Origin of the sequence: Oceanobacillus chungangensis, assembly GCF_003369565.1 — a bacterium.
Taxonomy (GTDB): Bacteria; Bacillota; Bacilli; order Bacillales; family Amphibacillaceae; genus Oceanobacillus; species Oceanobacillus chungangensis.
The window spans coordinates 1-115,343 of sequence record NZ_PIOD01000004.1 but is presented as its reverse complement, the minus strand read 5'-3'; the positions used below and the strand labels follow the sequence as shown (position 1 = coordinate 115,343).

Sequence of the window (115,343 nt, the reverse complement as noted above, 5' to 3'; positions counted from 1 at the left end):
AAACTTCCGATCAGGCAGAATTTGAACATGCTTTGCCGTTTGCTCAATAAAGTAATGAAAACGCAGATTCATTTGTTCTTTGTTCAGATAGAAGCTACAGAAATTTAAATCACCTTCTTGTTCGTCTTCTTGTTGATCAATAAAGTAGTCAAGTAAAATATGTAATCCTTGCATATATGGAAAATATCCGTCATAGATTTTTCTCGCAAGCTCTCCTGACATCCCGCCACCAAGCGCATATGAAATAAGACAGAAAATCCCTAGCGTCGACCCTGAAGCAGCTGCAAATTCATGCCAAGCTAATGTGGGAGTTTTCCATTTGTTTTCTTCATACCAAGCAGTTAAGCGTGGAACTCTATCTTCCAATTGAACATGTTTATGTACTTGTAAATCTGCATACATCGCTTCAAGTTCCAACAAAATTGGCTTAATAACAGAATAAGTAGGGATTTCTTCTATTATTTGCTGGCAAGTTCGAACAAGTTCCGCTAGATACCCCCCATCATCTTGTTCTTTTCTCAATTCATAATAATTTCCCACCTCATTCTTAGGCGATAGTGCGTCCTCCATAGATTCATGCAATAAGCGAAAATCATCCGGATCCATCGACGTGCTTCGATCACAAAGATTGTCTAAATAGTCGCTGATTGTTTGATAAGCAACGATAAATCGAATCGCTGTTTTTTGATTTTTTGCTGCTAATAGTGCATATGTAGCACCACCTTGACAATGAAATCGTTTCGAATCAATACTCGCAAGTGCCTGGGCCCGCAATTCCAAATCAGGAATCTGCTCTGCCTTTCTTTTCCAGTAGGCTAATGCTTTGTCAACTTCAGGAAAAATATCGCGATAAACCGCTCTTAGTAATGTCAATGCTGTCTTTGGTACATTTGTAGTCAAACTACTTCCTCCGCTCTATCATTTCATTCATCCAATTAATAAAAGTTTGTTATACTCGATATTATAGCATCAACTTTTGAGTATTATACGATGTCGAAATTATCCAGACTGGAGGGAGCGTAGTTGATTGGTGAATACAAAGATACAAAACCGAACATACATGATACTGCTTTTATTGCAAAAGACGCCGTGATTGTTGGTGACGTGACAATTGATGAACAATCGTGCATTTGGTTTCATACTGTTATTCGTGGCGATGTTGCGCCAACAAGGATTGGCAAAAGGGTTAGTATTCAAGATTTATCCATGTTACATCAAAGTCCTGACAATCCATTAATTATTGAAGACGATGTGACGGTTGGACATCAGGTCACCCTACATTCTGCAATAATAAGAAAAAACGCTCTAATCGGGATGGGATCCATTATCCTTGATGGAGCTGAGGTTGGAGAGAATGCCTTTATTGGCGCAGGAAGTCTAATTCCACCCGGGAAAAAGATTCCAGCAAACACGCTTGCTTTCGGGAGGCCAGCCAAAGTAATCCGTGACCTAAATAAAGCCGACTATGCAGAAATGGAAAGAATAAGGAAATCATATGTAGAAAAAGGACAGTATTATAAGAAAAATACGGAGTTAGGCTCGTAAGGAAATCGGCAAGATTGCCGATTTCCTTTTTTTGAGATGAATCTACCGAGCCGCCCCTTTAAAACCAATAAAAAAAGCCGTTCAGCAAAACTACTGCCAAACGACTTGATATAGAAATTATTTTACCAATAACGTCTTTAATTCATTCACTTTATCTGTTTTTTCCCATGGGAACTCGATATCTGTTCTACCAAAATGACCGTATGCAGCCGTGTTTCGGAAGATTGGCTTTCTTAAGTCTAGCATATTGATAATTCCAGCTGGTCGAAGGTCAAATAATTGACGAACCGCTTCAACAAGAACATCCTCCGCTACAATGCCAGTGCCAAATGTATTTATCGCAATTGAAACTGGTTCCGCAACACCAATTGCATATGCAAGTTGAACTTCACATGACTTCGCAAGGTCCGCGGCAACGATATTTTTTGCAACATAGCGTGCTGCATATGCTGCCGAACGATCTACTTTGGTAGCATCCTTACCGCTAAATGCTCCACCACCATGACGAGCATATCCACCATATGTGTCCACGATAATTTTACGACCAGTCAATCCTACGTCACCTTGAGGTCCGCCAATAACAAAGCGTCCAGTTGGATTGATGAAATATTTTGTTTCATCGTCAAGAAGTGCTTCTGGAACGATTGGACGAATGACATGTTCAATCATGTCTTTTTCAATTTGTTCTGTTGTAATATCTTGATGGTGCTGTGTAGAAATAACAATCGTATCAACACGTACAGGAGAATCGTTCTCATCATATTCGATTGTTACTTGTGTTTTTCCATCTGGACGGAGATAATCCAAGGTTTGATCTTTGCGTACATCTGTTAATCGTTTTGCAAGTTTATGCGCCAAAGAAATAGGCAATGGCATTAATTCTTCTGTTTCATTACAAGCAAAGCCAAACATTAAGCCTTGATCCCCCGCCCCAATTGAGTCAATTTCTGCTTCACTCATTTTTCCTTGACGCGCTTCAAGTGCTTTATCCACACCGCCAGCAATATCTGCAGATTGCTCATCAATCGCAGTCATTACCGCGCAAGTTTCTGCGTCAAATCCAAATTTTGCTCTTGTGTAGCCGATTTCCTTCACTGTTTGGCGAACGACTGCTGGAATATCTACATACGTACTTGTAGATATTTCTCCTGCAACTAATACTAAACCTGTTGTTACCGTAGTCTCACATGCGACACGCGCAAATGGATCCTTTTCTAAAATTGCATCTAAAATTGCGTCTGAGATTTGATCAGACATTTTATCAGGATGTCCTTCTGTTACAGACTCTGATGTAAATAAACGACGATTTGCAGCCATTAGGCTTACTCCCCTTTATATGATGTTACGGATCTCTATTTAGTAAGTTATGATTAATTTTATTCAACGTACCTGAGAAAGTAAAAAAATATTCCTTATCCCCATCTGGAGAATTTCTTATCATCTTACTATAAGAAATAAAATATTTACTCTTTAAAGTAAAAAAGCCCTTCCTATAAATGAGGAAAGGGTTACCGGGCCTTTCACTCTTATTGTTCAAGGAGTTTTCCTTGCATCAGGTTAGCACCTTTTCACATGATGTGATGGTTGCTGGGCTTCATTGGGTCTGTCCCTCCGCCGGCTCTGAATAAGAGATATCCGTTCCTTATAAGATTAACGAATCCATAGGTTCATGTCAACAGTAAAATTAGCGTACTAACATAAGAGCAAGATACTTCATATGATTGAATGTTTAAAACTGGCAAACTAATTATTGTATTTGTTTAAGATATATAAACCTAGGTATAGAATCACTTTATGCCTTCAATAAATAATTTCCATATATATTGGTTAACATTTACCCCTATAGTTTTATCTTTTCACCAATTTCCCATGTTGCTTTCCAACTAAATCGAAGTCACTCATTATGTTGCATCTCTCCTTAAAGAATTAAGCTCATGAATACCAAAATTTTCAACATTAAAAATAAATCCTATAAAATATTAAAAATATCGATTATTGGTATGGACTATTATTATTAATGTGTTATACTAATTAAAAATTAAGCTTATTAATGTTAGAAATAATGAATGAATTTATCGTATAACAATAAAGGCGGGAGAAATCGAGATGAAAACTGTGGAAAAGTCTTTAGTGAAAGAATTAATTTCTCATGAGAACATACAGCATAATTTATCTGTACCGCAATTAGTTGAAAAGGTCCTAGAACGAAATGAAGGTACTTTAACTAATACTGGCGCTGTACGTGCTACAACAGGAAAGTACACAGGACGCTCTCCAAAAGACAAGTTCATCGTAAGGGATAAAGTATGTGACACATTTATTAATTGGGGACCTGTCAATCAACCAATCGAAGAAGTTTACTTTGATAACCTATATCGTAAAATGGTTGATTATTTAAAGGGAAAAGATGAGGTATATTCTTTTCAAGGGTTTGCTGGTGCAGATGCTAATTACCGATTACCTATTCAAGTAATTAATGAGTATGCATGGCACAACTTATTCTCACGCCAATTATTTATTACAGCTTCAGATGCAGAGCTTAAAACCCATCATTCAGAATTCACGGTCATATCTGCACCGAATTTCAAAGCAGATCCTATTGTAGATAAAACAAATTCAGAAACATTTATTATGATTTCATTTAAGAAACGAATTATCTTAATCGGGGGCACGGAGTATGCAGGAGAAATAAAGAAATCGATCTTTTCCATTATGAATTACCTGTTACCACAGCAGGATATACTTTCTATGCACTGTTCAGCGAATGTTGGCGCAGAAGGTGATGTTGCTTTATTCTTTGGCCTATCTGGCACTGGTAAAACAACTTTATCCGCTGACCCGCATCGTCGCCTTATTGGTGATGATGAGCATGGCTGGGGACCTGATGGTGTATTTAATATTGAAGGTGGCTGCTATGCAAAGTGCGTCAATTTATCACAGGAAAAAGAACCACAGATTTTCAATGCAATCCGGTTCGGTGCGGTATTAGAAAATGTCATCTTAAATGATACGAGAATTCCTGATTATGACGATACATTATTAACGGAGAATACTAGGGCAGCATATCCACTAGAGTATATTGATCATATCATGACTCCAAGTGTCGCAGGTCATCCAAACACGATTATTTTCCTTACTGCCGATGCTTCTGGAACTTTGCCACCAATTAGTAGACTAACGAAGGAACAGGCAATGTATCATTTCTTGAGTGGTTATACGAGTAAATTAGCTGGCACGGAACGAGGTGTTACAGAACCACAAGCAACATTCTCTGCCTGCTTTGGTTCTCCATTTCTTCCATTAGCACCAGCGAGATATGCAGAAATGCTTGGGGGAAAAATTGATTTATATAATGCGAATGTATTCCTTGTGAATACCGGCTGGACTGGCGGGCCTTATGGTGTAGGTGAACGCATAAAGCTTTCCTATACTCGAGCAATGATCCATTCTGCCTTAGAAGGAGAGCTAAATACAGTAGAGACAACAGTCGATGAGATCTTTGGTTTGCAGATACCTTCGTCTATTCCTGGTGTACCAGACAGTGTTCTAATTCCAAGATATACATGGCAAGATAAAGTTGCATATGGGATTGCCGCCAAATCCTTAGCGATGAAATTTCATTATAATTTCGAGAAGTTTACCGAAGCTGGGGAGAGTATTAAGCAAGCAGGTCCACTTTACAAAGGTTAATTTAATTCGTTTCCTCATCCCAAAAGGATTTCTTATATGAGTGAAAGTAAGGATAGCTTGTCTATCCAAAAATTTGTTTAGATTCATCCTAATTGCCGACTTCTTAATGGAAGTCGGTTCTTTTTATGAATTAAAATGATTCCCCTTCCATTAAAAGATTTTCAATCCCCATATAGGCATTCACACATTTTTTCACTATCGCATAAACTGTCTTTAGAAATCCCACTGTTACTATAGCGGCGAGAAAGCTCTAAATCTTTCCTACCTGCAAACATTACTTATTTTGAAAGGGTCGAGTACGATGAGAAAAATGACGATATTAATTTTATTTGCTTCCCTATTTCTATTAATGCTATCCGCTTGTAATACATCAGAAGTTACAAAAATCAGCTTAGCAGAGGTTACAAGATCCCTCTTTTATGCACCACAATATGTAGCACTTGAGAAAGGCTTTTTTGAGGAAGAAGGACTTGAAGTGGAACTGCAAACAACTTGGGGTGGAGATACAACGATGACTACTTTACTTTCTGACGGGGCCGATATTGCACTAGTTGGCTCTGAGACCTCCATCTATGTTTATGCACAGGATTCTAAAGACTACGCAATTAATTTCGCACAATTAACACAAACAGATGGAACATTTTTAGTTGCGAAAGATCCAGATCCTAATTTTACTTGGGAAAATGTTGCGGGAAGCAACTTTTTAGGTCAACGGGTTGGTGGAATGCCACAAATGGTTGGTGAGTACGTTCTGAAACAACATGGTATTAATCCACATACAGATTTGGAATTAACGCAAAACATTGATTTTGCAAATATTCCTGGTGCATTTGCTTCTGGTGATTATGAATATGTTCAATTATTTGAGCCAACAGCTAGTGTGTTTGAGAAAGAAGGTCAAGGCCATATTGTTGCATCATTCGGTGAAGAATCTGGTACCGTACCATACACCGTTTTTATGGCAAAACAGAGCTTCCTAGATGAGAATCCTGAAACAATTACAAAATTTACAAGAGCAATCTACAAGGCACAGCAATGGGTTGCAGAAAATAAAGCGGAGGAAATCGCAAAAGTAATCGAACCTTATTTTGAAGATACCGCCCTAGAAATATTGACTACATCCATTGAACGTTATAAAAATCAAGACTCTTTTGCAACAGATCCAATTTTAGACGAAGCAGAATGGGATAACTTAAAAGACATAATGGATGAAGCTGGCGAGCTTCCAGCAGATGTGCCATATGAAGATTTGGTTAATACAGAGTTTGCAGAAGATGTTATTGGTAACTAAGGAGGACATAATGTGTCATTTCTAACCTTGGATCATGTTTCCCATCACTATTTTTCGAAAAATGGCTTTACAAAAGCATTGGATAATATTTCATTGTCGGTAAAGGAAGGTGAATTTATTTCCTTACTTGGACCAAGTGGTTGTGGCAAATCAACAATATTGTCCATCATCGCTGGAATAATGAAACAAACTGCTGGGGATGTATTTCTCCAGCAGAAATTAATCAGCAATACTGATTTATCGATTGGTTATATGCTGCAGCAAGACTATCTGTTTCCTTGGAAAACAATTATTGATAATGTTTTATTAGGACCGAGGATTCAGAACCAATTTACAGAGGAAACCCGTTCGCGAGCATTAGAGCTATTAGATGTCGTCGGTCTCCCTAATGTTGCGGAAAAGTATCCGAGCGCGTTATCCGGTGGAATGAGACAACGTGTTGCATTAGTTCGGACTTTAATTAATAACCCAAAACTCTTATTACTAGATGAACCATTTTCAGCACTTGATTATCAAACGAAATTAAAACTCGAAAACTTAGTTGCAAAATTATTCAAGACTTATCACAAAACCGCCATTCTCGTAACCCATGATATCGGTGAGGCAATTGCAATGAGTGACCGTGTATTTATCATGAACGCTAATCCCGGTTCCATTGCTAAAGTATTTGAAGTACCAATTGAATTACGAAATGAAACACCAATACTCGTTCGGAAGCATCAAAAATATCAGCTGCTTTTCGATAAAATTTGGGAAGAATTAGACAAGAAAGAATCAGCAAGCAAGGTGGTGTTCTAAAAGATATGAAGCAAAAAACAGATCAACACTTATTTGAAGACTATAACAGACAATTAAAAAAGGAAAAAAAGGTCGTATTAACTTGGCAGCTTGCTATCCTAATCTTTTTTATCGCACTTTGGGAGATTGCGAGCAGATTTTATTGGATTGACCCATTATTATTCAGTTCCCCTACCAAGGTAATCGATTTGCTCATTACAAGATTTGCAAACGGCTCAATTTTCAGCCACGTTTCGATCACTCTGTTTGAAACGATTTTAGGCTTTATCATTGGAACCATTGGTGGAATTTTAATTGCCATCATGCTTTGGACATCGGCTCGATTTTCCAAAGTCATGGATCCCTATCTCGTCGTTTTTAATGCGATGCCAAAAGTAGCACTCGGTCCCATCCTAATCGTTGCATTTGGACCTGGATATTTCTCTATCATTGCGATGGGATTTATTATTTCTGTTATCGTTACAACACTTGTCGTTTATTCTGCTTTTAATGAAGTGGATCCAAACTACGAGAAAGTATTGAGAAGCTTCGGCGCATCGAAATCACAAATTTTTAAAGAAGCGATTTTTCCAGCAGCACTGCCTGCAATGATTTCTACACTTAAAGTAAACGTAGGATTATCTTGGGTTGGTGTAATCGTTGGGGAATACCTTGTATCAAAGGAAGGTCTCGGCTATTTAATCATTTACGGATTCCAAGTATTTGATTTTACACTCGTAATGGCAAGCCTTGTTATCATCGCGATTCTCGCTGCAATCATGTATAAGATTGTGGAGAGGATTGAAACCTGGTTGATCAAACATACGACCTAATTAGAATCGTTAACGAGTCGTAAAAAAACTGGCCAAGTAAAAACGCTTGGAAAATTTCTCTCCAAGCGTTACATTTTCTACATTACATGCCTTTAAACTGGACGTAAAGAAATACTCTCATTCTGAATATACTCCATGCAATATTCTAATACTCCATCTTTCATCACAAAGCTGTACCGATCATTATACCTTACATTTTCGGGTATCGATTTAAGCAGCTGCGGCCCGTCTGTTTCAAAATAGGTTTCCTGATTTAACAACTGATTAACATTCGCACAGTAAACATTCTTTATTACGGTATCACTTTTCCCGTATACAATGTATTGACCAATATATACAATACTCTCTACCGTTCCTCCAGTTTCTTCCTTTACTTCACGAATTGCTGCTTGCTCTGCAGTTTCACCGATTTCAACTTTCCCCCCAGGGAATTCTAACCCCCGCTCACTATGCTTAGTTAATAGCCAATTTCCTCGATGCTTGCAAATCACCCATACATGTTTCGGCTCTTTGGAGAAAGGATGATCATCAAAGGAAAGCTTCACCTCATTGTTGTAATAATCCCTAAATTTTTTCAATTATCAACTACCCTTTTCTCTATTAAATCAAGTGAAACTTTATTCACTAGGGATTCCCCCTATTTTGAACCTAATACTGATGTGCAATGCCCGTTATCCTCCAAGCAGATCCATCATACGTGAATTCTATACTAACAGTATAATTTCCATGTAATTCTGATTCATTATATTGATTTACCATTGCTTTATTTTCACTTACCTGTTGTACTTTATAATCGTTATTTTCTTCAAACCATGGTGGCGTTTCTGTTGGCAGAATATAAATTCCATCCGCTTCTTCATGGAAATAAAAATTTACATACTCAGCAACAACTTCTCGATCTATGAACACCGAAAAAACATCCATTAATTCATCTATTGTCGCATAATTTAGTACTCGATAATTATCATCTATCGGTTGTACTAATGTATTCATAAAGCGATCCGTTAGTTCAACAATATTTTGATGTGTAAGTTCTGGAATCGTATCTTGTTGTTCCATTCCCACATTATCCTTTGCTGAATCAGACTGTTTCTGCTCCGTTACCAGATTTTCTCTTGTTGAAGAAGCAACTGCTTGCTCTATTTCCATGCTATTTATTATTGAGTTATTTTGCTGTGCTTTCCCCACACTACCTAATGTCGAAATGATTTGCTGATGATTCTTTGCTTGAACAGGTAAAGTATTATGATTGCTTACGACTAATAGTAACAGAATTACGCCTACACTTAAAACACAAAGTATCCATTTGCTGTTTCTTTTTAATTTATGCTTCATTCTAACATCCCCTTTAAGGTACGTACTAGCTTAATACTATGGTAGACTATTCCTTATTTCTATAAAGATTAAACACAAAATATCGACAAAAACTGCAGTTGAACTTTATTCCTGATTTTCTAGAAAAATCCCCATGCTTTCAATATGTGCCTTTGTTTGTGAATTACCTAATTGATGAATGAGTTGATACGCTTCTGTAAGATTTTTATCGTATTGTTCGTTTGCTTGGTCGTGATGATACTCTAGAAATGGAATTTGCGCCCGAATAAATGAATCAAAGCTTGAATCATGCATGTCATCCATTTTCCTCCTTAGCTGATTCACCTCCTCTGCTGTCGCTTGTATTATTAACGCAAAATTGTTTTCGTTTTTTATTTGTGAAATTTCACCAGTACCTATATTAATAAAATACGTATTCTTTTCCATACCACACCTCCTGTTCTTAATTTTGGCAACAAGAACGGAAAGTATACTTGGAACATAAGCGGAAGTGCCAGTATCGCCGCAAATATTCTTACCTACAAAAAAGCAGGACATCCGCTAAAGCTAGCGTGTATCCTGCTTGATAACTCCTATATTATGATTGTTGTACATAGAGAATAAATGTTACTGATAAGTTTAAATTAACTGCTAACTATGCGCATAGTTGATTTTCGCTCAGACAGTCGTATACTTTAGAGCCTTGACGATAATCAGTACATTTGTCGCTTCAATATCGTGAGTTTTCGTATAAACCTAGCGGAAGAAATACACGAAGACTCCTTGAAAATAAAGTTCGATTTGCCTGATTGCGATGAAATGCTGCCGAAGCTTTTCTTTCCCTGCGGGGAAGAGCCTATTATTTTTGCAATGATCCAACCAATAAGTAATACGAGAATTGCAATTACAAGATTTTGTAAACCATCCATGAAGCTTACCGAAAAATATTGATCAAACATATTATTCATCCAATTTCCCTCCTCTTCGTGATATATCCTTCTATATACCTTCCATGTTTTTTTTAAAACCATGAAATGTGATTTGGAGGAAAATTCTTTAGTTCCGTAATTTATTACGAACTAGCTTATTTGCTGCATTTCTCGGCAATGCATCTACGAAATGAATTTCCTTTGGCAGCTTATATTTCGCCAAATGTTTTTCAGCAAAAGCTAGTATTTCTTCAATTGATACTTCTCGACTCTTCACAATGAAAGCAACAGGTACCGTTCCCCAGCGCACATCCTCTTTCCCTGTCACTCCTACTTCCTTGACCTGCTCCATCGCTGACAAAACACTTTCGATTTCCGATGGGTAAATATTCTCACCACCAGAAATAATTAAGTCTTTTCTGCGATCAACGACATATAAGAACCCTTCATCATCCAAATACCCTAAATCTCCCGTTGCCAGCCAACCGTCTTTAATCGACGTTTCATTTGCAGATTTGTGATTATAGTACCCCTTCGTTACCATCGGACCTTTTACTTGAATTTCACCAACATTCATTTCGTCCGGCTCAACTATTTTCAATTGTGCTGGAAATAGAGCTTTCCCTGCAGAGCCAACCTTTTCTAGTGCATCCTTTGGACTCAGCGTTACAATTTGTGACGCTGTTTCTGTCATTCCATACGACTGGAATACTGGAACTTGTCTGTCCTTTGCTTTTTCCAATAAAGGTTTCGGAGCTGGTCCACCGCCTAATAGCATGCATCTTAATGTTTTTGGATAGCTGTTTTCACCTAATAAATTCATTAAACGCTGCACCATGACAGTAACAACAGAGACAATTGATATTCCTTTCGTCATAATTGCTTCATGGACGATTTTCTCATCAAATTTTTCTAGTAAATAAATCGGCATACCATAAATCACACTTTTTATTAAAGTAGATAACCCGCTCACATGAAACAGTGGCAGAGGAATTAACCATTTATCCTGTTTATCCAGGCCTAAATTAAGCGCAGAACCGATTGCACTCCACCAATGATTACCGTAAGTATGCATCACACCTTTCGGAAAACCAGTCGTTCCAGATGTATAAATAATTGTAAACGTTGCATTTAAATCCAACTCCGAAATAACCTCTACATCCTTTTCCTCGTATGCTTCAACTTCTGAGAAGGAAAGAACTTCTCTTACATTGAAAGCTGCCTGTTCTTCCTCATTAAGCTGACTAGCAGTCAAGAGATGGGTTACTTCTGCATCCTGGAGCTGATAATTGACTTCCTTTGTCGTTAAACGAGTGTTTAATAAAACGCCAACTGCCTCTAAATAACTAAGAGCATGAATCACTGTAATCATCCTAAGATTATTAGTCGATAATATCCCAACATGCATTCCATTAGAAATTCCAGCTTTTGCTAGTTTTCTAGCGAAACGCTGACTATTTGCTTTTAACTCATTAAAGGTGAGAACATCGCCATTGTCCATTTCAACGGCGACTCCATCCGGATTAATATCAGCCTGCTTCGTTAACCAATGTGGTATTGTTTCTGTCATAACGCTATTTCCTTTCATTATGGAGTTCCAATTAAATATTAATTACATAAGCAAAAACCTTTGCTTGTTTCAGCAAAGGTTTTATCTTCGTTCATCACACAATATGACTTAAGGAAAACGTGGAAACTGTTTGAAGTTTGGTTTTCTCTTTTCTTTGAAGGCATCTCTTCCTTCTTTCGCTTCATCTGTTGTATAGTAGAGCAATGTTGCATCCCCACCCATTTGCTGTAATCCAGCTAAACCGTCTGTATCCGCATTGAAGGATGCTTTCAAGAATCGAAGTGCTGTTGGTGATTTTTCTAAAATTTCTTCACACCATTGCAATGTTTCTTCTTCCAGGTTTTCGAGGGGAACGACTTTATTTACCATGCCCATTTCATATGCTTCTTCCGCATTGTATTGGCGGCAAAGATACCAGATTTCACGTGCGCGCTTATGACCGACCATACGTGCAAGATAACCTGCACCATATCCAGCATCAAAGCTTCCCACTTTTGGACCTGTTTGACCGAAAATAGCATTATCCGATGCAATCGTTAAATCACAGACAACATGTAATACATGCCCCCCACCGATTGCATAACCATTTACCATAGCAATTACCGGTTTTGGAGTCGTCCGGATTAGGCGTTGTAAATCAAGTACGTTTAAGCGTGGAATATTGTCACTGCCAACATATCCGCCATTTCCACGTACACTTTGGTCTCCGCCAGAACAGAATGCTTTATCTCCTGCACCTGTTAAAATAATGACTCCGATTGAAGAATCATCACGTGCATCTGCAAATGCATCAATCATTTCATTTACTGTTAAAGGTGTGAAGGCATTACGTTTATGCTCGCGATTGATGGTAACTTTTGCAACACCGTTATATTTTTCATAAAAGATTTCTTCGTATTTCTTTGCTTCTTCCCATTGTACAGCCATATTATTCCTCCTAATATTGACACTATGTAATGATTGTCGTTAGAAAACCTCGTAATCACCAAGCCTTTCGGTAACTACACTAGTCGCACTTATGTAGTAAGAAAGTTTTTATACTTTCATAACTACAAAAAAGCTTATTACTGTCTTTTCAATATAAACTCACTTACTAGTGTATCAAAAATTGCTGATTTTTCAATGTGGATTGCATGTCCAGCTTTTTCTACAATCACTAACTCACTATTTTCCAAGCTATTCCTCATGCTTTTATTTATCTCCACAAACTTCTGATCAAGTTCACCTGCAAGTAATAAAACAGGTCGCTTGAACGCATGTAATTTCCCCCACCATGATGGCTGTTTTCCAGTTCCCATAAAGCGGAGGGAATCTGCCATCCCTTGTACAGTCTGGGCTAAACGTTCATTACGAATTGCTTGCTGAACATGTTGGGGCAGCTTTTTTTGCGTCTGGAATAAGGGAATATCCTGCCAAAAGTTGACAAAGGAAGCTAATCCCTCTTGCTCAATCTTTTCTGCAAGCAATTCATCCTTTTCTACTCGCAACTTCCGCTCATCCACATTAAGTAATCCTGGTGATGCACTCTCTAAAACAAGCGTTGCTATCATTTCTGGATAGATTAATGCAAACGAAAGTGCCGTTCTTCCCCCCATTGAATAGCCTACTAAATGAATCGAATCTAGCTGAAGATATTGAAATAGCTGAGATAAGTCATGGCAAAATGCTTCCATCGTTACCGGTTCCTTCGTTTCAGTTTTCCCGTGCCCCGGTAAATCGATGGTGATAATTTGAAGCTCGTCTCTCTGCTGCGCAATAAAATGCTGCCAAGTTAAATTACTACCTGTAAAACCGTGTAATAGGACGACTGGTATTCCTTCACCATGAACCTCATACCAATAGCTTGCTGTTTCCGTCTGATAATACAATTTTTTAATCCATGCCTTTCAGAATCTCTTGTTCAATCGCCGTCCATTTTCCACGGTGCCAGTCAACGTTCTCTGTGCGATCTGTTTGTATTTCAATCACATGTAATCCTTTTTCCTGATAACTCTTCGTAAGCAGCTCTTTCAATTCTGTTTCCGTCTTAGCGAGTTTATATTCCCCTCCATACATGCTGACAGCATGCTGGAAGTCAATATTCAGTGGCGTACCAAATAATGCCTCGAAGTGCTTTTTATCATTTGCTTGTGAGAGGAATGAGAAGATTCCTCCACCATTATTGTTGATCAATAATATTGTAACATTTAACTGATAATGTTTGGCAGCTAGTAATCCATTCATATCATGGAAAAACGACAGATCGCCACTAACGATTGTCACCGGATTCCCCGTTGTTGCAGCACCAATACCACTGGAGAGCAATCCATCGATTCCGTTAGCTCCACGATTTGCAAGTACTGTAAATGACTTGTTTGTTGTTAGCATAAACGTGTCAAAATCACGGATTGGCATACTGTTTGCAACATAGGCACTGCCATTCTCTGGAATAACATCAACAAGTCCTCGGATAGCCTCTCCCTCAGTAATCTTGTCCTCGACATTAGCTAGTAAATGTTTTTTTGCGATGTTATTCATTTCCTGCCATGTTTGTAACCAGCTAGGATCGAAATTCATTTCCGGAGATTGTGTGAGCAAATCCTTACATAAGGATACAGCATCAGCGAAAATAAACTCCGTAATATTACCCGTAGGTTCACGATATCCAGCGCTATTTTCAATAGTAAACTGCATGACATCCTTATTCTCTTTTAGATAAAAAAGATATTGCTTAGATACAGGCATTGCACCAAACCGTATGATGAATTCTGGCTTCAGTTGCTTGCGAATTGTCTCGTTTCTTAAGAAGGCATCATAGCTTTCAATAACATTTACCTTTGCATGCTTGCCTGACCTGAGCTGTGACAATGGGTCTGCTAAAATCGGCAAACCCCAATTTGCTGCGAGTGCTGTGACTGCAGTTGCAAACTCATCATCCACTTGTGGGCCACAGACAATTACACCTTTTTTCTTAGCTGTTAACTTTTCAATTAAAAGCTGTAACTGCGCAGTGGAGAGCCGTTTGCTTCCATCAAGTGACGCTTGGTAGATTCGTTCATGATTACCATAACCAGTTGGCTCCCAGATCGCTTCTAATGAGAAATCAGGATTTAGTGGTTCACGGAATGGAAAATTAAGGTGGACAGGCCCTGGATTTCCCTCTTCTGCGATATAAACAGCATGTGCAGCCTTATTACGCACATAGTTTAACATCTCAGGGGTACCTTCAGGGAGCGCCATTTCATGAAATTCTTTCACATAATCTCCGTATAGCTTTACTTGCTCAATCGCCTGTGGAGCACCGACTCCCCGTAATTCATGTGGACGATCAGCGGTGATTACTATTAATGGTACCCTGCTATAATGTGATTCTACTATCGCAGGGAAATAATTTGCTGCCGCAGTACCTGAAGTACATATAAGTGCAACAGCCCTTTTCGTTTGTTTTGCAATTCCCAATGCAAAAAATGCGGCAGAGCGTTCGTCAATAATAATCCATTCCTTTATGGAAGGATGTTCTGAGAATGTTAATGCAAGCGGAGTCGATCTTGAGCCTGGTGAGATAACTACATCTTTTACTCCACTCTTAACGAGTTCATCAACGAAATTTGCTGTATATCTCGTCAATATTTCTGTATGTTCCATTTCTTTATCCCCCTAAGACAGATAGCATTGGCATTAATTTAATATTTGTTTCTTCATATTCTGCTTCAGGATCTGAATCTTTTACAACCCCGCAGCCTGCAAATAAGGAAGCCGTGTCACCATGAATTAATCCAGAGCGAATGGCTACTGCAAATTCTCCATTTTGATTACTATCGAGCCAGCCAACTGGGGCACCATACCAACCACGGTCGAGCAATTCATTTTCTCTAATGAATGCAAGTGATTCTTCCCGAGGAGTCCCACCTAAGGCAGGGGTTGGATGCAACTGCTCAATAATATCAAAAATACTGTATCCTTCCTTCAGCTTGGCTGTAACAGGTGTGTATAAATGCTGTAAATTTTTGAGTGGATAAACGACAGGCTCATCTGGGATTACAAGATCTGTACAATGATCTTTGATCGCCTGCTTTATCATTTGCACAACAAAGTCATGTTCTTCACGATTTTTTTGATCATGCAAGAGCTCTTCGCTAATTCTTTCATCCTCTTCCCTTGTCTCACCTCTCGGGGCTGTTCCAGCTAGACATGTTGACAGAAGATTGTCCTGCTCTACTTTTACTAGTCTTTCTGGTGTAGCACCGATAAAACAATGATTATTCTTTTCAAATGCAAAGATATAACTATTTGCTTGAGTATCCAATAGTTTATCTATTACAACACTACTTTTCACCTGTTTATCAAATGATAAACGTACTTCACGCGCCAAAACGATTTTTTCTACCTTCTTGTTAAGAATTTCACTTGTTGCCGCACGGACAGTTTCTTTCCAACGTTCAGGATTAATTTCTACTTTTTTCTCTATCGTTAATGATTCAGGCTCTACTTGGATTGTTTGAAAAAGCGTTTCTTCCATTCGCTGAATCGAAGCCGCCAATTGACCTGAATGATCATCCTTATTAATCAAAACATTAATTGTATAATAGGATTCTCCTTGGTAAATCGTTAATTGGAACTCAGGAATCGTAAACTGACTTGGTTTGAAATGCTTCCATAATTCTGTCGTTTCCTTTTTAGGATCAAATGACATGCCACCAAGTGCAGTCACCCCTGTTCCAGGCAACTTATAAGGATTATGAATTACTGCTTGCTCTAATAATTTATCCCATTTCTGTTTCGTTTCCTTGAATCGTGATTGGGCAGCAGTAATTTCAAACGTTTCACCAACCCCCACTAAGTATAAACTTCGATTTGAATTTGTCCAATACGTTCGATTTTTCCCCATATAACTAGCCCGTTGATAAAATTCCAGGGCATCTATCGGTTGTATTTTTTTTGTAATGCTAACAAGTCGGGCATCTTCATTGTTCTGCAACCCTTGAATTACTTTTTCGAACAATGCTTCAACCTGTCCTTCTTTTATTTCAATCATTTAAGTAAACCTCCGTATTATACAATGACTAGAAAACTTAGGATCATCCCAGCCTATTTGTGATGTCTTTGTTTCACTAGTACAACGAGAAAGTTTATAAGCTTTCTAATTTAATTAAGAACCTCGGCAATCGATTAAGCATTTAAACGAATGATCCTAGTGCAGTTGTGCAGTAAGATATGCCGACATTCTATCTTTTCTTTTAAAAAACGTCCATATTCATTTTATGCTCTTTTGCTAGGATTCTCAAGAAAAGCCTCTACATTTCTATCGAAAGATTGACACTACCTCTTAATTTGCCTAAAATTAGGATGGTATTGAAAGAAAAATCAGGGGGAAAACTTCCATGCAGTCAGCACAAAATGTAAATGTTAAAGAAGCCTTAAATGAAAGAGATGGCTTTCATATTTGGTGGCGTTTAATCCGCCCACATACACTAACTGCGTCATTTATACCCGTCTTTATTGGTACAATGATTGCTTTTATTGATGGCTCAATCAATTGGTTATTGTTCCTGGCCATGCTAATCGCTTCCTTGCTTATCCAATCGGCAACGAATATGTTTAATGAATACTATGATTACGCAAGAGGATTAGATACAGAAGAATCTGTTGGAATTAGCGGTACGATTGTTAGAGATGGAATCGAACCGAAGAAAATACGAAATATCGCATTTATCTTTTATGGCATTTCTATTTTAATTGGTATCTATATTTGTACAGCATCAAGCTGGTGGATTGCCGTTATCGGACTTATTTGTATGGCATTTGGTTATTTATATACAGGTGGACCGCTTCCTATTTCCTATACTCCACTTGGCGAGCTTTTCTCAGGAGTATTAATGGGTTCCGTCATTATTGGGATTACGTATTTTATTCAAACTGGTACAGTAACGGCTACAATGATTTGGATTTCCATTCCAATTACAATCTTTATCGGTAGTATTAACTTATCGAATAATATTCGTGACCGTGATGGCGATGAAATTGGGGGACGAAAAACAATCCCGGTTTTAATCGGCAGAGAAAAATCCATTACCTTTTTAGCAACATTATTCATTATCGCATATACACTAACAGCAATTTATATTATTATCGGCATCTTGCCAAGTTGGTCGCTGCTTACCTTCTTAAGTGCAATAAAAGCACGTAGCGTAATTAAAAACTTCCGCGGGAAAACAGAGCCGCTGGAAATGATGCCAGCAATGAAGGCAACAGGGATTACCAATACGATTTATGGTTTCTTATTAGCGATTTCATTATTAATTAGTAAATTAGTGTAATAAGGGGGATATTGTCATGAATTTCGAAAATACATTAATGGGTTCACTCGGAATCGAGGTCGTATCAATCGATAAAGATTTAGTAGTCTTAACAATGCCTGTTGATGGACGAACCTTCCAGCCTGCTGGATTCCTACACGGAGGCGCAAATGTTGCCCTAGCTGAAACAGCAGCAAGCATCGGTGCTGCCGCATACGTTGACCTGGAAGAAAATAGTGTATTTGGAATTGAAATAAATGCTAATCACGTTAAAAGTAAACGGGATGGCATTGTAACAGCCATGGCAACCCCACTTCACACCGGAAAGACTACGATGGTCTGGGAAATTAATATAACCGATGAGGATGACAATCTAATTTGCATCTCAAGATGTACGATTGGAATTGTTGCAAAAAGGAAAGACTAATAGAAAAACTGGTTTGGATGCCCAAGCCAGTTTTTTTCGTTTTAAGGTAGGGTATTTACTTAATTACATTTCATCTTTCTATTTGCACAACATTAGTAATGCATGAGATTGAGTAATCTATTTTACTTTATTAATTCAAGTACTATTGAAGAAAACGACAATTTTGAATGTAAAAAGGCTAATCTCGCTGTACTGCTAGAGATTAGCCTTTTTTCTATGTTAATGATACTTGTTTTTGTTCAATCCAACGACGCATTTTAATAAATATAGGGATAAATAGTAATGCAACAACGATGCCTTTAATTACATTAAATGGTAGAACACCTGCTATAACAGAAGCCCAAATAACTTGATTAGTCATTTCCCATCCCATGAACCATCCATAAGCTGGTAAAATGACGAAATAATTTAGCACACTCATTCCTACTGCCATAATAATCGTTCCTGTTACTAATCCAGATACAACGCTCTTTGTACCTTTTTTAAACTTATGATAAATTAATGAAACTGGTACAACAAACATTAATCCTGCCAGGAAGTTAGCTGCAACTCCAATTGGATCACCGGCTCCAGAGATAGCTAGGTAAAGTAAATTTTTAATTGCAACAACAATTATTCCTGCCATTGGTGAAAAAATCAATCCTGCCATTATTGCAGGCACCTCACTAAAATCAATCTTTAAATAAGCCGGTAGAAATGGTAATGGGAAATTCAAGAAAAATAATACAAGTGAAATTGTCCCTAGTAATGCCAAAATAATAAGTTTTAATAAATTTGATGACTGCATGCTTGTTTTTTGCATCATCGTTCTCCTCCTTCATCAATTAATCGATTCCGCTCTCGTTAATGAAGGAGTAAGTCCTAGCCTAATCAACTATACTAAAAAATAGTATATAAAAACCCTAAAGTCCTATAGGGGCTTTAGGGTAAAATTCATAGATAAATTAAAGTGTATGATAATACACTAAAATTAGGCTCGACATCTTCTCTTATCCAGACTGTAACTGTCGGTCCTGGAATCACACCAGGTCCACCACGTAAGCAAATCGCTTTTGTGGGTCGCGGACTTCGAGCAATAATGCTCGTTACCGCCGGTCGGGAATTGCACCCTGCCCCGAAGATTGGAATCGATTATTAAATTGTATAATTTTATTATACTTACTTTTAGTAATTATGCAAGGGGAAAAGGAAAATATTTTTATAAGTTTTTTTCTTAACTTGAATGGATATGATGTCTATGTTCTCCTGGCGATATTTCTGCTCTCCTGCTGATATTGTGTTTCTCCTGGCGATATTCTTGATCTCCTGCTGATATTGTGTTAATCCTGCCAATATTTCTGCTCTCCTGCTGATATAGTTGTTCTCCTGGCGATATTCTTGCTCTCCTGCTGATATAGTTGTTCTCCTGGCGATATTTCTGCTCTCCTGCTGATATATTTTTCTCCTGGCGATATTTCTGCTCTCCTGCTGATATATTTTTCTCCTGACGATATTCTTGCTCTCCTGCTGATATATTTTTTCTCCTGTCGATATTCTTGCTCTCCTGCTGATATATTTTTTCTCCTGGCGATATTCTTGCTCTTCTGCTGATATAGTTGTTCTCCTGGCGATATTCTTGTTCTCCTGCTGATATTGTGTTTCTTCTGGCGATATTTCTGCTCTCCTGCTGATATATTTTTTCTCCTGTCGATATTCTTGTTCTCCTGCTGATATTGTGTTAATCCTGCCAATATTTCTGCTCTCCTGCTGATATTGTGTTTCTTCTGGCGATATTTCTGCTCTCCTGCTAATATAAGATTTCCCACAATCACAATGACATTTTGCAAAACGACATTCTTATTGTCGTTTTGAAGGGCTCGCATATTAGATTGAAGCTCTTATTCAAAACCTCGAGCTTCCATCATCATCCTTTGAGCGTCGAAAAAATAATCGGGAACCCATTGGCTCCCGATTATTTTTGTATTAAACCTATTATTCTACATTAATAAATAATTTTCCTTTTGCTTCGGCACGTGTTTCATTGCCAAAGCTGTCTACTGCTTTCACTTCAATTACAGCACCTTTAGCAAATGCGTTGCTTGTAGCTGTCCAGTAGCCCACATAATGTCCATCAGCCGTTTCAATCATTGGTAACTCTGTCGCATTCTGAACAGTATTTGTTAAAGGCATATGGATGAAGAAGGTAGCTTTTAAATCTTCTTCACTATCAAATTCAATTTTCACTGTTTCGCCGGATTTAAGATTTTTATCCTCTGTTGGCGTCAAGTTTTCAATTTCTGGTGCTTCATAATCTGCTTGAACTGTTATCTTCTTATTTGCTTTATTTCCTGCATTATCTTGAGCAACTACTTTAATTTCGTTCGCACCATTTTCTAAAATGATTCGTTTCGAATATTTCCCATCGGTGACTGTTGCTTTTTGGCCATTTACCTTAACCCAATTTAGATTTGCATCACTTACAGTCCCCTCTACTGTTACCGTTTCCCGATTCAATTTATCTCCCTTTTTCGGACTGTCAATTGTCAGCTCTGGCTTCTTGGTATCAAGTGTAACGGTAACTGTTTCGGACTCCCCTACTGTGACGCCATTCATCAGCGTTACTGCTTGAAGTTCATTGGTGCCTTCTGTCAATTCGATTGGTAATGAGAATACTCCATCATCGCCAACTTCAGAAGTACCGATTTCTTCTCCATTATTCAGTAATTGTAATGTGGTTGTTGCGGATGCCTTTCCTTCAACTGTAAGAGCTGCTTCATTTGTAATAAAATCCTCAGCAGGTGATGTGATGACTGGATCTTCCACGCCATAAGCAACTCGAGCACGAATCATATAGTTCCCTTCTGCTTTAGGTGATGGTGACCATGCTCCAGCAACTACCTGATAACTACGCTCGGCATTTGGACCATTCTCATCCGTAGCTAAACCTGGTGCATTCGTATTTATTCCTTTTTGGATATAAACCATATAGAAATCACCATCGACCTGGATAGCGTGTTCCGTAAGATCTACAACTGTCCACTCTGCTAAGCTTCTTATTGCTTCTGCATCAATCGGGCCAGCTAGCTTCTTCCCTGGTGCTCCGTTCGATCCAGATGCATCCCAAACTTCTACTGCAAATGCTGTTCCACCTGGCACTGGCCAGTCAGCATCATGGAATTGGAATACACCTTCTGTTACAATCCCACTATCTTTACCCTCTGGCAATGACATTCTAACTGCCCAGCCGTTACCTGCATCATAAAATGCGCGTGCATTCTCAGCAGTGCCATCGTCATAACCAATTTCTCCACCAGGAACAGTATAGAATGGCTCAAGGGAAACATCGATTGCAGCATCTGCGCCATCAAGATTCACCTCTACCTCTTTACCATGGTATCCTCTTGCTAGAACCTTTAATGTGTATGTTCCTTCGTATGCAGTTAATGAATAGTTACCGGATGAATCCGTTGCAGCTGGTTCAACATTAGCGTCTTCTACAAGCAGAACTGTTGCACCTTCCACCGCTTCTCCAGTATCTTCATCAGTTATTGTTCCACTAATAGTAAATTTGTCAATTTCCTCTAATGTAAAATTAGCTGTTGTCGTTTGATCATTTTCAATTGTTACTTCCTGTGTAACTGGATGAAATCCGTATGCTTCTGCTTGGACTGTGAAGTCACCTGCAGCATGCAGTAATGAATAGCTTCCATTTGCAGGATTTGTATTTATTGTTCTGCCGCTTTCAAGCACGCTGACCTGTGCACCGATTGGTAATAGTGCTGGTGCGATAGCATCCCCTTTAATAGGAGTTTTTTCCTTGATCGGCTGTACTGGTACGATTTTTCCTGGTTCTACTTTCTTTCCTTTTAATGCTGTACTGCTTTCTTTTTCAACACCTAAATTAGCATTCGACTTGCTCTTGGCATTTGCTTTTCCTAAGGACTTAGCAGTACCCTGCGACGTATCTGATAGTGCTACATCATCAATATACCAGCCAGTTCTAACTACACTGCCGTCCGTATCTAGATTAAAACCGATATAAACGCGCTGACCAGCATATTCTGATAAGTCGATTTCAGCACTTTGCCAGCCATTATTAACATCTGTTATACGTAAAAGCTGTGTCCAATTCTCCTGGTCTGTAGAAATAAATACATGTCCATAATCCCAATTTCGCTCAAGGTTATACCAATGATTAAACTGTAAGTAAGAATTTCCATCTGGCAAGTCAATCGGTGGCATCATTAAAGTTGAGTTTTCATTGGAATTATAGTTTCCAACAGGATTCGTTGCATACACATACTCGCCAGACGCAGCATTTCCCGGACCTGTTGTAGGTATGCCGCGATCCCAGCTACTATTTTCACCAAAGATCGTCCAGCCTGCTGGTGCAGTTTCAAAATCTGTACTATAACCAACCGTTATACCAGCCGCTACTGCTACAACGTAGTTATCACTTGTAACCTCATTATTTCCAAAATCATTTACTGTAATGGAATAGGTGAATGAATCAACTACAATATCCTCACCAGGTACTGTTGCCACATATTCTCCGTTCTTGTAGTCACCGGAAACACGCTTGGCTGTAATTGTTTGAATTTCCTGATTTGCATCCTCGTAATTTACCTCGACAGATGAAACGCTTACATTATCTCCTGCTTGAATAATTAAATCTAAGTTCATTCCTGCATAAGTTTCTGCTGGTGCAGCATGCTCAAATGTAGGGGCTTCTGAATCTTCTCCAGCTTTAGTAACCTGGCCTTCCATTGTTCCAAGCCCTGATACGATGGACGATACTGCATCATAAGCATTTACTAGCCCATGGCCATATCCCATATTAGGAGATGCTGAGTACTCTCTATCGGTGAGTGGTGTCGCAGTTGCAAATAAAATCTCTTCAATTTCGTCTACAGTTAAGCTTGAATCAACTTGTTTTAATAATGCAACTACTGCAGAAACAGCTGGTCCCGCCATCGAAGTTCCATTCCAGCCACCTTCATAGCCGCCACCTGGAACAGTTGAACGAATATTTACACCAGGCGCCGATATGTCTGGTTTAATATCCCCTTCATATGGTGAAGGTCCTTCTAACGAAAAGCTTGCTAACAAATCATTACTATCAGTTGCCCCTGTTGCAAATGATTCCGGATAGTTTGCAGGTGTAGCAATCGATCCTGGACCACCAGGGTTAGATAGTGTCGTATTGCCTGCTGAGAACTCTGGGAAAATTTCAGCAGCACGCCATGCAATGACAACATCACGATACCATTCGTTAAGACCTGGACCACCGCCCCATGAGTTGTTGACAACATCAGGTGCTTTCGTAACATCGCCACCTGGAGCTAAAATCCATTCTGCCGCCTCCAGTAAATCTACGTCCGTTCCACCTGCTGCTGTAAACGCCCTTGCAGAGATGAAGGTTGCTCCCGGTGCTACCCCAACTTGATTCGATCCGTCTGGTTCACTACCGACCATTGTTCCCGTAACATGTGTGCCATGACCTTGATCATCATATGGTGCATCTCGGCCTGCTGTTGCATCAAACCAGCTATACGTATGATCTACTTCACCAGATGCAGCATCATAGCCACGGTATTTCTCTGCAAGTCCTGGATGATCGTGATCAACACCTGTATCAATACTTGCTACGACAATTCCTGTACCATCAATGCCCATATTCCAAACTGCTGGTGCCCCTACTCGCTCCACATTCCATTCAATGTTTGCAGTTTCTGATTTTGGAGCTTTTGCATCTTTTGATACCGTGGTATATAATTCCCTTGTTTCATTCGGTAAAAGCTTTTCAACTTCAGCGAATGTTGCTATTTTCTCTGCCACTTCTTTTGTTGCAGTAACAGCGATACCATTTACGACATGATAGGAATGAAAATCATCTACATTCCCTTGCTTTTGTTCCTGCTCCAGATAAGTCATTACATTTGCTTGTGATTTAATTGATACTTCCTTTAACTCAGCGATAACTGCTGAACGTTGGATATGCTCTTGCTTTTGTGTGGAAAGCTTTGCTTTTTCTGCACTTGCTCTCGCATCTGCTGCGACTTTTTTAGCATCTGCTTTTTCGTTAAACTTAATTAAAAAAGTAACCTTTTCATCTGCCTTAAATGACGAAAGTAATGTTTTGTTTACTTTTGACTCTACTATTTTTTTCGAATCATTTAATGAATGATGAACCTTAGAAGATTGTGTCGTGCTACTAGACTCTGCAAGCGAAATACCAGGTGTAAGTAAAGAAAATGTCATTAAAAATGTAGCGGCAAAGCTAAATGCTCTGATTTGGCGTTTTTTCTTCGTTTTCAAATCTTTTCCTCCCCTCATTTTTAAAACGGAATACCTTCAACTAAATAAGCCCCCTCTCTTCATGATTTGATTCGCTCTTTCTGAAAAAGAGTCTAGTTGTTAAAACAAAGTATAATAGATTACTTGAAGGATTAATGTCGAATCTCGTCAGTTTTAATCTGAATTTTCACAATTGATATATTAGTATTATTTTTTCTTTCTTTAGTTCTAAGGATATATTCCTGATAAAAAATGGAACACAGTTAGAAACGGAGATAGTACGGGGAAAATCAGGTATCCGGAATGATAATATTAATATAACGAAATAAAAAATGATAGATAAGACCTGTCTATCATCGGATTATTTGTAATTCATTTTCATTACAGTAGAAAACATAGGAGGTTTGAATACCTTTCGTTAACATTTTCTGAATCATTTGTAGGAGATTTTGATACACTTGTAAAACATAACACGTCTTTATACCTTATTTCAGAAATAATGTCGCTTGATTGTAATTTAATAGAAAACTAGGTTTTGTACATGCAATTAGGTGACAGATCCGCCTTTGTTGTTTGTTGCATGTATGCAGTGAAGTTTCCTAACTATCATGTCCGTCCGCCATTTTGCTTCACAGAAAATCGCATTGAAATAGGCTTAGAAAAAACACTTTTTCCCTAAGCCTTTTTTTCTTTAGCTTCTACAGTTAAGACACTTTCTTGTTAATGATTTCATTGTTATATTAAGCATTAATTTAGGTGAATAATAATTTACTGAGGACAGTAATGATGTATTATGTTCAAAAGACGCACCGCATTTTCTGATGATACATTTTCAGATAATCTTGCTCCAGCAATAATCGGTGCCCATTGAAAAACTTCCTCTTGTAACAAACCACTTTTTTCACAGTAAAGTCTTAAATACATATCGGCTAAATCCATTGAATACTGATAATATAACAGATACGTACGATATACATCGGCACGAATATCTCCTGAACTGGAATCAACCCAATCAATAATTGCTACCATTTTATCTGACATTATTAAATTAAATAGATGGAAATCTCCATGGCAAAGTCTCTGTTCATATGTCATCAAGTTCAATTTATGTATTAAAATAGACTTATGTCTCTCATCTAATATAGGAACGGATTCAATTTGACGTTGTAATTTTTTGGCCATCGGCTCAAGCGAATTAGTAACAACAGAATGGATTTTCTGTTGTATATCAACGGAAATGCTAATATAATACTCCAGCTTCTCCATGTTATTAACTAGTAAATCACCTATTGTATCTCCTTCAATATATTCCATGACTATTGCTTGTTTTCCATCTACTTCTGTAACATCTAGTATTCTAGGCACAAAAAGTCCACATGAGTAAGCAAACCTTTGCTTATTTGCTTCATTAGAAGATTCCGTATTCGGAAGATGGTCTTTAAATATTTTTATAATCTTGTTTTCCAATAGATATATTTCCGCTGTATTCCCAATAGCAAATGGAGTACCTAAGTCCATTCTTAATCCCTCTCCAAATAATTTCTTCTTTCGCTCTGCCAATCTTCTTTGTTAAGTATGTAATGATAATGCGTTTGATCATCAATATCAATATCTCCATTAAAACGAAAACCGCATTTTTGAATAACTTTACTTGAGCTTATATTACGGGGTAGAACAACTGTATTTAATTGTTCTACATTTGTTTTCTCAAACAAGTAATTTATCAATCCATTTACTGCTTTAGTTGTATATCCCTGGTTTCTGTAATGCTTTGAAATAGCATATGCAATTTCCCGATTTGGCTTCCTTATTTCCTTTTTGATACCCGTATTACAGAAACCAATAAATTCCCCAGTTTCCTTTAAAACAATTCCCAACTTCAAAAATTCTCCATCTATATTAGGAACAGATGACAGAAACTCTTTATTGTCAGGTATCTCATAATGTGTCACCCAATCTAACCGTTGTTCTCTTGTAGACCGCCAATCAGGCAAAAACTCATAAACCTCAGGTTGTGACGTAAGTTCATAAATAGCATCTGCATCTTCAATTCTAAACTCCCGCAGTAAGATTTCCCCACAGTCTATTGAAAACAAATTATTCATATCTATCTTCTCCGTTTCCGAATATTTAATCTGCAAATATCCTCTTCAATTTCCCTTATGAATTTATTAATAGTTTAATAAGCGATTATATTATCCTCTTAGAATAATTTCACTTGTTTACTAAACCAAAGGAATATGAATCGTTATATTTCAAGCACTAGATAAATTTCTCCTGGTCTTTATCGTAGAATTTAACTTTTGCTCCAAGTATCATATGCAGGACATATGTTAGCTTAAACACAGGAATATGGTATTTCATATGAGTCACTTATTCCCATACAAATTCTAATCCCAATAACAAACCTGCAACTTATTACCATCTAGATCAAATAGATTAAAATACTTATTCACACCGTCGTAATGTAAGTCACTAACAGTTACACAATTTTCTTTTAATACATCATATACATTCTCGATATTTTTAGAGTAAAAAATTGGATAAACTTGACTATGTGAAGATCTCACAACGCCTTCTTCAATGGTTAATGGTACTTTGCTATTTCCTACAGTTAAAATCCGATAATTGTCACCTTTAAAAGATTCATTGAAGCCTAAAATATCTTGATACCAGGTACTTGCCTTTTCAATATCACTAACTTTTAAACAAATAGAATCAACTCTCTCAAGCAAACTCATTTTAACTATCAGTCCTCTCAATCTAATCGTTCTATCTCTTCTATCTATTAGTGTTGCAGCTGCAATCATTCTATCTTTTTCTCTGTTTAATCCGTATATTTTTATTCTGTGTTCTCGTTATTTACTATATTAAATATCTTGCTTTGAAAATTGGACTAAGTTCACTCCATACATCGAATTTATTATCATCTAAGTCATAAAAAATAAAATTTCTTCCACCGTGTCCTCTGTTTTCAATATCTCCAACTCTTATCCCATTTCTCTTAAATTCCTTACGTATTGCTTTTAAAGCATCTAAACCATTCACTTCAAATGTTAAGGAAAAACGTTCTACACCATAAATATCAATGAAATTGGAACTCTGATTTTGACTTGATTTAACAAGGAAGATGCTTTGGTTTGCGAAATTTAGAATCGCCTTGTCTTTATCTTTATAGCTTAACTCTGCACCTTATTTATTTACAAACCATACAGTTGAAATTTCTACATTAGTTACTGGAATATAAGTGGTTCCGACCCTCAATAATTTCTCACTCATATTAAAACTCCCTCCAAACTTTGATTTGCATCTGGTAGCTTAGTAGTAAAATAACTTATTCTCGCATCACTCCAACTTTCCATGTTTTTTTAACATCTTCTGCAAATATTCTTCTGAGTTTCCTTTAGGAATACTAAGGCTTTCCCATTCCTCATCCTTAATTTGCTTACCGACATAAACAATTTGGCCGATATGATAAGCATAATGAGCGATTTGCCTTTCAATCGCATCAATTACCATATGGCTTTCGCCGCGGATATTAATATTTTTTAATAAGTCTTCTTCGACTAAATTATCGATTGATCTAAAAAGTGTATTCCAACCGCTTTCCCAAATAATAATCATTTCTTGCTTAGATGATATAGTATCTATAAATTCCTGGTCCCGCTTCCTATTGTTTTTTTCACCATCAGATGTTAAAAAATCAGTCCATCTTGAAATCATATTTCCGCTTAAATGCTTAACGATAATTGCAATACTATTAGAAGATTTATTTAAAGCCCAATGTATTTCATCTTCTGACAACCGTTGTATGGTCTTATCTCCTAACTCTTTAATACTTCTAAACCTTTCTTGGACTACCTGTAAATACTCATTCCCCAGAGTCATTCCTTTCCCCTCCCATTAATTTAGCAGAATGATTTTTCTAAATTATTAAATAATTTAAAATAAAAATAGCTTGCCCTTTTAAATTTCGACCGTAATAATTCACTGTCTTCTTTTAGTACTGTATTGCTAGTGAGAAAAAAGTTACTTATCTTCTACTTGAACCGTGTGTTCCTCGTAAGTTTCAATGTTTTTCACTATAATCGTCCATCGTTCTTTATCAGAATCATATACAATGGAGCGAACTGTAAAAAGTTTATTTTTTAAAGTCATTGCAGTTATGGCCTTATTTAGTGCTTCATTATCAGAAAGTGTTGCACCTTCTGAAGTAGAGCTCGGGATAATTTCAATTTTGCCAACAGAGGCTTGACCTGGATATGATTCTTGTACACCAGCGTCAAACCACACGTTAACTTGGTCCCCAACCTTAATATCCTCAGGGGAGTTATTCGCCCATACTGCATCATAAAATTCTTCCTTTCCGCCTGTTTCGCTAAAATCTACCGCTTCAGGATTTACAATTAGAATTGATTCCTCTATCTTATCTATTACATACCCCGTAATTCCTGGTTCTCCACTATAATCAACCGTATCACCATTACTGCACCCAACTAATATTAGAAATAAAAATCCTGCTAAGTAAATTATTTTATTAGACAATTAAACTCTCCTATAATTTTATTAGATGATCCCCACTTCATCCTCATCCGCTCCGTTTATATTTAGTAACTATTACTTTGAATTTTATGATAATTTTATCATAAATACTAATATCCTATTATAATAATTTACTAAATATTTAAATTAAATTTCCATTTACACTGTGTTACATAATAAACCCAATCAAAACATTAAAATAAAAATATAAAAACACACATTATTTCAAGGGTGAAATAATGTGTGTTTTACAATATTAGGTAATACATTCAGCGTGGTTTTTCCCCTATAATGCAATATTAATCTTCCAACGGATTTAGGCTTTCACTACCAGTCAATCCAGCAATCATCGTTACAAGCAATTCAATTTCTTCATCGATATCTTGAAGACTAGCTGTTTCAACAGGTGAATGCATATAGCGTAATGGTAATGATACTAACGATACAGGAACACCTTTACCTGTTAACCGCATCTTATCTGCGTCTGTTCCCGTCATTCTTGGTGTTAATTCATATTGAACATGCATATCGAGATCCTTTGCAGCCTTCTCCAATAATTTATTAATTTTAATATTGATTGGAGCTCCTTTAGCAAGAACAGGTCCTTTTTCTAAGCGAATGTCACCATGCTTGTTTTTATTCACACCAGGATAGTCTGTTGCAAAAGTGACATCACATGCAATTGCCATTGTCGGCTCGATTCCTGCAGCCGCAAAATATGCACCGCCCATATTTGTTTCCTCATTTACTGTACTTACAGCATAGACGCCGACCTTAACATCTTTTTCTGCCAATCGTTTTAATACTTCAGCAACAATAAATGATCCTGTTCTGTTATCCAGACCACGACCAGCTATGTAGCGTTCCATTAATATTTCCGGTTCCGTTTTATATACACATAGGTCACCAATTTGCACGTATTTTTCGGCTTCTTCTTTTGATTTAAATCCACAGTCAATAAATAAATCCGCTAAATCAAAATCATTCTTCAATCCACCATGATGCTGTGCGTTCACACCGGTAACACCAGTAACAGTGCCACCTGCCCCAAGAACTGTAACTCGCATACCAACAGCAGCTTTCGGATTAATTCCACCCATTTTATCAAAATGTAAGTATCCTTCATCATCAATCCGGTTAACTACAAGTGCAATTTCATCGGCATGCCCTGCTAATAATACTTTAAAAGGTGCATCAGGATTCAGAACACCAATTGCATTCCCTGCATTGTCTGTACGAATTTCATCTGCAAATTCCTTTACATAATTTATCCACTTTTTCTGAATCTCCATTTCCATACTCGATGGCGATGGAGTGTTTAATAGCTCAAGTAAAAAATCTAAATTAGCCTTAGTCATCAAAATTCCTCCTTCATACATCTAACACTTTCTATATCATAGCAAAAATTTAATTTGAGAGCACTTTTATTTACGCTGGTCCATTAAATCGGTAAACTTTCATTATATTGAATTATAAAGGAGAATGAATCAATGAGCTTAAACGAATGGTTTGAAAAAGGAATTACCCCAAGTAATTATATTGATGCGATGGGAGTTAACCAGGCCGATTTACAGCATGTATATAATAATTTTGACGTACCAAACGATGAAGACTTTTTCAAAAAGACAAAAGAAAAAAACCTCCGTGCAATTGTTCTGACAGAGGATTGGTGCGGTGATGCGATGTTAAATGTCCCGATTTTACTAAAAATCGCAGAAGCATCAGATTTCAAGGTTAACATGCTTTATCGTGATCAAAACCTGGAATTAATGGATCAATACTTAACCAATGGCAAAGCGCGTTCGATTCCTATTTTTATCTTCATCGATAAAGATGGCAATGAAGTTGCTAAATGGGGACCGCGTGCTGAGAAGATACAGCAATATGTTAATGAATCACAAAACAAACTGCCAAATAAAGAAGAACCTGAATACGAGGAAAAAGCAAAAGAAATGTATGCCTCTTTCAAGAAATCTTATCGAGAAAATACAGACTTTTGGAATGAAGTTTATCATAGTATTAAAGCAACATTATATTCCTAAGCAACAAGGGCAAACAGCTCGGAGATTATCCAGGCTGTCTGCCTTTTTTCATCTTGGGTTCAAACAATTACAGAGTATAATCAATCCTTCTTATGGTCCATACTATTAGTAAATTGTATCACTCGAATATAAGGTGACCTAATGATAATAAAACAGTTTAAACTAATATACTTCCGGATTCCTATCATCATAAAACTATTAATAACAATTGTTATTCTTATGTGTTTCTTTGGCACTGTAATTCATTTCATTGAACCGATGCAATTTCCTACGATTTTCGAAGGGATATGGTGGGCTTTTGTTACGGCTGCTACAGTAGGATTTGGTGACTATGTGCCACTAACAACAAGCGGCAGGTTAATCGGCATTCTGCTAATCCTAACAGGCGGTGGGTTAATCGGGTTTTATGTATCTTCTATCGCGACTGGAACAATAAAGCGGGAGCAGGATATCGAACATGGCAGGCTAGCTTTTAAAGGCACGGGGCATCTTATCCTTGTCGGTTGGAATGAACGAACAAGACAATTAATTAAAGTAGTATTTGATAATAATCCAAATGAAAAAATCGTGCTTATTGACAGGACATTACGTCATATCTCGTTCAACGAATTTCCTATCCATTATATTAATGGTGATGCAACGGAGGATACAATATTAGAAAGAGCGAATATTCGGTATGCAGAACGAGTTCTCCTCACTGCCGATCTCGTTAAAAATGAGAGACAAGCGGATACATATACAATTCTTGCGACCGTTGCGATTCGAGGCAATAATGAAACGATACCCATTATTGCAGAAATCTTATCAAAAACACAAATAGAAAATGCATTACGTGCAGGTGCAACAACGATTATCCGCTCAAATGATTTCATGAGCGCATTATTTTATCATGAACTCACACATTCCGCAGCGGTTACACCTTTTGAGGATATTTTACAAATTCTCAGCAAGCAACAATTTTCACATATTACACTTCCAGTTGAATTGGAGAATAAACGATTTGTAGAGGTTTCTCATCATTTATTAATAGGAGATCATTTACTACTTGGAATTATTCGTGATAGAAAATACTGTATTCATCCATCTGCTAATTTATTATTACTGAATGGAGATATCCTTGTAACACTCGTACGTTTATAGTTCCTAAAAGATTCCTTAAATATGTTTTGCTAGAATCGTTCCTTTGTGATAACATAATATATTGTGTAAAAAGAATCGATTATATATAGGAGTTGTTCAGCATGACTAACAAATTTGAAGCTGGTCAAATTATTGATGGAAAAGTAACTGGTATTCAACCATATGGCGCATTTGTCGCTTTAGATGAAGAAACACAAGGATTGGTTCACATTTCAGAAGTAACACATGGTTTTGTTAAAGATATTAACGAACATTTAACAGTTGGTGAAGAAGTAAAAGTGAAGGTTCTTAATGTAGATGAAGAAAAGAATAAAGTTTCCTTATCTATTCGTGCTACAGAAGAAGCACCTGCAAAACCTGCTCAAACAAAGAGAACACAACCTGTTAAACAAGTACAACAAGATAACGACACGGCTGGTTTCAATACGTTGAAAGACAAGCTAGAAGAATGGATTGAACAATCAAGCTCATTTAAGAAATAATTGAATAAAAGCATCAGCAAGAGGAAGCACCGTCTCACTTCTTGCTGATGCTTTTTTTTACCCAATCCTACCTTTTACCTTAAACTTCGTCATTTCATAATTCTCGTTCTTGATTTAATAGGAACAATTCGTTAAAGTTAGATTATAAATCGCATTTATAGGAGGAATATACATGACACACGTATCATTCAAGTATGATAAAGCATTGAAGTTTTTTAATGAACAAGAAATTGCGAATTTAAGTGATTATGTTCAAACAGCACATAACCAATTACATAATAAAACTGGAGCTGGCAGTGATTTCTTAGGTTGGATAGACCTTCCTGAAAACTACGATAAAGAAGAATATGCTCGCATTAAAGCAAGCGCTGAGAAGATTCAAAATGATTCCGATATTTTACTAGTTATCGGTATTGGCGGTTCTTACTTAGGTGCTCGTGCAGCACTTGAAATGTTAAACCATTCATTCCAAAACCTACTTTCTAAAGAAGAAAGAAAAGCACCACAAATCATCTTTGTTGGTCATCATTTAAGTTCAACATATATAAGTGAATTATTTGATGTATTGAAGGACAAGGACTTCTCTATCAACGTAATTTCTAAGAGTGGAACAACAACAGAGCCAGCAGTTGCTTTCCGTATTTTCAAGAAATACTTAGAAGAAAAATATGGTGTGGAAGAAGCTAAACACCGCATCTATGCAACGACGGATAAAGCAAGAGGAGCACTTAAAACTTCTGCAGATGAAGCTGGATATGAAACATTTGTAATTCCTGATGATGTTGGTGGTCGTTATTCCGTACTAACAGCTGTTGGACTGCTGCCAATCGCAGTAAGTGGCGTTGCAATTGACGATATCATGCAAGGTGCTAAAGATGCAATGACTGATTTCTCAGAGGCTAGCTTAGAGAAAAACCCTGCATACCAATATGCAGCAGTTCGAAATGTTTTATACAGCAAAGGGAAAGTTACCGAGCTATTAATTAATTATGAGCCAAGTCTTCAATATTTCTCTGAATGGTGGAAACAATTATTTGGCGAAAGTGAAGGAAAAGACCAAAAAGGTATCTACCCTTCTTCTGCTAACTTTACAACAGACTTACATTCTTTAGGTCAATACATTCAAGAAGGCCGCAGAAATATTTTCGAAACAGTTCTACATGTAAACAGTTCTAAAAAAGAATTGACATTAGAAGCTGCAGAAAATAATTCTGATGGACTTAACTATTTGGCTGGTAAAACAATCCATGAAATTAATGATAAAGCATTCCAAGGAACAATGTTAGCACATACAGATGGCGATGTTCCAAACCTTATCGTTGAAGTGCCTGCACTTGATGCCTATACTTTTGGCTACCTTGTTTACTTCTTCGAAAAAGCTTGTGCAATCAGCGGCTACTTACTTGGCGTAAATCCATTTGATCAACCAGGTGTTGAAGCATACAAGAAAAATATGTTTGCACTACTTGGTAAACCAGGATTTGAAAGTGAAAAAGAAGAGCTGGAAAAACGTTTATAATGGTATAAAGAGAATGCTCCTTGCTTTTATTGCAAGGAGCGTTTTACTTTTTTATAAATTTAGTTGTAATAACAATGTTGATTTAAGTAGCGGTATGATAAGCTACCATTTAATAAATTATAATAAGATTAAATAATCTGGCATTAATCTTGTCTCAGCCGAGTTTCAAATAAAAATATTTTTTTATGTTTAATTTTAGCTATTGTGGGAATAACTATGTATGTAAGACTTTCTCGTATTCCCCCTGTAAGCAAAGCGATTCTCGCTTTGCTTTTTTTTCTTAATTTTAGCCTTGATTTGCTATAATAGAATAAAGAGACGTAAAACTAGCCTAGCTTTCATGCTAGTTCTTTACTCTTAATGGGTAGGTTCTTCCCTTTACATAGTAACCCTTAAGGAGGATTTTGATGAGTATATTTGATGAAGTACATGATAGAAGAAAAACTAGATCGGTGAAATGGGACATGCTGCAGCCTTTTTTCCAGTCGGAGGATATTATCCCAATGTGGGTCGCCGATATGGACTTCAGAGCTCCTGATGCAGTAAATGACGCGCTAGTAAAACGAGCGGAGCATGGTATCTATGGCTATACGATCATTGACAAAGATGTAACAGATTCAATTGTAAATTGGCAGAAAAACGAGCATGATTGGGAAATTAAAGCTGAATGGCTTTCCTTTAGTCCTGGTGTTGTTACAAGTTTACATATGGCAATTCAAGCATTTACAGAGCCTAGTGACAAAGTATTAATCCAAACTCCTGTTTATCCCCCATTTTATAATGTAATTAAAGCACATGGAAGGGAAATTATTAAAAGTCCACTACATTACCAAGACAATTATTATTCAATTGATTTTGCTGACTTTGAAGAGAAATTAAAATCTGGTGTGAAGGCATTTATTCTCTGCTCACCCCATAATCCAGTCGGGCGTATATGGACAGAAGATGAGCTCAAAGAAATAGCAAGATTATGCTTGAAGTATGATGTTCTGATTATTTCTGATGAGATTCATGCAGATCTTGTATATCCTGGCGAGCGTCATATTCCAATTGCTTCCCTCTCAAAGGAAATTGCAGATAAGACGATTACATGTATGGCACCTTCTAAAACATTTAATTTAGCTGGATTAGAAGCATCCTACACGATAGTTATAAATGAGCAAATGCGCAATAAACTAAAAGCTCAATTTTCAAAGCAGGGATACTCCAATTCACTTAACACAATGGCAAACACTGCAATTGAAGCAGCGTACAATCATGGAAAATCTTGGCTTGATGAATTAGTGACCGTTTTGAGCAGTCATCAACAATATGTTACCGAAATGTTTAGAGAACATGCGCCGGAACTTAAAGTTGTCCAAGGTGAAGGCACCTATTTATTATGGATAGACTGCAGCGCGCTCGGCATGAGTAACAAAGAATTAAAACAATTTTTCATTGAAAAGGCAAAGGTTGGATTGAATGCTGGAGCCGATTATGGGGACGAAGGCGATTCGTTCATGCGCATGAATATCGCCTGTCCGAAAGCAACACTTGTGGACGGAGTAACACAAATTATCGATGCAGTTAAAAATCGTTGATCATGCACTTATTAAAAAACAGCCATGTAACGCTACACATGGCTGTTTTCTTATTCTTTCTTCTTTTTGGTTTCCGTTGGATTTGATGGTGATTCCGCTTTGTCTGTTTTCGAAGCTGCAGTAATTTTCCCACATATGATTCGTGCACCGGAATTACCACTTGGTTGGCTTACACCATCATCCTGTTTTTCAGTGACGATTAATGAGGTTCCTTCACCACGAAGAATTGATTTATTTCCTTCCTTCATCGTTGCACCTGCAAGCATTAATTCTGCATCAACAGCTCCAGATCCATCTGCTTCCACATTCGGCAAATCACCTAAATGGGCCCCATCCGTGCGCATCAATCCATGTTCCTTTCCTTCTGGATTAAGATGATTTCCAGCATTACTAAAATCAGGACCTTTACACTTTGGAAACTCGTGCACATGGATGCCATGGAATCCCGGTTCAAGTCCCTTAATTTTCACTTTGATTTTTACACCATCAGGCTGTTCATTTAATTTCGCGGTCCCTACCATATCACCGGAAGCATTAAACATCTCGACCTCTTTTATTGACGGACTGTTCCCTTGGCAAGCTACTAAAAAGACTAAACAACAAATACATATGAAACGCATCTGGCATACTCCTTCATCGGCGTTTTTACTTAGTATCCACAGATGCGAGTGCGCTATACCTATGTATCCCACGTTTAACGAATCTTAAATCGTTTACTTCGGTTCTACAGATTCCTTTGCGTCATGTATACTTTTCTCATACTTATCATTAAAAGCTTGTTCATCTTTTTTTGATTTCTTATAAAATAAATACATCGTTACTGAAGCCATGGCCATAAAAATGACTAAGGTTACCGCTGCAGGCAAGTATGCTGTTTTATCTTCTGGAAAATAAAGAAATGGCATTATCCTCACGTCCTTTTTGTATTTCCACTTACTAAATTTAAAAAATAAAATGCTTCCATTGTTAATTATATCAAATTTTCAGGTTATACCAATAACATCGGGTTAATTATTCGCAAATTTTTCATTTTTTTGGCACAATGAACTGGAAGATAGGAGGAATATTATGGCAATTGTTAACATCGGAGATATTGTGAAAGCACATTATCATTCAGGTACTTATATTGGCGAGGTAAAGGAAGATCGCGGAGAACATTATTTAATAGAGGTTCTCGCTGTTTATAAACACCCTTTACAGGGAGATCTTCATAATCCCGGAGCAGTTGAGAATGTATTCTTCCATGAAAGGAAGGCATTAGCGCACCACGAAAAAATGAATGTAAAAAAACCTGCTGTACATCCTTATCATGAAGAAATTCCGAGTTATGGTAAATCATTGAAAGAGGCGGTATCTCAGTACAAAGAAAAGCTTTCAAAAGAAGATTCTGCCTATAATAAACTTGCAATTGAAAGATTGCATGGGCTTGAAATGAACTACTATGAAAAAATCGAGAACTAAAGCGCAAGCGCCCGTTTAGCGACGTACGGACTGCGCCCCATAGGACGTGGGGTGGTTCGACGTTGCCACATGAAGTGGCGACCTTAGTCGAACTTCCTCTAGATCTCAGAGATAAAGGAAACACGATGAGCGAAAGCGAATCGATGTTAACTCATCGTACGGAGGTGAGGGAAGTCTCGTTAGGAGCACGGGCGCTGGAGCTGGAAGTCGCTATTCTCGGTAATTAAGTTATCCACAGTATCGTAAATTGTTCCTAAGCGGTAATTAAAAAAAGCTAGAGGAACGAGCCCTCTAGCTTTTCTTTTTAATTATTCACCTAAATGTTCTTTGATTACTTCAGCAATACCATTGATTGCTTCTTCTTCATCAGAACCAGTTGCAGAAACTTCAATTTCCGCACCTTTAGGAATTCCTAAAGACATAACGCCCATGATAGATTTTAAATTAACGGTTTTATCCTTATACGCTACATTAACTTCTGATTCAAATTGTCCTGCTTTGTTAACTAATAGTGTTGCTGGTCTTGCATGAACACCTGACTCTGCTGTTATCGTAAATGTTTGTGCTTTCATTATGATTCATCCTTCCAAAAACTTTTGCTTATTTTATACTATTTTGCTGTAGTGCTATTAGTATTATACACAATTATATCAATTTTTGATAGCCTTAACAACGATATTGCAATTATAATTTGTAGATATTTGTTTTTCGCCCAATCCTATGATAACTTTATTTTACTAACGTAATTTTCTTTTTTGAAGGAGGATATCATAATGAGTGTACATATTGGAGCGAAACACGGAGAAATTGCCGACAAAATTTTATTACCGGGTGATCCTCTTCGTGCGAAATATATTGCAGAAACATTTTTAGAAGATGTTATTCAATACAATGAAGTTCGTGGCATGTATGGTTTCACCGGAACCTACAATGGTGAACGAGTATCTGTCCAAGGTACTGGAATGGGTGTTCCTTCCATTTCCATTTACGTAAATGAACTGATCCGTGAATATGATGTAAAAAAATTAATTCGAGTTGGTACATGTGGTGCTCTACAAAAGGACGTAAAAGTAAGAGATGTTATTTTAGCACAAGGTGCAACAACCGATTCACAGGTTAATCGTATGGTATTTGGCGGTATTGATTTTGCGCCACTCGCTGATTTTCAATTATTAAAGCATGCATTTGACGAAGGTACTAGAAAGAATCTAAATCTTCGTGTTGGAAATATCTTTACAAGTGATTCTTTCTATCGTGAAAATGCGCAAACAGTAAACGAATTGCTCGCAAGCTATCAAGTGTTAGGTATTGAAATGGAGTCTTCTGTTCTATACACACTTGCTGCGAAATATGGACGTCAAGCATTATCCGTTCTAACCGTTTCCGATCATATTTTAACTGGTGAAGAGACGACTTCTGAAGAACGACAAACAACGTTCAATGAAATGATTGAAATTGCACTTGCTGCAATCATCAAGTAAAGAATCTTTGAATTTAGAATTGGTAGTTCGCTATAATGGCGGACTACTTTTTAATTGTTGTTTTAGTTTAAATTTCTCATCAGCCAATCACAGAAAGAAATTGATGAAGCTATAGTTGCAATATGGTGCTTTATCTTGACAATTATTTTTCCGACCAGTTTTATCGGTATTACCACTTCGATAATGCACCCTTTTGTTAACCACAAAATGACAAAGGTTGACATTATGTCTATCTCCGTATATTATTTTTTAAAAAAGGGGGAGTAATATGAGACGTTTACGTGCAATTGATTTAACATATGGGGCAGTATTTGTTTGCTTAATGGCTATTGGCGCGAATATTACCGTATGGTTTCCTATATTAGCCGTTCCAATCGGCGGTACATCTGTTCCATTATCTTTACAAACATTCTTTGCAATCTTAGCTGGTTTCATGTTAGGAAAAAGACTTGGTTCATTATCCATGCTTACATACTTATTACTAGGCACAGCAGGTGTGCCAATATTTGCAGGACTTGAAGGTGGACCATTCGCTTTAATAAGTCCCACAGGCGGATTCATCATTTCCTTTATATTTGTTGCCTATTTCGTCGGTCTTATCGCTGAGTGGTATAAGTCTCCATCAATATTAATCTACACAGTTGCAGCCATTATTGGATTACTTATTAATTATGGGTTAGGTGTTTCGTATATGTATATTGCCATGAACACATGGCTCGAGCTCACAATATCTTACTCCATCGCCTGGATTGGAATGATTCCATTCTTGATAAAGGATGCGATACTTTCTATTGTAGCAGCTACCTTCATGGTAAACATAACGAAACGATTACCGTTACTCTGGCAACGAGCGTAATTTAACTATTGGTACGAAGGCTTATCAAGAGCCTTCGCTTTTTGTTTCCTTATTTTACATTTTTTCTGGTTGAAAACAGAATCCCCATAGACCTCCCCACTTTATTTACCTTCACACACTCATATGGTAAAATAACAACATCATTTATTAATCGAACCATCGAGATAATCTATTGTAATAAAATATCGATGAACTGCACACAATAGAGTTCTACTTAATGGAGCAGAAAGGACGTAGAATATAGATATGGAATTATTTATGAATTTCCCGCTTTGGGCAGCATTAATTGCTATTGTTTTTGCCCAGGTAGTTAAAATCCCAATAAGATTTATTGCAACGAGAGAATTCACACCTAGTTTAGCATTTAGCACCGGTGGAATGCCAAGCAGCCACTCTGCTGCAGTTACAGCCCTAACAACAGGTATCGGCATCGTCGACGGCGTTACAAGCACTATTTTCGCCCTTTCTGCTGTGTTTAGTGTTATCACGATGTTTGATGCCTCAGGAGTCCGAAGACACGCAGGTGAGCAAGCCGTTGTCTTAAATCGGTTATTGAAGGATTTCCAACTATTCTTTGATGGAGCAAAGGATTGGAATAGAAAAGAAGAATATGAAAAACGTAAGGAATTAAAAGAACTCCTAGGGCATCAGCCAAGCGAAGTATTTATAGGCGGCATAACTGGAATCCTCATCGCCTTTCTGTTATATTCCTTTTATTAAAAAAACCTACGAAATAGCCCAGAAAACAAAAAGCTACTGTCAGTAGCGGAACACATTGCATATTCTGAGCGATTAATACTAATAGCAAAAACGAAACAAGACCTCCAATCATGGAAGTCTTGTTTTTCATACTTATTCAACTATTTATTGGCGAAATACTTGTAATGCCTCTGTTTCATTTAATTGAACTAAAGTTTCTTCTGTTAATGTTCCGTCACCGATTTCTACAATATATACATCGAGCTCACGTTTCCCCCATTCGGCGAATACATCATCTACCGTATGATAGTATAGATCAATTTTATTCCCAGTAATGGCACTTCCCTTATCCGCTACAACACCATACCCATAATCTGGAATGTAGAGAATTGTTCCAATTGGATAAACATCTAAATCTGCAGCAATGGTAGAATACAAGTCTCGCTTCACTTTAACACCCGAAAAGGTTATACCATATTCAGGATGGGAGCTTGTTTTCCCAGTTGATTCCACCCCTGCAGTATATCCTGTCGCAACGACGGTAGCAGTCGGATACTGATCAAAGTCAATTACCTCTTCCAGTGAGTTTGGTCCCTTTATTTCATCATTCGAGATTAATGTTTTCTTTCCTTCTACGATGTTTAAATGCTTATCCTTCAAGGCTACCTGTCGATACTCTGATGCTTGCTGTACATGGCTTAGACGGTCATTATAAATATTCTCAGTCAACGTTTTAATATCTTGAAACGTCACATTTGATATCGATGATGCTGTGACGATTAATGCTGCCAAAAATAACAGCGTCATAACGATTCTTCGTATAAACAATTTTAATTCCATGATTAACACCTCTCTGGATGTCATCATGTCCAATCTGAGAGGAATTATGCATGAAATCTATTAAAACATTCGATAGCCGCTCTTACGTAATAGTTTTATAACGATACCCGAAACGATAGTTCCAGCAAAACCAGCCAGTAAAATAATGATGTCTACTGTGGTTAAATTCATTAATTTATTACCTAAAGCAGAGAAGGCATTTCTGGTATTTGTAAAATATTCCCACGTAGAAATATTATCGATTATGAGAATAATGATAACAGGATATAAATATGACATTACCCATGTTTTTCTAATCAACATATTTAGAATAAATGCAATACCAAAAAAGATAACAAAATATAATAATATGGAAACGACTAATTGTACCAATGTGGAAACTCCCCCCGTATCCCCTATGTAATCATACAACCTTAATCTTATAATAAAACAAAGAAAAAGCAAAGGCATACAACTGCCCTTGCTTAAGCGTGTGCATAGTGAACAAAGCGCATGCTCCTGTTCAGCGAAGCACTGAGGTAAGGTAAGTCTCCCTAGGAGCACGGCGCTTACGCTTGACGATTAGTAAAAGAAATTAAACTTTCCTTTCTTCATTACTAAGCCTATTCCACCAAGTTTTAAAAGATATCGGTTATCGATAATTTTCTTCATCACAGAAGCTTTCCAACCAAATACTTTCCGGTTATTTAAAACAACACCTATTGCATCATGGTGTCCGAGCGATGCTACAGTACCTAATGATTTTGCTTTAAATGGCTCTGTTGCTTTTCCTTCGATCAATGCCTTAATGTTATGCGCGATAACTGAAGATTGTTGGATAGCAATTTGTGCAGTTGGTGGAAATGGGCTATCCGTTTCTTTATCAATAATCATTGCACAGTCACCGACAACAAAAACATCGTCATATTCTGGTGAACGTAAGTCGTCTCTTACTTCAACTTTCCCACAATTTGTCTCAAAACCAGATTGTTCAACAATACAATTTGCTCTTACCCCTGCAGACCATATGATGGTCTTCGAAGGAATTTCACATTTTTTACCATCTTTTTCATAAATAACCGAGTCCTGTGTACATTCTTTAATTGCTGCATTTGTAACAAACTCAACGCCACGAGATTGAAGAGAGGTCATAGCATATTCAACTAATTGAGGATCAAAGCCTTGCAGAACTGTAGATGAGGCTTCTAAAATAATAACACGTACGAGTGCTTTCTCAATATCATATTCGGCACTCAGCTCTGGTATACGGTTGACCAATTCACCTGCAAATTCCATGCCTGTGAAACCTCCGCCGCCAATCACAATATTCAAACGCGCATTATCATTCACTTTATCAAGATGATAATTCGCAAAATTATATTCTAAATGCTCTCTAATTAAGCGAGCGCTATTAATACTTTCAATTGAAAATGCATGATCTCTAATCCCTGGTATTCCAAATGTCGTCTTCTCAAATCCTAAGCCAATGACAAGCATATCATACGCTAATTCTCCGTTTTTCAGCTTCACCTTTTTTTCAGAAGGATTAATTGAAACAACGGTATCAATAATAAAATCAACCTTATTCATATCCACGACTTCTTTAATTGGGATTCTTGTCCGATCATGATGCAAAGTACCAGCAGCATTTTCATGTAGCCATGTTGTTTGATAGTGATAATCTTCCTTGTTCACAAGGGTAATCTTAATTTGCCCTATTCCAAATAGTTTCTGCAATTTCACTGTAGTCATGATTCCGCCATACCCGGCACCAATGATTACTACATGTGGCTTATGCATATTTTTCACTTCCAATATTTAAATTATGTTGACCTGTTTTTAATAGAAAAACAGGTAAGTAATCAAACTATAATCATTTTGTTACACATTTGTAATATATGCCCATTGCTTATAGTAGCGGTTTTCGTTATTTTTTTCAACCCTTAATAGCTAATTTGTAATTGGGATAAATTTCCAATAATGTTAATTAAAGTAAACGTACCTTCTTACAGACGGAAATTTCTTATCTTTGGTTATTTGTTCTTAGATTCATTAGCCAAGACGTTTTCTTTAATCATAATTTGCATTGCTACTCAGTATCGATTGGTTTGTGTTAAAATTGAGATATGAATAATTAGAAAGAAATGAGGTATTTTTTCCATGTCTGAAAATGTATATGACATTACGATTATTGGCGCAGGTCCCATCGGTTTATTTACAGCGTTTTATGGTGGTATGCGTCAAGCAAGTGTTAAAATAATCGAAAGCTTACCACAAGTCGGTGGACAATTATCTGCCCTATATCCAGAGAAGTATATATACGACGTTGCAGGGTTTCCGAAAGTTCGTGCCCAGGATTTAGTAGATAATCTAGAAAAACAAGCAAGCGTATTCGAGCCGTCAATCGTACTTAATCAAGCAATTGATACGGTCGAGCGCTTAGACGATGATTCCTTTAAGCTTACATCGAATACTGGTGAAATCCATTATACGAGAACCATAATAATCACTGCGGGGAATGGTGCTTTTCAGCCTCGTCGTTTAAACATTGGGGATAGCGAACAATTCGAAGGGAATAATCTTCATTATTACGTGAAGGACATGAACCAGTTTAAGGGTCAGCATGTTGCACTATTAGGTGGTGGAGATTCCGCTGTCGACTGGGCCTTGATGCTTGAGCAAGTCGCTGATAAAGTAACGCTCATCCATCGTCGTGATCAATTCCGTGCACATGAGCATAGTGTCGCTAAACTCCAAGCTTCCACTGTAAATATCGTTACTCCATTTGTTCCAACTGAAATTATGACATCCGATAAGATTGAGAGGCTAATTTTAGAAGAGGTAAAAGGCGATCGGAAAATGGAGCTTACGGTAGATTCAATTCTTTGTAATTATGGATTCATTTCTACACTTGGACCAATTAAGGAATGGGGATTGGACATTGAGAAAAATAGTATCGTTGTCAATTCCAAAATGGAAACAAATATCCCTGGAATTTATGCAGCAGGTGACATCTGTACATATGATGGGAAAGTGAAACTAATCGCTACTGGATTCGGTGAAGGACCAACCGCAGTTAATCATGCGAAACAATACATCGATCCGAAAGCAAGATTACAACCAAAGCATTCATCAGATATGGATTTACCTGTTTGATAAAACAAAAGCTTAAAGCTAGTTTGTGCTGTGTACGGACTGTGCCCCGCAGTTTGGGGTGGATCGACGTGTCGAACATTCCTTCTTAGGAGATAAAGGAAACTCTTTGGGAGCGCAAGCGAGTCGATGTTGACTTTCACGCAAGGGTATAAGCGCGACTAAGCCTCATGTGTAAACAATCGGCAAGTCTTCTTTATCGTACGGAGATGATGGAAGTCTCGCTAGGAGCACCGGCGCTGGAGCTGGACGCGACCTCTCCTGTTATGGGATTTGAAAAAGGGGATTTTTTTATACTTTGCTATTATATTAGGAAGCTAAGGTTTAACCAAGCTTTTCGGTGACACCTTAGCTGCACTTATTCATTAAGAAAGTTTGTGGACTCTCTTAACTACCAAAAAAGCAGCAGAGGAAGATAAATCCATTGCTGCTTTTTGTTGTTTATGATTTTATTAGCAATCCCCAGGTGTTCCAACATTTTCCTTCGTTCTAAAAGAGGAACCACAACCACATGAAAGAATAGCGTTTGGATTTTCGATGCTGAATCCGCCGCCCATCATATTTTGTTTAAAATCAATTGTAGTTCCTTCGATAACAGGAATATCCTGACTAAAAATCGCTATTGGGATTCCATTTATTTCTTCTACTGTATCTAATTCATCGTTAACTTCATAATCAAATCCTAATGAGTAAGATAACCCACTGCATCCGCCACCTCTGACCCCAAAGCGGAGAACGGCATCAGCAGATTCTTCTTTCATCATTTCTCTTATTTGCATACTTGCATTTTCTGTTAAATTAATGATCATTTCTTTCCCCTCCGATTCCTTTTCATACATTAGCTTCCTATAATAATTATACAAATAACTATTCTGTTATACAACTAAATGATTTATGCCAATTGTTTCATTTATCAATAGGGACATAACTTAGGATGGGAATTACTCACAGGCCAGTCGCTCAGAAATACACTTCGCTTTCCGCGGGGCCTGGTGAGTCTTCGTGTATTTCTTCCGCTGAAAATAGATGTAGAATCTAAATACAAAATAATGAACTCGAGTATGTCACTTGTTCGTAATTTATATCGAATATAAATATCAATAATCAGTTAAAAATGAAATAGATTTTATGTTGGAACGAGTAACTTCAATCCCAATTTTAAAAGCAGCCAAGCATTATGATGCCCTCTCCTTGAACCTTCTTTTATTAAACACCTATCAATTGCTTAATTCTTTTTATTTACAAAATCAGAATTTAGGAATACAATAATAGAGAATAGTTATCAATTAGGCAATTTTGATTGTGTATGGTAAAATATTATATAACTTACTCAATAGTTTTTAAAAGAATTTCATAATATAATATAGGTGTGTGGGAAGGAGAAGGTGGATTATGCAAGAACAAGTACAAGAAGTATTAAATAAGTTGCGTCCATTCTTACTGCGTGACGGTGGAGATGTAGAATTGATTGATGTTGATGATGAAGGTATTGTCCTTCTTCGTCTTATGGGTGCTTGTGGAAACTGCCCAAGTTCTACAATTACATTAAAAGCAGGAATTGAACGTGCATTAATGGCTGAGGTTCCTGGTGTTAAAGAAATCGAACAAGTTTTTTAAATAAATCATTCTAAAGGTAGACAGTCAATGAACTGCACCCCAATTTTTAGACACACTCTAACAATTGGTGGTGCAGTTTTTTATTCAGGTCCATTTATAATTGTCTGTTTAGCACTTACCGAATTGCTGTTTTTGCTCCTGTTCCACTGAGTACCCCTGCAATATTATCCATGCAAAGACGAATCATCTCTGTTCGTGTTTCTTCGCTTGCAGAACCAATATGTGGAATACATACCACATTGTCTAATTGCATCAGTGGATGATCACTGGTGATTGGTTCCACTTCAAATACATCAAGACCTGCAGCTTTAATTGTTTTCGTCCGAATTGCCTCTACAAGTGCATCCTCATCTACTGTTGCACCTCGAGAAATGTTGATAAAAATAGCAGTCTGCTTCATCTTTTCAAATGCTGCTTTGTTGAAAATTTTATTCGTCTCTGGTGTGAACGGCACAACAGAAACGATGAAATCTGCCTCACCAATCAATTGCTCGAAGCTTACATAGGTTGCTTGCAATTCTTCTTCAGCGGCCGGTTTGCGTGAGCGATTGTGGTAAAGGATGTTCATACCAAATCCCTTGGCTCTTCTTGCAATTGCTTCTCCAATTCGGCCCATACCTACAATGCCAATGGTTTTATGATGAATGTCAGCCCCTGCAAGCAAAAAAGGAGCCCAGTTTTGCCATTTATTTGTTTTAATATAATGATTCGCTTCCACGATTCGGCGAGCAGTAGCCATTAATAATGCAAATCCTAAATCTGCAGTTGTTTCTGTTAATACGTCCGGTGTATTCGTTGCAATGACCCCATGTTCACTCGCTGCTTCTAAATCAATATTGTCGTACCCTACTGCTAAATTAGAAACGACTTTTAAGTTATGCGCATGCTGTAATAGTTCTTCATCGATTTTGTCACTTAGCATGCAGAAAAGTCCATCTATATCTTTTACTTCTTTTAATAAAATATCTCTCGGTACAGGTTCCTCTTCTTTCCCCCACATGCGGATTTCGAATAAGTCAGCATAAGGTGCAAGTACAGCTTCATTTAATTTTCTTGTAATATAAATACGTTTTTTCTCCAGCCTTCTCCCTCTCTTCATTAGTAAACTAAGGTTTAACCACGGCTTTCGGTGACTGCCTTAGTTGACTTATACAGTAAGATAGTCAACATACTTTCTTAACTACCTAAATATTCCTTACATTAACCATTGTACCACAGGAATATTCCATGTATCTGAATCCACCCCAACACTTTGATAAAATCCGCGCAACCGCTTTTCATAAATTGTTTGTTGCTCTAATAGGGTTGCTAAGTCGATGTATAATTGATCAAAGTCTTCACTAACAAAACCGCGGGAAATCAAGTCGAATATAGGAATTGGATAAAGCAGCCGCCCATAAATGAGTCTCCAGCTAAATACCGATAATGGTCGTGACTCCTGATAATCGAATAGAAAAGCTGTCACCTTCTCATCCGGTTCATTCATTAAAAATTGACGTCTAATATATTCTGCAATATCTCTTACAGGATGATCATAAACCAAATCCTCAGACCAGATAATCGGCTCATGAAGTTGATTCGAGTATCTATTAAATGTGATTGTTCCTTGATCCACCTCATGAAAACGTTGTTCCCCCTCACTTTCTTGTATATATTGAATCGCATTTTCGCTTATTCCAATTAAATATGGTAGGCTATCCATTAAAAGTCGATAATATGCTGTTGGGTGAAGCTTTGCCTCTTGTTCAATTTTTGTCTCAAAAACGGTCAATTTCTCAATCCACAACGCTTTCCATGCACCATAGCTAGATATATTTTTCGGCTCATAACGATAAACCGAACCTAATTGATGAAACATCGCCAGGGCTTTCCCCTCTGTTTGTCGATTTTCCTGCTTTAGCTGTTCAACTCGAAAAACCATATAACTTTTATCAGCAAAGGAGCTAAACCACTCTCCATATAGATTTGGAATTGGCATTGTAATTTGTTTATGGTCATTTTCCATTAAGTAATAGGCAAGTGCGGCTTGTTCCATTAAGATTACTTCCTTGTTGTCACTTGTAGTGGTAAAATAAAATTGATTATCCTGCCTATATCCTTCTTTGCCATGTAACCATATTTTTTCTTCTATTTGGATATTATAATGGGTAGAAAGTAATTCTCTTAAAGGCAACGAAATCCCTCCCCTTCTTATATTATTACTGTATGATTGGAAACATTATATTTTAACTAAAAATGAGAAAAGGTGATTATTAATGGCTGAAAATACAAGTAAAACTGCATTGGAAATTAAGGCAAGGGAAGTATTAAAAGAACGAGGCGTACAATTAGAAAACATCGCGGAACTTGTTTATTATTTACAATCAAGTTACCATGATGATCTAACGATGGAGGAATGTCTCCATAATGTTGACCGTGTTTTAACAAAACGTGAAGTTCAAAATGCCGTATTAACAGGAATCCAGTTGGATATTCTAGCAGAGAAAAAACAACTGTTAGAGCCACTGCAAACGACGATAGAGAATGATGAGGGCTTATATGGTGTTGATGAGATTATCGCATTATCGATTGTTAATGTATATGGGTCAATCGGATTTACGAATTACGGTTACATCGATAAACAAAAACCAGGAATACTTAAAAGATTAAACGATAAATCAACTGGAGAAGTACATACATTTTTAGATGATATTGTTGGTGCTATTGCTGCGGCAGCTTCAAGTAGACTAGCACATAGCAATGAGGAATAACTATTACCCGAGATCTGACAATACATTTAGAAAATGGCTCATTTAAGTGAAACGTTTTTATTAATATACACTTCAGTCATGCAATGTTAGTTTTCTCTTCAGGAAATAAGCTTTCCACAGTGTAGTGGAAAGCTTATTTTTTTCGGAGCAAATTCAATTATATTAATTTTGATTATAGAACCTAGCAAGTGATAATCAAAACTCTAAAATTTTGAAGTGGAGAATCACTATTACAGCATAACTCCCCTCAATGACAGGATGGTTCCATACTATATAGTCATAAAAACTCTCCTATCCAGAAAAATACAGACATGTTTAATTCCTTTAATTACAGCTTAAAAGTGTAATTACCTTGCTGCTTTACTTAACTCATTTCCTTATAAGTAATTACGATAATAGCTTGTTTATTTATACTTAATAGGGAAGACACTTTATCTCATAATTTAAGGGGATGTGAATAAATGAAGGCAGTAACGTTTCAGGGAAAAGAGGCTATGGAAACAAAGAAGGTCGACGACCCCCAAATACATGAAAAGGATGATATGATAGTACGAATTACCGCCAGCGGAATCTGCGGATCGGATCTTCACCTGTATAATGGCGGGATTGTTCCGGAAAAGGATTACGTGGTTGGACATGAACCGATGGTATCGTGGAGGATGTCGGTCCCAATGTGAAAAACTTGAAAATAGGAGATCGTGTCGTTATTCCATTTAATATAGGGTGTGGAGATTTAAATGATGAGAAATCAGCATATGGAACACGTAAATATTCTGCTTGACCACCGTGGTGATTGCCAAAATCATCGCCAAACCCGAATAAACCACCAGGTTCACCATGCGGATTGGAATTGTCACATTGACTTTCCATCTGGTTATTACAGTAGAAGCAATCTAGTTCCAGAATCAAGTGAATTGGAGGACGAACAGTTATTATTATTATCTGACGTCATCCCTACCGCCTATTGGAGTGTAGAACACGGTGGTGTAAAAAAGGGGGACACTGTAATTATTTTGGGAAGTGGTCCAATTGGGCTCATGGCTCAAAAATTCGCTTGGCTTAAGGGAGCAAAACGTGTTATTGCAGTTGACCAAGTAAAACATCGACTAGCGCATGCAAAGAAATCAAATAATGTGGAAACTTATAATTTTAAAGAACATGAAAAAATTGGTCAGCTTTTACATGAAGAAACAAAGGGTGGAGCAGATGTTGTTATTGACTGTGTTGGGATGGATGGGACAGTCCCGCCAAACACAGAATTCGGTTCAAAACAGGATAATCAATTTGGAACGATCAGCCCAATTATTACTGCTTCACAATCTGTACGGAAGTTTGGGACTGTTCAAATAACCGGTGTATATGGTACGGAGGCAAATAACTTCCCTCTTGGTGATTTTTTCACACGGAACGTTTCCTTAAAAATGGGACAAGCACCTGTGATCAATATTATGCCTAAACTGTATAACATGATTGAAAATAAAGAGTTTGATCCAACAGATATTATCACACACCGCGTAAGTTTAGATGAAGCTGCAAAAGCATATGATATTTTCGACAAGAAAGAAGACGGATCCATTAAAGTAATATTCAAACCATAAAAGGATTGGCAGACTCCATTAAGTAATTCAACGTAAATATATTCTTAGAGCGGTGTAGGAAAGTGTTCAATATGCAAATATACAAACTAAACAACCTGCTTCCATTATTCGGAAACAGGTTGTTTATATGAAATAATTAGAACTTGAATTTGAATCAGTAATTTATTTTGGTGATTGTAAAAGCTACTATATATGCTCGATCCATTCACGTAAACTATGGGCATAGTATGTCGGTTGTTTTTCTAGGTTTGGCAATTCTTCAAACGGTGTTACCCCAGTGAATACCATCAATGTATCAATACCTGCATTAATACCTGCACGAATATCGGTGTTATAATTATCTCCTACCATCAATGTTTCTTCTTTGGATAAGCCTAAAATGGATAAAGCTTCCTCCATAATAATTGCCTCTGGCTTTCCAATGAAAATTGGCGCCACACCAGTACTTACTGTTACAACACTTGTTAACGCGCCATTTCCTGGCAGCAGACCACGCTCCGTAGGAATAGCGACATCACTATTTGTGGAAATAAAAGTTGCCCCACTCCGAACCGCAAGTACGGCTTTCACATACTTCTCATAACTGATTTCTCGATCGATCCCAACGATAACATAATCTGGATCTACATCCGTAATGATGAGCTGATTTTCTTCAAGAGCTGAAATTATCCCTTCCTCGCCAATTACATAGCAACGAGCATTTTTCTTTTTACTTTTGATAAAATTAGCAGTTGCTAAACTTGTTGACACCACCTGATTTGGTTTACAAATAATTCCCATTTCATTCAAATTATCCGCTACAGATGCTCTCGTTTTCGAGGAATTGTTTGTTACAAATAAGTAGGGAATGTTTTTCTTAATTAATGTACGGACAAAATCTGCTGCCGCTTCAATTGGCTCTATTCCACGATACATCGTTCCGTCCAAATCAATTAGATAACCTTTATAATTTTTCATCTAACATCCTCGTTTCAATATCATTTCAATATCATCTTCCACTTTACTAAAGCGGATTCATTCGTTTGAAAAAGCATTGGCAACACCTAATGCATTCTTTAAATAACTGTGAATATGTACACTAAATTGCTGAAGTATTGCTTTCTTTGTTAATAGCATATCCTGTAGTAATTTATGGTCGATAGTCCGATACTCATGTATTAAAGCTTTTCGTAACCGGATGAATGTTTTGTAATCCCCTTCTTCTTCAGCCGGGATCACTTTTTCATCTACAAGGATATCAATAATATCCTCATATCCACCTGGATCGCGCATAATAAAACCATCAATCATCATATTCCCAACATCAATAATTGACTCAATTAACATATGGACCATTCGTTCAAGGCCTAGTTTTTCCTTAAAGGAAACAAAGTTATTTTTATGCGATACCTCATCTAGTATTTTCCCCATATATAAAAGCGTTTCTTCAATTTTACTTTGGTCTACGAAATACATATGTATTACCTCCGATTGACATTATTCAATAATATCATATCATATATATTATGAAGATACAGACTTGAATGATATAGTTGGCATAAGCGGTTTGTAGAATGGAATAATATAAGTATTAATAAAGTGTAACGAAGAAGGTATGATAGATGGGTGTAAATTCAATTATCGATATGGACGCAACAGCGATTGCTGAAAAAATTAAACAAGGTGAGCTCACAAGTGTTGATGCTGTTACCGCTTATATCAATCATATAAAAAAGGTAAACCCTAACATTAATGCATTAGTGGAAGAGCGTTTTTCTGACGCGTTAAAAGAGGCAGAAGAGCTGGATTTAATGAGTCAAAACGGCAATAGTATCGGGCCGCTACATGGAGTACCGATAAGTGTAAAAGAAGCCTTCCATATTACAAATATGAAAACAACCGCCGGATTAGTTCATCGCCAGGATTTGATTTCAAGAGAAGATGCTGTGGTTATTTCCAAATTAAAGGCCAAGGGAGCTATTATTTTAGGTAAAACGAATACCCCTACTCTTTGCTTTAATCAAGAAACTGAAAATAAATTATATGGCAGAACGAATAATCCTTGGGATGTTACAAAAACTGCTGGTGGTTCAAGTGGTGGAGAAGGTGCTTTACTAGCTGTTGGTGGTTCCGCGGTTGGTATTGCTTCCGATATTGGCGGCTCTATTCGAATCCCTGCGCATTTTAATGGTGTCGTAGGATTTAAACCTGGAATGAATCAAGTTCCAGCAGAGGGACATTTTCCTGCTCCAAGCGACCCAATTCAAGAAAGAATGTTTGCCGTTGGTCCGATGGGCAAGTCAGTTCGTGATATGCGACTAATCTACCAGATTATTTCAGAAAAACCGATTCGAACAAAGCATTTGCAATCTTTTAAAATGGAAATTTTACCTAGTAATATGGGCTATCCTTTATCAGATAATACAAAGGAATTTCTAAATGAAATTGAGTATCTTTTGGAGAAGTCCGTATCAACGAAACGAACCGTACCTCCATTCTTTGATGAGAGTGCTCAAATTTGGCAAGATATCATATCCATGGGAGGCAGCGACTTACTCGAAAAGGAAGCATACAGCAATGATCGTTCAAATATTTTTAAAGCGTTTCTAAGGGAGAAGCTCTCTCAAAGAACTGCCATACACCCTAATCTATCTCGTGCAATTATCGCTTCAAAAATGTTCAAGCCTTCAGTGAAACGAATACGAGAAGTAAAGGAAGTTCTTCAGCAAGGCGATGTTCGATTAGCAGATTATATGAAAAATCGGATATTAATCTTCCCTATCTATCATTCAAGTGCGCTGACACATGGAAAGGTATATCAGGAAATATTTTCATTGCGGAAAACTTTTCTAAATGTCATGCCATATGTAGCATATGCTAATGTTTGGGGATTACCTGCGTTATCTATTCCAGTTGGGATGGACGAAAATAATATGCCAATTAGCATCCAATTAATGAGTTCAATTGGTAATGAGGATGTACTATTTCGCTTAGGAAGAATTCTCGAGAAGAAATTTAAAGGTTATACCCGTTGTCGAAATTATGATTAATCCCTTTCATAACATTTCCCTTTTTGCAAAGACTATAATAGACATGCTCAATTAACTTTAACTGTTTTTGAATTTGTTAAGAAAAGGTTTATTTTTTGCAATTTACAAAGGGTAGTAGCCATATTTCATTAGCAACAATCATTCAATAAACACCCTTTGTTAATGAAAGGATGAATGTAATGAGAAGGAAAGGAAAGAATTATAACGATTTTTCTAATGCAGGGTTAAATAAAACTCAACCCGTCCCAGAGGAATTTCCTGATGGAGCATTTGGTTCACCTAAGAAAGAAAAAAGAAATGTTAAAATAAAATAGAAGAACTATGTGCAGTTTCATAAGTAATTGGAAGTAAACAACCATCGTTCCAAACGAAACGATGGTTGTTTACTTCGTTACCTTCTTAATGACAAAATACGCACAGCCAAAATTGCAATATTCATATAAGTAATCATCCAATGTATTTATTTGCATATCAATTGCAGCTTTAGGATGTCGATCTCGATAAAACCCTTTTAAACGTAGCTGTTCATATCCCCAATCGCCCACGATATAATCATATTTTGCCAAAATATCTGAGTAACGTTCTTTTAGAGCTTCTTCTTGAAAGCCATTCTTAATATTCTCTACTATCTTATAATGCTTACCATGTAATTCAATCAAACAATTCACCCCGCTATCACTGCTCTTAGTTTACCATAAAATGCATTCAAGTAAATAACAATAATTATATGCATGATTTCATGAGTAAACAGCAAACTATGGACAAGGACGTCGAAGGAGGTTAATGATTGAATTGAACTTGTTACGCATTCTAGTTTTGTGCTTATTATTTGTCATGATATTTACCTCAACGGCTTATGCTGAAGAAGAGTCTATTTACGATAAGCGCATGGCATTGTTTAAGAAAACGGAAGCATTAACACAAATTCCTTGGTATTATTTTGCAGCGATAGACAATTATGAACGAAATATTAAAGATAGCAGTGAACCTGAGCAGGTTATCTCCATCACTTTTCCATCAGAATCATGGTTTGGGATAGGAAACCCTTCCTCAAATATGGATGTAAGATCCATCACGTTTTTTGATGGAATCGGTGTCGATGGTAACGATGACGGTCAGGCAGATCCGACAAACGCAGAGGATGTCCTGCAAACGATGGCAAATCTCCTTTTAGAATATGGACAAACAGACGAAGATATTAAGATCGCCCTCTGGGAATATTATCAACGCGATCTCACAGTTCAAACGATCATGAATACAGCGAAGGTCTTCCAAACATACCAGTCAATTAATTTAACTGATCGGGATTTTCCTGTATCACTTCAGCATAATTACAGTTACCGGAGTACTTGGGGAGCCCGTCGGGGATTCGGTGGACTGCGAATTCATGAGGGGACAGATATTTTTGCAGGATATGGAACACCAATTAAGTCGACAACCTTTGGCGTAGTTGAATTGATGGGTTGGAATTTATACGGTGGTTGGCGCGTCGGAATTCGCGATATTTATAATATTTATCACTATTATGCTCACATGAACGGCTATAGTGAAGGACTAAAGGTTGGACAGGTAGTCAAACCTGGGGATGTCCTCGGCAGTGTTGGTTCTAGCGGCTATGGTCCACCAGGTACATCAGGTAAGTTTCCACCCCATCTACATTACGGAATGTATAAGGATAATGGGTATAGTGAATGGTCATTTGATCCCTATCCTTACCTACAAAGATGGGAAAGAATGGCAAGGCAGAAGAAGAATTAATGAACGGCCCCCTGTAGTTATGACAGGGGGCCGTTCTTTTCATTTTAATTTATTTAATTTACTGAAGTTTTTTTAGCAATTAATAGATGCTGAACGAAAACTGCAGCTGCTAGCAGCACGACCGAAACAAATAGTGCAAGGACTACTTGATTGGTAAAACCAATCACTAAGAAACCAATTGCTGCAATAATTGCTGACATTATTGCATATGGAAGCTGTGTCAGCACATGATCCATATGGTTCGAGCCTGCTCCTGTTGCGGAAAGTATCGTCGTATCAGAGATTGGTGAACAATGATCACCAAATACAGAACCTGATAGGATAGCTGCAAGAGCAGGTAAAAGTAATTGACTATCTGTATGCATCATTATTTCAACACCGATTGGCAGCATCATACCAAATGTTCCCCATGAAGTTCCAGTTGCTAGAGACATCAATAGAGTAACAGCAAAGAAAATGATAGGTATGAAGCTGACATTAATGGAAGCATTATTTACGATCTCTGCTAAATAAGCTCCTATTTTCAGTGTGCTGATAACTGAACCTACCATCCATGCCAATAGTAAAATATTTATTGCGGGCAGCATAGTTTTTAATCCCTCAACAAATATTTTTCCAACATTTTCACGTGGCTGTTTTTGTGAAAAATGAAAAATGGCAGATGTTAGTACAGCCATAAACCCACCAATAAATAATGATAAATTTACATTCGTATTGGCAAAAGCTGTTATTATGCTTGCTTTTCCTTCTGTAGCCTGAATTCCTGTAACTAGCATTGCAACAATTGTTGCAACAAACAGCATGATAATCGGAACAATTAAATGATATACTCTTCCGTTTTTATTTGGCTCAAATACATCACTCAAATCCCCTGGCACATTATTTTGCTTTGGATCCAATAGCTCTCCGGTTTGGACAGCTCTATCTTCATGTGTTCGCATTGGACCAATATTAAAATTAAAGATTGCCACAATAAATACGAGTAAGACTGCTATTATTGCATAAAAATTATGTGGAATCATCATGATAAATGCTTCAATAGGCTGCATCGATGTTATTCCATTGGCAGCGAATAAACCACCTAATATACCAATAATATACGCACCCCAACTGGAAATAGGTGATAATACAGTTACTGGTGCTGCCATTGAATCAATAAAATACGCTAACTTCGCTCGTGATACCCGATGACGGTCTGTCAATGGCCGAGCAATTTGTCCAATGGATAAACTGCTGAAATAATCATCAATGAAAATAATGATGCCGAGTATTCCTGTCATTATCTGTGCACCAGCACGGGTTTTCACTCGTTTCATCATCCACTCACCAAATGCCCTGCTCCCTCCGGATGCTTGAAGAAATGCTGTCATAATACCTAGTAAAAACAGGAAGACTAATAATAAAATATTTCCCCAATTTGGCGAGCCATCAACTACAAATATTCCATAAAATACTAGCCAAACTTCTTTTAGAGATTCCACTATATTAAAATCGTGGATAAATAACGCTCCAACGATAATTCCTGTTCCTAGTGATAAAAGAACTTTCCTTGTCACTAATACGAGAATCAACATGATTACTGCTGGTATTAGTGAATAAATTGTACCTTCCATTTTTCCTACCTCCGTATTGAACTTGATGTATAGAGGGAGATTCTAGATGAAATAAACTGGATTTTGTATACTAAATTAATGCACAAAAAAACAATGACAGAAAATAACTATCATTGTTTCTACAATATACGTTATCCTCCATTTCGATCAGTAGTTCCCCACACTCTTTGTAAAAGCATGACAGTATAACTCTTGTTCAAAGATACACCAGCAATAATAAGCTCGACTCTTATTACACTTCGGCAAGCAATCCTTTTATCAACAATCATCGTTGTCATTCTCCTGTTGATTACTAATATTACTTGCACCTCTACCTCACCGATCTGATAAGGTCATATTCAATTTACAGTAATACTATACTAGAGTATTAGTTATTATGCAAGTCGTCTTTTGGAATTGCTATTGATGGCCCTCCTCCATCTCCTCCATAATAATCAGGCACCTTACTCATAATTGCCCCTCCATCTAGATAAATTTCTTTACTAACCGTGTGTACTTCCGTTGTAAACGGGATAATTATTTGAACGTCTGCCTCTACTTGTAAATAAAGAGAAAGCCATGCACCATTGATTCCAAAATCCTCGACATCCCGTTTAATATTCGTTCGTACACTGCCAATTACTTCTAAATTCACTGGAATCTTTGGCCCTAAATTCGCTAGCACTGTATTCCTTGTAACCTGCCCTAATGGTATCTCAACAAGGGTTGGGTCCTGCCCTGCCATACTCTCAGCAGTCCCACTATATTCTGGTACTTCCTCTAATGGATAATCAAATTGATATGGTTCTCCTCTATTTACATATTGAAAAAACTCTTCGACTCTTTCCGTCGCACCACGGGTAATTTCATTCATTACGACTGGGTTATAGCCATAAATTGCAGGATGTCCTTCATTATCATATGTAATATTGACAAAATCCTCAAAACTATAGCCCTCTGCAAATCTAACTGCCGAATTAATTGCTCGTGTAGCAAATTCGTCTGTCTTCATCTCTGCAATATCCATTAATGTTGGTTGAATCCCTTTATCAATAATCCAAATATTCACCATAATAATTAACAGAAATAAAATCATAGTTATAATTAAGATCCCTTTGGCTGGAGGTGATCCACGTTTTTTTCCGAATCTCCTTCTCTGTCCAAACATAAAACAATCCCCCCTAGAAAAAGCTTATGCCTAATACTAGAGGGATAGAATTAAATTTCCGTTTCCATGAGAAGAATGACAATTGCAATATTCATCATCTTTACTTAGGAAACTACCAAAAAAAATATGTCCTCCAAATTTGGAAGACATAAAATTTATGATATGTTAACAAGTGCATCTCTACCAGTCATGCCAACTTCCCAGCCATAATCCTTGGAAGCATCTGTAATTTTTTCTAATGGTGCATTTAATAATTCATCAATCGTTCTTACGCCAACCGCTCGACCAGCAATTACTTTCCGTTCCATTAATTTCGGAATTTCATTGAAGATATCGACATCGAGTGCTGCACACATAATATAGCCGATGTCGTTTGAGATTATTAATAAATTCGTCTTTGGTAACTCTACTGTAATCGCTGTGAAAAACATGCCTTCAACTTCTAGTGGATTCACCGTGATCATAAGTAAAAATGCCTCCTTTGCAAGATACACTATATCTGTATGCACGAGGCTAGCAAATTGTCACTCCATGAATTGATGATCTTCACACGTTTATTTCATTGCAAATTTATTCTGTAATGTCGCTGCTAATAGGTCGCGTAAGAATTCTGGAAGAAAATAATGCTTCGTTTCAGACCTTGCAACTTCTGGCAGTAATCGTCCGAATGTAAATGTGTCAGCGGTTGCTACTGTATATGTCCTATCCGCTTCAAAAGGTATTCCACCATCAAATACCGCATCTACCACATATTCTTCCCCATTATCATGAAAATCGGTTTTAACTTGTATACCCGAAAACATCATCCTTCCAATAACTTCACCTCGAAAACCAAATCCTTTTAGTTTTAATTCCATGAAATCCTTCGTAAATGCCGATCGAACCACTTCTAATAATTCATTGCCACGAAGCTCAACGACAACTGGATTAATTGGATGTGGACATATGCGGTGTACATCGCCGTATGTTATATCTCCTGCTGGTAATTGATCAAGCAGTAATCCAGCATTTAACATTGCACAATCTGCCATCGTCCAATCTTTTAGTGTATCCGTTAATTCCTTCAAGATTGTCGTATCTTGGAACCACTTTACTTCAATCGGCTCTTCAAGATGTACAATTGGCTTCCCTAATTGTTTGTCCGCCTTCATTTGCATCTGAAATAATGTTTGCTCGGTCATTAAATCCTTTGGTACCTCGGCAATGTCCGTTGCGTAGGCTTCTTTCTGTACAAGACAATGGTTGGCATGATCCCATGTCAAAATAACTTCTCCAATATAAAAACTATGCTTTCCTGCAGCAGTTATTAACGTTTGATTGATAACTTCACCTGTTCTCAGCAGATGATGGGTGTGTCCGCCGATAATCAGATCGATATCCTCATATCTTCTAGCGATTTCCTGGTCTTCACTAATGCCAAGATGGGATAATAGAATGATAATATCTGTTGACTCTTTTAAGACATTTACATAATTATCTAAAGCTTCATATTGGGGAGAAACATGCCAGTTTAGTAAATCATAATAATCATTGAATGGAACTGTTAACCCAACTACACCGATTTTCACCCCGCTATCCGTTTCAATAATCTCCGTTCGTTTTAACCAATTTGGCTCCTGTTCGTCCACGCTATGTAAATTCGAGCAAACAACATTAAAATTTGCCTTATCATATAAATGATATAAATCATTATGCGAGAGTGTTATCCCCTCGTTATTTCCAATTGTCACAAGGTTATAACCTAAATCATTCATTAATTGAACGTTTGCACTCCCCATCGTTGCTTCCGATATTGGATGTACACGATCAACATGGTCACCGATATCGAAAATCCAGTACGGGTCACCATGTTCTTTCCTTGTTGATTTTGCTTCTTCTAAGAATCCAGCCACTCTTGGCCATTGTTCAAAATTGCTATGAAAGTCATTTGTATAATAGATAAATAATTTCTCTTCCATTCGTCATGCTCCTTATGCAAGTCCTTGAAAAATCATTCGAATCCCGATAATAATTAGTAAAACTCGTAATATCCACACCAGTATTTTGCTAGGTAATCGTTGATTGAGCCAAGCACCTGCTCGGCCACCAATCCATGCACCAGGTATAAAGAATATTGCATACCCACAAAGAATATTCCCTAGTGTAAGATGGGTTATTGAACCAGATATACTAACAAAAAATATCATAAACATCGAGGTCGCCGTTGCAACATGTGCTGGAACACCAAATAATAGTATCATCGCTGGGACAATAATCGATCCTCCACCAATACCGAATAAGCCAGATAGAATCCCTACAGAGAGAGAAAGAATAACAGCACTAAATACGGGAACACGGTAATGATAGGTTATTCCCTGCAAACTAAAGGAACGCATTCCCCTCTTTTCGGGGTCTTGTTCCATTTTAAACCGGTCCCTTTTAATAAACATTAATAACGAAATGACAACCATTAAGAAACCAAAATAAAGCAGAAATACATCAGCATTAATAAATTGATTTAGCCAAGAACCAATAATACCACCAGGAATACTGCCAATTAAAAATAATAGTCCCGTCTGGTAGTCTATCCGCTTGCCTTTCACATAAGCTAACGTAGAAGATAATCCAGTAAATATCATTGTAACTAATGAAATGCCTACAATTGCTTGCGGTGTTGCCCAGGAAAAAGCGTCAGAAATACTTTGCATAAAAAACAGGCTTGGAACTAATATTACCCCTCCACCTATCCCAGCAACGGCGCCAATAAGTGCTGTCATCATACCAATTAATAAACAAACAAGAAATACCAAGCGCAACCCTTCGATCTGTCTTTATTTATATTAATAGTAGCATTATTTGTGTGTGATTCCTAATAAATTGAAACTTCTTTCAGCAGAGGGTTATTAGCTTGCAGACTAGTTTACTCATCGGTCTATTTGAAACATCACCTTAAAATTATCGAAAAATCAACTTCTGCGAAAAATAATTATGTTTTATCATTGGTAAAGAAGGAGTATGAAAATCTGATGTATTAGAAACAACTCAAAGCTTTTGAGCGTCATGCTCTAGTTCAAACAAATTAGTTGCATGGAATTTTAAGATAAGATAAGCTTCATTAAAATGGTACTATTGCTTGAATTTGCAATAAGATGATAATAATACAAACGCTGAATATGTTATTCAACGTTAATACTAATCATAATGTGAGGTAGAAATAATGAAACTTGTTGGAATCTCGGGAGCACTAGCTGGAGATAAGACTTCACTAGCTGTTAACAATGTTTTAGTTGCGGCTGGGCGTCTTGATTCATCAATTAAGACTGAATTAATTGATCTAAGAGAGTATGATGTAGAATTTTCTGTTGGGGCTCCTATAGCACTTTATAACGATGATACAATGGATGTTGTGAAAAAAATACTATCTGCTGATTTTCTAGTATTCGGTACACCAATTTATCAAGCATCTATTTCAGGAGCATTAAAAAACCTGTTAGACCTACTCCCTGAAAATGCCTTTAAGTACAAAGTGACAGGTATTGTTGCAACAGGATGGACGAACAAACATTTCCTAGTACCGGAATATCAGCTAAAGCCAGTTCTTTCTTACTTTAAAGGCTTAATTCCCACGGGTAATGTCTATATCCATAATAACGCTTTTAATGAAGATAGTGATGTAATTATAGATCAAGAAATATCCGAGAGAATTGAAAAGCTTGCCGAGGAAATGATTTATCTGCAACGTGGGATTAATAATCGATAATGATTTTTGATTTTGTCTTACCTAGTAGGTAATTTACCAATCACTCTCGGCTGGAAAGATAATTCCCAAGAACCATGATGCAAAAGAGTTGCATCATGGTTTTTAATTACTTATAAAATTGATTTTTCCATGTCGAGTTTGAAAAACGTGTTTCATTAGAGTACAAATGCATCTTATGATTGATAGACCTAATGAACAGTTGAATAAACATTATCCTTCTTCATACTTTTAACAACTTAGTTATCTTTACCGCATGCTTTCCGGAAAAACTTCAGCAGGTTGAGCATATTGGTATCTGCGGAATACAATTCTTCCGGATGGAATTGCAGTCCAAGAATAAACAAATCCTTATCTATCGCTTCTACAGCTTCAATCGTCCCATCTTCTGCTGTAGCAGCTATTCTAAGGGAATCAGCCAGAACATCAATAGCTTGATGGTGCTTACTGTTAACCAATGCGCTATTTACTCCCAGCAATTGATATAAATGACTATCCTCTTTTATAGTTACGTTATGGCTAGGCAATTTACGGCTGATCTCCTGATTGTGTGAAATAAGTCTTTCTTTAGTCTCAATATTCTGTTTCATGGAACCACCAAGTGCAACATTAATTACACCTAAACCACGACAGGTACCCATAATAGGTATCCTTTTCTCCAAGGCATACTTTACGAGCGGTAGCTCCATTTCATCCCTCGCAATATTGGTTTTCTGTAATTCCTTTAAAGGAGGTTCATTATAATTGGATGGATTGATATCTTCACCACTGGCAAAGATGATACCGTCGCAAATATCGGCATATTCTTTGGCAATTTCTTTATTGATTACTGGGAGAACGATAGGTATGCCACCTATTTCATTCACTGCTTTAACATATTGATGGTTAGTTTGGACAGAAGGATTTACTTCTCCCTTGATCTCTATATCAAGGATTGTACTTGTTATTCCAATAATAGGTTTATTTTTCTTCAAATCGCTGTCCCCTATCTGTAATTTATTTCTCTTTCTCTTTTAAAATCTATAAAATTTATATTAACATTTATTTCATTTTTCCACTTAAATTCATAAATGAAACATACTTTTATCTTTATAGACAAACATATAGTCATTTGAAAATTGGTCTTGCCGATAAACTACCTAAATACTTCGTAGGATTGCGTTGTCAGTTTGTACAAGAAAAAGTGATTGGTGAAGAAGCGGTTTTTATAGTTGGTACCCAGATTACAGAATATGTAATTAATGAGCAAGCCTGTCATTTCACCCAATATAAAAAAAACCCGATGCAATAAAAAATGCATCGGGGTTTTTAGTTATTATCCAATCGAACCTTCCATCTCGAACTTAATCAGTCGATTCATTTCAACTGCATATTCCATTGGAAGTTCTTTAGTAAACGGCTCAATGAAGCCCATTACGATCATTTCCGTAGCTTCTTGTTCGGATAATCCTCTACTCATTAAGTAGAATAATTGCTCTTCTGATACTTTAGAAACTTTTGCTTCATGCTCTAATGAAATATTATCATTGTAAATTTCATTATAAGGAATCGTATCTGATGTTGATTCATTATCTAGAATCAGCGTATCACACTCGATATTAGAGCGAGATCCATCGGCTTTACGTCCGAAGTGTACTAATCCACGATAAGAAACCTTTCCACCTTGTTTAGAGAAGGATTTGGAAACAATCGATGAAGATGTATTTGGTGCTAAATGATACATCTTAGCTCCAGCATCTTGCACTTGTCCACGCCCAGCAATTGCAATTGAGATTGTGTTTCCACGTGCACCTTCACCTCTTAAGTGAATAGCAGGGTATTTCATCGTAAGTTTTGAACCAATGTTTCCATCGATCCATTCCATTGTAGCATTTGCATCAACTACTGCTCGTTTGGTTACGAGATTGTATACGTTATTTGCCCAGTTTTGAATCGTTGTATAACGACAATAGCCATCTTTCTTAACGATGATTTCTACAACTGCACTATGAAGTGAATTAGTCGTATAAACTGGTGCAGTACAACCCTCAACATAATGGACAGATGCACCTTCATCAACAATGATTAGGGTTCTCTCGAATTGTCCCATATTTTCTGAGTTAATTCGGAAATATGCTTGAAGTGGTGATGTTGCTTTCACACCTTTTGGTACATATATGAATGAACCACCAGACCAGACAGCTGAGTTTAATGCAGAAAACTTATTATCTGAGTACGGAATAACGGTTCCGAAATATTCTTTAACAAGTTCCTCATGCTCTTGTAATGCAGTATCTGTATCCAAGAAAATAATTCCCATTTCTTCAAGATCTTCTTTAAGACTATGGTAAACTACTTCCGATTCATATTGTGCTGAAACACCAGCTAAATATTTTTGTTCTGCTTCTGGGATACCCAATTTATCAAATGTTTGTTTGATTTCATCGGGTACTTCATCCCAAGTTTTTCCTTGTCTTTCTGATGGTTTTACATAATACACGATTTCATCGAAGTCTAATCCTTCAAGATCTCCACCCCATTGTGGCATTGGACGATCGTAGAAATGCTGCAATGATTTCAAGCGATAATCCAACATCCATTGAGGTTCATTTTTCATTTTTGAAATTTCTTCTACAACTTTACGGGTTAACCCTCTTTCCGTACGAAAGACGGAAACATCTCGGTCACGGAACCCATATTGATATTCTTCTATTTCTGGTACATTCTTAGCCATTAATAAAACCTCCCTTAGGTATTTACATCTAAAGCGAACAATACTCGTTCTTACTTCAGATTATCTTACCCTATTCCTCACGAACACCTTTTTCCATTGCTTTCCATGCCAATGTTGCGCATTTAATTCGTGCAGGAAACTTTGATACACCCTGTAATGCTTCTATATCACCAAATTCTAATTCGTCCGTGTCTAGCTCTTTACCAAGCATCATATCAGAAAATTGATGTGACATTTCTAGTACTTCACTAACTTTTTTCCCTTTTACCGCTTGCGTCATCATTGATGCAGAAGACATACTGATTGAACAGCCTTCTCCATCGAATTTCGCATCCTTCACGGTACCGTCTTCCACCTGCAATTGCAATTGAATCCGGTCACCGCATGTAGGGTTATTCATGTCAATCGTTACTGCATCACCAGCAACGACGCCACGATTTCTAGGGTTTTTATAATGATCCATAATTACTGTTCTATATAGCTGATCAAGGTTATTTAAAGACATTCCCAAAATACTCCTTTGTTTTCAAGAGTCCAGCAACGAAACGATCAATATCTTCTTCTGTATTATATAAATAAAAGCTTGCTCTAGCTGTTGCCGTTACATCTAGCCACTTCATTAATGGCTGTGCACAATGATGTCCCGCACGTACAGCTATACCTTCAGCATCCAGTACAGTTGCAGTATCATGTGGATGTACATCATCTAAATTAAATGTGACGAGTGCTCCGCGGTCCTCTGGGCCATAAATGGTTATACCATCTATTTCACTTAATCGCTCCATTGCATAATGAGCTAGTTTCTTATCATGCTCCAAAATATTATCCATACCAACTTCATTTAGAAAGTCGATGGCAGCGCCAAGTCCAATCGCTCCAGCAATAATTGGAGTGCCCCCTTCGAATTTCCAAGGAAGCTCCTTCCATGTTGAATCGTATAAATTCACGAAGTCAATCATTTCGCCACCGAATTCAACTGGCTCCATATGTTCAAGCAATTCTTTTTTTCCATATAATACGCCGATTCCAGTCGGTGCACACATTTTATGTCCGGAGAATGCATAGAAATCACAATCTAATTCTTGCACATCAACTGTCATATGTGGCGCACCTTGTGCGCCATCGATTAAGATGACTGCACCATTTGCATGAGCAATTGCTGCAATCTCCTTTACAGGGTTAATTGTTCCTAATACGTTTGACATATGCGTAATAGCGACAATCTTTGTTTTTTCAGTAATTGTCTGCCTTACATCTTCAAGAGAAATCGTACCATCATCCTGTAAAGGAATATATTTCAATGTTGCTCCTGTGGATTTTGCTGCTTGCTGCCATGGAATAATATTACTATGATGCTCCATCGGCGTAATGACAATCTCATCACCAGCAACTAAATTTGCACGCGCATAGCTATATGCCACTGTATTAATCGATGTGGTTGTACCACGTGTGAAAATAACTTCTGCTACACTGCTAGCATTAATGAATTGGCGTACCTTTTCACGCGCTCCTTCATATTTATCAGTAGCTCTAGTTCCTAGCGTATGGACACCACGATGGACATTCGAATTATCTTGGCGGTAATAATCATTAACCGCCTCGATAACTTGAATTGGTTTCTGTGATGTTGCTGAGGAATCAAGATAAACTAACGGATGTCCATTCACTTCCTGATCTAAAATAGGGAACATTTGACGAATGGCATTTATATCCATTAGTTTACTTTCCTTTCAATTACCTGTTTCAATTGATTCTTAACAGATTCAATTGGTAATTGATCTACTACTGGCGCTAGGAATCCGTGAATAATCAGACGTTCTGCTTCCTCTGTTGTTAACCCACGACTCTTAAGATAGTACATCTGCATTGGATCTACACGACCAACGGATGCCGCGTGACCTGCCGTTACATCGTCCTCTTCAATTAAAAGAATTGGATTCGCATCTCCACGTGCATCAGGGCTAAGCATCAATACGCGAGATTCTTGTTCAGAATTCGCCTTTTTTCCACCATGTTCAATCTTACCAATTGCATTAAAGATCATCGTTGCTTTTTCTTTCATTACGCCACGTTGTAAAATAAATCCATCCGTAGCCTTACCATGCTGATCAATGCTCGCAGTAAAGTTTTGAATTTGTTTTCCACGACCAACGGATACTGCATTTGCTTTTGACGTAGAACCGTCGCCGATAAGATGTGTAATATTTTCTGAGACAGTATTCCCATCATTCATTTGGCCAAGTGCCCAATCGATTGATGCATTTCGATAAGCTATCCCACGTCTATTCACATATGATGTTGTTCCAGCTGCGAAATTATCTACAGCACCAAATGAAATAGAAGCATTATCTAATGCAATCACTTCTGTTATAATATTTGCTACTGTTTCTTGTTCTTCGTTATTTGAAATGTAGTTTTCTACATACGTTAGTTTACTATTCTCATCTGCAACTACGATAACATGGTTCACTAAAGCTAACTCCGGATCTTCTTGCCAGAAAATAACTTGGAGTGGATCTTCTATCTCCACATTCTTCGGAACATATAGGAACGCACCGCCATTGAATAATGCTGCATGTAGTGCTGTTAGTTTATTTTGATCCACTGATACAGCATCTTTCATGAAATATTTTTCAACTAATTTACTATGATTTTGCAATGCAGTAAAGATGTCAGTAAAAATAACACCCTTTTCTTTTAATTCTTCGCTCAATGTTGCGAATGCAACAGAATGGTTGCGTTGAATTAACAAGTTTTCCGGGATGTTCTTTTCATCAAAATAATCCTGGATTTCTTTTGGCAGATCCTCAATTGAAGTAATTGCTTCGCCTTTTGTATATTCATGTTTAAAATTACTGAAATTCCATCTTGTAATTTTTGTTTTATCTGGCTTTGGCATTTCTAATATTTCTGCTTGTTCAAGCGCTTGAAGACGCAATGATTTTACCCATTCTGGTTCATTTCTATCCTTAGAAAATTGCTCGATATATTCTCTATTATAAGGAAGCTTCGTTTCAACAGTCATATTACCCCTCCTAACACTTACGCATTTTGTTCTACAGATTCTTCTGTGTCTTCGATACCCAACTCTTCTTTAATCCATTCATATCCTTCTGCTTCTAAGCGTTTTGCTAGTTCAGGTCCACCTGATTTCACAACACGACCTTGCATCATTACATGAACATAGTCTGGAGTAATATAGTTAAGTAAACGTTGGTAGTGCGTGATCATTAAGCAACCGAAGCTTTCACTACGCATTTTATTAATCCCTTTAGATACAATCTTAAGTGCATCAATATCTAGTCCTGAGTCAATTTCATCAAGGATAGCAATATTTGGTTTAATTTGCAGTAATTGGAGAATTTCATTTCGTTTCTTTTCCCCACCAGAGAAACCTTCGTTTAGGTAGCGTGTTGCCATGTTTTGATCAATATCTAGAAGGTCTAAGTCTTTATCCAATTCTTTAATAAATTTCATTAACGGAATTCCGTCGCCTTCTTCACGTCTTGCATTGATTGCTGAACGTAAGAAGTCAGAAGTCGTTACTCCACTAATTTCACTTGGATATTGCATTGCAAGGAAAAGACCTGCACGTGCACGTTCGTCCACTTCCATTTCCAATACATCTTCACCATCAAGTGTAATGCTTCCTTCTGTTACTTCGTATTTTGGATGACCCATAATTGCTGAAGCTAGTGTTGACTTACCTGTTCCATTCGGTCCCATGACTGCATGGAATTCTCCACCCTTTATTGTAAGGTCTACACCCTTTAATATCTCTTTATCCTCAATTGACACATGAAGATTCTTAATTTCTAACACTGATCCTGCCATTACAAAACCTCCAAATACTAATATATTTTATGAAATGGATATTAAACCCATTATCAATCTATTCTCATTATAATCTTATAGCAAATCAAATTAATTATCAACATATTTACGAATAACGTCAAATAAAGGCTTTCCTAGCATTTTAACCCTTTATTCTTTATTATTCCTTCCTATATAATATAATCACCTACAAAGTAAAAAAATTATTGCGTAATCGATAATCATAATAAGCTAATTGATAACAGAAGCATGTTTCTTCCCCAGAGAGAATACCATGATTTACCACATTATTCAAAAATGCTGATGCACTTATAGAGCATCAGCATTTCTTTTTTCAATTTTTACATGTGGATGTTACTATTTACTTCGGCGGCTAAAACTTTGCAATCATGATAGTCCTTCTCTCGTCTTTCTTCAACCTCAAGACGATTGACTAACTTTTGTTCATACTCTGCATAACTCATATGATGTGAATGATGCATTGCTTTTTCCATTTCTGATGTGTACCTCAGACCATTAATAGTGAACCATCCTCTCAAATATTGACTACATATAAAATGGTAACATAAAGATGTCTCTTAAGACAAAATCGATATAACGCGATGTGGTACAATATCGTTTGATCTCATCAAGTTTGATTGGCACTATCATGGTCTATCGTTTAATTTCTGCTATTTTCTAATGAATACTCTTGAATCCCCAACAAACGATTATTTCTTGCCGCCTGCTGGTACAATTGCACCTTCATAATTTTCTAGAATAAAATTAGCAATTTCTTCTGACTGAAGGACATCAACCAGTTTATTTAATGATTCATTATCTTTATCCTCAGAACGAACGGCAATAATATTTACGTAGTCCGATTCTTCACCTTCAATAAAGAGTGCATCATCTATTGGATTTAATTCAGCTCCAATTGCATAGTTAGTGTTAATTACGACAAGTGCATCTTCTTCCTTAAGATATAACTCTGGTAATATTTCAGGTGCATAATCTGGTGAAAACTCAAGGTTTTTCGGATTATCAACAATGCTATCAAGCGTAATTTCTTCAGCATTTTCTTCTAATGTAATCAAACCTTCTGCTTCAAATAACTTTAGAATACGTGCATGGTCTGCTACAGAGTTACTTAAGATAACTTCAGCACCATCCTGAATGTCATCTACACTTTTAATGTTCTTAGAATATACACCCATCGGTTCTACATGAACTCCACCAATAGATTCAATTTCATATCCTGTATTTCCAATAGTTTCTTCTAAAAATGGCTTATGTTGAAAATAGTTTGCATCCAAGTCACCATTTGCTAAGTCGTCATTAGGCAAAACATAATCTTCATATGGTTCTATTTCTAATGTAATACCTTCCTCTTCAAGTAATGGTGCTGCTTCTTCTAGAATCTCTGCATGTGGCGTACTTGATGCTCCAACTTTAAGTACAGCACTTTCTTGACCGCCTTCAGTTTTTTCCGATGAATCATTTTCGTTTGAATTACTTCCACAAGCTGCCAATACTAAAACAGCTAGAAGTGCAATTAAAGCTAAATATTTCCTCATAATTAAGTTCCCCTTTTCTAATTATTAATATATTTATTAAGGATAATATATCCTAAATAACTTATTATTAGCGCTTATCGATTCGTTTAGAAATCATATCTCCGATAAATTGGAAAATAAATACAATGATTACAATAATAATCGTACAAGCCAGTACTACATCAAAATCTCGACGCATAAAACCGTAATAATGAGCACGATTTCCTAAGCCGCCAGCCCCGATTAAACCAGCCATTGCCGTATATCCAATTAATGCAATAGACGTTACGGTAATACCAGAAACGAGTGCTGGCATTGATTCTGGCAGCAATACTTTGAATATAATTGTTTTTGTTTTTGCTCCCATTGATTTTGCAGCTTCTACAACACCTTTATCGACTTCAATTAATGCTATTTCTACTAAACGCGCATAAAACGGTGCGGAGCCGATAATTAATGCTGGTATAGCAGCATTTGGTCCTCGAACGGTACCAATAAGAAAGTCCGTGAATGGAAATAGTAATAAAATTAAAATAATAAATGGTACTGCACGGAAAAAATTCACCACTGCTGACGTACTATGATAAATATATTGATTCTCCCAAATTCCATTCTTATTCGTTAAGTAAAGCAAAAGACCCAATAGTATGCCGAATATAACGACTCCAACTAATGAAAGGAGCGTCATATACAGTGTCTCATAGGTTGCCTCAATCATATCTTCTGCTTTCACATTTGGAAATAAATCAGATAGCATTTTCAATGACCTCCAATTCTACAGAGGTTTCATTTTCAATAAACTGACAAGCATTCTTGATTACTTCATTTTCACCATTCATTTGTACATATAATGTACCAAATGCACCATGCTGTGTTTGAGTAATTTTCCCTTGTAATATATTGATATCAACGTTAAACTTGCGTGAAACCTCACTTATTAATGCCTGATTCGTCGTTTCGCCAATAAATTGCAAACGAAGTATTTTCCCAGATGCCGTATTTGTGATTAACTGATTAATAACTTCATTATCCTCATTATTGCCCATTACTTGCTCAACAAATTTCTTTGTCACAGGTTGCTGTGGCTTTTGAAAGACATTTAAAACATCACCTTGTTCCACAACCTTTCCATTCTCCATTACTGCTACACTACTGCAGATTTTTCGAATGACGTGCATTTCATGTGTAATTAAAATAATGGTCAATTTCATTTTTGCATTAATATCGACTAACAGTTCTAAAATAGAATTGGTTGTTTCTGGATCGAGGGCAGATGTTGCTTCATCACAAAGCAACACTTTCGGTTTATTTGCTAATGCACGAGCGATACCTACTCGCTGCTTCTGTCCCCCACTTAACTGAGATGGATATGCATTTTCTCTTCCAGTAAGTCCAACTAAATGGATTAATTCTTGAACCCTTTTTTCACGTTCTTCCTTTGAAACTCCCGCTATTTCTAAAGGAAAAGCAATGTTCTCCTTTACCGTACGTGACCAAAGCAAATTAAAATGTTGGAAGATCATCCCTATTTCTCTTCTCGCAAGTCGAAGCTCGTTTGATTTTAGAGAGGTAATTTCCTGGTTATCAATAATAACCTTTCCACTTGTAGGTTCCTCCAAACGATTGATTAGTCGGACAAACGTACTTTTACCTGCACCACTATAACCGATAATGCCATATATTTCACCTCGATTAATCTTTAAGTTCAGATTATCAACGGCTTTAAGCTGCTTCTTATCCTGTTTAAAAAATTTACTTAATCCTTCAATCGAAATCACTAAGATTCCTCCTTTTAATACATAACCCATCTTAAACTTACTATACCCCAAATTGCTTCGGTGACAAATGTTCTCGAGCATTCCGTTTCGGAAATAACCCATTGCCTCCTATTTCACTGTATATATAATAGCAATAAAAATAAGAAATATGCTTAACCAAAAAACGTCCTTCTGGTTGAGAACAGAAGGACGTTTAATATTAAATGTCTCATGTTCTCTCATCTGTCAAAGCAATGCTTTGCAGGAATTAGCACCTTTCAAGCAGACTATGCTTGAAGGTTGCCGCGGCTTCAAAGGGCCAGTCCCTCCACCGCTCAAGATAAGAGCTATCTACATATTCGTTTATTTTTGTATAACGAAACCATATTATCATGCTAGTATTATTATGTCAATTGTGATCGATGCGTACCTTATCACTGGACTTTAAATAATTCTGGCTTGTAGTCCAACAATAGTGAATAAATATTTGCAATCGATTTGAATGCATAAACCTTCTCTTTTATTTCATTATCTTGTTTAATTAACAGGCAAGGGACACTCTCAACCTTATACTCCTGCATAAATTTCGGGTGTAGGGATGCATTCATTTCATAAAAGATTTCCTGCTTATGGACCGACTCAATTTTATCCAGCATGCTTCTTGCAACACTACACGTACCACAAAATGGGGTATAAATATATAATAAAAAGTTCTCCTGCTCTAATTGTTTATTCGTTGTTTCTTGCAAAATAACCACCTTAAATTCTCTATAAATTCGGCATTAAAAATATTGGATGAACCTGGAAATTCTTGCTAAGTAACGCAGAGGCCAGTATATGCACAGGTGTTGTTGCAACCTCACGATACTCACTGCTCACATAAATATGGTCCGCATGCGGTAATTCACGGGCAAGTAGTTTTCTTAGCTTCAAACCTGGTTTATCCTCATCAACTAAAATAAAAACTTCTTTTTCATCTAAACAATACATATCTAATAATTCTTCAAAACGTCCAATACCCAATGTACCGTTTGTACAGACAATCGTTACATCATCATTAATCACTTTCTCAACCCTTCGTTTATCGGTTAATCCTTCTACAATGATTATTTTATCTGGTTCCATCGTCATCATCGCACAGCACTCCCCATATAAGTAAGCAAGACGCTTCGTTGATTTATTATATGATAGAAAGAAAGCTAACTATACACTATTTTCTAATGTTAGTTAGCCTCTTGTTTTAGTCTTGTTCTATGAAAGCCTTGTACTGTTCAGCTGTTAATAATTCATCAAGTTCTGATTCATCAGATAGTTCAACTACAACCATCCACGCCTTTTCATATGGAGATTCATTTACGTATTCCGGATTATCTTCTAATTCTTCGTTTACTTCCACTACTTTTCCACCAACTGGAGCATATAATTCGGAAACAGTCTTAACAGATTCCACACTTCCGAATGGCTCATCACCAGAAACCTCATCATCTACTTCTGGTAATTCAATAAACACAATATCCCCTAGCTCATCTTGTGCAAATTCTGTAATACCAATACGAACATTGTTTCCTTCTTTTTTAATCCATTCGTGGTCTTTTGAATACAATAATTCTTCTGGTAAGTTCATCCTATTCCCTCCATTAGATTATTTTACTTTAACTATACAATGTTAGGGTATATATTTCTAGCTTTATATCATTTTTCATTCACTTATTTTGCTCCAAGCTTCTTCAAATGTATCCGCCTTGAAACCGATCGTTACTTTTTGACCATCCGTAACAATCGGACGCTTGATCAGCATACCATCTGACGCTAAATATCCTGCCATTTCTTCTATACTTGCATCTTTAATTTTATCCTTCATATTCAATTCCCGGTACTTCATGCCGCTTGTATTGAAAAATTTCTTAGCAGGTAATCCACTATTTTCAATTAACTCGAGAATCGCTTCTTTCGATGGCGTTTCCTCGACAATATGTATTGCTGTGTAATCAATATTACGTTCATCAAACCATTTTTTAGCCTGCTTGCATGTACCACATTGAGGCAACAAATAAAATGTTAAGCCCATATTATTACCTCCTCTATAATAAAATTACTATCATTATAGCAAATTTTAACTCTTTTCACCTCGAATTGCTTAAAAGTATATGGTTTTTTCATATAGTTTGCTGTTTAGATAAAGAGCGAACTAACTTTGGACGATATTTTCTTCCTTGGCTGTCGCTCCAGAAATACACTTCGCTTTCCGCGGGCGGCTGGTGAGCCTCTTTGTGCTGACGCACTTCATAGTCTCACCTATGCCGTTCCTCCCGCAGGAGTCTTCGTGTATTTCTTCCGCTGGGGATAGGTAGAAATTAACGACAAAAGAATAGCAAGCCCACTAACTTTCGAAGTTGATTGTAGTAGATACTGGCAACTCGTGTATCAATAGCAGCTGCTAGCCAAATCTTAAATTACAATTGTCATTAGTTCGCAGTTATAACTAATGTTCATTAATAAAACATTTAGTAAATAACTTTAAATTAAAGATAGGCCTATAAAAAAATCTCCCATGCTTGATTAATACGAAGCATGGGGGATGGATTATTCTTTTCTTCTAATATTAAATTTCTGCTTTACAACACATATTCCTCTTTCTCAATTAATTTAGCAGCAATCTCTCTTTTCTTAGCTACAACATTAGTCGGTGTATGTCTTGTTAATTTCCGTAATGAGGAAAGCAGCATACGGAGTGTGTCTCCTTTTTCAATAGTAATTAGAATCTCCTTTGCATCTGCTTCCATTCGATTAAATGCTTCTTGGACATATACCATGGTATAAAGGATTTTCTGTTTATTTTTTTCTTCGCCAGTATTATTAATTGCTTTTTCCGTTCGTAGAATTGCCGATTCGATATTATAAACCTCGGAGACCATATCGGCAATATTCACCAATACCTCTTGCTCCTTTTCAATCCTTTGCATATATTTCTGTGCAGCGAGACCTGCTGCAAAAAGCACGAGCTTTTTCGCGTTTCTTAATAAATATTTCTCTTGCTCTAATATCCCGTCACCAACCTCCTCAGGCATTTTCATTATCATTTCTTCTTGTAATGTTTTTGCCTTCTGCAACAATGGAAGTTCACCCTTCATTGCTTTCTTCAATATAGTTCCAGGTACTAGCAAACGGTTAATTTCATTCGTTCCTTCAAAAATACGATTTATTCTCGAGTCGCGATAGATTCTTTCTACCTCATATTCTTGAATAAATCCATTTCCACCATGAATTTGCACCGCTTCATCTACCGTATAATCAAGCATTTCTGTTGCCATGTATTTATTCATCGAGCATTCAATTTGATATTCTGCAATCGCAGCCGCAACCTCTCTGCCGTCTTTTAATTGCTCCGCTGACAGCACACCCATCCTTTGTTCCATAAGCCCAACAGTTCTGTATGCGGCACTTTCATTAGCATATATTTTAGATGCCATTGTTGCCAATTTCTCCTTTGTTAACGAAAAGATAGAAATCGACGTCCCGAATTGTTTCCGTTCATTTGCATAATTTATCGCCAATTCCAGTGCACGTTTTGCCCCGCCAACTGCGCCAATCCCTAGTTTATAGCGTCCTACATTTAGGATGTTAAAGGCAATAATATGGCCGCGGCCCTTTTCCCCTAGAAGATTTTCTGCAGGTATCTCTGCATTATCCAAAATCAAAGTACGGGTCGAGGAACTCTTTATTCCCATTTTCTTTTCTTCTGGACCTGTTGATACCCCTGGGTAGTCACGTTCAACTATAAAGGTTGAAAAATGCTCACCATCAATCTTTCCATAAACAATAAAAACATCCGCAAATGCTGAATTCGTAATAAATTGCTTTTCACCATTCAAAATATAATGGGTGCCCGCCTCATTTAACACTGCTGTAGTCTTAGCACCTAACGCATCAGACCCTGAACTAGATTCTGTTAGCGCATATGCAGCAATCAATTCTCCAGTAGCTAGCTTCGGCAAATACTGCTTCTTCTGATTATCATTTCCAAAGAATACAATTGGCAGTGATCCGATTCCTACATGCGCACCATGGGTTATCGAAAATCCGCCCGCAAGCGAGAATTTTTCTGTAATTAATGCAGAGCTTATTTTATCTAAGCCAAGTCCACCGTACTCCTCCGGAACATCTGCACCTAATAAACCGAGTTCACCGGCTTTTTTTAGTAATGCCACGGAATGCTCAAATTCCTGTTTTTCCAGCTGTTCAACTTTCGGTAATACTTCGCCAACAATAAAATCCTCGGTCGTCTTCGCAATCATCTTCTGCTCTTCCGTAAAATCTTCTGGTGTAATAATATCATCAGCAGTCAAATCTTCTACTAAAAAAGCTGCCCCTTTAAAAAGCTTTTCTCTCGTTTCACTCATCTCAAATCTCCCCTTTGCCATTTTTTAAAGTAATTCAAACACTCCAGCTGCACCCATCCCTCCGCCAATACACATCGTAACAACACCGAATTGAATATTTCTACGTTTCATTTCATGGATCAAAGTTAAAGTTAACTTTGTTCCTGTACATCCAAGTGGGTGTCCAAGTGCAATAGCGCCGCCATTTACGTTAACGATTGCTGGATCTAAATCAAGCGCTTGAATTACCCTTAGAGCCTGTGATGCAAATGCTTCATTTAATTCAAACAAACCAATATCCCCAAGTTCAAGACCTGCGAGCTTCAATGCTTTCGGAATCGCTGCAACTGGGCCAACACCCATTATTTCTGGCTCCACTCCTGCGACTGCAAAGGATCTAAATTTGACGATTGGAGCAAGTCCCTCAGCCTCTGCTTTTTCACGTTCCATAACTAGGACGGAAGCTGCACCATCACTCATTTGTGAGGCATTCCCAGCAGTTACCGTTCCATTCACAGAAAATGCGGGACGAAGTTTTGCTAAGATTTCCAGCGTCGTACCCGCTCGAACACCTTCATCCATTTTAAAAAGGCTCGATTTATCTTCAATTCGATTATGTTTACCAATTACTCTGTCTGTAACTTCTACAGGAACAATCTCATCGATGAATTTCCCTTCTTCTATTGCCTTCGTAGCTCGTTGATGACTTTGTACAGCGAATTCGTCCTGATCTGTTCGAGAAATATTAAATCGTTTGGCAACTTCTTCCGCGGTATATCCCATTCCCATATAATATCCCGGTGCATTTTCCACGAGCTTAGGGTTCGGTTTAATGACATGCCCCCCCATTGGAATCATGCTCATTGATTCTGCACCACCAGCGATAATGGTGTCTCCCGCCCCGATCATAATTCTTTCCGCCGCAAAGGCAATCGATTGTAATCCCGACGAGCAATAGCGATTAATCGTTATCCCTGGAACATCTATTGCAAGGCCAGCAAGCCCTGCAATATTCCTTGCCATGTTCATTCCCTGCTCTGCCTCTGGGTTTGCACAACCAATAATGACGTCATCAATATTGCCAGCATAGTCCCCAGCCCTTTTTAACGTTTCCCTAATTGTTAAAGCTGCTAAATCATCCGGTCGAAAATTTGCTAATGATCCCTTATGCGCTTTCCCTACAGGGGTTCTAGCACCAGATACAATAACTGCTTCCTTCAATAGTCTCTCCCCCTTATCCTTATAATGTCATGTTAAAATAAAAATTTCCCTATACCATTCCTATATCAAAAATGGTCACGTCCAGCTCGAGCGCCCACGCTCTTAGCGAGACTTCCCTCACCTCATGACCAAAGGCCTAGTCACTTATACACTTGTGGTGAAAGTCAAGATCTATTCGCTCACTCCCAAGGCGTTTCCTATATCTCCTTCGAAGGAATGTTCGCCACGTCGAACCACCCAAAACTGCAGGGCACAGTCCGTACACAGCACAAATGGACGCTTGCACTTTTGCTAGTTTCTTAATGCTTTTCCTTTTAGCAGCATATGCTGCATCCTTGCTTGGGTAAGTGGTTCACCGATTAAACTTAAAAATGCTTCCCGTTCAAGATCAAGCATGACTTGTTCGTCTATTAACGTTCCTTCTTTCATTCGTCCGCCTGATAGAACATAGGCAAGCTTTTCTGCAATTTTTACATCATAATCTGATGCGTATCCACCGTACCTTAATGCTTTCGCTCCCATTAGCATTGCTGCATACCCAGCATCACCAACTATCGGGATTTTCTCTCGATGTGGCATGCGATATCCAGTTTTCACTAGTGATAATACTTTTGCTTTCGCATCATGTAACAAATGGTCAGGATTCATCGTAATGCTGTCACCCGCCCCTAAGAAACCGCTCTCAAAAGCTTCCGCAGCTGATGTTGAAACCTTCGCCATCGCAACTTTTTCAAATACATTATTGGCTACCTTTGTTAAGTCAAACTGTACACCTTGTGGTAGATTACGAAGCTCCTTTAAATAAAGCTCCTTCGTTCCCCCACCACCAGGAATTAGCCCCACCCCAAATTCTACTAGCCCTATATAGGTTTCCGCTGACGCTTGGATTGCAGCGGCTGGCAAAGTAACCTCTGCACCTCCACCAAGGGTCATATTAAACGGTGCAGTGACCACTGGCTTTTCGGAATACTTAATATTCATTGTCATGTTCTGAAACCCACGAATAACCATATCTAATTCGTCAAAGTTATCATCCTGCGCTTCCATTAACATTAGCGCTAAATTCGCACCTACACAGAAATTTTTTCCTTGATTGCCGATAACTAGACCTTCATAATTGGTAGCAACTTCATCAATTGCAGCATTCACCATTTGGATAATATCAAGACCAATTGCATTACTTTTCGAGTGAAACTCTAATAATGCAACCCCATCACCTAAATCTACTAAACTTGCACCATTATTTTGTTTGATTACAGGATTTGCTTCTTTATGAAGCTGTAAATTGATTACTTTCTTATTAACCGTTTCCTTTATAAATTCACCATAATCGTAATAACTGATTTCGCCCTTCTCTTGTTTATAAAATGTTTCATTTCCATCCTCTAAGAAATGCAGCACCCAATTCGGTATCGTTAATCCTTCCGCTTGCATTCTCGCAACTGATTTTCTAACTCCGATTTGATCCCATATTTCAAATGGACCTGCCTTCCAGCCGAATCCCCACTTCATTGCCCTGTCAATTGCTGAGATGTCATCGGCAATTTCGCCAAGTAGCTTAGCAGAATAGATGAGTACAGGTTTAATAATTGACCATACAAAGTCACCCGCACGATCACCCTCCGATTCTATAAGCGCTTTCAATTTCCGATGTGAACCCTTTTCTTGCTTAGCCAGCTCAGTAGCTGCTGTTGAAAGAGATCTCCTGTCCTCATATTCTAATGTCTCAGGATTTATTTCATAAATAACTCCAGCATCTTTCTTATAGAACCCTTGACTACTTTTCGAACCAAGCCAGCCCTTTTCATTCATTTTCTTCATAACTTCCGGGATTTCAAATACATCCTGCTCACCTTCCACATGCTGATAAACATTATTTGCTACATGAATGAAGGTATCTAAACCAACAACATCTAGTGTACGAAATGTTGCGCTTTTCGGACGCCCTATTAATGGTCCAGTTACAGAGTCAACCTCGCCAACACTATATCCCCCTCTTAACATCTCTCTTACGGTAACGAGTAATCCATACGTACCGATTCGATTTGCAATAAAATTAGGGGTATCTTTGGCAATAACAACACCTTTTCCTAGAACGTCCTCACTAAAGGTTTTCATAAACGTTAGTACTTCTGAGCTCGTATACCTCGTTGGAATCAATTCTAATAATTTTAAATATCGTGGTGGATTAAAAAAGTGCGTGCCAAGAAAATGCTTCTTAAAATCGTCAGAGCAATCTTTCATCATTTCTTCAATCGATATACCGGAAGTATTCGAACTTACGATTGTTCCTTTTTTGCGATGCTCCTCTACATTTTTTAAAACCCGCTTCTTAATTTCTAACTTCTCCGTAACAACCTCTACAATCCAGTCTGCTCCAGCAATTTTTTCCATATCATCTTCAAAATTTCCGACGGTAATCAGCTCTAAACTCTTTTTAGAAGTAATTGGCGATGGTTTTTGCTTCAGCAATAATTGCTTACTTGCAGCGGCTATTCTATTTCGAACTTCACGATCTTCCAATGTCAGCCCTTTATGTCGTTCACCCTCCGTCAACGTTCGCGGTACGATATCAAGCATTAATACTGGTATACCTACATTTGCTAAGTGGGCAGCAATTCCCGATCCCATTACACCTGAACCTAAAACAGCTGCACGCTTGATCGATTGCTTCATTATTATAATCCCCCAGTCCATTATTGAATGAATAGTCATTCATTATCGTTCTAGTTTCTACTATAAAGGAATATCAGATATTTCGCAATAATATTAATTAAATTTTAGAAATTTAAGGTTTAACAAAGCCATCCGGTGACAGTCATAGTTTCCCTGATAAAGTAAGAAATATTTTCTACTTTCTTAATTACTGAAGTAGAAACGTAATCATTCCTATTTACATATCGGAATGATTACGATATGATACTATTTATAGTTAGTTAATTTAGGAAAAGAACGGAGAAAATATATGAAATCTTTATATAAATTATTACCATTATTATTTATTGGTTTGCTTGTTACCGGTTGTACGTCAGCAAGTAACGATATGCCATCTAGCAATGATAATTTAACAGTATATACAACCATTTATCCGATCCAGTATATTGTCGAACAAATTGGCGGTGATAGCCTTACAGTAAAATCCGTTTATCCTCCAGGTGTGGATGCACATACGTATGAGCCGACTTCAAAGGATATGACAGATATTGCTGAGAGTGATGCCTTTATCTATTTAGGTGCTGGCATGGAAAGCTTTGCTCAAACTGCTGCAGGTGCATTAGAAAAACAGGATGTATTATTAATGGAAATTGGGAAGCATGAAGAGCTTTTTCAATCATCAGGTTCTACAGAACACGACCATGAAGATGAGCACGAACATCATCATGGTGATCAAGACCCACATATATGGATTGACCCATTACGAATGATTGAAATGGCTGCGATTATAAAAGATGAACTAATTACGCTAAACCCTGATGAGGAAACAGCCTATACAGATAATTTTGCTGCATTAAAAGAAGACTTGCTCCAGTTAGATCAACAATTTACCGAAACACTTGAGTCAAAAGAGAATAAGAAAATTTTAGTTTCTCATGCTGCATTTGGATATTGGGAAGAGCGTTATGGTATTGAACAAATATCGGTTAACGGAATATCCTCTAGTAGCGAACCATCCCAGAAGGAATTAACAGAAATCATTGATCAGGCAAAAGAATACAATCTTGATTATATTCTTTTTGAACAAAACAGCTCAAATCGTGTATCGGAAGTAATTCAAAATGAAATAGGTGCTGAAGTGTTAACTATCCACAATTTATCTGTATTAACCGATGAAGATATTGCAAACAATGAAGACTATCTTTCTTTAATGACTTACAATTTAGAGATACTAGATCAAGCTACGAAATAAATATTCAATCTCGTACCTACCTCTTTTTGAACAGATGTAGGTACTTACTTTTAAGAGGTGAAATTAATGAAAGAACCAATTATCTCGATGGAAAATATTAGTTACGCATACGATAAAAAAACAGTACTAAATCGGATTAACATGGAAATTCCAAAAGGATCATTCATTGGATTAATCGGCCCAAATGGCGGAGGGAAAACAACATTAATCAAACTCATCCTAGGCTTATTAAAACCAGATGAAGGCACTATTAAACTTTTCGGTGAGCCAATCGATAAATTTAAGGATAGAAGTAAAATTGGTTTTGTCTCGCAAAAAGCGAATGCATTTAATCGAGGCTTCCCTGCCACCGTATTTGAGGTTGTTTCAACAGGTCTTACAGCGAAAGTAGGCTACTTTAATTTTTTCAATCAGAAGCACAAAGCAAAGATTCTTCAAGCAATCGAGCAAGTAGATATGCTCGATTATGCTTATCGAAATATTGGCGACCTTTCTGGTGGTCAACAGCAACGAATTTTCATCGCAAGATCGCTTGTTAATGATCCAGAATTGCTGATTTTGGATGAACCTACCGTTGGAATTGATGCTGAAAATGTAAAACGATTTTATGATTTACTGCATCAACTACATGATAAACGAAATATTTCATTACTACTTGTCACACACGACACAGGTACGATGACGGAGCATGCGACTGACATCGTTTGTTTAAATAAAACCTTACATTTTCATGGAAAATCTGAGGATTTCACATCCCTGTCTGAATATGATTTATCCAATATTTACGGACACGCGTTAAATATTGTCACCCACAATCACTAATGTTGGAGGAACGACTATGCTAGCAGATATTTTGCAATATGACTTTTTAAGGTATACATTTATAACAGGAATATTAATTGGCATCATTGCTCCATTACTAGGCACATTTATTGTTGTCAGACGTCTGTCTTTAATTGCGGATGCACTTTCCCATGTAACATTAGGTGGGATTGCTTTCGGTCTAATGCTTGAGAAATTATTCGCGATTGTATTCAATCCCCTATTAAGTGGGCTTGCATTTTCTGTAGTAGGCTCCGTCTTAATTGAAAAACTGCGTGGGGTATATAAAGCATACCAAGAAATCGCAATCCCAATAATTATGTCAGCTGGTGTTGGCCTAAGTATTATTTTCATTTCCATTGCGGATGGATTTAATACCGATTTACTTAATTATTTATTTGGCTCTGTTTCCGCAGTAAGCCAAAGTGATTTTTTTATGATTCTTGGGATTTCTATATTTGTAATTCTTGTCATTACACTATTTTATAAGGAGCTCTTTACCCTCTCCTTCGATGAAGAATATGCATCAATTTCTGGAATTCATGCCAAACAAATTCATTTATTGTTTATTATTTTAACTGCACTTGTTATAGGGTCATCGATACAAATCGTTGGGGTTTTATTAGTCTCCGCGTTAATGACTCTCCCCGTCGCAGCAGCTATGCGAATCGCAAAAGGTTTTAAGCAAATGATGTTCCTTTCCATTTTATTTGGGGAGCTAGCAGTTATTATCGGATTAATCTCTGGCTATTATTTAAGTATCCCACCAGGCGGTACAATAGTCATGGTCGCTATTGCTATTTTATTACTTACAATCGGGATTAAGAAGGTTAACTTATTTAAAAAGGTGCGTGAAGCTTAATGAATATAGAAGAAGCTATCGATCTCTTAAAGAACAAAGGATATAAAGCAACTGGTAGAAGAAAGGATATTTTATCTTATTTCAATGAAGCAGATGGCTACCGGACCGCGAAGGATTTAATTAACCACTTAGAAGAAAGCTATGATGGCATCAGCTTCGATACAATCTATCGTAATTTACATTTATACCATGAGGTTGGAATTCTAGAGTCTACGGAACTAAATGGCGAGAAATTGTTTCGGATGAATTGCACACATCACCACCACCATCATTTTATTTGTAATGAGTGTGGAAAAACAAAAGAAATAGATGTGTGCCCAATGGATGAATTGCTTGGTACCCTTTCTAACTACGAAATTGAAGGCCATAAATTTGAAATCTACGGACTCTGTCCAGTTTGTAAAGGGGCATGAATATAAAAGCGTATTTGGCTGTTGCTCTCGGTGGAATGATTGGTGCAATCGGCCGTTACAGTATTTCTGTCCTCTTCAGTGGCTATCCAGGATTTCCATACGCAACACTTGTAGTCAATTTAATTGGCTGCTTTTTTCTGAGTTTTTTAATGAATCATGATGTCATCAAGAAGAAGCTCCCCTCTGAAATTTTTACTGCTTTAACAGTAGGGATTATAGGATCATTTACAACATTCTCTACTTTTGCGGTGGAGACCATTCAATTAGCAGCTACTAGTCTTGGTTTAGCAATCACCTATATTATAATCAGTTTATTTGGAGGACTAAGTTGCTGCTACCTTGGATTAAAAGCAGCGAATAGAAAGCAGGTTTTTAGATGAATCTTTTGCTTGTTGCTCTAGGAGGCTTTTTCGGCAGTATTACTCGGTATAATATTTCTTTGAATACAGAAAAACGTTTAATTGGTACATGGACCGCAAATATTTCAGGATCAATACTCTTAGGGTTTCTTGTGCATTTTCATATAAATGAAACATTACCGGAGTGGATTTGGCTTTTTGCTGGTGTCGGATTTTGTGGTGCATATACAACTTTCTCCACTTTTGGAAATGAGACATTAAATTTATTTCTAGATAAAAAATACGGAACGGCTTTTTTCTATATTCTAAGTACATTAATAACTGCTCTATTCACCGTATACATCATCATGAAAATCCTTTGAATTGCAGTAATTATTCTACATTATTCGATAAATTACAAACGACAATTTAATTTTCTACAACTTTCGTGTATAATATTGGTAGATAACATATACTAGGAGATTTGATATGAAAAAACATAAAGGTCTTTATATTTTCATTTTAACAATTATCACTTTAGCATTTATAGTGTTTGTTGCGTTCATGCAGCGTAGCTTCATGAATCCTGAATTCTCAGCATCTGGCACCGACCCTGTTCTAACCAATACAACGAGCTCGAAAGACAGTGAATCAACTGAAGAAGATGCAAAGCAAAATACTGATGAAGCAAGTGTAAAAGAGGAAGAAAGTCAAAATACTGGCGCCGAGGAAGATGAGGATGAAACACCAACTATCTCCACAAAAGTTGTTAACGTTGATTTATTAACTGTTCGCAGTGAACCAGATGTGGAATCCGATCCTATTAAATTTGTGACAATGAATCAAGCATTAGAAGTAGAAGATATTAACCATCCGGATGGTTGGGTTAAAGTCACGACAGATGAATTTACAGGTTATGTGAAGGATAAGTTTCTAGATGATGTAGAATAGATGGTTTATTAAGAAAAGAGAAATCAAATCTAATTGAATTGATTTCTCTTTTTTGATTGCCTATATGAAATGATATAAGCGAATGATATTTTTCAATATTTTCATTGAGGCTCAGTTCAAGTAAAATAATAAAAAGTATTTCCAATCACTAAACATCCCAATTTATATCAGATTTTTCACTCCGCTATATTTAAAAATTTAACTCTAACCATTCATCCGTTTCTTTAAACCCAAACTTTTTATATACTGGTCTCCCTAATTTTGAAGCACCCAGCCATATTTTTGAAATTCCCGATTCCTTGGCTACATCTACTAAATTAGTCAATAAATTCGTTGCTATCCCCTGACCACGGTAATTTTCTTTAGTAAACATGTTTGTAATATAAGCCTTTTTACCACTTTTATTAGTATAAGAGGGTGGAAATTCATAAAAAATGATTGCACCACAGGCAATTATTTCTTCCTTATCTTCTACTAATAACTGAATTAACGTGCTGTCACTAAGTTTAGTATGAAAGAACACATTTAGTTCCTTATCAATATCCCCGCTCGGTTCTATCCCCTCATCCACTAATTGCTGCTTCCTTAATTCAATCAATTTATCAATATCATCAATATTTGCTTTACGATAATTCAATTCCTATCCCCCCTGTTTGTAATGCCATCGTAAACTAAATTCGTTCACGTATTTCTTGAAGTTTTAAGTTGACCTCGATTTGCATTGAATAAGCAACAGTTCTTATTCAATATTAGTTGGCACAATAAATTACACTAGTCGCTTCTTAAAAACATAACTTACTTTTTGGTAGTTCATTTTATCTTCATAAAAATGATGGGCATCTTTTCGTTGTATGCCTGACGATAGGGCAACACTTTCATAATTATATTCTTTTGCCCACTTATGAACATATGCAAGTAATTGTTCACCATATCCCTTGGAACGTTTCCTTGTATCTGTAACCAAATCGCAAACCCACACAAATCTACCATAGTAAAGTGTTATCATCGGCTTAAAACCAGTTAATGCTACAATTTCATTATCATCAATTAAAGCATAAAGTTTATAATTATCTTTTTCCTTGGCCTCAGTGACTAAATCGAGATATGTATTTTCGTTGAGATGGGTCCGTAACTGCTTTATAATTGAAAATGCCTCAAGGATCTCTTTTTCTGTTTCAAGTTCTTTTATTGATGAATGTTCCAATGCATGAGGACCTCTTTCGCTTGAAGTTTATCAAATTCTTTATGTCATTTCACTATACTGCCACCTTACGAAAGAATCGAAATTCTAATTATTTATTAGTTTTGATTAGTAAATATTGTGTTAACTATATTTTACCATATATAATCTTCACAGCTTCAAAGACTAAAAGAATCAATGAACAATAGCATGACTTTAAAAATCTATGTTTCTATAAACCCTATTAACTTATCAACTTCAAACCAACTGCTGCCGTTAAGATCATTGCGATAAATAGCATTCTCCGCCAATCTCTCGGTTCATTAAAAAGCAGCATACCGATAATTGCACTTCCAGCAGTACCAATTCCTGTCCATACTGCATAAGCAGTCCCCATTGGAATAGTCTGCATTGCCAAGGTTAGGAAAAGAAAACTGAGAAAAAATCCGCCAATAAGTAATGCAAAGGCGGCAATACTTCGCTCGCTATTTACTCGATTAATACCCATTACTCCAAAAATCTCACCCGCACTTGCAATCATCAAAAAGATCCAATCCATTATGCATGTCCTCCTTCCTTGTCATTATCTCCGGTTATTGTTAATAGGCCAATAACGCCACAAACTAACACTAAAATTAATAAGACTTTTACTAATTGGAATGGCTCTCCAAAAACAATTATTTCTAAAATGACCGTTCCAGATGTCCCCATCCCTGTAAAAACTGCGTACGTTGTACCTACTGGCAATCTTCTCGAGCCAATGATTAATAAATGCATACTAAAGTAAATGGCACATAGTGTTAATCCCCAAGTCCACCAATTATAGGAATGATTTAAACCAATCACCCAGCCTATTTCAAGTAAACCTGCTAAAGAGACGATACACCAGTCTCGCTTCATATTTGACACCCCTTTTTCTCAAAATATGTAAAAGGCCCGGAAAGATATCTTTGCTCAGATATCCTCCCGGGCTTTTATCCCTCCGTGTACGTGATTGCGTTCACGCGTTTTCTCTTGGTCCAGGCCAAAAACTTGCGGAACCCTAGAAAACCTTTGTTCAACCATCCAAAATTATAGTTATCTTTTAGCTTTTGGGCAAGTAAATCATTTATTAGGATTATTAGGTTGACGTTTAATACTGTTGCAGTTTATTTAGTTTCATAAAAAGACTGTACGTAATGAGGATAACAGCAATAAAATTATGGATTAATTTATGCCTATAGTTTAAAAGAGGCAAACCCATATTGGGATTGCCTCTTTTGCAAAACGATCGTTAGGCTTTCACGATTTTTACTTTTTTAATCTGATAGCCATCCATCTCATCAATAATGAACTGGTATCCTTCGTGATCAATTGTTGTACCTTCTTTAGCATCTAGGTTATTTGTAAACACCCAGCCACCAATTGTGTCCACTTCTTCATCCTCGATCGTAATACCTAATCGTTCATTTACCTCATCTAATTGTAATTTACCAGAAACAACGGTTGTCTCCTCGTCAACAACATCAATCATTGGGATTTCATTGACATCAAATTCATCCCTGATTTCTCCAACGATTTCTTCTAATATATCCTCAACAGTTACAAGCCCTGCAGTTCCTCCGTATTCATCGTTGACAATTGCCATATGAATACGATCTTTCTGCATCTTAAGCAAAAGCTCTTTGATAGGGGTTGCTTCCGATACATGAATTATTGGACGAATGAATTTCTCTATTGAGAGAGGTTTATCATCATCAATTTGTGCAGTAAATATTTCTTTTAAATTTACTAAACCAATAATATTATCCTTATCTTCATCTGCAACCGGATATCTTGTAAATTGGCCTGTACGAGTAATATCAATATTCACATCAAAACTATCTTCTAAATAAAAGCAAACAATTTCGGTACGAGGAACCATTATTTCTCTCGTTACTCTCTCATCAAATTCAAAGATATTGTTTACATACATCATCTCTGATTGATTAATTTCACCGTTTTCATAGCTATCCGCTAAGATTAAGCGTAACTCTTCCTCACTATGTGATTCCTCATGACCTGACATAGGCTTTAAACCAACCGCACGTGTTAGGAGCCTTGCTGAACCATTTAATAACCAAATAAACGGGTATAACAGTCGATAGAACCACATTAATGGTCTTGCTGTCCAAAGTGTCACTTGCTCGGCCTTTTGAATTGCTAATGTCTTGGGGGCTAGTTCCCCTACAACAACATGAAGAAAAGTTGCAAACAAGAATGAGATAGCAATTGAAAATGTCGTTATAAGTGCACCACTTATCGGCAATTGTCCTATGAGGGGATGAAGCATTTTCTCAAATGTAGGTTCTGCCAATCGACCAATACCGAGCGCAGTAATCGTTATTCCTAATTGGCATGCTGATAGATATTCGTCAAGATTGGTCACCACTTGCTTTGCATATACTGCTCGTTTATTACCATTTTCAATATGAGGTTCGAGCTGTGTACTACGCACCTTAACAATTGCAAATTCTGCCATAACAAAAAAAGCTGTAAACATTAACAGTATGGCGACTGCTATTAAATTCCATAGGGTCGCTATGTCCAATTAATTCCCTTGTATCATATGACACAAGGAATTCACCTCCTGGTTTTATCTCAATATACTAAATAATAATCACGGACTTTTTAATAGCAAATGATTCAACATCTTAGGTAAAAAATATATAAGTGAACGATGATTGAATTGTCCATATAATTTCACCTTCCCATGGAATCACCTACTTTCTTAAACTAAATTATATTATACAGAGAAAAATAAGTCTACAATTATTTCATTATCATAAGATAATAGTGCATATATTTTAAAGAGACAAGCTGTCGGTTGGACGAGGTGGGAATAACGTGCTAAATAAAGCTATTTCAATTATCGTAGGAAGTCTTTGTATTGCCATTGGCATCAATTTCTTTGTTATCCCATACCATCTACTTGATGGTGGAATAATCGGAATTGGATTACTCCTAAATTACACATACGGATTAAAGCCAGGGTTAGCAATTATATTAATAAGTATTCCATTATATACACTTGCCTTTTATTACAATAGAAGCTATTTTTATAATGGAATACATGGACTACTTATCTCCTCATTACTAATTGACTTTTTCCATTTTATTTCGTTATGGAATACAGGAGAAATACCAATCTTAATCAATGCACTAATTGCTGGATTATTAATTGGTATTGGAATTGGAATGATGTTATTAAATGAAATTAGTACAGGTGGTATAGATCTATTAGCATTAATCGTTTCCAACATAACTAAATTGAATCCAGGAATATTCATATTCATCATTGATTGTTTCATTTTACTAATTGGCTGGTTTGTCGTACCTGAACTAATCTTTTTTTATTCCTGTATCATGGTTCTTACGGTTGATTGCACTACTTATCTCTTTTTAAAGCTTGTTCCATAAAGTTTGGGTCTACAGTTACTCGTCCCAATGCGTTTTCAGGTTATGGAAAACAAATAACTGTTGAAATAAACTTCTACATAACTTAGGGTGGCGATTGCTCATAGGTTGTCGCTCCGGAAATGCACTACCATGGTTTTGTGCTATTACTGCCATTTTTCTAACACTTTAAAGACTGTTGCTGTTTTTTTAAAGGTAGTAGGGTCTCATTTATGACTGTAAATAAAATGAAAGGAACCAATGACACTCCTACGAGAAAAACATCAAAAGAGATGATTTTGAGCTATACTAAAGTGATTTCGAGTTACAGATGGCATGATAATACGAAAAAGAGCATCCATCATCGATGGATGCTCTTAATCTCCTAAACTATTATCTTACTACACTACGAACATGACCAGAGAAATGATCTTTCCAGTAACCAGATGTCATATCGGCAACATCTAATCCTGAATCTTGAGAACCGATAAATTTACCGCCACCAAGGTAAATTCCTACATGACCGTTTGTTTTATACGTATTAAAGAATACGATATCTCCTGGTTGCATGTTACTTGCTGAAACTTTAGTTCCTGTGCTTTGTAACGCTGCCGTACTTGATGGAATTGAAATTCCTGCTTGAGCAAATGCCCATGATACAAATCCTGAACAGTCAAAGCCGCCTGGTCCTTTACCACCCCATACATATGGTGTACCAATGTGAGCAAATCCTGCGTTAATTGCTATATCAATATTTCCACCACCTGTTGAACGTGACGGTGTATTATTTGTTGATTTCTCTTTTGTTGATTTCTCTTTTGTTGATTTCTCTTCCGTTGCTTTTTGCTCTGTTACTTTTTCATTATCAGCAGTGTCTACTGTACTAACAGCTTGAATTGGTTGTGAAGCCGCATCAATACTTTGTTTCACTTCAGCCTCTAATGATGCTAGATTACTATCTTCTATTTTTAATTCTGCTACTAATGTAGCTAATTCAGCTTCTTTATTGTTTAATTGAGCTTTTTTATCTTCATTTTGTTGCTTTTGTTCATTAATCACAGCTTGCATACCTTCAAGTTCAACCTTCAAGCTGTTTAATTCTTCTAACTTATCTAAAACAGTATTTTGTTTTTCTTCTACTGCTTTTTTATCGTTTTCTTGTTTTTCCATTAATGCTGCGTCAGATTCAGCAATTTGATTAACTGCTGATACACGGCTAAGAAAATCTCCAAAGCTTTGAGAACCAAAGATTACTTCTAAGTAGCTAATAGATCCACCTGATTGTTGATAGGAAATTGCACGTTCTTTAAGAATATCAAAACGTTTTTCAATCGCAGCTTCTAGCTCCGCTATTTCCTCTTCAAGCTTATTCACTTGCGATTCCTTTGCTTTAATATCATTACCTGTTTGGCTAATCATATTATTATTTTCTTTTAATGCATCATTAACCTTTGTAATTTCTTTATTCAATTTTTCAAGCTCAATCATAACATCTGCAATTTCTGCTTCTGCATCAGAAAGGTTTGCTTTTAACTCATTACGATCATCTTGAATTTGCGCTTGTTTGGCTTCTAAGTTACTTACTGTTTCAGCATGGGTTGTTTGTGCACCAAAAAATGAACTGCCAATTCCAACCACTGCCGCTGCGGTTACTGTAATCAATACTTTATTCAATTTGAAGATCCTCGCTTCCTTAATTACATTACCGCAAAACGCTCTATGTATGTATATCTGTCTGTTTTAATTTGCAGTTATGTTATCTATGTATTTTATGAGTATATTTATCTACACAAGACGCATTATAGCATCCAAAAATGACATAAGTATTATAGAAATATTACAGTTATGTTTCAAAAGCGACATATTTCACCTTTATAATAAAAAAAACTGCTTATTCTCAAAATGGAAATAAGCAGTTATTTGTATTATCTTGTAGTTTAATTAAAAGTTAATTACGTATTCTAATCATTATTTTACAAGATCATGTTTAAAGGCGTAAATTACAGCCTGCGTTCGGTCTTGTACTTCCAGCTTTCCTAATACATTACTCACGTGGACTTTTACCGTTTTCAATGCGATATAGAGCTGATCTGCTATTTCTTGATTCGAATTTCCTTGTGCAATTAGTAATAGGATTTCCATTTCACGTTCTGTTAATTGATCATGCAAATTCACTTCTGGCTTTTCCCGCATTTTTGTCATAATCTTTCCTGTTACTTCTGGTTCCAGTATCGACTGTCCGCCATAAGTTGCACGAATGGCTTTTGCAATTTCTTCAGCTTTGGACGTCTTTAACATATAACTTGTTGCACCTGCTTCAAGGGCTGGATAAACCTTTTCATCATCAAGAAAACTAGTGACAATAATAATTTTCGCTTCCGGCCATTGTTCAATAATCTTTCTAGTTGCTTCAATTCCATCCATTTCCTTCATCACTAAGTCCATCAAGATAATATCCGGTTTTAATTCCAAAGCAAGCGCTACTGCCGGTGCTCCGTCATCAGCCTCTGCTACAATTTCAATATCCGGCTGTGCAGAAAGATAGGCTGATACCCCAATTCGAACCATCTCATGATCATCTGCAAATAAAACTTTAATCACTGCTATTTTCCTCCTTCCGCAATACAGGAATCTTCACTTCTAATTTGGTCCCTTCATTTGGTACACTAATAACTTTAAACGTTCCGCCAACCTCATATGCCCGTTCTCGCATATTTTGCATGCCATATGAACTTGTTTTCACTTGATCTAAATTAAAACCAATTCCATTGTCTTCAACCCGTAAGATGACAGTTTCATCTCGTTCTATTAATAGAACGTGTAAAAGTGTAGCTTTTGCATGTCTTAATGTGTTCGATAATGACTCCTGTAAAATACGGAAAAGCTGGTCCTCAACCCCTTTATCAACACGAAATCCCTCAACTTTTGCATCAATTTCCATCGGCACTTTTTGTGTAAGTTCTAATAATAGCTCTTCTACGCCTTGCTTAAGAGATTTGCCTTTTAACGCAACAGGACGTAGATGCAGGAGTAAAGCTCGCATTTCAAGCTGGGATTGATGAATCATTTTCTCCACCATTCGTAATTGTTGTTTAAATTTCTCATCTTGAGGGGCTTTCATTTCATTAATTGCTGACATCATCATTGATGCGGCAAATAATTGCTGACTCACTGAGTCATGTAATTCTCGCGCTAGACGATTCCTTTCCTGAACAACAATTTCCTGGAGACTAACCTCTCGTTCGCGAGCACGTTCAGTCGCTAGCCGTTGTGCATGTTCTGCTTGATTTCTGAATTTTTCCTGAATCTGGTACATTCGCTCTTGAATACTATCAAGCTCTTTATAGGTTTCATCATCTGCTGATAGCTTTTGTCCTTTGACGAGTTCGTCTAGTTTACGATCGATTTGGTACAGACGCTCTTTCCAATACCAGCCAGTAGCAATTCCTATAATGGTTCCAAAAGAGATAACAATTCCTATCACAGTAACCAGATAAGATACATCGCCAATTCGTTGCTGCCAGATTATTGACCAGCCGTCTGGGAAATCTAAGGAAAAAGCTATAAAAGTCAACCCAATCAACATTGCCGCAAGAAGCAAGCTGCAGATAACCGTTGAAATAATATGTCGAATAATCGTATTCATACCCGCTTCACCTCAAGATCCCCAGAGAATAATGAAGTCACAATTTTCACTCGAGGTTGTGCGGTATCATAGCCTTTCGTTTGATATAGAATAGTTTTATTCATTAGCTTCCAGTGATGCTTACCTAAAATATGCACACGACCAAAAATTGAGCTATGTGAAATACTTACTTCCACTTCATATGGGACATAAATTTCAATATTCCCTACGAGGTGACGAATAGAGATAACCGCAGTATCATTAGGTAGCACTGTATTACTTAAATCGATCAGCCGATCACCGAATGCGCCGTGAATATTCACGTCACGCCACTGATATGCTGTATCTTCTGTTTTCTGATCATCAAACAGCTTATGATTAAACAACGGCTTCATTTCCATAAGTGTCTCTTGCCTTATTTCTCCGCCTGGGAGAATCGGTTCAAGATGGTCAACATCTTTTTTCGTTTTAGAATAATTAATAACAAATAAAATAATTGCAGTAATGATTAAAAATCTGACTGCAAGCAAATTCAGTACGGCCAATACGAGGCTAACAAGGGCGAGCCAAAATATTATTTTCCCCCATAATTTATAAAAATATTTCCAGCCAATATATATAAATAACCCAGAAAATAAAGCCGAAAAGATACTTCCCCCATAGAAAAAAACCATTTCAAAAATAAAGAGTATCACTCCAATGATCAATATCCAGTTAAAAGTATCTGTTGTAAGTCGTTTGAACATGAAGTGATCCTCCTCTAGTATGTAATAAGTACAGGCACACAACAAGCGCCTGTACTGTAGTATATCATGGTTTCCTTTTTTTCTGCACTACGAATTAGTTAGCTTTTTCTTGCTCGCTTAGTTCTTTTTCTAACTTAGCGATTTTACTATCGAACGTGCTCTTATAGTATGCACTATTTACTTTATATTCCAATCCCTCAATATATCTTTCCATTTCTGCAAATTTCGAGAAAGGCTTATCCGAAACTTCCTCTACAACTCGGTTGATCTGATGATTCGCATGTGCAATGTTTTCCCGACCCATTAATTCCATCCGGCGTAAATGCATGTCTTTTAAGCGATGTTTCATTTCCTCATATTTCTGCTCAAGTGAATCTAATTGTTCTGTTGCCTCTTCACGACAAGCCTTCATTCGGTCCGCACGTCCTTGGTACTCCTCATATTCCTTCAGTGCAAATGCATGCATGTCAGCCTCGTCAGCTTTTTCTGCAATCCCAGCTTGTTTCAAGCGTTTGTCAGCAAGATCCTGTGCTTTCATAAATTCCTTTGTAAATTCATCTTTCAATTTGTATTGGCGATCGATTAGCTTACGAACCTTTTCCTTCTCCTGTTCGCTTTGACGCAAATACTGATTCAAAGCTGCAATTGGATTCTTTTGTTCCTTCTTGTCAAGCATATTATGAAGATCAGCCTCGATTGAATTTTTCATACGTGTAAAAATGTTTGTCATTGTTATTCGCTCCTTTTATCAAAATAAATAGTTTAAAATTTGACTGAATTATTTCTTATGCTGGAACAGCCACGTCCAGCTCCAGCGCCCATGCTCCTAGCGAGACTTCCCTCACCTTCGTACGATAAATTTGTCGAATGGTTACACATGAGGCTTAGTCGCACTTATATCCTTGTAGTGTAAGTCAAAATTCGCTGACGATTTCAAAACCTTACCTTTATCTCCTACGAAGGAATGTTTGACACGTCGAACCACCCTTAATGCGGGGCGAAGTCCGTACACGGCACAAACCGACGCTACGCTTTTGCTCTTAGTTATTTAACTCTGCCCATTGACGTTCAAAATTTGTAAATGGATCATCATCTTCCACAACACTTACAACTGGGTCATTGTCTTCCTTATTCCAATTCTTAACGATGTAGTATAGGGCAACTGCTGCCGCTAAACCTATCACTGAAAATACATTTGAAATTCCGATGCTTAAGATAATTAATGCTAGGATTACCCAGCCAATCTTAGCTGCTACAGAATCGGTTTTCACAAACTTTTTAAAGACAATATAAAGTAACCAAACGCTGAGGCCTAGTAAAACCATCGGTCCAAGATTCGCGAGCAAAATCACCAGGGCAACTAACCCTCCAATAAACAATAGAAATTTTCTCATTTTCATTTGCCTCCTTTCGTTATCTTGATTTAATCTTATCGTGTTATATGATTTTGGATAATGAGCTTAAGGAATATTTTCTGCTAGGACTTAAGGCGTATTATAAGGTAGAACATGAGGTATAGTGTCTGGGGTTAATCTGTTTAGGTAGAGGGCGGATTAGCCTGCGGTGCTCGTGCTGATATTCCCTGGATCCTGCTGATTTATTTTTCCTCATGCTGATATTCCCTGGATCATGCTGATTTACTTTTCCTCATGCTGATATTCTCTAGATCCTGCTGATTTATTTTTCCTCGTGCTGATATTCTCTAGCTCCTGCTGATTTATTTTTCCTCGTGCTGATATTCTCTAGCTCCTGCTGATTTACTTATCCTCGTGCTGATATTCTCTAGCTCCTGCTGATTTATTTTTCCTCGTGCTGATATTCTCTAGATCCTGCTGATTTACTTATCCTCGTGCTGATATTCTCTAGCTCCTGCTGATTTATTTTTCCTCGTGCTGATATTCTCTAGCTCCTGCTGATTTACTTATCCTCGTGCTGATATTCTTCTTTTAATAGGCACAAAAAAAGGCGACCATTCAGGTCAGCCTTTATTTCCTTTTTCTTAGCTTTCTAATATAGAGCACGACCAAGATTATACCAGTGATTGCGATAATTGCATAAGCAATACTAGAATATAAATCCATGAATCCGAGAATATTTTCCCAATTTGCCCCAAGCATAACTCCAGCATAGATTAAAATTAGATTCCAAATTATCGTTCCTATCGTCGTGAATAAAAGGAAAAGTCCAAATTTCATGTTTGACATCCCAGCTGGAATGGATATTAGACTTCTAATTAACGGAATCATTCTGCAAAATAAGACTGTCCAATAACCATATTTATCAAACCATGCATCTGCTTTATGTATATCTTCTTTTTTAATACGAAGGATGTGTCCCCAGCGATCCACGATTTTTTCTAAGGTTTCTACATCAATCATCAAACCAATTCCATAAAGTATAATTGCTCCCAGGATTGAACCAGCAGTCGCGGCAATAACAACTCCAAATACAGTAAGATCCGAATTTGTCGTCATAAACCCACCGAACGGAAGAACGATCTCAGATGGTATTGGTGGAAATACATTTTCTAATGCCATCATTAGGAATATCCCAAGATAGCCAAATTGCTCCATAATATCAGTTACCCAAGCTTGCATACTAACCTCCATATTTAAATAAATAGTTTGTCCATAATAAGTATAGTTTATCACATAAATTATTATGAGTTATTTCTACAGAAAAAGAAAGTTTAATTTCGTTAACAAACGTTCAGCCTAAATATCCTTTTTGTGTATCTGCTAAATCAAACGCTTCGGCAATTAGCTGATAAGATTTTCTCCTTGCCTCATAATCATGTGTATTCGTAACAATCATCATTTCATCCGTCTGATATGCTGCTTGAAGTTCCTCCAATTTCATTCGAACTTCTTGGGGAGTTCCAATAATCTGTTTCTCTTTCATCTTTTCAATCATCACTAGCTCTTCATCATTAAAAATATAATCATGTGCTTCCTCAATCGATGGAACACCATCCTTACTTTCCCCTTTATTTTGTTGCACCCTCCAAAGTAAATTACTTAAAGCTATCTCTTCGGCTGCTTCCGTTGTTTCTGCACAAATTACTGAAACTGTAACAATCACTTTCGGTGTCCCTTGCTTAAAATTGTCGCGATACGTTTTTACAATAGAGTGTCCATCTTGATCACTCATGAAATGACCAAACACATAGGCCATTTCTTTTTCTGCAGCTAATATTGCACTTCTTTTACTAGTCCCTAAAAGCCATGGGACAGGAGCAAGCACCGGCATAGGCGCAGCAGACACTTTCGAAAATAAATGATCGTCAGGAAAATCACGATGTAAAAAGTGATCTAGCTCATCTAATAGTGCTGGCATTTTTTTTACTTGTTCAAGGAAGTTCCCAGCTAGAGCGATTGATACTTCTGCCGATCCACCTGGTGCCCTGCCAAGACCGATATCGACACGACCCGGATACATTGTAGCCAGCAGATTATACCTCTCCGCAATATTGAATGGCTTATAATTTGGCAATAAGACTGCACCAGAACCAATTCGAATGCGTTCCGTCTTAGAGCCAATAATGCCTAACAGAATATCTGGAGCTGGAGAGGCTAGGCCTTTTAAGTCATGATGCTCAGCAACCCAATATCTTGTGTAGCCTAATTTATCGGCAAGCTTTGCTAGTTCAATTGTCGCTTCTAATGCTTCTCTCGCTGTATTCCCACTAGAGACCGGTGCTTGATCCAATATACTAAGTTTCATGCTCTACATCCCTTCATCTATAGGAAAAGAACCTACCTTTTAAAAGGTAAGTTCATCATTCTAATTAAATAGATACCATGGAAGATTGTACGTAATGATACAGTAATTTTTCCGTATTCAAAAGTGATTCTTCATGGGTTCTTTCGAATGCGTGTGAAGAATCGATTCCTGGTCCAATTAAACCGTGAACAATATCATGGCCAGCACGGATTGCTGCCGAAGCATCGGAACCATAATATGGGTAAATATCTAATTTATAGCCAAGCTTATTTTCCACTGCTAATTCCACTAGGTTTTTACGTAATTCATAATGATACGGACCACTGGCATCCTTTACACAAATGGAAACTGTGTATTCATCTGTTGATTGACCATCTCCCATTGCTCCCATATCTACTGCTAAATATTCGATTGTTTCTGGTGTAATATTTGAATTACCACCATAACCAATTTCTTCATTATTAGAAATTAGAAAATGTGTTGTATATGGAAGAGCGACTTTTTCTTCTTTCAATCGCTTCATTAGCTGTAATAGGATTGCAACGCTAGCTTTATCATCTAGATGACGTGACTTAATAAAGCCGTTATCTGTTAATTCCACACGAGGGTCAAAAGAAACAAAATCACCCACTTCAATGCCAAGAGCTCGTATATCTTCTGCGTTTTCTACCCTAGCATCGATACGGACCTCCATATTCACTTGGTCACGTTTCGCATCCCCAGCATCTTTATAAACATGCACGGAAGTTTGATGCATTAAGATTGTGCCGGTAAAAATCTTACCACTAGTAGTATGGATTTCACAATATTCTCCCTCAATCGAGTTGTAGCGAAATCCGCCAATCAAATCGAGACGCAATCGACCATTCGGCTTCACTTCTTTCACCATTGCTCCTAAGGTATCGACATGAGCAGTCAACATCCGATGTTCTTGGTTATTTTCTCCTGGCAATGTTGCAATTAATCCACCTTTACGATTGCGCTTCGTTTCGACATGTATTTTTTTAAGATAATCCTCAACAAATTGAATAACCTTTCCAGTCTTTCCAGATGGACTAGGTATTGATACTAATTGTTTAATTAAATCTTTGGTTTCGTTCACTTTTGGATATGTAGTCAATTTAGTTTCTCCTCTCAAAACGCTGTCTCTATTTTATCGCTACTAGTAATAGTAAACAAGAAATCAACTTAACTAGTCTCTTTTCGCTTGAGGCTCTTTCATGCCATCAATAATTTTTTCTGCTGCTCTGCGGTATAAATTACTCATATTTGCAAATGAGGCAACTAATAATAATTGCTGAAAATATTCAGCATCTATATTTTCTTGCTCCGCTATATCTGGGAAGATTTCTTGATTTAATGCCATACTATCATCAAGAAAACGTGCAACATTATTTTCTGCTAATATTAGATAACGATCATATAGCTTTTCTATGTTGAATTCCTCTTCCTCTAATATTTTTTCATTTAGTGTCTGTAGGCTTTTTTTAATATCATTAATTGATAATGCACTCTTCATTTGATAAATCATACTAATCAACATGATATGTTCTTTTGTATATTTTTTATTTTTAATCGGAAAAAATAACTTGCCCTTTGCATAATTATTAACCATTGTTTTTGTTAATATTTTTTCATCGTCATTTCTTTTTGTCGGTGCAAATTTATTCTCAAATAATTGAATCACTTGATCCATATAGAGGTTAATCTCTGGAATGTCCTTAAGTGATAGAGTGGTATCCAAATGCAATTCTTTCATTAATTCATTGATATTTTCCATTATCACCACTCCAATATTCTATTTTAATATGTTCCATTATACGATTAAATTTTCACGATGTAAACATTGACTAGATGGCGAGATACCTATATGATTATCATATAGTATTGGAAACTACTTAAAAATAAAGGTGTTGATTAATTTGAATAATTATATTCGAGAACCGATTAATGGTTTGACACATCTCTTCGGCGCATTATTAGCTGTCGTTGGTCTAGTACTAATGATTATCAAGGCAGCAATTACAACTGAATCAGTTCTAGCGATTACAGCGGTAATTATTTTTGGTGTAAGCATGATTTTATTATATTCCGCTTCTGCTACATATCATATGGTGATTGCTAAGGACCAGGTGATTGCTTGGTTCCGGAGGATTGACCATTCCATGATATTCATTCTCATCGCCGGAACGTACACACCTTTTTGTTTAATCAGTCTAAACGGTACATTAGGTTGGGTTCTTTTCTTTATCGTTAATGGCTTAGCACTGCTTGGTGTAACATTTAAATTAACTTGGTTCCACTCACCGAGATGGTTATCAACAGCAATTTATTTAGGGATGGGCTGGCTCGTTATTTTCTTTACAGGTGAACTCGCACCAACGCTCGGAACTGGTGGAATGGTATTCTTAATTCTTGGTGGATTAGCCTACACCATTGGTGGAATTATCTATGGATTCAAACCGAAGTTCCTTCAATATAAAAATTGGGGATTTCATGAGATTTTTCACATCTTTATTTTAATTGGTAGCTTGTTTCATTTCATTTGTATATATGGATATGTGTTATAGAAGTAATTTAAGGCATGTGTGTTCGATTCAGAACCACATGCCTTTGTTGATAAAACTCACATCGAATTCTCTTTCCTTCCCCCCCATACTAAAGATTCCAGTTTCGACCTTAATTTTTCAAATAAGTTCTTAAACAGCCCCTTCAACTAATAACTATGTAGAGAGTAGATTGTTTAAGGAGGGTGCTGTTTTGGGATATTATGTGAAAGTGGAACCTACCGTAAATATTTTTGTGGAAGATGTGAACCCAACAAGTGAAAAGGTCATCCTCTTTGTTCACGGCTGGCCGGCAAACCATAGATTATTTGAGTATCAGTTTAATATTCTTCCAGGTCAAGGTTATCGTTGTATTGGGATTGACATCAGAGGATTCGGCAAATCGGATAAGCCATGGGATGGATATTCATATGATCGACTTGCTGATGATATTCGTTATGTGGTCGAGACGCTTGGCTTACAAAACTTCACATTAGCAGGACATTCGGTTGGTGGTGCAATTGTGATTCGTTACATGGCTCGGCATCATGGATATGGCGTTGCAAAATTAGCCCTCTTTGCAGCGGCAGCTCCTAGTTTCACAGAACAACCAGGATTTCCTTATGGACTAAAGAAAAGCGATGTTGATCAACTTATTCAACAAACCTATCAAGACCGACCGCAAATGCTTTCTAATTTTACCGAGATGTTTTTCTATCAAAAGCTCACAAAAGCTTTTTCCGATTGGTTTTTCCAGTTAGGGCTTGAAGCGGCGGGTTACGCTACGGTAAGTTTAGCAATATCTTTGAGAGATGAAACCCTATTTAATGATCTTGGTAAAGTTCAGGTTCCTACACTAATCCTTCAGGGCGTGCATGACAGGGTATGTTTACCACCAATTGCATCAGCATTACATCAAGGCATTCGAAATTCAAAGCTCGTGTGGTTCGAAAAAAGTGGACATGGATTGTTTTGGGAGGAAAAAGATAAATTTAACCGGGAATTGCTCAATTTTATCGGATAGTAACAGACTTGATTATAGAATAGGAGGGTTGTCTCCAAAAACATAAGCTGACAACCCTCGTTAGACCTTTAGCTAAGCTATCTCAATTAGTTCCTTTCTCTCTATTTCAATGCTTGTAAGCTCTCTTTCCAGCTCCAGTACTTCAGCTTCAAGTTTATGAATGATACGTCCAACTTTGGCTAATTGATTTCTCGCCTGCTTCAACGAATCTTCAATTCTCCCTTGCACCATCCAATCGGAAATAATATCATCAAAGAAAAAGTCCGCAAACTTTAATAAGCCAGAAATATCGATGTCTATATTGGCAGCCTCATCCACATCGAGTAATTCCTTTTGAAAACGTCGCATACTAGACTGTGCGTTATGAATCGAATTCGCTGCCTCGTCAATATGACTATGCTTAACCATGCTAGCAATTGCTCCACCGCCGAATAAATCAAACGTTCCCCATCCTGATGCACTTTCAAGCGATTTGACTGCATTCTCTAGGTTACCATTCGCAATATTCCCTGCTGTTATTGCTTCATTGAGCTCTGTCAGCATGAGCTGTATATCCCCTGCTAGCTCTGTTAACTCAAATAATTTATTTGCTGAAGCTGAATTGCTATTCTTGATAAATTCTTCCTTTCTTACAAGCAATCGTTCATATTCCATTTCGATATGTGCTAAGTTTTCGATTTTGCGCTCTAATTCTGTAACTGAATGAAAAATTTCTGCTTTCGTATTCTCTGCTTCTTTGAGCTGAAGTTGAACTGCTATGACCTCCTGCTTTTCCTTCGTCAGCTTCTCTTCCTTTGAGCCAAAAAAGGTTTGAAATAAATTAGTAAACCCCACCCGTTCTAGCTTTTTGACATCCTTCATTTCAGCTGTTAACTGTTTTTCTAAGGCAGATATTGCATCCTCAATCACTAATAATTCTTTGCAATAATCCGCCAATTGCAGCTCCCATTTTTGCTTCTGACTAAGGTACCCCTTTATTTTTGCGAGTTGGATATTTAAATTATTCATGCGTTCTCCCCCGATTTGTACTTTCGACTATTCTAATAAAGTGCTGCCTTCAGTAATAGATGGTAATTTGCAAGTACTATCTATTGCAGCAAACACTGGATATTCCCTCATTTTAATACGGTTTACTTCCCAAATAAGTTTCAATTAATAATCAAAATAAAGGCAGCTTAGATATTTATCTAAAGCTGCCTTTATTTTGATTTCTATTGATGTACGACTCTAGTATCGCTAATCATATCATGTATACCTTGCTTCTTACCATCAAACGCAACGACAATATATAATAGTTGCGCAATGAATATAACCCGGTAAAAGAATCTCCCCACCAGCTCACGGAAAACAATATCACTCCACTGTAGTGCTTTAAGGTCTTTACGAATCACCTTTATTCCAAAAATCATTTTACCTAGTGTTTGCCCATAGTATTTTGTCATTAATAAAAAGTATAAATAAAGAACAAGCACACTAATTAATCCCGCTAGAGTCCAATAGCCAAGCTCAATCGGTTTTCCACCGTCGATAAACTTAAGTGGGCTAAGAAGGATTCCATTGATACTAAAAACGATAACCAAATCAGCTAAATATGCCCAAAATCTTATCCAAAAACCTGCATATCTTGTATTATCTGTAAGTGATGCAGCAATATCATATTCCATTTGTTCGTCACTCATAGCAGCATATCATCCTCCTTATCTTGAATATAAGTACATTGCCCTTGGTGCATTTGCTTCCCTAAAAATATTCTCCAGATCAGCTAATTCTGACTGATTGCCGAATACGCTCTGTACTGCTCCACCTAAAAATTTGTTGAATTCAAATCCATTTGTATATTCAATTACAGTCGCATCTGATAAACCTTGTTCCTCTTTCATCATCGCTATTGTGTCATCTAAAGTTCCTAGCTCATCAACCAAGCCATTTTCCTTCGCTTGAGTCCCGGTATAAACTCGTCCATCCCCTAATTCTCTAACAGTTGATTCTGACATACCACGACCATCAACAATTACTTGAACAAATTCACCATATAGCTCATCAATCATCGTTTGAAGAATTGTTCTTTCTCCATCTGTCATTTCACGTGAGGCAGACATAATATCTTTATATTCTCCGCTTTTAATCGTGTTAAAATCAATTCCAAGATTATCTGCAAGCTCTGCATAATTTAATGCTTGCATAATAACGCCAATCGATCCTGTTAATGTGGCCGGATGGGCAACAATTTTATCTGCCGGAGCAGAAATATAATACCCGCCAGATGCAGCAGTATTCCCCATTGATACATATACTGGTTTCTTATAGGTTTGTTGAATCTCCAATACCTTTTCATGAATCTCTGCACTTTCCACAACCCCACCGCCAGGGGTATTCACGTCCATTACAATTGCCTTAATGGATTTATCTTCTCCTGCATGGTCAAGCAAGTCCAAAAATCGTTGATGATTATATGAACCCGTACTCAACAACCCTGGCGCAATGCCTTCCTGAATTACTCCATTCAGTCTGAGCACTGCGATTTTATCCATACTAGTTCCTAGATCAATTACTTCTTCTCCATACTTCCCATTAAACGAATTAAATATAGAATCAAAATCTGTAGTTGCAACGGTTGTACGAATTTGTGAAATAATTGACACGATGAATATTCCAACGGCTATTACTAATGCAATCCAACGTTTCTTATCCAATATGTACACCCCAAGTTAATATTTTTTTAAGAGAAAGGATTATCCATTTTATTCATAATAATTTCGATAAAACTCTCTGCTGTAAATCATGTCATGTAATGCTTTAAAAATCCACAGTAAGACTAAAACAAACTTGTTGAATAACAACCCCTTTCTACTAATTCCAAATAATATTTTCATCCTAATATATTATTTGGTTCCTGTCACTTCCCGAGCTTAGTCGTCGAACATTAGCGAAAAATAAATTGAATGCTCTTACTTACTGAAACCCGTTACTAAAGTATCTATTAGTGGAGCTGCTAGATTAGAACGCTCTCATTGTTTATTTTTATATCAAACCTTAAGGCACAAGGATAATTTTACCTAAGCTCTTTCTGCTTTCTAATAATCGATGTGCTTCAGCACCATCGATTAAATCAAATTTTGTGGGGGTCTTGACTTTTAGTTTTCCTGCTATCATCCAGTCAAATAACTGCTTCGAGCGTATCTTTCTTTCCTCGAATGAAGTTAATACATTCCACAAATCCCCTCCGGTTAGAGTCTTGGATGTATCCATTAACATTCTTGGGTCCACAGGTGTAGGGTCTCCGCCAGACATTCCATAAAATACTACAGTACCACCTATTCTTGTTGCATTAAAGCTAGCTGCTAATGTTGAGCCAACAGATTCATATACAACATCTACACCTTGTCTGTTCGTTATTTCTTTTACTTTTTCTAACCAATCCTCTTCATATAAGCATACATAGTCTGCTCCAGCTTCATACGCTGCTTTGGATTTTTCTAAAGTTGACGTTAGGCCAATCACTTTACCACCTAAATGTTTCCCTATTTGAATCAAATTCTGCCCAACACCACCTGCTGCGGCATGGACAAGAACATAATCGCCTGATTTAATTTGATAACTATCCTTCGTTAAGTATTGCGCGGTCAGCCCCTGTAATAATATAGAGGAGGCAGCTTCATATGTTATCTCATCAGGTAATGGGATTACCTTTTCAATTGGAACAGCAACTAATTCCGCATTTGCATATGGAACATCAGCAAATGCTACCCGGTCACCCACACTTATATTTGATACGCTAGCTCCAACGCTTTCAACAACCCCCGCTCCCTCATATCCCAATATATATGGTGGCTTACCAGCAAGATGATAATTTCCTTTTCTTCTATATATATCCGCAAAGTTCAAGCCAATTGCCTTCATCCGCACTAATATTTCATTTTCCTTTATAATTGGATCTGATATTTCTTGATATTTCAATACATCTGGTCCACCAAACTCCTCAAAAATAAGTGCTTTCATGTCTACCACTCCTGTCATAATTAAATGTTAATTCATTATTTGACATATCATTATACTAAAAGAAGCCATCTGATCTTTCAACTCAACTTACAATTGAGATAGCTTCTTTAATTTACTATGTATTACAATTTCTTCCAAACCGCTTCATACACCTTTTTCAATGGCAAGTTATGAAGTTTTGCAAGTTTACGGCAGTCTTCATACTCTGGCGAACTTTGAAAAACCTTCCCATGATAAATTCCTTGTTTCACGGTCACGTTTCCCCACTCGGTTTCAATCACGATAAATCGTCGCTCCATCCTGTGAACTGTAATCGGATAATAGCGAATCCCTAAAGTTGTTGTTTCCTTCAACAATATTTCTTTCATTTTATCGATTGCTTGAACGGAGCAAAGTAATTGCAGTAGTACTCCAGGTCGATTCTTCTTCATATAGATTGGCGTATAAAATACATCATTCGCTCCTGCATCAAAGAGGAGGTCCATCACATTACCAATCCACTCCCCAGAAATATCATCAAGATTTACTTCCATTTTTATCATTTCATTATCAATATGTTCATGATTTGGCGGATGCTTCGCAGTCATGTTGAATTTTCCCCCTTTCTTCTTAGAAAACTTGATTGTACTTATGTAATTAGAAAGGATTTATCCTTTCCTAACTACCAACATTAATTTCACTTGTTCTTCCTAGCAAGCTGATCAATCAATACAGCACTATAAGCCCCACCGAATCCGTTATCAATGTTTACGACACTTATACCGCTCGCACAGGAGTTTAGCATGGTTAGCAATGCCGACAATCCGTGAAAATTAGCACCATAGCCTACACTAGTCGGTACTGCAATTACCGGATGAGATACAAGTCCACCAACAACACTTGGCAGCGCACCTTCCATCCCCGCCACCACAACGGAAACCGATGCTTTTTGAATTTCTTCGGCGTGATCAAGTAAGCGATGAATTCCCGCTACACCAACATCATAGAATCGCTTCACATTACTTCCGAGTACCTCTGCAGTAATTGCCGCTTCTTCTGCAACACGTAAATCAGATGTACCTGCACAAAGTACCGCGATAAAGCTTTCAGATTTTTCTTGTTTCCCCTCTGATTTCCAATACAAAATTTCCGCTACTGGATGGTAGGTAAACTCTGGATGGACTTCTAGCACCTTGCTCGCCTTTTCATCAGAAATCCTTGTAATTAAAACGTCATTTTGCTTCGCCTTAATTGCCTCAAGGATTGTAATGATTTGTTCCACCGATTTTCCTTCTCCATAAATAATTTCAGGAAATCCTTGCCGTTTCTGCCGATGATGGTCTACTTTCGCAAATCCTAAATCTTCATATGTAGCTAATGCTTTCTTCGCTTCTTCTATCGATAAAGCACCTGCTTGTACTAATTTCAAAATATTTTCCATCAATTTTCCACCCCGTAATTCCTAGTTTCACCGATAATAATTTATCCAATATGCTATTCACCGATCATTACGCGAAGTACATTCGGGTGATTTGGAAAGCTTTTCGTTCCTGCACCATAACCAATTTGCGTAACCTTCATTGCTGGGAATGTGCCGTATTCAGTAGCGAGTACAGCTGCAATTGCTGCTCCAGTTGGTGTTGTAAGCTCTGATTTTAGTTCACTCTTTGCAAGTGGCACGCCACGTAAAATTTCCAATGTTGCTGGAGCTGGTACTGGATATACCCCATGGTCGATATGAATGTGACCTGATCCTGTTGGTACTGGGGCTGATCTAATTTCATCTATTCCAAGCTGTTCAACTAAAATTGCCGTCCCAACAATATCGATGATGGAATCCACTGCCCCAACCTCATGGAAATGAACATCAGCTAATGGCACACCATGAATTTTACCCTCTGCTTCGCCGATTTTTTTAAACATTTTCAATGCCATCTCTTCTACTTTTTCAGAGAATCCTGCTTGTTTAATCAATTGGACAATATCGCGGTAGGCACGGTGATGATGTTCATGACTGTGCGAATGATCATGATTGTGTGTATGACTATGTTCATGATGATGATGACTGCTATGATCATGTGTATGTACATTTTGTTTCCCGTGTTCATGCTTGCTATGATCATGCGTATGATCATAAACCAGTTCATTTCCCAGCACTACATCAAACTTTGTACTCGTGATTCCATTTTTTACAACCTTGCTTATTTTAAGCTCATATTCATCATCTATTTGTAATTTCTTTAATTCGTTTTCTAAATGGGGAAAATCCCCACCTGCATCAAGAAGCGCACCTATTGTCATATCTCCGCTTAAACCAGAAAAACAATCCAAATAAAGAATTTTCATGTCTATTCTCCTTACCTTTTAATGTAACCTTTACAACATTGCATTATAGCAGATAATCGGTTCATAACCTATTATTCAAGTTTCATTCTAAATAGAAAAAAATAACCGGGAAGTGGTACCCTCCCGGCAAAAAATAATGATTTCAATTAAGCATTTACAGCCACTTTTTGTTCTGTTAATTCTGGAAGAACTTCATTCATACTTCCTGAACGGTATCCGCGAAGGTCAACAGATACATAATCGAATCCAAGTGATACGAGTTTGTTTTGAATTTCTTCACGTTTCGTTAATAGATCAGCAATCTTATCTGCAGCAACTTCAATTCTTGCTACATTCTCATGATAACGTACGCGAACAGAAGCAAAACCAATTCTAGCTAGATAAAGCTCAGCTTCATTTACTTGATTTACTTTTTGTTTATCAAGTGCTGTACCATATGGGAATCTTGATGCCAAGCTACATGAAGCAAGTTTATTCCAAACTGGAAGATCTAATTCTTTTGCAAGTTCACGAACTTCTGTCTTATAAATATTTGCTTCCTGTAATACACTGCGAATTCCTTCTTCAGTTCTAGCTTTTAAACCTGGACGGAAATCCGCTTCGTCATCCATAATCATACCGTCTAATACAAATGGATAATCTAATTCTTTCGCTAATTTATTTAAATGTGTGTACAATAATTTTTTGCTGTAATACCAGCTTTCTGGATTATTAGCTACGATATTCGCATCCTCAAGTTCTTTAATTTCCGTCTTAAGAACAGCGACACCCATATCTTCCGCCAATTTAACTGCTGCATCAAATTCAGAATCACGATATAGTTCAGAAGCAACAACAACAGCTAACACTTGATCGCCAAGTTCTTGCTTTGCTCTTTTCAATACTACAGCGCTATCAACACCGCCAGAAAACGCAACCATTACACGGCCCATTTCTTGCAATATTCCACCTAACTGATTATTTTTATTACGAGTTACTTCATTCATTCCATTCACCTCATCTTCCCTAAAATAGGGGAATTTGACCTCTTTATTATTCAATAAAGAATCTAGTAGATTATACTTGATATTTTATTATAGCACTTATTAAACAAAAATACGATAAATGAATCCCTTTTCATTCAACTTCAACATGGAGTACTGCTTTAACTTAGTTTGTAGTAATCATTAGCTGGAGAGTCATATGATTTATTTTTTCTATTTTCTCAGCATCATTTTCTTCATTTAAATATTCTTCACAAATATCCTTCAGCCCCCCATGAAGCAAACTTATCCCTTAAAATAGTTATAACGTTGGATTGTTTTTACTATTCGTAATTGATAATCTATTAATGAAGATAGATTATTATAAAAGGAGGAGTAAAATGAGTAACAGGAAAAAGATATGGTTTGAAGATGTCGAACGTAAACTGGACCCTGGCTTAGTCGAACAATTACGGAATTCTCGAAAAGTAAACAAGAATGTGACAAGCAACAATGAAATCCCCATTATCGTTTATTTGAAAAAGAATTGTAATCAAGACAAAAAAAACGACCTCCTAAAAGTATGTAATGTTGACTCTCAAAACAAACTCGGTAAAGAACTACACAGTATTAATGGTGTAAAAGGCCATTTAACACCTGATAAAATAAAAAAAATTAAAGATCATGAAGCAGTAGATCGGATTTTTTACGACCGGATAGTAACCTCCTATCTCGATATTGCTTGTGAGCAAATTGGAGCTGTCAAAGTGCGAGAACGGCTCGATTTAACTGGAAATGGCGTTACGATTGCAGTAATAGATACAGGGATCCATCCACATGAAGACTTGACGAGTCCTAATAATAGAATTATAGCTTTTCACGATTTGATAAACGGAAAAAGCGAACCGTACGATGATAATGGACACGGAACACATTGTGCTGGAGATGCTGCTGGAAATGGAAGCCTCTCTAACGGAAAATATATAGGTCCAGCACCAGAAGCCTCTATCATTGGAATAAAGGTTCTAGATGAACAAGGAAGTGGCAGACTATCAACGATTATAGAAGGATTGGAATGGTGTATGGATCATAAAGAGGAGTATAATATACGGATTATCTCTCTTTCGCTCGGAGCACCCGCCTATGAATCTTTCAGAGTTGATCCATTGTCAATAGCTGCTCAAGCTGCGTGGCATCAAGGAATTGTTGTATGTGCTGCTGCTGGGAACAGTGGACCTGCTGCATCGACTATCAGTACCCCAGCAATCGACCCATTTATCATTACGGTTGGATCAACTGATGATCAGAACACGTTAGAGCGTACAGATGATATTATAGCAGATTATTCTAGTAGAGGTCCTACAATTGATACCCTGATTAAGCCGGATATTTATGCACCAGGTACAAATATTATCTCCTTGTTAGCTACAGGATCAGCAATTGAATCTCAACTACCGGAGATGATTATCGATGAAAATTATATTCAATTGTCTGGTACATCTATGGCGACACCAATTTGTGCAGGGATCATTGCCCTTATGCTGGAAGCGAATCCGAATCTCAGTCCAAATGATATTAAGAGCATCCTAAAAGCTACTTCTCACCCAACACTTGATGACGTATGGGGATATATTGAAGCTGAAAATGCAGTTGAAATGGCAAAATATTACCTTCAAATTCCAACTGAAGCAGTCCAGGAAAGCTAAACTTAAGGCAAAAGGGAGAACAAAGAGTCCTCCCTTTTGCCTATTTTATACATTGGTCGGAATAGTCATCATCAGAATTTATTTGTTCAAAGGATTTTGGAAGATGGCAGGATTGTTCAACATAAAGATAAGTAGTATAGGCAGTAAGAGCAATTAAGGGGCATAATGCAGCTTTCTTCCCCACCAGGAGATGTGGGGAGACGAAAAGTGAGTTAAACTCGTTTTCTCTAGCATTATGTAGCCGTCCCCTTTAGAAAGGAAACGGGCTATAGAGATAATAATAATCAACGATATAATTTAATTTTGAGCTTTTTAACTCCACTCTAAAAGAAAGTATTTTATTATCACGATTATACATAAGTTACTTTGATTCCGCATACTCTAAGGAGTGTTGTTCTTTTAGAATATCCGCAAATTCCCAAAAACCATAAGTGCTGCTATAGTCGTATTGCCTGACTATCTCTATAATTCTTATTCTAAGTTCCTGGTATAGGTCGACCTGTTCCTGGGGAGATGTTTGTTTCAATGAGGCTCTGATTTTAGGTTCGAATAATCTAAGAACAATTTCCAATGAATCGATATCATTATGCTCTTGAACTTTTTTCGTTAAGTCAATGAGTCGAGTCATGAAATGTCCCTCCTTAATTCATTTATAATATCCGATAAATTTTCTGAATGTTTTTCTAAGCGTTCCATTCTAACCTCATAACGGATTAATAATATTAAAGCCACTACCACCGGAAATCCAACATTACCTACTAATTGTATCATATCAGAAAGAGCAGAAACTTCATTCATATTTTCCCTCCTCTGCTAATAGTTGTTTTTTCAGATTACTTAATGCTTTATTTCTAGTTTTTGAAATGGATTGCTGGGAGACACCTTCTTTAGCAGCTATTTCCGTATCTGTCAAATTGAAAAGATACGATGCTTCTAAAATATATTTCTGTCTGGGTGTGAGGGAACGAATAGCATGATAAAGAGTAAAATTTTCAATAAAACTTTCCAAATGTTGATCGTTTTTTAATGCTTCCTCATCAACAGATAAAGCGTAATTGTCTGCAATAAGATCTACTTTTGATGTGATGATCATCGCATCTTCATTAATTGGCTGGTCCATAATTAATAATTGCCGTTTTCTATACAAGTTAACTTTCTGATCGTAACGAATGGCATATCTCCGCAAATCATTAGACAATTGACTAATTAACCTAATCTCGGCAAGGTGGTCGCGAAACGCCTCGTCTAAAGCCTTTTTAGTATCAAATGTTGAATAGCGGATGGACTGATCCAGCAGAAAGCAATTTTTCTTCGTAAGCAAAAAGGATCGCATTAGATTGTTTTGAAAAATCAACTCATTTTCATCGACAAATTTTCTTGCCCATGTGTATTCACATTGTTCCTCATCAGGACATATTTTTTCTTCCATCCTAATCCTCCTCCCTTCTATCTAATAAAGGCAAAATTAATATCTATGATACAACCTAAAAGAACATCCGTTTCCTATATTATAATTAATATTTCCAATTATTTCTATATATTATATTTTTTAAATTTTTGACGAATGGGTCGTAATTCGGGATAATTAATGACGTTTATAAGGTAACTTGGGGAAATATTACTGAGCTATAAATACTAAATAACCAAGGAAAATATGAAAAGGAAGCATAAAAGGAGTAAAATCAGCTTTAATATACGACAATTAAGCAAAAATAACTATGCTTAAGGCACCTGAAAAAATTTACATTTGTGCCTGTCACTTTCCGGTTTTTGGCAGTTCTTGTCGAAGTATACCGTGTATTCCTTTCACTAGTATCAACTGCTTCATCCACTGATAAGCTCATGCTCATTTACCAATTTACATGGGTTACTATTCCTATAGTGATTTACAAATGTAAGTCGTATCCAACCATTTACCTCCCCACGATCAAACGGGTGATAACCTTCCCCCTCCGCCCATTCAAGCATTCCCTTTTGTTCCCGATGAGTTTCATCTTGATAATTCCGCTGCAGCAAAATAATATTAGATTGCAGTTTAATAAAATATATACTGGGAATTTCATTTAAGTGTAAGGTATTATTAACTAGGAGGGTTTGTGGAAATGTCAGATGAACAACATGATGAACTAATTCAGACTTTGCATGAGTGTATGACTGCATGTAACCACTGCTTCGATGCGTGTTTAAAGGAAGACGATATTAAAATGATGGCAGAATGCATGCGGTTGGATAGAGAGTGCGCAGATGTATGTAATTATTTAGAACAGGCGCTTTTAAGAAACTCACCTTTCATTACTGAGTTGGCTGCTGTTTGTGTTAAGATTTGTGAAGCATGTGGAAACGAATGCAAAAAGCATGATCATGACCACTGCCAAAAATGTGCTGACTCTTGCTTTAAGTGTGCTGAAGCTTGTAAAAGCATTGCTTAATCATGCTTTACAAGAATAATCAAACCTAAGTAAATCGCTCAAAAACGAAATAAATTCGGTTTTGAGCGATTTTATCTTCGGATTAGGAACATTCCTCTTAATAATTTCAAAAATCCCCAATAAAAAGACTATGTGTAACAACATTCACATAGCCTAATTTAAAGGTGGATAACGAAAGAAGCACTCGTTAAAAAAATAAGTAAAGAACAGAGCAATATATAGAATGGAGAACAATAGATAAATTATTCCTTTACATATTATCACACGTTTTTCTATGTTTGATAATTCTTTTCCATCTCTAAGAACCCTTCTATGAAAATGAGTATTTTTTTGTTCGATAAGAGTATATAAAACGATACCTAATCCAAGCATGGTAGCTAGTACAGAGCTTCCCCCATAGCTCATAAGTAGAAGAGGAATTCCTGTTATCGGAAGTAACCCGGAACTTATCCCATTTATTTACAAAACAATCTTCTTGTAAACCTATAATAATTTGCTTACATAATTTTGATATCAATTCCATCTCATTTTTTTTGGAAAAGACTTCCTTCCAGACCAATTTTTCAATTTCTTCAATATTTTTTTCAAGTGAAATCCCCATACTAGAAGCTAGCTTAATAATTAAATCTCTATGGTTGCTTATCACTTTTTCAAACCTTCTTATCGCACCGTTTTCAAATACAGTATTTTTAAAGCTCATAAAATATATTCTTTCAAATGGTTGTTGAGGTGAAAAAACAAAATCCTCTATCAGTTGCAGAACTTAAGGCTGTTGTTCAAAAAAAGAGTATTAAATATCTAATTTACGGGTACCTATCCTATTCACCATTTCAGGGTCTCTATGAGAAAAGAATAAGCTCTCCTTCGTATCTAACGTAGCAATCTTCTCCATATCCTCAATGCTTAGTTCGAAGTCAAAGATATTGAAGTTTTCGACGATTTTTTCCTTACGAACAGACTTTGGAATCGCAACAATGCCTCTTTGTTTCAGCCACCGTAAAGCCACCTGAGCCACGGATTTATTATACTTTTCAGCGATTGATACTAAAATTTTGTTTTGGAAGAAGTTATTTTTACCTTCAGCAAATGGCCCCCAAGACTCAATTTGAACATTATTCTCCTTCATAAAGTTATGACTTTCAATTTGTTGATTGTATACATGTGTTTCGACTTGGTTAACTGCAGGAACAACTTCATTATGAATGATTAAATCGATCAAGCGGTCCGGGTGGAAGTTACTCACTCCGATAGCCTTGATTTGACCTTCATGGTACAATTCCTCCATCGCACGCCAAGAACCGTGAACATCACCAAAGGGCTGGTGAATTAAATACAAGTCCAAATAATCCAATTGAAGTCTTTCCAGTGAATTTGCGAATGCTTTTTTCGTGCTCTCATACCCAGCATCCTGAACCCAGAGTTTAGTGGTAATAAACAATTCCTCTCTCGGTACACCACTACGCTTGATTGCTCTCCCCACTGCTTCTTCATTTATATAAGAAGCTGCTGTATCAATAAGACGATAACCTGCATTTATTGCGTCAAGAACAGCTTGTTCACATTCATTTTCATCATTCATTTGAAATACTCCAAAGCCTAGTATAGGCATCTCAACACCATTGTTCATAATTACTTTTTGCATGTAAAATCCTCCTGTTATTTCATTTTTAAGGAAAAAAACCTAGAATTTGTAGAACTTGTTAATCTACTATTCATTATAATCAATTTGAAAGAAAACCTATAACCTATTCGTGTTCAATGTTAGCCTAATCCTCTATAAGGGCGTTTACAAAACTATATATTACAAATTATAATGTACATACTAATCCCAAGGAGAAGAGGAGAATTTATGCAAGAGAAAACATTAACTCAGCAAACAGAATTAGCTAGAGTCATCGAGCGTCACACAGGTACGAACGGTGTTCACGAGACTGCTATTCCTTCTTTATCTTTTGTTCGGCGTTCTACTGATAAAGATCCTAACTATGGGGTTTATAAGCCATCCCTTTGCATTACTGCTCAAGGTGTGAAAGAAGTGTCGGTGGGAATGGAGGACTATAAATACGGTCCTGGAGATTACCTTGTTGCATCTGTCGACTTACCTGCTACAAGCCAAATCATCGAGACATCTTCTGAAAATCCTTATTTAGGATTTATACTAGAACTTTCGGTTGACCAAATCTTGGGAGTTATGGGTGATGTCAACTTTTCATATGCTTCAGAAGGGAATCCAAGTCGGGGCATGTTTGTCAGCAAACTAAATCCATCTTTGTTGGATGCAGTAGCGAGGTTAGTTCGACTTTTAGATACTCCCGATGATATTCCTACACTTGCTCCTCTGTTCACAAAAGAGGTGATTTATAGAGTTCTGAAGGGGGAACATGGTGATACGCTAAAGAAAATTGTAATAAAAGGCAACAGTGCTTATCACATTAAAAATGCCATCCAACTAATAATGACTAACTATGATAAACTTTTTAAGGTTGAAGAGCTTGCAGAAACAGCCAATATGAGCGTGTCCTCGTTTCATAAGCATTTTAAAGAAGTAACTGCAATGAGCCCTATCCAGTTTCAAAAACAATTAAAACTACGGGAAGCTCGTCGTCTGTTATTATCTGAGTCCGCCGATGCCACTGCAGTGGCATATCGTGTAGGCTATGAAAGCCCATCGCAATTCAGCCGTGAATATTCACGAATGTTTGGCTTTCCTCCAATAGAAGATATGAAGCGGCTTAGGGAGAACTTGACCACAGGATAAACGCTTAGCCGAAAGTCTTGATAAAAGTTAATTATGTAGAAGCTAATGCCGATTTTCAGTAGTGGAGGTCGGCTTTTTTTCTATACCTTGTGACAGATTGTACTTAAACTAAACTGCCCCTTTAGTTAAAAAAGACCGCCGTAGGTGCTTACCCCTATAAGTTAGAGTTTTTATTATGCAGCTGATTGGGTTGATTGAGTTCGGTAATCGACTGGACTTAATCCA

120 protein-coding genes, 2 pseudogenes and 5 riboswitches (1 of these 127 running past the window's edge) are annotated in these 115,343 nt (G+C 37.1%); of the genes and pseudogenes, 38 read left to right on the top strand and 84 right to left on the bottom strand.

The window, feature by feature from the left end; translation table 11 throughout:
* Positions 1–900: the 5' portion of a tetraprenyl-beta-curcumene synthase family protein gene (locus CWR45_RS03900; RefSeq protein ID WP_115748492.1), read on the bottom strand. Its footprint begins 168 nt before the window's first position; only the first 900 of its 1,068 coding nucleotides appear in the window; it begins with the start codon at positions 898–900; its stop codon lies off the left edge, out of view.
* 123 nt (positions 901–1,023) lie between these two features.
* Between CWR45_RS03900 and CWR45_RS03895 the strand changes: the two genes are divergently transcribed.
* Positions 1,024–1,545, top strand: coding sequence for a gamma carbonic anhydrase (locus CWR45_RS03895; RefSeq protein ID WP_115748491.1), 522 nt, complete (start codon positions 1,024–1,026; stop codon positions 1,543–1,545).
* Between the two features lie 117 nt (positions 1,546–1,662).
* Here CWR45_RS03895 and metK read toward each other — a convergent pair whose 3' ends face one another.
* Positions 1,663–2,862 carry a methionine adenosyltransferase gene (gene metK, locus CWR45_RS03890; RefSeq protein WP_115748490.1) on the bottom strand — a complete coding sequence of 400 codons (1,200 nt, stop codon included), beginning with the start codon at positions 2,860–2,862 and terminating at the stop codon, positions 1,663–1,665.
* Between the two features lie 206 nt (positions 2,863–3,068).
* Positions 3,069–3,176: riboswitch (SAM riboswitch) on the bottom strand.
* Positions 3,177–3,651: 475 nt separating this feature from the next.
* On the opposite strand from metK, the gene pckA reads away from it, so the two are divergent.
* From pckA to CWR45_RS03870, 4 genes are all read left to right on the top strand, one after another.
* The gene (gene pckA, locus CWR45_RS03885) at positions 3,652–5,235 is read left to right on the top strand and encodes a phosphoenolpyruvate carboxykinase (ATP) (protein ID WP_115748489.1); all 1,584 of its coding nucleotides are present in this window, start codon (positions 3,652–3,654) and stop codon (positions 5,233–5,235) included.
* A 301-nt stretch (positions 5,236–5,536) separates the two neighbouring features.
* On the top strand, positions 5,537–6,526 hold the full coding sequence (locus tag CWR45_RS03880; protein WP_115748488.1) for an ABC transporter substrate-binding protein: 990 nt from the start codon (positions 5,537–5,539) through the stop codon (positions 6,524–6,526).
* Between the two features lie 12 nt (positions 6,527–6,538).
* The gene (locus CWR45_RS03875; protein ID WP_115748487.1) at positions 6,539–7,324 is read left to right on the top strand and encodes an ABC transporter ATP-binding protein; all 786 of its coding nucleotides are present in this window, start codon (positions 6,539–6,541) and stop codon (positions 7,322–7,324) included.
* A 5-nt stretch (positions 7,325–7,329) separates the two neighbouring features.
* On the top strand, positions 7,330–8,136 hold the full coding sequence (locus CWR45_RS03870; RefSeq protein WP_115748486.1) for an ABC transporter permease: 807 nt from the start codon (positions 7,330–7,332) through the stop codon (positions 8,134–8,136).
* Between the two features lie 92 nt (positions 8,137–8,228).
* Here CWR45_RS03870 and ytkD read toward each other — a convergent pair whose 3' ends face one another.
* The 9 genes from ytkD to CWR45_RS03825 all read right to left on the bottom strand — a co-directional run bounded on the left by ytkD (position 8,229) and on the right by CWR45_RS03825 (position 16,963).
* Entirely contained in the window at positions 8,229–8,714 is a 486-nt protein-coding gene (gene ytkD / locus CWR45_RS03865) for an RNA deprotection pyrophosphohydrolase (RefSeq protein WP_115748485.1), read from the bottom strand.
* Between the two features lie 70 nt (positions 8,715–8,784).
* On the bottom strand, positions 8,785–9,471 hold the full coding sequence (locus tag CWR45_RS03860; RefSeq protein ID WP_115748484.1) for a hypothetical protein: 687 nt from the start codon (positions 9,469–9,471) through the stop codon (positions 8,785–8,787).
* A gap of 105 nt (positions 9,472–9,576) precedes the next feature.
* Positions 9,577–9,897: a hydrolase gene (locus CWR45_RS03855; RefSeq protein ID WP_115748483.1), complete on the bottom strand. Its 321-nt coding sequence runs from the start codon at positions 9,895–9,897 to the stop codon at positions 9,577–9,579.
* 266 nt (positions 9,898–10,163) lie between these two features.
* On the bottom strand, positions 10,164–10,418 hold the full coding sequence (locus CWR45_RS03850; RefSeq protein ID WP_115748482.1) for a mechanosensitive ion channel family protein: 255 nt from the start codon (positions 10,416–10,418) through the stop codon (positions 10,164–10,166).
* An 88-nt stretch (positions 10,419–10,506) separates the two neighbouring features.
* On the bottom strand, positions 10,507–11,949 hold the full coding sequence (locus tag CWR45_RS03845; protein WP_115748481.1) for an o-succinylbenzoate--CoA ligase: 1,443 nt from the start codon (positions 11,947–11,949) through the stop codon (positions 10,507–10,509).
* Between the two features lie 108 nt (positions 11,950–12,057).
* Complete coding sequence (menB, locus tag CWR45_RS03840) at positions 12,058–12,876, bottom strand: 1,4-dihydroxy-2-naphthoyl-CoA synthase (RefSeq protein WP_115748480.1); 819 nt, start codon at positions 12,874–12,876, stop codon at positions 12,058–12,060.
* 137 nt (positions 12,877–13,013) lie between these two features.
* Entirely contained in the window at positions 13,014–13,817 is an 804-nt protein-coding gene (gene menH, locus CWR45_RS03835) for a 2-succinyl-6-hydroxy-2,4-cyclohexadiene-1-carboxylate synthase (protein WP_115748479.1), read from the bottom strand.
* Between the two features lie 4 nt (positions 13,818–13,821).
* The gene (menD, locus tag CWR45_RS03830; protein ID WP_115748478.1) at positions 13,822–15,573 is read right to left on the bottom strand and encodes a 2-succinyl-5-enolpyruvyl-6-hydroxy-3-cyclohexene-1-carboxylic-acid synthase; all 1,752 of its coding nucleotides are present in this window, start codon (positions 15,571–15,573) and stop codon (positions 13,822–13,824) included.
* A 4-nt stretch (positions 15,574–15,577) separates the two neighbouring features.
* Positions 15,578–16,963, bottom strand: coding sequence for an isochorismate synthase (locus CWR45_RS03825; RefSeq protein WP_115748477.1), 1,386 nt, complete (start codon positions 16,961–16,963; stop codon positions 15,578–15,580).
* Between the two features lie 346 nt (positions 16,964–17,309).
* On the opposite strand from CWR45_RS03825, the gene CWR45_RS03820 reads away from it, so the two are divergent.
* Together CWR45_RS03820 and CWR45_RS03815 are read left to right on the top strand one after the other, a co-directional pair.
* The gene (locus tag CWR45_RS03820) at positions 17,310–18,245 is read left to right on the top strand and encodes a 1,4-dihydroxy-2-naphthoate polyprenyltransferase (protein WP_115748476.1); all 936 of its coding nucleotides are present in this window, start codon (positions 17,310–17,312) and stop codon (positions 18,243–18,245) included.
* Between the two features lie 16 nt (positions 18,246–18,261).
* Positions 18,262–18,651: a hotdog fold thioesterase gene (locus CWR45_RS03815; RefSeq protein WP_115748475.1), complete on the top strand. Its 390-nt coding sequence runs from the start codon at positions 18,262–18,264 to the stop codon at positions 18,649–18,651.
* Positions 18,652–18,865: 214 nt separating this feature from the next.
* Here the strand turns inward: CWR45_RS03815 and CWR45_RS03810 are convergent, their stop codons facing one another.
* The 10 genes and pseudogenes from CWR45_RS03810 to CWR45_RS03765 all read right to left on the bottom strand — a co-directional run bounded on the left by CWR45_RS03810 (position 18,866) and on the right by CWR45_RS03765 (position 30,827).
* Positions 18,866–19,453, bottom strand: a complete 588-nt coding sequence (locus CWR45_RS03810) for an ECF transporter S component (RefSeq protein WP_115748504.1) — start codon at positions 19,451–19,453, stop codon at positions 18,866–18,868.
* Positions 19,454–19,628: 175 nt separating this feature from the next.
* Positions 19,629–19,777: riboswitch (FMN riboswitch) on the bottom strand.
* Positions 19,778–19,970: 193 nt separating this feature from the next.
* Entirely contained in the window at positions 19,971–20,513 is a 543-nt protein-coding gene (locus CWR45_RS03805; protein ID WP_115748474.1) for a hypothetical protein, read from the bottom strand.
* A gap of 109 nt (positions 20,514–20,622) precedes the next feature.
* On the bottom strand, positions 20,623–24,966 hold the full coding sequence (locus CWR45_RS03800; RefSeq protein ID WP_115748473.1) for a S8 family serine peptidase: 4,344 nt from the start codon (positions 24,964–24,966) through the stop codon (positions 20,623–20,625).
* Between the two features lie 729 nt (positions 24,967–25,695).
* Positions 25,696–26,445, bottom strand: coding sequence for a phosphotransferase family protein (locus tag CWR45_RS03795; RefSeq protein WP_115748472.1), 750 nt, complete (start codon positions 26,443–26,445; stop codon positions 25,696–25,698).
* Positions 26,446–26,447: 2 nt separating this feature from the next.
* Positions 26,448–27,032: a GNAT family N-acetyltransferase gene (locus tag CWR45_RS03790; protein WP_115748503.1), complete on the bottom strand. Its 585-nt coding sequence runs from the start codon at positions 27,030–27,032 to the stop codon at positions 26,448–26,450.
* 285 nt (positions 27,033–27,317) lie between these two features.
* Entirely contained in the window at positions 27,318–27,737 is a 420-nt protein-coding gene (locus CWR45_RS03785; RefSeq protein ID WP_115748471.1) for a VOC family protein, read from the bottom strand.
* A gap of 55 nt (positions 27,738–27,792) precedes the next feature.
* Positions 27,793–28,206, bottom strand: a pseudogene (locus tag CWR45_RS20045) (VOC family protein).
* A gap of 66 nt (positions 28,207–28,272) precedes the next feature.
* Positions 28,273–28,815, bottom strand: a complete 543-nt coding sequence (locus tag CWR45_RS03775) for a DUF1572 family protein (protein WP_115748470.1) — start codon at positions 28,813–28,815, stop codon at positions 28,273–28,275.
* 141 nt (positions 28,816–28,956) lie between these two features.
* The gene (locus tag CWR45_RS03770; protein ID WP_115748469.1) at positions 28,957–29,472 is read right to left on the bottom strand and encodes a YobA family protein; all 516 of its coding nucleotides are present in this window, start codon (positions 29,470–29,472) and stop codon (positions 28,957–28,959) included.
* Positions 29,473–29,768: 296 nt separating this feature from the next.
* Complete coding sequence (locus tag CWR45_RS03765) at positions 29,769–30,827, bottom strand: M20/M25/M40 family metallo-hydrolase (protein WP_115748468.1); 1,059 nt, start codon at positions 30,825–30,827, stop codon at positions 29,769–29,771.
* A gap of 132 nt (positions 30,828–30,959) precedes the next feature.
* Between CWR45_RS03765 and CWR45_RS03760 the strand changes: the two genes are divergently transcribed.
* The 5 genes from CWR45_RS03760 (at position 30,960) to CWR45_RS03740 (ending at position 36,232) form a co-directional block, all read left to right on the top strand.
* Positions 30,960–31,511 carry a thioredoxin family protein gene (locus tag CWR45_RS03760; protein ID WP_115748467.1) on the top strand — a complete coding sequence of 184 codons (552 nt, stop codon included), beginning with the start codon at positions 30,960–30,962 and terminating at the stop codon, positions 31,509–31,511.
* Positions 31,512–31,652: 141 nt separating this feature from the next.
* On the top strand, positions 31,653–32,651 hold the full coding sequence (locus CWR45_RS03755; protein ID WP_115748466.1) for a potassium channel family protein: 999 nt from the start codon (positions 31,653–31,655) through the stop codon (positions 32,649–32,651).
* A gap of 101 nt (positions 32,652–32,752) precedes the next feature.
* The gene (yugI, locus tag CWR45_RS03750; RefSeq protein ID WP_115748465.1) at positions 32,753–33,133 is read left to right on the top strand and encodes a S1 domain-containing post-transcriptional regulator GSP13; all 381 of its coding nucleotides are present in this window, start codon (positions 32,753–32,755) and stop codon (positions 33,131–33,133) included.
* A 172-nt stretch (positions 33,134–33,305) separates the two neighbouring features.
* Positions 33,306–34,652, top strand: a complete 1,347-nt coding sequence (locus CWR45_RS03745) for a glucose-6-phosphate isomerase (RefSeq protein WP_115748464.1) — start codon at positions 33,306–33,308, stop codon at positions 34,650–34,652.
* 407 nt (positions 34,653–35,059) lie between these two features.
* Positions 35,060–36,232: a MalY/PatB family protein gene (locus CWR45_RS03740; protein WP_115748463.1), complete on the top strand. Its 1,173-nt coding sequence runs from the start codon at positions 35,060–35,062 to the stop codon at positions 36,230–36,232.
* Between the two features lie 50 nt (positions 36,233–36,282).
* On the opposite strand, the gene CWR45_RS03735 is transcribed toward CWR45_RS03740, so the two are convergent.
* Entirely contained in the window at positions 36,283–36,852 is a 570-nt protein-coding gene (locus tag CWR45_RS03735) for a superoxide dismutase family protein (RefSeq protein WP_245975328.1), read from the bottom strand.
* Positions 36,853–36,945: 93 nt separating this feature from the next.
* Positions 36,946–37,137 carry a hypothetical protein gene (locus CWR45_RS03730; RefSeq protein ID WP_115748461.1) on the bottom strand — a complete coding sequence of 64 codons (192 nt, stop codon included), beginning with the start codon at positions 37,135–37,137 and terminating at the stop codon, positions 36,946–36,948.
* 163 nt (positions 37,138–37,300) lie between these two features.
* On the opposite strand from CWR45_RS03730, the gene kapB reads away from it, so the two are divergent.
* The gene (kapB, locus tag CWR45_RS03725; RefSeq protein WP_115748460.1) at positions 37,301–37,693 is read left to right on the top strand and encodes a kinase-associated lipoprotein KapB; all 393 of its coding nucleotides are present in this window, start codon (positions 37,301–37,303) and stop codon (positions 37,691–37,693) included.
* A gap of 308 nt (positions 37,694–38,001) precedes the next feature.
* Here kapB and CWR45_RS03720 read toward each other — a convergent pair whose 3' ends face one another.
* A complete protein-coding gene (locus CWR45_RS03720; protein WP_115748459.1) occupies positions 38,002–38,265 on the bottom strand; it encodes a phosphocarrier protein HPr in 264 nt (87 codons plus the stop codon).
* 201 nt (positions 38,266–38,466) lie between these two features.
* On the opposite strand from CWR45_RS03720, the gene deoD reads away from it, so the two are divergent.
* The 3 genes from deoD (at position 38,467) to CWR45_RS03705 (ending at position 40,750) form a co-directional block, all read left to right on the top strand.
* The gene (gene deoD, locus CWR45_RS03715; RefSeq protein WP_115748458.1) at positions 38,467–39,174 is read left to right on the top strand and encodes a purine-nucleoside phosphorylase; all 708 of its coding nucleotides are present in this window, start codon (positions 38,467–38,469) and stop codon (positions 39,172–39,174) included.
* Positions 39,175–39,442: 268 nt separating this feature from the next.
* Positions 39,443–40,030: a biotin transporter BioY gene (locus tag CWR45_RS03710; RefSeq protein WP_115748457.1), complete on the top strand. Its 588-nt coding sequence runs from the start codon at positions 39,443–39,445 to the stop codon at positions 40,028–40,030.
* 246 nt (positions 40,031–40,276) lie between these two features.
* The gene (locus tag CWR45_RS03705; protein WP_115748456.1) at positions 40,277–40,750 is read left to right on the top strand and encodes a divergent PAP2 family protein; all 474 of its coding nucleotides are present in this window, start codon (positions 40,277–40,279) and stop codon (positions 40,748–40,750) included.
* 144 nt (positions 40,751–40,894) lie between these two features.
* On the opposite strand, the gene CWR45_RS03700 is transcribed toward CWR45_RS03705, so the two are convergent.
* The 3 genes from CWR45_RS03700 to CWR45_RS03690 form a co-directional block, all read right to left on the bottom strand.
* Positions 40,895–41,569 carry a 3D domain-containing protein gene (locus tag CWR45_RS03700; protein ID WP_115748455.1) on the bottom strand — a complete coding sequence of 225 codons (675 nt, stop codon included), beginning with the start codon at positions 41,567–41,569 and terminating at the stop codon, positions 40,895–40,897.
* A 60-nt stretch (positions 41,570–41,629) separates the two neighbouring features.
* Entirely contained in the window at positions 41,630–41,941 is a 312-nt protein-coding gene (locus CWR45_RS03695; protein ID WP_115748454.1) for a YuiB family protein, read from the bottom strand.
* 189 nt (positions 41,942–42,130) lie between these two features.
* Positions 42,131–43,348 carry an NAD(P)/FAD-dependent oxidoreductase gene (locus tag CWR45_RS03690; protein WP_115748453.1) on the bottom strand — a complete coding sequence of 406 codons (1,218 nt, stop codon included), beginning with the start codon at positions 43,346–43,348 and terminating at the stop codon, positions 42,131–42,133.
* 360 nt (positions 43,349–43,708) lie between these two features.
* Here CWR45_RS03690 and CWR45_RS03685 point away from each other — a divergent pair, with 360 nt between their 5' ends.
* Positions 43,709–44,704 carry an NAD(P)/FAD-dependent oxidoreductase gene (locus CWR45_RS03685; protein ID WP_115748452.1) on the top strand — a complete coding sequence of 332 codons (996 nt, stop codon included), beginning with the start codon at positions 43,709–43,711 and terminating at the stop codon, positions 44,702–44,704.
* A 449-nt stretch (positions 44,705–45,153) separates the two neighbouring features.
* Here the strand turns inward: CWR45_RS03685 and CWR45_RS03680 are convergent, their stop codons facing one another.
* A complete protein-coding gene (locus CWR45_RS03680) occupies positions 45,154–45,510 on the bottom strand; it encodes a HesB/IscA family protein (protein ID WP_115748502.1) in 357 nt (118 codons plus the stop codon).
* 583 nt (positions 45,511–46,093) lie between these two features.
* Here CWR45_RS03680 and CWR45_RS03675 point away from each other — a divergent pair.
* Positions 46,094–46,318: a NifU family protein gene (locus tag CWR45_RS03675; protein WP_087972712.1), complete on the top strand. Its 225-nt coding sequence runs from the start codon at positions 46,094–46,096 to the stop codon at positions 46,316–46,318.
* A gap of 115 nt (positions 46,319–46,433) precedes the next feature.
* Here the strand turns inward: CWR45_RS03675 and CWR45_RS03670 are convergent, their stop codons facing one another.
* Entirely contained in the window at positions 46,434–47,399 is a 966-nt protein-coding gene (locus CWR45_RS03670) for a 2-hydroxyacid dehydrogenase (RefSeq protein ID WP_115748501.1), read from the bottom strand.
* Positions 47,400–47,513: 114 nt separating this feature from the next.
* Positions 47,514–48,491 (bottom strand): protein kinase family protein, encoded by a 978-nt coding sequence (locus tag CWR45_RS03665; protein WP_115748451.1) that lies wholly within the window; start codon positions 48,489–48,491, stop codon positions 47,514–47,516.
* Positions 48,492–48,573: 82 nt separating this feature from the next.
* Here CWR45_RS03665 and CWR45_RS03660 point away from each other — a divergent pair, with 82 nt between their 5' ends.
* Positions 48,574–49,068 (top strand): phosphatidylglycerophosphatase A family protein, encoded by a 495-nt coding sequence (locus tag CWR45_RS03660; protein WP_115748450.1) that lies wholly within the window; start codon positions 48,574–48,576, stop codon positions 49,066–49,068.
* A 461-nt stretch (positions 49,069–49,529) separates the two neighbouring features.
* Positions 49,530–50,666 (top strand): annotated as a pseudogene (locus tag CWR45_RS03655) (alcohol dehydrogenase catalytic domain-containing protein).
* 186 nt (positions 50,667–50,852) lie between these two features.
* On the opposite strand, the gene CWR45_RS03650 reads toward CWR45_RS03655, so the two are convergent.
* On the bottom strand, positions 50,853–51,623 hold the full coding sequence (locus tag CWR45_RS03650; protein ID WP_115748449.1) for a TIGR01457 family HAD-type hydrolase: 771 nt from the start codon (positions 51,621–51,623) through the stop codon (positions 50,853–50,855).
* A gap of 57 nt (positions 51,624–51,680) precedes the next feature.
* Positions 51,681–52,121 (bottom strand): DUF86 domain-containing protein, encoded by a 441-nt coding sequence (locus CWR45_RS03645; protein WP_115748448.1) that lies wholly within the window; start codon positions 52,119–52,121, stop codon positions 51,681–51,683.
* Between the two features lie 146 nt (positions 52,122–52,267).
* On the opposite strand from CWR45_RS03645, the gene CWR45_RS03640 reads away from it, so the two are divergent.
* On the top strand, positions 52,268–53,695 hold the full coding sequence (locus CWR45_RS03640) for an amidase (RefSeq protein WP_115748447.1): 1,428 nt from the start codon (positions 52,268–52,270) through the stop codon (positions 53,693–53,695).
* 179 nt (positions 53,696–53,874) lie between these two features.
* Complete coding sequence (locus CWR45_RS20270; protein WP_281271824.1) at positions 53,875–54,009, top strand: hypothetical protein; 135 nt, start codon at positions 53,875–53,877, stop codon at positions 54,007–54,009.
* 69 nt (positions 54,010–54,078) lie between these two features.
* Here CWR45_RS20270 and CWR45_RS03635 read toward each other — a convergent pair whose 3' ends face one another.
* Entirely contained in the window at positions 54,079–54,354 is a 276-nt protein-coding gene (locus tag CWR45_RS03635) for a YutD family protein (protein WP_115748446.1), read from the bottom strand.
* Positions 54,355–54,478: 124 nt separating this feature from the next.
* On the opposite strand from CWR45_RS03635, the gene CWR45_RS03630 reads away from it, so the two are divergent.
* Positions 54,479–55,453: a M23 family metallopeptidase gene (locus CWR45_RS03630; RefSeq protein ID WP_115748445.1), complete on the top strand. Its 975-nt coding sequence runs from the start codon at positions 54,479–54,481 to the stop codon at positions 55,451–55,453.
* A 53-nt stretch (positions 55,454–55,506) separates the two neighbouring features.
* Here CWR45_RS03630 and CWR45_RS03625 read toward each other — a convergent pair whose 3' ends face one another.
* The 5 genes from CWR45_RS03625 to CWR45_RS03605 form a co-directional block, all read right to left on the bottom strand.
* Entirely contained in the window at positions 55,507–57,066 is a 1,560-nt protein-coding gene (locus CWR45_RS03625) for a Na+/H+ antiporter NhaC family protein (protein WP_115748444.1), read from the bottom strand.
* 143 nt (positions 57,067–57,209) lie between these two features.
* Positions 57,210–57,387: riboswitch (Lysine riboswitch) on the bottom strand.
* A 46-nt stretch (positions 57,388–57,433) separates the two neighbouring features.
* Complete coding sequence (yunB, locus tag CWR45_RS03620) at positions 57,434–58,213, bottom strand: sporulation protein YunB (protein ID WP_115748443.1); 780 nt, start codon at positions 58,211–58,213, stop codon at positions 57,434–57,436.
* Positions 58,214–58,368: 155 nt separating this feature from the next.
* Positions 58,369–58,677: a YunC family protein gene (locus CWR45_RS03615; RefSeq protein ID WP_115748442.1), complete on the bottom strand. Its 309-nt coding sequence runs from the start codon at positions 58,675–58,677 to the stop codon at positions 58,369–58,371.
* Positions 58,678–58,767: 90 nt separating this feature from the next.
* Entirely contained in the window at positions 58,768–60,171 is a 1,404-nt protein-coding gene (locus CWR45_RS03610; RefSeq protein ID WP_115748441.1) for a bifunctional metallophosphatase/5'-nucleotidase, read from the bottom strand.
* A gap of 12 nt (positions 60,172–60,183) precedes the next feature.
* Positions 60,184–61,002 carry a sulfite exporter TauE/SafE family protein gene (locus CWR45_RS03605; protein ID WP_115748440.1) on the bottom strand — a complete coding sequence of 273 codons (819 nt, stop codon included), beginning with the start codon at positions 61,000–61,002 and terminating at the stop codon, positions 60,184–60,186.
* Between the two features lie 407 nt (positions 61,003–61,409).
* Between CWR45_RS03605 and CWR45_RS03600 the strand changes: the two genes are divergently transcribed.
* Positions 61,410–61,952 carry an NADPH-dependent FMN reductase gene (locus tag CWR45_RS03600; RefSeq protein WP_115748439.1) on the top strand — a complete coding sequence of 181 codons (543 nt, stop codon included), beginning with the start codon at positions 61,410–61,412 and terminating at the stop codon, positions 61,950–61,952.
* 236 nt (positions 61,953–62,188) lie between these two features.
* Here CWR45_RS03600 and CWR45_RS03595 read toward each other — a convergent pair whose 3' ends face one another.
* The 17 genes from CWR45_RS03595 to CWR45_RS03520 form a co-directional block, all read right to left on the bottom strand.
* Entirely contained in the window at positions 62,189–62,923 is a 735-nt protein-coding gene (locus tag CWR45_RS03595) for a gamma-glutamyl-gamma-aminobutyrate hydrolase family protein (RefSeq protein ID WP_170138780.1), read from the bottom strand.
* A gap of 341 nt (positions 62,924–63,264) precedes the next feature.
* A complete protein-coding gene (gene sufB / locus CWR45_RS03590; protein WP_115748437.1) occupies positions 63,265–64,662 on the bottom strand; it encodes a Fe-S cluster assembly protein SufB in 1,398 nt (465 codons plus the stop codon).
* 70 nt (positions 64,663–64,732) lie between these two features.
* Positions 64,733–65,167, bottom strand: coding sequence for a Fe-S cluster assembly sulfur transfer protein SufU (gene sufU / locus CWR45_RS03585; protein ID WP_115748436.1), 435 nt, complete (start codon positions 65,165–65,167; stop codon positions 64,733–64,735).
* Entirely contained in the window at positions 65,154–66,377 is a 1,224-nt protein-coding gene (locus CWR45_RS03580; protein ID WP_115748435.1) for a cysteine desulfurase, read from the bottom strand. The genes sufU and CWR45_RS03580 overlap by 14 nt, the downstream gene beginning before the upstream one ends.
* A complete protein-coding gene (gene sufD / locus CWR45_RS03575) occupies positions 66,377–67,687 on the bottom strand; it encodes a Fe-S cluster assembly protein SufD (protein ID WP_115748434.1) in 1,311 nt (436 codons plus the stop codon). Before sufD ends, CWR45_RS03580 begins: the two co-directional genes overlap by 1 nt.
* Before the next feature lie 17 nt (positions 67,688–67,704).
* Positions 67,705–68,496 (bottom strand): Fe-S cluster assembly ATPase SufC, encoded by a 792-nt coding sequence (gene sufC, locus CWR45_RS03570; RefSeq protein ID WP_115748433.1) that lies wholly within the window; start codon positions 68,494–68,496, stop codon positions 67,705–67,707.
* A gap of 341 nt (positions 68,497–68,837) precedes the next feature.
* Positions 68,838–68,978 (bottom strand): YuzK family famiily protein, encoded by a 141-nt coding sequence (locus CWR45_RS20590; RefSeq protein WP_484203123.1) that lies wholly within the window; start codon positions 68,976–68,978, stop codon positions 68,838–68,840.
* Positions 68,979–69,206: 228 nt separating this feature from the next.
* Positions 69,207–70,052: a MetQ/NlpA family ABC transporter substrate-binding protein gene (locus CWR45_RS03565; RefSeq protein WP_115748432.1), complete on the bottom strand. Its 846-nt coding sequence runs from the start codon at positions 70,050–70,052 to the stop codon at positions 69,207–69,209.
* A 67-nt stretch (positions 70,053–70,119) separates the two neighbouring features.
* The gene (locus CWR45_RS03560) at positions 70,120–70,788 is read right to left on the bottom strand and encodes a methionine ABC transporter permease (RefSeq protein WP_115748431.1); all 669 of its coding nucleotides are present in this window, start codon (positions 70,786–70,788) and stop codon (positions 70,120–70,122) included.
* Complete coding sequence (locus CWR45_RS03555) at positions 70,778–71,809, bottom strand: methionine ABC transporter ATP-binding protein (protein ID WP_115748430.1); 1,032 nt, start codon at positions 71,807–71,809, stop codon at positions 70,778–70,780. Before CWR45_RS03555 ends, CWR45_RS03560 begins: the two co-directional genes overlap by 11 nt.
* Positions 71,810–72,024: 215 nt before the next feature.
* A riboswitch (SAM riboswitch) is annotated at positions 72,025–72,135 on the bottom strand.
* An 87-nt stretch (positions 72,136–72,222) separates the two neighbouring features.
* Positions 72,223–72,546: a thioredoxin family protein gene (locus CWR45_RS03550; protein WP_425453592.1), complete on the bottom strand. Its 324-nt coding sequence runs from the start codon at positions 72,544–72,546 to the stop codon at positions 72,223–72,225.
* Between the two features lie 10 nt (positions 72,547–72,556).
* Positions 72,557–72,922 (bottom strand): toprim domain-containing protein, encoded by a 366-nt coding sequence (locus CWR45_RS03545; protein ID WP_211315926.1) that lies wholly within the window; start codon positions 72,920–72,922, stop codon positions 72,557–72,559.
* 106 nt (positions 72,923–73,028) lie between these two features.
* Positions 73,029–73,412, bottom strand: coding sequence for a glycine cleavage system protein GcvH (gene gcvH, locus CWR45_RS03540; RefSeq protein ID WP_115748428.1), 384 nt, complete (start codon positions 73,410–73,412; stop codon positions 73,029–73,031).
* 75 nt (positions 73,413–73,487) lie between these two features.
* Complete coding sequence (locus CWR45_RS03535) at positions 73,488–73,856, bottom strand: arsenate reductase family protein (RefSeq protein ID WP_115748427.1); 369 nt, start codon at positions 73,854–73,856, stop codon at positions 73,488–73,490.
* Between the two features lie 547 nt (positions 73,857–74,403).
* Complete coding sequence (locus tag CWR45_RS03530; protein WP_115748426.1) at positions 74,404–76,188, bottom strand: acyl-CoA dehydrogenase family protein; 1,785 nt, start codon at positions 76,186–76,188, stop codon at positions 74,404–74,406.
* 24 nt (positions 76,189–76,212) lie between these two features.
* Complete coding sequence (locus CWR45_RS03525; protein WP_115748425.1) at positions 76,213–77,388, bottom strand: acetyl-CoA C-acetyltransferase; 1,176 nt, start codon at positions 77,386–77,388, stop codon at positions 76,213–76,215.
* Positions 77,389–77,679: 291 nt separating this feature from the next.
* Positions 77,680–80,064, bottom strand: a complete 2,385-nt coding sequence (locus tag CWR45_RS03520) for a 3-hydroxyacyl-CoA dehydrogenase/enoyl-CoA hydratase family protein (RefSeq protein WP_115748424.1) — start codon at positions 80,062–80,064, stop codon at positions 77,680–77,682.
* Positions 80,065–80,353: 289 nt separating this feature from the next.
* Here CWR45_RS03520 and CWR45_RS03515 point away from each other — a divergent pair, with 289 nt between their 5' ends.
* The 7 genes from CWR45_RS03515 (at position 80,354) to CWR45_RS03485 (ending at position 84,681) form a co-directional block, all read left to right on the top strand.
* Positions 80,354–81,295: a metal ABC transporter solute-binding protein, Zn/Mn family gene (locus CWR45_RS03515; protein ID WP_115748423.1), complete on the top strand. Its 942-nt coding sequence runs from the start codon at positions 80,354–80,356 to the stop codon at positions 81,293–81,295.
* Positions 81,296–81,361: 66 nt separating this feature from the next.
* Entirely contained in the window at positions 81,362–82,117 is a 756-nt protein-coding gene (locus CWR45_RS03510; RefSeq protein ID WP_115748422.1) for a metal ABC transporter ATP-binding protein, read from the top strand.
* 16 nt (positions 82,118–82,133) lie between these two features.
* Positions 82,134–82,979 carry a metal ABC transporter permease gene (locus CWR45_RS03505; RefSeq protein WP_115748421.1) on the top strand — a complete coding sequence of 282 codons (846 nt, stop codon included), beginning with the start codon at positions 82,134–82,136 and terminating at the stop codon, positions 82,977–82,979.
* Positions 82,979–83,392, top strand: a complete 414-nt coding sequence (locus CWR45_RS03500; protein ID WP_115748420.1) for a Fur family transcriptional regulator — start codon at positions 82,979–82,981, stop codon at positions 83,390–83,392. The genes CWR45_RS03505 and CWR45_RS03500 overlap by 1 nt, the downstream gene beginning before the upstream one ends.
* Positions 83,389–83,772 (top strand): fluoride efflux transporter CrcB, encoded by a 384-nt coding sequence (crcB, locus tag CWR45_RS03495; RefSeq protein WP_170138779.1) that lies wholly within the window; start codon positions 83,389–83,391, stop codon positions 83,770–83,772. Before CWR45_RS03500 ends, crcB (CWR45_RS03495) begins: the two co-directional genes overlap by 4 nt.
* Positions 83,769–84,113: a fluoride efflux transporter CrcB gene (gene crcB / locus CWR45_RS03490; protein WP_115748419.1), complete on the top strand. Its 345-nt coding sequence runs from the start codon at positions 83,769–83,771 to the stop codon at positions 84,111–84,113. Before crcB (CWR45_RS03495) ends, crcB (CWR45_RS03490) begins: the two co-directional genes overlap by 4 nt.
* A 106-nt stretch (positions 84,114–84,219) precedes the next feature.
* A complete protein-coding gene (locus CWR45_RS03485) occupies positions 84,220–84,681 on the top strand; it encodes an SH3 domain-containing protein (RefSeq protein WP_115748418.1) in 462 nt (153 codons plus the stop codon).
* Positions 84,682–84,871: 190 nt separating this feature from the next.
* Here the strand turns inward: CWR45_RS03485 and CWR45_RS03480 are convergent, their stop codons facing one another.
* From CWR45_RS03480 to CWR45_RS03460, 5 genes are all read right to left on the bottom strand, one after another.
* A complete protein-coding gene (locus CWR45_RS03480) occupies positions 84,872–85,318 on the bottom strand; it encodes a GNAT family N-acetyltransferase (RefSeq protein WP_115748417.1) in 447 nt (148 codons plus the stop codon).
* 129 nt (positions 85,319–85,447) lie between these two features.
* Positions 85,448–85,885 (bottom strand): GNAT family N-acetyltransferase, encoded by a 438-nt coding sequence (locus tag CWR45_RS03475; protein ID WP_115748416.1) that lies wholly within the window; start codon positions 85,883–85,885, stop codon positions 85,448–85,450.
* 220 nt (positions 85,886–86,105) lie between these two features.
* Complete coding sequence (locus CWR45_RS03470) at positions 86,106–86,420, bottom strand: DMT family transporter (protein ID WP_115748415.1); 315 nt, start codon at positions 86,418–86,420, stop codon at positions 86,106–86,108.
* Positions 86,420–86,761, bottom strand: a complete 342-nt coding sequence (locus CWR45_RS03465; protein WP_115748414.1) for a DMT family transporter — start codon at positions 86,759–86,761, stop codon at positions 86,420–86,422. The genes CWR45_RS03470 and CWR45_RS03465 overlap by 1 nt, the downstream gene beginning before the upstream one ends.
* Before the next feature lie 61 nt (positions 86,762–86,822).
* Positions 86,823–86,918: riboswitch (guanidine-I (ykkC/yxkD leader) on the bottom strand.
* Between the two features lie 216 nt (positions 86,919–87,134).
* Complete coding sequence (locus tag CWR45_RS03460; protein WP_115748413.1) at positions 87,135–88,430, bottom strand: hemolysin family protein; 1,296 nt, start codon at positions 88,428–88,430, stop codon at positions 87,135–87,137.
* A gap of 296 nt (positions 88,431–88,726) precedes the next feature.
* Between CWR45_RS03460 and CWR45_RS03455 the strand changes: the two genes are divergently transcribed.
* Together CWR45_RS03455 and CWR45_RS19690 are read left to right on the top strand one after the other, a co-directional pair.
* The gene (locus tag CWR45_RS03455; protein ID WP_115748412.1) at positions 88,727–89,299 is read left to right on the top strand and encodes a YitT family protein; all 573 of its coding nucleotides are present in this window, start codon (positions 88,727–88,729) and stop codon (positions 89,297–89,299) included.
* Positions 89,300–89,508: 209 nt separating this feature from the next.
* Positions 89,509–89,664 (top strand): hypothetical protein, encoded by a 156-nt coding sequence (locus CWR45_RS19690; RefSeq protein ID WP_170138778.1) that lies wholly within the window; start codon positions 89,509–89,511, stop codon positions 89,662–89,664.
* Between the two features lie 4 nt (positions 89,665–89,668).
* Here the strand turns inward: CWR45_RS19690 and CWR45_RS03450 are convergent, their stop codons facing one another.
* The 10 genes from CWR45_RS03450 to CWR45_RS03405 form a co-directional block, all read right to left on the bottom strand.
* A complete protein-coding gene (locus tag CWR45_RS03450) occupies positions 89,669–90,949 on the bottom strand; it encodes a C40 family peptidase (RefSeq protein WP_115748411.1) in 1,281 nt (426 codons plus the stop codon).
* 294 nt (positions 90,950–91,243) lie between these two features.
* Positions 91,244–91,876, bottom strand: a complete 633-nt coding sequence (locus CWR45_RS03445; protein WP_115748410.1) for a response regulator — start codon at positions 91,874–91,876, stop codon at positions 91,244–91,246.
* Complete coding sequence (locus CWR45_RS03440; RefSeq protein ID WP_115748409.1) at positions 91,869–92,921, bottom strand: sensor histidine kinase; 1,053 nt, start codon at positions 92,919–92,921, stop codon at positions 91,869–91,871. Before CWR45_RS03440 ends, CWR45_RS03445 begins: the two co-directional genes overlap by 8 nt.
* A complete protein-coding gene (gene liaF / locus CWR45_RS03435; protein ID WP_115748408.1) occupies positions 92,918–93,646 on the bottom strand; it encodes a cell wall-active antibiotics response protein LiaF in 729 nt (242 codons plus the stop codon). The genes CWR45_RS03440 and liaF overlap by 4 nt, the downstream gene beginning before the upstream one ends.
* Positions 93,647–93,740: 94 nt before the next feature.
* Entirely contained in the window at positions 93,741–94,376 is a 636-nt protein-coding gene (locus tag CWR45_RS03430) for a PspA/IM30 family protein (protein WP_115748407.1), read from the bottom strand.
* Positions 94,377–94,686: 310 nt separating this feature from the next.
* Positions 94,687–95,040 (bottom strand): lmo0954 family membrane protein, encoded by a 354-nt coding sequence (locus tag CWR45_RS03425; protein ID WP_115748406.1) that lies wholly within the window; start codon positions 95,038–95,040, stop codon positions 94,687–94,689.
* Positions 95,041–95,631: 591 nt separating this feature from the next.
* Positions 95,632–96,243, bottom strand: a complete 612-nt coding sequence (locus CWR45_RS03420; RefSeq protein ID WP_115748405.1) for a DedA family protein — start codon at positions 96,241–96,243, stop codon at positions 95,632–95,634.
* 112 nt (positions 96,244–96,355) lie between these two features.
* Complete coding sequence (locus tag CWR45_RS03415; protein WP_115748404.1) at positions 96,356–97,369, bottom strand: LLM class flavin-dependent oxidoreductase; 1,014 nt, start codon at positions 97,367–97,369, stop codon at positions 96,356–96,358.
* Positions 97,370–97,433: 64 nt separating this feature from the next.
* Positions 97,434–98,489: a M42 family metallopeptidase gene (locus CWR45_RS03410; RefSeq protein WP_211315925.1), complete on the bottom strand. Its 1,056-nt coding sequence runs from the start codon at positions 98,487–98,489 to the stop codon at positions 97,434–97,436.
* 72 nt (positions 98,490–98,561) lie between these two features.
* Positions 98,562–99,149 (bottom strand): DUF1836 domain-containing protein, encoded by a 588-nt coding sequence (locus tag CWR45_RS03405; RefSeq protein WP_115748403.1) that lies wholly within the window; start codon positions 99,147–99,149, stop codon positions 98,562–98,564.
* Positions 99,150–99,291: 142 nt separating this feature from the next.
* On the opposite strand from CWR45_RS03405, the gene trhA reads away from it, so the two are divergent.
* Positions 99,292–99,939, top strand: coding sequence for a PAQR family membrane homeostasis protein TrhA (gene trhA, locus CWR45_RS03400; protein WP_115748402.1), 648 nt, complete (start codon positions 99,292–99,294; stop codon positions 99,937–99,939).
* 190 nt (positions 99,940–100,129) lie between these two features.
* Positions 100,130–100,939: an alpha/beta fold hydrolase gene (locus tag CWR45_RS03395; RefSeq protein ID WP_115748401.1), complete on the top strand. Its 810-nt coding sequence runs from the start codon at positions 100,130–100,132 to the stop codon at positions 100,937–100,939.
* A 72-nt stretch (positions 100,940–101,011) separates the two neighbouring features.
* On the opposite strand, the gene CWR45_RS03390 is transcribed toward CWR45_RS03395, so the two are convergent.
* The 8 genes from CWR45_RS03390 to larE all read right to left on the bottom strand — a co-directional run bounded on the left by CWR45_RS03390 (position 101,012) and on the right by larE (position 108,249).
* Positions 101,012–101,947 (bottom strand): hypothetical protein, encoded by a 936-nt coding sequence (locus CWR45_RS03390; RefSeq protein ID WP_115748400.1) that lies wholly within the window; start codon positions 101,945–101,947, stop codon positions 101,012–101,014.
* Between the two features lie 203 nt (positions 101,948–102,150).
* Positions 102,151–102,618 (bottom strand): RDD family protein, encoded by a 468-nt coding sequence (locus CWR45_RS03385; RefSeq protein ID WP_115748399.1) that lies wholly within the window; start codon positions 102,616–102,618, stop codon positions 102,151–102,153.
* Between the two features lie 18 nt (positions 102,619–102,636).
* Entirely contained in the window at positions 102,637–103,632 is a 996-nt protein-coding gene (sppA, locus tag CWR45_RS03380; protein WP_115748398.1) for a signal peptide peptidase SppA, read from the bottom strand.
* Positions 103,633–103,972: 340 nt separating this feature from the next.
* Positions 103,973–104,938 (bottom strand): quinone oxidoreductase family protein, encoded by a 966-nt coding sequence (locus tag CWR45_RS03375; protein WP_115748397.1) that lies wholly within the window; start codon positions 104,936–104,938, stop codon positions 103,973–103,975.
* A 122-nt stretch (positions 104,939–105,060) separates the two neighbouring features.
* A complete protein-coding gene (larC2, locus tag CWR45_RS03370; protein ID WP_115748396.1) occupies positions 105,061–105,525 on the bottom strand; it encodes a nickel pincer cofactor biosynthesis protein LarC2 in 465 nt (154 codons plus the stop codon).
* 89 nt (positions 105,526–105,614) lie between these two features.
* Positions 105,615–106,361, bottom strand: a complete 747-nt coding sequence (gene larB, locus CWR45_RS03365; RefSeq protein WP_115748395.1) for a nickel pincer cofactor biosynthesis protein LarB — start codon at positions 106,359–106,361, stop codon at positions 105,615–105,617.
* Positions 106,362–106,411: 50 nt separating this feature from the next.
* Positions 106,412–107,263 (bottom strand): nickel pincer cofactor biosynthesis protein LarC, encoded by an 852-nt coding sequence (gene larC / locus CWR45_RS03360; protein WP_115748394.1) that lies wholly within the window; start codon positions 107,261–107,263, stop codon positions 106,412–106,414.
* Between the two features lie 146 nt (positions 107,264–107,409).
* On the bottom strand, positions 107,410–108,249 hold the full coding sequence (gene larE / locus CWR45_RS03355) for an ATP-dependent sacrificial sulfur transferase LarE (protein WP_115748393.1): 840 nt from the start codon (positions 108,247–108,249) through the stop codon (positions 107,410–107,412).
* Positions 108,250–108,626: 377 nt separating this feature from the next.
* On the opposite strand from larE, the gene CWR45_RS03350 reads away from it, so the two are divergent.
* A complete protein-coding gene (locus CWR45_RS03350; RefSeq protein WP_115748392.1) occupies positions 108,627–109,931 on the top strand; it encodes a S8 family serine peptidase in 1,305 nt (434 codons plus the stop codon).
* 361 nt (positions 109,932–110,292) lie between these two features.
* Here the strand turns inward: CWR45_RS03350 and CWR45_RS03345 are convergent, their stop codons facing one another.
* Genes CWR45_RS03345 through CWR45_RS03335 form a run of 3 tightly spaced genes read right to left on the bottom strand, consistent with a single transcriptional unit; the run spans position 110,293 to position 111,360 of the window.
* Positions 110,293–110,559, bottom strand: a complete 267-nt coding sequence (locus tag CWR45_RS03345) for a helix-turn-helix domain-containing protein (RefSeq protein ID WP_115748391.1) — start codon at positions 110,557–110,559, stop codon at positions 110,293–110,295.
* Positions 110,556–110,729, bottom strand: coding sequence for a YvrJ family protein (locus CWR45_RS03340; RefSeq protein WP_115748390.1), 174 nt, complete (start codon positions 110,727–110,729; stop codon positions 110,556–110,558). The genes CWR45_RS03345 and CWR45_RS03340 overlap by 4 nt, the downstream gene beginning before the upstream one ends.
* Entirely contained in the window at positions 110,722–111,360 is a 639-nt protein-coding gene (locus tag CWR45_RS03335; RefSeq protein ID WP_115748389.1) for a sigma-70 family RNA polymerase sigma factor, read from the bottom strand. Before CWR45_RS03335 ends, CWR45_RS03340 begins: the two co-directional genes overlap by 8 nt.
* 673 nt (positions 111,361–112,033) lie before the next feature.
* On the opposite strand from CWR45_RS03335, the gene CWR45_RS03330 reads away from it, so the two are divergent.
* Positions 112,034–112,360 (top strand): four-helix bundle copper-binding protein, encoded by a 327-nt coding sequence (locus tag CWR45_RS03330; protein WP_115748388.1) that lies wholly within the window; start codon positions 112,034–112,036, stop codon positions 112,358–112,360.
* A gap of 153 nt (positions 112,361–112,513) precedes the next feature.
* Here the strand turns inward: CWR45_RS03330 and CWR45_RS20440 are convergent, their stop codons facing one another.
* From CWR45_RS20440 to CWR45_RS03320, 3 genes are all read right to left on the bottom strand, one after another.
* Complete coding sequence (locus CWR45_RS20440; protein ID WP_425453591.1) at positions 112,514–112,765, bottom strand: hypothetical protein; 252 nt, start codon at positions 112,763–112,765, stop codon at positions 112,514–112,516.
* Entirely contained in the window at positions 112,671–113,060 is a 390-nt protein-coding gene (locus tag CWR45_RS20435; protein WP_425453593.1) for a hypothetical protein, read from the bottom strand. The genes CWR45_RS20440 and CWR45_RS20435 overlap by 95 nt, the downstream gene beginning before the upstream one ends.
* A 90-nt stretch (positions 113,061–113,150) precedes the next feature.
* Positions 113,151–114,002 (bottom strand): aldo/keto reductase, encoded by an 852-nt coding sequence (locus CWR45_RS03320; RefSeq protein ID WP_115748386.1) that lies wholly within the window; start codon positions 114,000–114,002, stop codon positions 113,151–113,153.
* 207 nt (positions 114,003–114,209) lie between these two features.
* Here CWR45_RS03320 and CWR45_RS03315 point away from each other — a divergent pair, with 207 nt between their 5' ends.
* Positions 114,210–115,118: an AraC family transcriptional regulator gene (locus CWR45_RS03315; protein ID WP_115748385.1), complete on the top strand. Its 909-nt coding sequence runs from the start codon at positions 114,210–114,212 to the stop codon at positions 115,116–115,118.
* Positions 115,119–115,343: the final 225 nt, after the last annotated feature.

Bases quoted from the DNA above. Each gene is read 5' to 3' on its own strand.
- CWR45_RS03500 (WP_115748420.1), top strand. From the start codon at position 82,979: ATGAATATAGAAGAAGCTATCGATCTCTTAAAGAACAAAGGATATAAA.
- CWR45_RS03805 (WP_115748474.1), bottom strand. From the start codon at position 20,513: ATGCGAGCCCTTCAAAACGACAATAAGAATGTCGTTTTGCAAAATGTC.
- CWR45_RS03860 (WP_115748484.1), bottom strand. From the start codon at position 9,471: ATGAAGCATAAATTAAAAAGAAACAGCAAATGGATACTTTGTGTTTTA.
- CWR45_RS03610 (WP_115748441.1), bottom strand. From the start codon at position 60,171: ATGGAAGAGAAATTATTTATCTATTATACAAATGACTTTCATAGCAAT.
- CWR45_RS03600 (WP_115748439.1), top strand. From the start codon at position 61,410: ATGAAACTTGTTGGAATCTCGGGAGCACTAGCTGGAGATAAGACTTCA.
- CWR45_RS03420 (WP_115748405.1), bottom strand. From the start codon at position 96,243: ATGCAAGCTTGGGTAACTGATATTATGGAGCAATTTGGCTATCTTGGG.
- CWR45_RS03630 (WP_115748445.1), top strand. From the start codon at position 54,479: ATGATTGAATTGAACTTGTTACGCATTCTAGTTTTGTGCTTATTATTT.
- CWR45_RS03330 (WP_115748388.1), top strand. From the start codon at position 112,034: ATGTCAGATGAACAACATGATGAACTAATTCAGACTTTGCATGAGTGT.
- CWR45_RS03850 (WP_115748482.1), bottom strand. From the start codon at position 10,418: ATGAATAATATGTTTGATCAATATTTTTCGGTAAGCTTCATGGATGGT.
- CWR45_RS03855 (WP_115748483.1), bottom strand. From the start codon at position 9,897: ATGGAAAAGAATACGTATTTTATTAATATAGGTACTGGTGAAATTTCA.
- CWR45_RS03690 (WP_115748453.1), bottom strand. From the start codon at position 43,348: ATGCATAAGCCACATGTAGTAATCATTGGTGCCGGGTATGGCGGAATC.
- CWR45_RS03320 (WP_115748386.1), bottom strand. From the start codon at position 114,002: ATGCAAAAAGTAATTATGAACAATGGTGTTGAGATGCCTATACTAGGC.
- CWR45_RS03470 (WP_115748415.1), bottom strand. From the start codon at position 86,420: ATGGATTGGATCTTTTTGATGATTGCAAGTGCGGGTGAGATTTTTGGA.
- CWR45_RS03640 (WP_115748447.1), top strand. From the start codon at position 52,268: ATGGGTGTAAATTCAATTATCGATATGGACGCAACAGCGATTGCTGAA.
- CWR45_RS03315 (WP_115748385.1), top strand. From the start codon at position 114,210: ATGCAAGAGAAAACATTAACTCAGCAAACAGAATTAGCTAGAGTCATC.
- CWR45_RS03345 (WP_115748391.1), bottom strand. From the start codon at position 110,559: ATGACTCGACTCATTGACTTAACGAAAAAAGTTCAAGAGCATAATGAT.
- CWR45_RS20590 (WP_484203123.1), bottom strand. From the start codon at position 68,978: ATGCATCATTCACATCATATGAGTTATGCAGAGTATGAACAAAAGTTA.
- menD (WP_115748478.1), bottom strand. From the start codon at position 15,573: ATGGAACATACAGAAATATTGACGAGATATACAGCAAATTTCGTTGAT.
- menB (WP_115748480.1), bottom strand. From the start codon at position 12,876: ATGGCTGTACAATGGGAAGAAGCAAAGAAATACGAAGAAATCTTTTAT.
- pckA (WP_115748489.1), top strand. From the start codon at position 3,652: ATGAAAACTGTGGAAAAGTCTTTAGTGAAAGAATTAATTTCTCATGAG.
- CWR45_RS03545 (WP_211315926.1), bottom strand. From the start codon at position 72,922: ATGATGACGATGGAACCAGATAAAATAATCATTGTAGAAGGATTAACC.
- CWR45_RS03700 (WP_115748455.1), bottom strand. From the start codon at position 41,569: ATGGAATTAAAATTGTTTATACGAAGAATCGTTATGACGCTGTTATTT.
- CWR45_RS20440 (WP_425453591.1), bottom strand. From the start codon at position 112,765: ATGAGCTATGGGGGAAGCTCTGTACTAGCTACCATGCTTGGATTAGGT.
- CWR45_RS03645 (WP_115748448.1), bottom strand. From the start codon at position 52,121: ATGTATTTCGTAGACCAAAGTAAAATTGAAGAAACGCTTTTATATATG.
- CWR45_RS03505 (WP_115748421.1), top strand. From the start codon at position 82,134: ATGCTAGCAGATATTTTGCAATATGACTTTTTAAGGTATACATTTATA.
- CWR45_RS03745 (WP_115748464.1), top strand. From the start codon at position 33,306: ATGACACACGTATCATTCAAGTATGATAAAGCATTGAAGTTTTTTAAT.
- CWR45_RS03720 (WP_115748459.1), bottom strand. From the start codon at position 38,265: ATGAAAGCACAAACATTTACGATAACAGCAGAGTCAGGTGTTCATGCA.
- sufU (WP_115748436.1), bottom strand. From the start codon at position 65,167: ATGTCTTTAAATAACCTTGATCAGCTATATAGAACAGTAATTATGGAT.
- CWR45_RS03825 (WP_115748477.1), bottom strand. From the start codon at position 16,963: ATGATTGAAATAAAAGAAGGACAGGTTGAAGCATTGTTCGAAAAAGTA.
- CWR45_RS03845 (WP_115748481.1), bottom strand. From the start codon at position 11,949: ATGACAGAAACAATACCACATTGGTTAACGAAGCAGGCTGATATTAAT.
- sufC (WP_115748433.1), bottom strand. From the start codon at position 68,496: ATGGCAGGATCAGTGTTAGAAATTAAGAATCTTCATGTGTCAATTGAG.
- CWR45_RS03615 (WP_115748442.1), bottom strand. From the start codon at position 58,677: ATGATCACGGTGAATCCACTAGAAGTTGAAGGCATGTTTTTCACAGCG.
- liaF (WP_115748408.1), bottom strand. From the start codon at position 93,646: ATGTTCAAACGACTTACAACAGATACTTTTAACTGGATATTGATCATT.
- CWR45_RS03530 (WP_115748426.1), bottom strand. From the start codon at position 76,188: ATGAGTGAAACGAGAGAAAAGCTTTTTAAAGGGGCAGCTTTTTTAGTA.
- CWR45_RS19690 (WP_170138778.1), top strand. From the start codon at position 89,509: ATGACTGTAAATAAAATGAAAGGAACCAATGACACTCCTACGAGAAAA.
- CWR45_RS03350 (WP_115748392.1), top strand. From the start codon at position 108,627: ATGAGTAACAGGAAAAAGATATGGTTTGAAGATGTCGAACGTAAACTG.
- CWR45_RS03740 (WP_115748463.1), top strand. From the start codon at position 35,060: ATGAGTATATTTGATGAAGTACATGATAGAAGAAAAACTAGATCGGTG.
- CWR45_RS03625 (WP_115748444.1), bottom strand. From the start codon at position 57,066: ATGGAAGGTACAATTTATTCACTAATACCAGCAGTAATCATGTTGATT.
- CWR45_RS03515 (WP_115748423.1), top strand. From the start codon at position 80,354: ATGAAATCTTTATATAAATTATTACCATTATTATTTATTGGTTTGCTT.
- metK (WP_115748490.1), bottom strand. From the start codon at position 2,862: ATGGCTGCAAATCGTCGTTTATTTACATCAGAGTCTGTAACAGAAGGA.
- CWR45_RS03710 (WP_115748457.1), top strand. From the start codon at position 39,443: ATGAGACGTTTACGTGCAATTGATTTAACATATGGGGCAGTATTTGTT.
- CWR45_RS03880 (WP_115748488.1), top strand. From the start codon at position 5,537: ATGAGAAAAATGACGATATTAATTTTATTTGCTTCCCTATTTCTATTA.
- CWR45_RS20435 (WP_425453593.1), bottom strand. From the start codon at position 113,060: ATGAGCTTTAAAAATACTGTATTTGAAAACGGTGCGATAAGAAGGTTT.
- CWR45_RS03425 (WP_115748406.1), bottom strand. From the start codon at position 95,040: ATGAGAAAATTTCTATTGTTTATTGGAGGGTTAGTTGCCCTGGTGATT.
- sufB (WP_115748437.1), bottom strand. From the start codon at position 64,662: ATGGCTAAGAATGTACCAGAAATAGAAGAATATCAATATGGGTTCCGT.
- CWR45_RS03820 (WP_115748476.1), top strand. From the start codon at position 17,310: ATGCAGTCAGCACAAAATGTAAATGTTAAAGAAGCCTTAAATGAAAGA.
- CWR45_RS03795 (WP_115748472.1), bottom strand. From the start codon at position 26,445: ATGGACTTAGGTACTCCATTTGCTATTGGGAATACAGCGGAAATATAT.
- kapB (WP_115748460.1), top strand. From the start codon at position 37,301: ATGGCAATTGTTAACATCGGAGATATTGTGAAAGCACATTATCATTCA.
- larE (WP_115748393.1), bottom strand. From the start codon at position 108,249: ATGAATGAAGTAACTCGTAATAAAAATAATCAGTTAGGTGGAATATTG.
- CWR45_RS20270 (WP_281271824.1), top strand. From the start codon at position 53,875: ATGAGAAGGAAAGGAAAGAATTATAACGATTTTTCTAATGCAGGGTTA.
- CWR45_RS03760 (WP_115748467.1), top strand. From the start codon at position 30,960: ATGAGCTTAAACGAATGGTTTGAAAAAGGAATTACCCCAAGTAATTAT.
- yugI (WP_115748465.1), top strand. From the start codon at position 32,753: ATGACTAACAAATTTGAAGCTGGTCAAATTATTGATGGAAAAGTAACT.
- crcB (WP_115748419.1), top strand. From the start codon at position 83,769: ATGAATCTTTTGCTTGTTGCTCTAGGAGGCTTTTTCGGCAGTATTACT.
- CWR45_RS03335 (WP_115748389.1), bottom strand. From the start codon at position 111,360: ATGGAAGAAAAAATATGTCCTGATGAGGAACAATGTGAATACACATGG.
- deoD (WP_115748458.1), top strand. From the start codon at position 38,467: ATGAGTGTACATATTGGAGCGAAACACGGAGAAATTGCCGACAAAATT.
- crcB (WP_170138779.1), top strand. From the start codon at position 83,389: ATGAATATAAAAGCGTATTTGGCTGTTGCTCTCGGTGGAATGATTGGT.
- CWR45_RS03660 (WP_115748450.1), top strand. From the start codon at position 48,574: ATGGCTGAAAATACAAGTAAAACTGCATTGGAAATTAAGGCAAGGGAA.
- CWR45_RS03815 (WP_115748475.1), top strand. From the start codon at position 18,262: ATGAATTTCGAAAATACATTAATGGGTTCACTCGGAATCGAGGTCGTA.
- larC2 (WP_115748396.1), bottom strand. From the start codon at position 105,525: ATGACTGCGAAGCATCCGCCAAATCATGAACATATTGATAATGAAATG.
- CWR45_RS03870 (WP_115748486.1), top strand. From the start codon at position 7,330: ATGAAGCAAAAAACAGATCAACACTTATTTGAAGACTATAACAGACAA.
- CWR45_RS03775 (WP_115748470.1), bottom strand. From the start codon at position 28,815: ATGACTCTGGGGAATGAGTATTTACAGGTAGTCCAAGAAAGGTTTAGA.
- CWR45_RS03685 (WP_115748452.1), top strand. From the start codon at position 43,709: ATGTCTGAAAATGTATATGACATTACGATTATTGGCGCAGGTCCCATC.
- CWR45_RS03790 (WP_115748503.1), bottom strand. From the start codon at position 27,032: ATGAATAATTTGTTTTCAATAGACTGTGGGGAAATCTTACTGCGGGAG.
- CWR45_RS03485 (WP_115748418.1), top strand. From the start codon at position 84,220: ATGAAAAAACATAAAGGTCTTTATATTTTCATTTTAACAATTATCACT.
- CWR45_RS03390 (WP_115748400.1), bottom strand. From the start codon at position 101,947: ATGAATAATTTAAATATCCAACTCGCAAAAATAAAGGGGTACCTTAGT.
- CWR45_RS03535 (WP_115748427.1), bottom strand. From the start codon at position 73,856: ATGGGCTTAACATTTTATTTGTTGCCTCAATGTGGTACATGCAAGCAG.
- CWR45_RS03385 (WP_115748399.1), bottom strand. From the start codon at position 102,618: ATGAGTGACGAACAAATGGAATATGATATTGCTGCATCACTTACAGAT.
- CWR45_RS03800 (WP_115748473.1), bottom strand. From the start codon at position 24,966: ATGAGGGGAGGAAAAGATTTGAAAACGAAGAAAAAACGCCAAATCAGA.
- CWR45_RS03730 (WP_115748461.1), bottom strand. From the start codon at position 37,137: ATGCCATTTCTTTATTTTCCAGAAGATAAAACAGCATACTTGCCTGCA.
- CWR45_RS03440 (WP_115748409.1), bottom strand. From the start codon at position 92,921: ATGAATACGATTATTCGACATATTATTTCAACGGTTATCTGCAGCTTG.
- CWR45_RS03430 (WP_115748407.1), bottom strand. From the start codon at position 94,376: ATGACAAACATTTTTACACGTATGAAAAATTCAATCGAGGCTGATCTT.
- CWR45_RS03675 (WP_087972712.1), top strand. From the start codon at position 46,094: ATGCAAGAACAAGTACAAGAAGTATTAAATAAGTTGCGTCCATTCTTA.
- CWR45_RS03510 (WP_115748422.1), top strand. From the start codon at position 81,362: ATGAAAGAACCAATTATCTCGATGGAAAATATTAGTTACGCATACGAT.
- larC (WP_115748394.1), bottom strand. From the start codon at position 107,263: ATGAAAATTCTTTATTTGGATTGTTTTTCTGGTTTAAGCGGAGATATG.
- CWR45_RS03405 (WP_115748403.1), bottom strand. From the start codon at position 99,149: ATGGAAAATATCAATGAATTAATGAAAGAATTGCATTTGGATACCACT.
- CWR45_RS03340 (WP_115748390.1), bottom strand. From the start codon at position 110,729: ATGAATGAAGTTTCTGCTCTTTCTGATATGATACAATTAGTAGGTAAT.
- CWR45_RS03785 (WP_115748471.1), bottom strand. From the start codon at position 27,737: ATGATTGCAGCTGCAACACTAATAGATAGAAGAGATAGAACGATTAGA.
- CWR45_RS03765 (WP_115748468.1), bottom strand. From the start codon at position 30,827: ATGACTAAGGCTAATTTAGATTTTTTACTTGAGCTATTAAACACTCCA.
- CWR45_RS03465 (WP_115748414.1), bottom strand. From the start codon at position 86,761: ATGAAGCGAGACTGGTGTATCGTCTCTTTAGCAGGTTTACTTGAAATA.
- CWR45_RS03755 (WP_115748466.1), top strand. From the start codon at position 31,653: ATGATAATAAAACAGTTTAAACTAATATACTTCCGGATTCCTATCATC.
- yunB (WP_115748443.1), bottom strand. From the start codon at position 58,213: ATGTTTGGACAGAGAAGGAGATTCGGAAAAAAACGTGGATCACCTCCA.
- CWR45_RS03415 (WP_115748404.1), bottom strand. From the start codon at position 97,369: ATGAAACTTAGTATATTGGATCAAGCACCGGTCTCTAGTGGGAATACA.
- CWR45_RS03560 (WP_115748431.1), bottom strand. From the start codon at position 70,788: ATGCTATCTGATTTATTTCCAAATGTGAAAGCAGAAGATATGATTGAG.
- CWR45_RS03565 (WP_115748432.1), bottom strand. From the start codon at position 70,052: ATGAGGAAATATTTAGCTTTAATTGCACTTCTAGCTGTTTTAGTATTG.
- sufD (WP_115748434.1), bottom strand. From the start codon at position 67,687: ATGACTGTTGAAACGAAGCTTCCTTATAATAGAGAATATATCGAGCAA.
- CWR45_RS03735 (WP_245975328.1), bottom strand. From the start codon at position 36,852: ATGCGTTTCATATGTATTTGTTGTTTAGTCTTTTTAGTAGCTTGCCAA.
- CWR45_RS03520 (WP_115748424.1), bottom strand. From the start codon at position 80,064: ATGAAGCAATCGATCAAGCGTGCAGCTGTTTTAGGTTCAGGTGTAATG.
- CWR45_RS03580 (WP_115748435.1), bottom strand. From the start codon at position 66,377: ATGGATATAAATGCCATTCGTCAAATGTTCCCTATTTTAGATCAGGAA.
- gcvH (WP_115748428.1), bottom strand. From the start codon at position 73,412: ATGAACTTACCAGAAGAATTATTGTATTCAAAAGACCACGAATGGATT.
- CWR45_RS03705 (WP_115748456.1), top strand. From the start codon at position 40,277: ATGGAATTATTTATGAATTTCCCGCTTTGGGCAGCATTAATTGCTATT.
- CWR45_RS03375 (WP_115748397.1), bottom strand. From the start codon at position 104,938: ATGAAAGCACTTATTTTTGAGGAGTTTGGTGGACCAGATGTATTGAAA.
- CWR45_RS03810 (WP_115748504.1), bottom strand. From the start codon at position 19,453: ATGCAAAAAACAAGCATGCAGTCATCAAATTTATTAAAACTTATTATT.
- CWR45_RS03650 (WP_115748449.1), bottom strand. From the start codon at position 51,623: ATGAAAAATTATAAAGGTTATCTAATTGATTTGGACGGAACGATGTAT.
- CWR45_RS03680 (WP_115748502.1), bottom strand. From the start codon at position 45,510: ATGATCATTAATTTAACAGAAAATGCAAGTATGCAAATAAGAGAAATG.